This is a genomic window from Streptomyces sp. YIM S03343 (assembly GCF_054729195.1).
Genome location: NZ_JBPUKX010000001.1, coordinates 7541181 through 7654435, shown reverse-complemented (window position 1 = coordinate 7654435; position 113255 = coordinate 7541181). Strand labels below are relative to the sequence as shown.

General features: G+C 70.8%; 102 protein-coding genes and 7 tRNA genes (2 of these 109 cut by a window edge). 23 read left to right on the top strand and 86 right to left on the bottom strand.

From position 1 onward, the window contains the following. The 13 genes from metK to pyrR form a co-directional block, all read right to left on the bottom strand. Nucleotides 1–700, bottom strand: the 5' portion of a protein-coding gene (metK, locus tag ACSYGN_RS33840; protein ID WP_460402446.1) for a methionine adenosyltransferase. The gene continues 509 nt to the left of window position 1, outside the view; 700 of the gene's 1209 nt are visible here — the first part of the coding sequence; it begins with the start codon at nucleotides 698–700; its stop codon lies off the left edge, out of view. A 237-nt stretch (nucleotides 701–937) separates the two neighbouring features. Next, a complete protein-coding gene (gene coaBC, locus ACSYGN_RS33835) occupies nucleotides 938–2140 on the bottom strand; it encodes a bifunctional phosphopantothenoylcysteine decarboxylase/phosphopantothenate--cysteine ligase CoaBC (RefSeq protein WP_460402444.1) in 1203 nt (400 codons plus the stop codon). A 221-nt stretch (nucleotides 2141–2361) separates the two neighbouring features. After that, complete coding sequence (gene rpoZ / locus ACSYGN_RS33830) at nucleotides 2362–2631, bottom strand: DNA-directed RNA polymerase subunit omega (protein WP_023842852.1); 270 nt, start codon at nucleotides 2629–2631, stop codon at nucleotides 2362–2364. 159 nt (nucleotides 2632–2790) lie between these two features. Beyond that, a complete protein-coding gene (gmk, locus tag ACSYGN_RS33825) occupies nucleotides 2791–3384 on the bottom strand; it encodes a guanylate kinase (protein ID WP_460402442.1) in 594 nt (197 codons plus the stop codon). Between the two features lie 58 nt (nucleotides 3385–3442). After that, on the bottom strand, nucleotides 3443–3766 hold the full coding sequence (locus ACSYGN_RS33820; RefSeq protein WP_003977346.1) for an integration host factor: 324 nt from the start codon (nucleotides 3764–3766) through the stop codon (nucleotides 3443–3445). 305 nt (nucleotides 3767–4071) lie between these two features. Next, complete coding sequence (gene pyrF / locus ACSYGN_RS33815; RefSeq protein ID WP_460402439.1) at nucleotides 4072–4917, bottom strand: orotidine-5'-phosphate decarboxylase; 846 nt, start codon at nucleotides 4915–4917, stop codon at nucleotides 4072–4074. Next, nucleotides 4914–6020: a quinone-dependent dihydroorotate dehydrogenase gene (locus ACSYGN_RS33810; RefSeq protein WP_460402437.1), complete on the bottom strand. Its 1107-nt coding sequence runs from the start codon at nucleotides 6018–6020 to the stop codon at nucleotides 4914–4916. Before ACSYGN_RS33810 ends, pyrF begins: the two co-directional genes overlap by 4 nt. Before the next feature lie 90 nt (nucleotides 6021–6110). Continuing rightward, entirely contained in the window at nucleotides 6111–9428 is a 3318-nt protein-coding gene (gene carB, locus ACSYGN_RS33805; protein ID WP_460402435.1) for a carbamoyl-phosphate synthase large subunit, read from the bottom strand. Continuing rightward, complete coding sequence (gene carA / locus ACSYGN_RS33800) at nucleotides 9421–10563, bottom strand: glutamine-hydrolyzing carbamoyl-phosphate synthase small subunit (protein ID WP_460402433.1); 1143 nt, start codon at nucleotides 10561–10563, stop codon at nucleotides 9421–9423. The genes carB and carA overlap by 8 nt, the downstream gene beginning before the upstream one ends. Further along, nucleotides 10560–11135 carry a PH-like domain-containing protein gene (locus ACSYGN_RS33795; protein ID WP_460402431.1) on the bottom strand — a complete coding sequence of 192 codons (576 nt, stop codon included), beginning with the start codon at nucleotides 11133–11135 and terminating at the stop codon, nucleotides 10560–10562. The genes carA and ACSYGN_RS33795 overlap by 4 nt, the downstream gene beginning before the upstream one ends. Continuing rightward, nucleotides 11132–12427 (bottom strand): dihydroorotase, encoded by a 1296-nt coding sequence (locus tag ACSYGN_RS33790; RefSeq protein ID WP_460402429.1) that lies wholly within the window; start codon nucleotides 12425–12427, stop codon nucleotides 11132–11134. The genes ACSYGN_RS33795 and ACSYGN_RS33790 overlap by 4 nt, the downstream gene beginning before the upstream one ends. 5 nt (nucleotides 12428–12432) lie before the next feature. Further along, nucleotides 12433–13413 (bottom strand): aspartate carbamoyltransferase catalytic subunit, encoded by a 981-nt coding sequence (locus ACSYGN_RS33785; RefSeq protein ID WP_460402427.1) that lies wholly within the window; start codon nucleotides 13411–13413, stop codon nucleotides 12433–12435. A gap of 206 nt (nucleotides 13414–13619) precedes the next feature. Continuing rightward, nucleotides 13620–14237: a bifunctional pyr operon transcriptional regulator/uracil phosphoribosyltransferase PyrR gene (pyrR, locus tag ACSYGN_RS33780; protein ID WP_460402425.1), complete on the bottom strand. Its 618-nt coding sequence runs from the start codon at nucleotides 14235–14237 to the stop codon at nucleotides 13620–13622. A gap of 250 nt (nucleotides 14238–14487) precedes the next feature. Between pyrR and bldD the strand changes: the two genes are divergently transcribed. After that, the gene (gene bldD, locus ACSYGN_RS33775) at nucleotides 14488–14991 is read left to right on the top strand and encodes a transcriptional regulator BldD (RefSeq protein ID WP_460402423.1); all 504 of its coding nucleotides are present in this window, start codon (nucleotides 14488–14490) and stop codon (nucleotides 14989–14991) included. A gap of 170 nt (nucleotides 14992–15161) precedes the next feature. Here bldD and nusB read toward each other — a convergent pair whose 3' ends face one another. The 18 genes from nusB to ACSYGN_RS33685 all read right to left on the bottom strand — a co-directional run bounded on the left by nusB (nucleotide 15162) and on the right by ACSYGN_RS33685 (nucleotide 34785). Beyond that, nucleotides 15162–15590: a transcription antitermination factor NusB gene (gene nusB, locus ACSYGN_RS33770; RefSeq protein ID WP_460402421.1), complete on the bottom strand. Its 429-nt coding sequence runs from the start codon at nucleotides 15588–15590 to the stop codon at nucleotides 15162–15164. Between the two features lie 2 nt (nucleotides 15591–15592). After that, nucleotides 15593–16159: an elongation factor P gene (efp, locus tag ACSYGN_RS33765; RefSeq protein ID WP_360964832.1), complete on the bottom strand. Its 567-nt coding sequence runs from the start codon at nucleotides 16157–16159 to the stop codon at nucleotides 15593–15595. 227 nt (nucleotides 16160–16386) lie between these two features. Further along, on the bottom strand, nucleotides 16387–17493 hold the full coding sequence (locus ACSYGN_RS33760; RefSeq protein ID WP_460402418.1) for an aminopeptidase P family protein: 1107 nt from the start codon (nucleotides 17491–17493) through the stop codon (nucleotides 16387–16389). Between the two features lie 121 nt (nucleotides 17494–17614). Next, on the bottom strand, nucleotides 17615–18532 hold the full coding sequence (locus ACSYGN_RS33755) for a Pro-rich N-terminal domain-containing protein (protein ID WP_460402416.1): 918 nt from the start codon (nucleotides 18530–18532) through the stop codon (nucleotides 17615–17617). 903 nt (nucleotides 18533–19435) lie between these two features. Continuing rightward, the gene (gene aroB, locus ACSYGN_RS33750; RefSeq protein ID WP_460402414.1) at nucleotides 19436–20527 is read right to left on the bottom strand and encodes a 3-dehydroquinate synthase; all 1092 of its coding nucleotides are present in this window, start codon (nucleotides 20525–20527) and stop codon (nucleotides 19436–19438) included. Next, nucleotides 20524–21039: a shikimate kinase gene (locus ACSYGN_RS33745; protein ID WP_460402412.1), complete on the bottom strand. Its 516-nt coding sequence runs from the start codon at nucleotides 21037–21039 to the stop codon at nucleotides 20524–20526. Before ACSYGN_RS33745 ends, aroB begins: the two co-directional genes overlap by 4 nt. Next, a complete protein-coding gene (gene aroC / locus ACSYGN_RS33740; RefSeq protein ID WP_460402410.1) occupies nucleotides 21036–22220 on the bottom strand; it encodes a chorismate synthase in 1185 nt (394 codons plus the stop codon). The genes ACSYGN_RS33745 and aroC overlap by 4 nt, the downstream gene beginning before the upstream one ends. Nucleotides 22221–22394: 174 nt before the next feature. Next, nucleotides 22395–23234 (bottom strand): shikimate dehydrogenase, encoded by an 840-nt coding sequence (locus ACSYGN_RS33735; RefSeq protein ID WP_460402408.1) that lies wholly within the window; start codon nucleotides 23232–23234, stop codon nucleotides 22395–22397. Continuing rightward, nucleotides 23215–24951 (bottom strand): endolytic transglycosylase MltG, encoded by a 1737-nt coding sequence (gene mltG, locus ACSYGN_RS33730; RefSeq protein ID WP_460402406.1) that lies wholly within the window; start codon nucleotides 24949–24951, stop codon nucleotides 23215–23217. Before mltG ends, ACSYGN_RS33735 begins: the two co-directional genes overlap by 20 nt. A gap of 121 nt (nucleotides 24952–25072) precedes the next feature. Next, on the bottom strand, nucleotides 25073–25537 hold the full coding sequence (gene ruvX / locus ACSYGN_RS33725) for a Holliday junction resolvase RuvX (protein WP_460402404.1): 465 nt from the start codon (nucleotides 25535–25537) through the stop codon (nucleotides 25073–25075). A gap of 35 nt (nucleotides 25538–25572) precedes the next feature. Then, entirely contained in the window at nucleotides 25573–28245 is a 2673-nt protein-coding gene (gene alaS / locus ACSYGN_RS33720; protein ID WP_460402402.1) for an alanine--tRNA ligase, read from the bottom strand. Further along, on the bottom strand, nucleotides 28245–28598 hold the full coding sequence (locus ACSYGN_RS33715) for a hypothetical protein (protein ID WP_460402400.1): 354 nt from the start codon (nucleotides 28596–28598) through the stop codon (nucleotides 28245–28247). The genes alaS and ACSYGN_RS33715 overlap by 1 nt, the downstream gene beginning before the upstream one ends. Nucleotides 28599–28606: 8 nt before the next feature. After that, complete coding sequence (locus ACSYGN_RS33710; protein WP_460403903.1) at nucleotides 28607–29053, bottom strand: DUF948 domain-containing protein; 447 nt, start codon at nucleotides 29051–29053, stop codon at nucleotides 28607–28609. 260 nt (nucleotides 29054–29313) lie between these two features. Beyond that, nucleotides 29314–29928 (bottom strand): 30S ribosomal protein S4, encoded by a 615-nt coding sequence (gene rpsD, locus ACSYGN_RS33705; RefSeq protein ID WP_460402398.1) that lies wholly within the window; start codon nucleotides 29926–29928, stop codon nucleotides 29314–29316. 340 nt (nucleotides 29929–30268) lie between these two features. Continuing rightward, nucleotides 30269–31624 carry a replication-associated recombination protein A gene (locus tag ACSYGN_RS33700; RefSeq protein WP_460402396.1) on the bottom strand — a complete coding sequence of 452 codons (1356 nt, stop codon included), beginning with the start codon at nucleotides 31622–31624 and terminating at the stop codon, nucleotides 30269–30271. A gap of 65 nt (nucleotides 31625–31689) precedes the next feature. Further along, entirely contained in the window at nucleotides 31690–32346 is a 657-nt protein-coding gene (locus ACSYGN_RS33695; RefSeq protein WP_460402394.1) for a vitamin K epoxide reductase family protein, read from the bottom strand. A 457-nt stretch (nucleotides 32347–32803) separates the two neighbouring features. Next, nucleotides 32804–34066, bottom strand: a complete 1263-nt coding sequence (gene hisS / locus ACSYGN_RS33690) for a histidine--tRNA ligase (RefSeq protein ID WP_460402392.1) — start codon at nucleotides 34064–34066, stop codon at nucleotides 32804–32806. Nucleotides 34067–34077: 11 nt separating this feature from the next. Further along, nucleotides 34078–34785, bottom strand: a complete 708-nt coding sequence (locus ACSYGN_RS33685) for an MBL fold metallo-hydrolase (RefSeq protein ID WP_460402390.1) — start codon at nucleotides 34783–34785, stop codon at nucleotides 34078–34080. 176 nt (nucleotides 34786–34961) lie between these two features. Between ACSYGN_RS33685 and ACSYGN_RS33680 the strand changes: the two genes are divergently transcribed. After that, entirely contained in the window at nucleotides 34962–35798 is an 837-nt protein-coding gene (locus tag ACSYGN_RS33680; RefSeq protein WP_460402388.1) for a peptidylprolyl isomerase, read from the top strand. Nucleotides 35799–35942: 144 nt separating this feature from the next. Further along, nucleotides 35943–37172, top strand: coding sequence for a DUF349 domain-containing protein (locus ACSYGN_RS33675; RefSeq protein WP_460402386.1), 1230 nt, complete (start codon nucleotides 35943–35945; stop codon nucleotides 37170–37172). A gap of 618 nt (nucleotides 37173–37790) precedes the next feature. Here ACSYGN_RS33675 and ACSYGN_RS33670 read toward each other — a convergent pair. The 15 genes from ACSYGN_RS33670 to pgsA form a co-directional block, all read right to left on the bottom strand. Beyond that, nucleotides 37791–40322, bottom strand: coding sequence for a RelA/SpoT family protein (locus ACSYGN_RS33670; RefSeq protein WP_460402384.1), 2532 nt, complete (start codon nucleotides 40320–40322; stop codon nucleotides 37791–37793). A gap of 615 nt (nucleotides 40323–40937) precedes the next feature. Beyond that, on the bottom strand, nucleotides 40938–41477 hold the full coding sequence (locus ACSYGN_RS33665) for an adenine phosphoribosyltransferase (RefSeq protein ID WP_460402382.1): 540 nt from the start codon (nucleotides 41475–41477) through the stop codon (nucleotides 40938–40940). Further along, on the bottom strand, nucleotides 41474–42601 hold the full coding sequence (secF, locus tag ACSYGN_RS33660) for a protein translocase subunit SecF (RefSeq protein WP_460402380.1): 1128 nt from the start codon (nucleotides 42599–42601) through the stop codon (nucleotides 41474–41476). Before secF ends, ACSYGN_RS33665 begins: the two co-directional genes overlap by 4 nt. A 1-nt stretch (nucleotide 42602) precedes the next feature. Beyond that, nucleotides 42603–44396 (bottom strand): protein translocase subunit SecD, encoded by a 1794-nt coding sequence (gene secD, locus ACSYGN_RS33655; RefSeq protein ID WP_460402378.1) that lies wholly within the window; start codon nucleotides 44394–44396, stop codon nucleotides 42603–42605. Between the two features lie 133 nt (nucleotides 44397–44529). Further along, entirely contained in the window at nucleotides 44530–45042 is a 513-nt protein-coding gene (gene yajC / locus ACSYGN_RS33650) for a preprotein translocase subunit YajC (protein ID WP_460402376.1), read from the bottom strand. Nucleotides 45043–45206: 164 nt separating this feature from the next. Next, nucleotides 45207–46280 (bottom strand): Holliday junction branch migration DNA helicase RuvB, encoded by a 1074-nt coding sequence (gene ruvB, locus ACSYGN_RS33645; RefSeq protein WP_460402374.1) that lies wholly within the window; start codon nucleotides 46278–46280, stop codon nucleotides 45207–45209. Between the two features lie 57 nt (nucleotides 46281–46337). Beyond that, complete coding sequence (ruvA, locus tag ACSYGN_RS33640; protein ID WP_460402372.1) at nucleotides 46338–46946, bottom strand: Holliday junction branch migration protein RuvA; 609 nt, start codon at nucleotides 46944–46946, stop codon at nucleotides 46338–46340. After that, complete coding sequence (gene ruvC, locus ACSYGN_RS33635; protein WP_460403901.1) at nucleotides 46943–47515, bottom strand: crossover junction endodeoxyribonuclease RuvC; 573 nt, start codon at nucleotides 47513–47515, stop codon at nucleotides 46943–46945. The genes ruvA and ruvC overlap by 4 nt, the downstream gene beginning before the upstream one ends. Before the next feature lie 187 nt (nucleotides 47516–47702). Continuing rightward, nucleotides 47703–48455: a YebC/PmpR family DNA-binding transcriptional regulator gene (locus ACSYGN_RS33630; protein ID WP_460402370.1), complete on the bottom strand. Its 753-nt coding sequence runs from the start codon at nucleotides 48453–48455 to the stop codon at nucleotides 47703–47705. 48 nt (nucleotides 48456–48503) lie between these two features. Then, nucleotides 48504–49115, bottom strand: coding sequence for a pyridoxal 5'-phosphate synthase glutaminase subunit PdxT (pdxT, locus tag ACSYGN_RS33625; protein WP_460402368.1), 612 nt, complete (start codon nucleotides 49113–49115; stop codon nucleotides 48504–48506). A 6-nt stretch (nucleotides 49116–49121) separates the two neighbouring features. Beyond that, nucleotides 49122–49970, bottom strand: coding sequence for a pyridoxal 5'-phosphate synthase lyase subunit PdxS (pdxS, locus tag ACSYGN_RS33620; RefSeq protein WP_460403899.1), 849 nt, complete (start codon nucleotides 49968–49970; stop codon nucleotides 49122–49124). 249 nt (nucleotides 49971–50219) lie between these two features. Next, nucleotides 50220–50762: a LemA family protein gene (locus ACSYGN_RS33615; protein ID WP_460402366.1), complete on the bottom strand. Its 543-nt coding sequence runs from the start codon at nucleotides 50760–50762 to the stop codon at nucleotides 50220–50222. Nucleotides 50763–50912: 150 nt separating this feature from the next. Continuing rightward, entirely contained in the window at nucleotides 50913–52076 is a 1164-nt protein-coding gene (locus ACSYGN_RS33610) for a glycosyltransferase family 4 protein (RefSeq protein ID WP_460402364.1), read from the bottom strand. Continuing rightward, nucleotides 52073–53071, bottom strand: coding sequence for a phosphatidylinositol mannoside acyltransferase (locus ACSYGN_RS33605; RefSeq protein WP_460402362.1), 999 nt, complete (start codon nucleotides 53069–53071; stop codon nucleotides 52073–52075). The genes ACSYGN_RS33610 and ACSYGN_RS33605 overlap by 4 nt, the downstream gene beginning before the upstream one ends. Continuing rightward, the gene (pgsA, locus tag ACSYGN_RS33600) at nucleotides 53068–53742 is read right to left on the bottom strand and encodes a phosphatidylinositol phosphate synthase (protein WP_460402360.1); all 675 of its coding nucleotides are present in this window, start codon (nucleotides 53740–53742) and stop codon (nucleotides 53068–53070) included. Before pgsA ends, ACSYGN_RS33605 begins: the two co-directional genes overlap by 4 nt. Nucleotides 53743–54094: 352 nt before the next feature. Here pgsA and ACSYGN_RS33595 point away from each other — a divergent pair, with 352 nt between their 5' ends. Then, nucleotides 54095–56293, top strand: a complete 2199-nt coding sequence (locus ACSYGN_RS33595) for an elongation factor G-like protein EF-G2 (RefSeq protein WP_460403897.1) — start codon at nucleotides 54095–54097, stop codon at nucleotides 56291–56293. A gap of 305 nt (nucleotides 56294–56598) precedes the next feature. Continuing rightward, a complete protein-coding gene (locus ACSYGN_RS33590; protein ID WP_460402358.1) occupies nucleotides 56599–58260 on the top strand; it encodes a hypothetical protein in 1662 nt (553 codons plus the stop codon). Between the two features lie 136 nt (nucleotides 58261–58396). On the opposite strand, the gene ACSYGN_RS33585 is transcribed toward ACSYGN_RS33590, so the two are convergent. Further along, nucleotides 58397–58957, bottom strand: coding sequence for an HIT family protein (locus ACSYGN_RS33585; RefSeq protein ID WP_460402356.1), 561 nt, complete (start codon nucleotides 58955–58957; stop codon nucleotides 58397–58399). Between the two features lie 67 nt (nucleotides 58958–59024). On the opposite strand from ACSYGN_RS33585, the gene ACSYGN_RS33580 reads away from it, so the two are divergent. Further along, on the top strand, nucleotides 59025–59708 hold the full coding sequence (locus tag ACSYGN_RS33580) for a potassium channel family protein (protein WP_460402354.1): 684 nt from the start codon (nucleotides 59025–59027) through the stop codon (nucleotides 59706–59708). Nucleotides 59709–59745: 37 nt separating this feature from the next. Here ACSYGN_RS33580 and ACSYGN_RS33575 read toward each other — a convergent pair whose 3' ends face one another. The 4 genes from ACSYGN_RS33575 to ACSYGN_RS33560 all read right to left on the bottom strand — a co-directional run bounded on the left by ACSYGN_RS33575 (nucleotide 59746) and on the right by ACSYGN_RS33560 (nucleotide 65453). After that, nucleotides 59746–61398, bottom strand: coding sequence for an IS1182 family transposase (locus ACSYGN_RS33575; protein WP_460391610.1), 1653 nt, complete (start codon nucleotides 61396–61398; stop codon nucleotides 59746–59748). A gap of 207 nt (nucleotides 61399–61605) precedes the next feature. Beyond that, complete coding sequence (gene thrS, locus ACSYGN_RS33570; protein WP_460402352.1) at nucleotides 61606–63582, bottom strand: threonine--tRNA ligase; 1977 nt, start codon at nucleotides 63580–63582, stop codon at nucleotides 61606–61608. Nucleotides 63583–63672: 90 nt separating this feature from the next. Beyond that, nucleotides 63673–64890 carry a hypothetical protein gene (locus ACSYGN_RS33565; RefSeq protein ID WP_460402350.1) on the bottom strand — a complete coding sequence of 406 codons (1218 nt, stop codon included), beginning with the start codon at nucleotides 64888–64890 and terminating at the stop codon, nucleotides 63673–63675. After that, nucleotides 64887–65453: a DUF4365 domain-containing protein gene (locus tag ACSYGN_RS33560; RefSeq protein ID WP_460402347.1), complete on the bottom strand. Its 567-nt coding sequence runs from the start codon at nucleotides 65451–65453 to the stop codon at nucleotides 64887–64889. The genes ACSYGN_RS33565 and ACSYGN_RS33560 overlap by 4 nt, the downstream gene beginning before the upstream one ends. A gap of 173 nt (nucleotides 65454–65626) precedes the next feature. Here ACSYGN_RS33560 and ACSYGN_RS33555 point away from each other — a divergent pair, with 173 nt between their 5' ends. Continuing rightward, entirely contained in the window at nucleotides 65627–66352 is a 726-nt protein-coding gene (locus tag ACSYGN_RS33555) for an exonuclease domain-containing protein (RefSeq protein ID WP_460402345.1), read from the top strand. Between the two features lie 213 nt (nucleotides 66353–66565). Here the strand turns inward: ACSYGN_RS33555 and ACSYGN_RS33550 are convergent. The 8 genes from ACSYGN_RS33550 to ACSYGN_RS33515 form a co-directional block, all read right to left on the bottom strand. Next, nucleotides 66566–66637: transfer RNA gene (locus ACSYGN_RS33550), tRNA-Val, on the bottom strand. A gap of 51 nt (nucleotides 66638–66688) precedes the next feature. Beyond that, nucleotides 66689–69427, bottom strand: a complete 2739-nt coding sequence (locus ACSYGN_RS33545) for an exo-rhamnogalacturonan lyase family protein (protein ID WP_460402343.1) — start codon at nucleotides 69425–69427, stop codon at nucleotides 66689–66691. Nucleotides 69428–69603: 176 nt separating this feature from the next. Continuing rightward, a complete protein-coding gene (locus ACSYGN_RS33540) occupies nucleotides 69604–70194 on the bottom strand; it encodes a hypothetical protein (RefSeq protein WP_460402341.1) in 591 nt (196 codons plus the stop codon). A 4-nt stretch (nucleotides 70195–70198) separates the two neighbouring features. Beyond that, on the bottom strand, nucleotides 70199–71101 hold the full coding sequence (locus ACSYGN_RS33535; RefSeq protein ID WP_460402339.1) for a carbohydrate ABC transporter permease: 903 nt from the start codon (nucleotides 71099–71101) through the stop codon (nucleotides 70199–70201). Next, nucleotides 71098–72063 carry a carbohydrate ABC transporter permease gene (locus tag ACSYGN_RS33530; protein ID WP_460402337.1) on the bottom strand — a complete coding sequence of 322 codons (966 nt, stop codon included), beginning with the start codon at nucleotides 72061–72063 and terminating at the stop codon, nucleotides 71098–71100. Before ACSYGN_RS33530 ends, ACSYGN_RS33535 begins: the two co-directional genes overlap by 4 nt. A 59-nt stretch (nucleotides 72064–72122) precedes the next feature. Further along, complete coding sequence (locus ACSYGN_RS33525; protein WP_460402335.1) at nucleotides 72123–73409, bottom strand: ABC transporter substrate-binding protein; 1287 nt, start codon at nucleotides 73407–73409, stop codon at nucleotides 72123–72125. Between the two features lie 339 nt (nucleotides 73410–73748). After that, nucleotides 73749–73820 (bottom strand) — tRNA-Val (locus ACSYGN_RS33520). A 186-nt stretch (nucleotides 73821–74006) separates the two neighbouring features. Then, nucleotides 74007–74468 carry a TIGR02611 family protein gene (locus ACSYGN_RS33515; RefSeq protein ID WP_460402333.1) on the bottom strand — a complete coding sequence of 154 codons (462 nt, stop codon included), beginning with the start codon at nucleotides 74466–74468 and terminating at the stop codon, nucleotides 74007–74009. A gap of 192 nt (nucleotides 74469–74660) precedes the next feature. Here ACSYGN_RS33515 and ACSYGN_RS33510 point away from each other — a divergent pair, with 192 nt between their 5' ends. After that, nucleotides 74661–75074 carry an SsgA family sporulation/cell division regulator gene (locus ACSYGN_RS33510; protein WP_004002642.1) on the top strand — a complete coding sequence of 138 codons (414 nt, stop codon included), beginning with the start codon at nucleotides 74661–74663 and terminating at the stop codon, nucleotides 75072–75074. 249 nt (nucleotides 75075–75323) lie between these two features. Beyond that, the gene (locus ACSYGN_RS33505) at nucleotides 75324–75884 is read left to right on the top strand and encodes a CGNR zinc finger domain-containing protein (RefSeq protein WP_460402330.1); all 561 of its coding nucleotides are present in this window, start codon (nucleotides 75324–75326) and stop codon (nucleotides 75882–75884) included. Between the two features lie 77 nt (nucleotides 75885–75961). Here ACSYGN_RS33505 and ACSYGN_RS33500 read toward each other — a convergent pair whose 3' ends face one another. Together ACSYGN_RS33500 and ACSYGN_RS33495 are read right to left on the bottom strand one after the other, a co-directional pair. After that, a complete protein-coding gene (locus ACSYGN_RS33500; protein WP_460403969.1) occupies nucleotides 75962–76105 on the bottom strand; it encodes a hypothetical protein in 144 nt (47 codons plus the stop codon). Between the two features lie 278 nt (nucleotides 76106–76383). Beyond that, the gene (locus ACSYGN_RS33495; protein WP_460402328.1) at nucleotides 76384–76845 is read right to left on the bottom strand and encodes a hypothetical protein; all 462 of its coding nucleotides are present in this window, start codon (nucleotides 76843–76845) and stop codon (nucleotides 76384–76386) included. A 389-nt stretch (nucleotides 76846–77234) separates the two neighbouring features. Here ACSYGN_RS33495 and ACSYGN_RS33490 point away from each other — a divergent pair, with 389 nt between their 5' ends. Beyond that, nucleotides 77235–77756: a DsbA family protein gene (locus tag ACSYGN_RS33490; protein WP_460402326.1), complete on the top strand. Its 522-nt coding sequence runs from the start codon at nucleotides 77235–77237 to the stop codon at nucleotides 77754–77756. A 42-nt stretch (nucleotides 77757–77798) separates the two neighbouring features. Here ACSYGN_RS33490 and ACSYGN_RS33485 read toward each other — a convergent pair whose 3' ends face one another. The 3 genes from ACSYGN_RS33485 to ACSYGN_RS33475 all read right to left on the bottom strand — a co-directional run bounded on the left by ACSYGN_RS33485 (nucleotide 77799) and on the right by ACSYGN_RS33475 (nucleotide 80641). Continuing rightward, nucleotides 77799–78620 carry a GNAT family N-acetyltransferase gene (locus ACSYGN_RS33485; RefSeq protein ID WP_460402324.1) on the bottom strand — a complete coding sequence of 274 codons (822 nt, stop codon included), beginning with the start codon at nucleotides 78618–78620 and terminating at the stop codon, nucleotides 77799–77801. Nucleotides 78621–78779: 159 nt separating this feature from the next. Beyond that, the gene (locus tag ACSYGN_RS33480) at nucleotides 78780–79601 is read right to left on the bottom strand and encodes an aminotransferase class IV (RefSeq protein WP_460402322.1); all 822 of its coding nucleotides are present in this window, start codon (nucleotides 79599–79601) and stop codon (nucleotides 78780–78782) included. After that, nucleotides 79598–80641 (bottom strand): chorismate-binding protein, encoded by a 1044-nt coding sequence (locus tag ACSYGN_RS33475; RefSeq protein ID WP_460402320.1) that lies wholly within the window; start codon nucleotides 80639–80641, stop codon nucleotides 79598–79600. The genes ACSYGN_RS33480 and ACSYGN_RS33475 overlap by 4 nt, the downstream gene beginning before the upstream one ends. A gap of 233 nt (nucleotides 80642–80874) precedes the next feature. Here ACSYGN_RS33475 and ACSYGN_RS33470 point away from each other — a divergent pair. The 5 genes from ACSYGN_RS33470 (at nucleotide 80875) to ACSYGN_RS33450 (ending at nucleotide 81360) form a co-directional block, all read left to right on the top strand. Then, nucleotides 80875–80947 (top strand) — tRNA-Gly (locus tag ACSYGN_RS33470). A gap of 37 nt (nucleotides 80948–80984) precedes the next feature. Further along, a tRNA-Cys gene (locus tag ACSYGN_RS33465) sits at nucleotides 80985–81058 on the top strand. Between the two features lies 1 nt (nucleotide 81059). Then, nucleotides 81060–81131: transfer RNA gene (locus ACSYGN_RS33460), tRNA-Val, on the top strand. A 50-nt stretch (nucleotides 81132–81181) separates the two neighbouring features. Beyond that, nucleotides 81182–81253 (top strand) — tRNA-Val (locus ACSYGN_RS33455). A 35-nt stretch (nucleotides 81254–81288) separates the two neighbouring features. Continuing rightward, nucleotides 81289–81360: transfer RNA gene (locus ACSYGN_RS33450), tRNA-Val, on the top strand. Between the two features lie 99 nt (nucleotides 81361–81459). Here ACSYGN_RS33450 and ACSYGN_RS33445 read toward each other — a convergent pair. From ACSYGN_RS33445 to ACSYGN_RS33430, 4 genes are all read right to left on the bottom strand, one after another. Then, complete coding sequence (locus ACSYGN_RS33445; RefSeq protein ID WP_460402318.1) at nucleotides 81460–81744, bottom strand: TFIIB-type zinc ribbon-containing protein; 285 nt, start codon at nucleotides 81742–81744, stop codon at nucleotides 81460–81462. A 95-nt stretch (nucleotides 81745–81839) separates the two neighbouring features. Beyond that, nucleotides 81840–82796 carry a phosphotransferase family protein gene (locus tag ACSYGN_RS33440; protein ID WP_460402316.1) on the bottom strand — a complete coding sequence of 319 codons (957 nt, stop codon included), beginning with the start codon at nucleotides 82794–82796 and terminating at the stop codon, nucleotides 81840–81842. A gap of 644 nt (nucleotides 82797–83440) precedes the next feature. Then, nucleotides 83441–83638, bottom strand: a complete 198-nt coding sequence (locus ACSYGN_RS33435) for a hypothetical protein (protein WP_460402314.1) — start codon at nucleotides 83636–83638, stop codon at nucleotides 83441–83443. A gap of 207 nt (nucleotides 83639–83845) precedes the next feature. After that, nucleotides 83846–84121 (bottom strand): hypothetical protein, encoded by a 276-nt coding sequence (locus ACSYGN_RS33430; RefSeq protein ID WP_460402312.1) that lies wholly within the window; start codon nucleotides 84119–84121, stop codon nucleotides 83846–83848. A gap of 196 nt (nucleotides 84122–84317) precedes the next feature. Here ACSYGN_RS33430 and ACSYGN_RS33425 point away from each other — a divergent pair, with 196 nt between their 5' ends. Further along, on the top strand, nucleotides 84318–85700 hold the full coding sequence (locus ACSYGN_RS33425) for a serine/threonine-protein kinase (protein WP_460403895.1): 1383 nt from the start codon (nucleotides 84318–84320) through the stop codon (nucleotides 85698–85700). 80 nt (nucleotides 85701–85780) lie between these two features. Here the strand turns inward: ACSYGN_RS33425 and ACSYGN_RS33420 are convergent, their stop codons facing one another. The 5 genes from ACSYGN_RS33420 to ACSYGN_RS33400 all read right to left on the bottom strand — a co-directional run bounded on the left by ACSYGN_RS33420 (nucleotide 85781) and on the right by ACSYGN_RS33400 (nucleotide 89816). Continuing rightward, nucleotides 85781–86644 (bottom strand): hypothetical protein, encoded by an 864-nt coding sequence (locus ACSYGN_RS33420; protein WP_460402311.1) that lies wholly within the window; start codon nucleotides 86642–86644, stop codon nucleotides 85781–85783. Between the two features lie 194 nt (nucleotides 86645–86838). Then, a complete protein-coding gene (locus ACSYGN_RS33415) occupies nucleotides 86839–87243 on the bottom strand; it encodes a hypothetical protein (RefSeq protein WP_460402309.1) in 405 nt (134 codons plus the stop codon). A 94-nt stretch (nucleotides 87244–87337) separates the two neighbouring features. Then, nucleotides 87338–87640, bottom strand: coding sequence for a response regulator transcription factor (locus tag ACSYGN_RS33410; protein WP_460402307.1), 303 nt, complete (start codon nucleotides 87638–87640; stop codon nucleotides 87338–87340). A 167-nt stretch (nucleotides 87641–87807) separates the two neighbouring features. Beyond that, on the bottom strand, nucleotides 87808–89163 hold the full coding sequence (locus tag ACSYGN_RS33405; protein WP_460402305.1) for a sensor histidine kinase: 1356 nt from the start codon (nucleotides 89161–89163) through the stop codon (nucleotides 87808–87810). Then, the gene (locus ACSYGN_RS33400; RefSeq protein ID WP_460402303.1) at nucleotides 89160–89816 is read right to left on the bottom strand and encodes a response regulator transcription factor; all 657 of its coding nucleotides are present in this window, start codon (nucleotides 89814–89816) and stop codon (nucleotides 89160–89162) included. The genes ACSYGN_RS33405 and ACSYGN_RS33400 overlap by 4 nt, the downstream gene beginning before the upstream one ends. A gap of 151 nt (nucleotides 89817–89967) precedes the next feature. Here ACSYGN_RS33400 and ACSYGN_RS33395 point away from each other — a divergent pair, with 151 nt between their 5' ends. Genes ACSYGN_RS33395 through ACSYGN_RS33380 form a run of 4 tightly spaced genes read left to right on the top strand, consistent with a single transcriptional unit; the run spans nucleotide 89968 to nucleotide 93684 of the window. After that, nucleotides 89968–90519, top strand: a complete 552-nt coding sequence (locus ACSYGN_RS33395; RefSeq protein WP_460402301.1) for a hypothetical protein — start codon at nucleotides 89968–89970, stop codon at nucleotides 90517–90519. Further along, the gene (locus tag ACSYGN_RS33390; RefSeq protein ID WP_460402299.1) at nucleotides 90516–91724 is read left to right on the top strand and encodes a peptidoglycan-binding protein; all 1209 of its coding nucleotides are present in this window, start codon (nucleotides 90516–90518) and stop codon (nucleotides 91722–91724) included. The genes ACSYGN_RS33395 and ACSYGN_RS33390 overlap by 4 nt, the downstream gene beginning before the upstream one ends. Further along, on the top strand, nucleotides 91721–92458 hold the full coding sequence (locus ACSYGN_RS33385; protein ID WP_460402297.1) for an ABC transporter ATP-binding protein: 738 nt from the start codon (nucleotides 91721–91723) through the stop codon (nucleotides 92456–92458). The genes ACSYGN_RS33390 and ACSYGN_RS33385 overlap by 4 nt, the downstream gene beginning before the upstream one ends. Then, nucleotides 92455–93684 (top strand): ABC transporter permease, encoded by a 1230-nt coding sequence (locus ACSYGN_RS33380; protein ID WP_460402295.1) that lies wholly within the window; start codon nucleotides 92455–92457, stop codon nucleotides 93682–93684. Before ACSYGN_RS33385 ends, ACSYGN_RS33380 begins: the two co-directional genes overlap by 4 nt. An 82-nt stretch (nucleotides 93685–93766) precedes the next feature. Here the strand turns inward: ACSYGN_RS33380 and ACSYGN_RS33375 are convergent, their stop codons facing one another. From ACSYGN_RS33375 to ACSYGN_RS33340, 8 genes are all read right to left on the bottom strand, one after another. Then, nucleotides 93767–94597 (bottom strand): TrmH family RNA methyltransferase, encoded by an 831-nt coding sequence (locus ACSYGN_RS33375; RefSeq protein ID WP_460402293.1) that lies wholly within the window; start codon nucleotides 94595–94597, stop codon nucleotides 93767–93769. 64 nt (nucleotides 94598–94661) lie between these two features. Beyond that, nucleotides 94662–95894: a uroporphyrinogen-III C-methyltransferase gene (gene cobA / locus ACSYGN_RS33370; protein WP_460402291.1), complete on the bottom strand. Its 1233-nt coding sequence runs from the start codon at nucleotides 95892–95894 to the stop codon at nucleotides 94662–94664. A 535-nt stretch (nucleotides 95895–96429) separates the two neighbouring features. Beyond that, nucleotides 96430–100560: a nicotinate-nucleotide--dimethylbenzimidazole phosphoribosyltransferase gene (cobT, locus tag ACSYGN_RS33365; RefSeq protein WP_460402289.1), complete on the bottom strand. Its 4131-nt coding sequence runs from the start codon at nucleotides 100558–100560 to the stop codon at nucleotides 96430–96432. Nucleotides 100561–100976: 416 nt separating this feature from the next. Continuing rightward, entirely contained in the window at nucleotides 100977–102203 is a 1227-nt protein-coding gene (cbiE, locus tag ACSYGN_RS33360; RefSeq protein ID WP_460402287.1) for a precorrin-6y C5,15-methyltransferase (decarboxylating) subunit CbiE, read from the bottom strand. Between the two features lie 145 nt (nucleotides 102204–102348). Further along, on the bottom strand, nucleotides 102349–102984 hold the full coding sequence (locus ACSYGN_RS33355; protein WP_460402285.1) for a GNAT family N-acetyltransferase: 636 nt from the start codon (nucleotides 102982–102984) through the stop codon (nucleotides 102349–102351). Nucleotides 102985–103190: 206 nt separating this feature from the next. Further along, complete coding sequence (locus ACSYGN_RS33350) at nucleotides 103191–104024, bottom strand: MetQ/NlpA family ABC transporter substrate-binding protein (RefSeq protein ID WP_460402283.1); 834 nt, start codon at nucleotides 104022–104024, stop codon at nucleotides 103191–103193. Nucleotides 104025–104093: 69 nt separating this feature from the next. Continuing rightward, the gene (locus ACSYGN_RS33345; protein WP_460402281.1) at nucleotides 104094–104837 is read right to left on the bottom strand and encodes a methionine ABC transporter permease; all 744 of its coding nucleotides are present in this window, start codon (nucleotides 104835–104837) and stop codon (nucleotides 104094–104096) included. Further along, on the bottom strand, nucleotides 104837–105880 hold the full coding sequence (locus ACSYGN_RS33340; RefSeq protein WP_460402279.1) for a methionine ABC transporter ATP-binding protein: 1044 nt from the start codon (nucleotides 105878–105880) through the stop codon (nucleotides 104837–104839). Before ACSYGN_RS33340 ends, ACSYGN_RS33345 begins: the two co-directional genes overlap by 1 nt. 617 nt (nucleotides 105881–106497) lie before the next feature. Here ACSYGN_RS33340 and ACSYGN_RS33335 point away from each other — a divergent pair. After that, complete coding sequence (locus ACSYGN_RS33335; RefSeq protein WP_460402277.1) at nucleotides 106498–106857, top strand: hypothetical protein; 360 nt, start codon at nucleotides 106498–106500, stop codon at nucleotides 106855–106857. 64 nt (nucleotides 106858–106921) lie between these two features. Further along, the gene (locus tag ACSYGN_RS33330) at nucleotides 106922–107281 is read left to right on the top strand and encodes a hypothetical protein (RefSeq protein ID WP_460403893.1); all 360 of its coding nucleotides are present in this window, start codon (nucleotides 106922–106924) and stop codon (nucleotides 107279–107281) included. Between the two features lie 218 nt (nucleotides 107282–107499). Here ACSYGN_RS33330 and ACSYGN_RS33325 read toward each other — a convergent pair whose 3' ends face one another. Together ACSYGN_RS33325 and ACSYGN_RS33320 are read right to left on the bottom strand one after the other, a co-directional pair. Further along, on the bottom strand, nucleotides 107500–107997 hold the full coding sequence (locus ACSYGN_RS33325; RefSeq protein WP_460402275.1) for a GNAT family N-acetyltransferase: 498 nt from the start codon (nucleotides 107995–107997) through the stop codon (nucleotides 107500–107502). Between the two features lie 205 nt (nucleotides 107998–108202). After that, the gene (locus ACSYGN_RS33320; RefSeq protein ID WP_460402273.1) at nucleotides 108203–109420 is read right to left on the bottom strand and encodes a glycerophosphodiester phosphodiesterase; all 1218 of its coding nucleotides are present in this window, start codon (nucleotides 109418–109420) and stop codon (nucleotides 108203–108205) included. Nucleotides 109421–109793: 373 nt separating this feature from the next. Here ACSYGN_RS33320 and ACSYGN_RS33315 point away from each other — a divergent pair, with 373 nt between their 5' ends. Further along, on the top strand, nucleotides 109794–110471 hold the full coding sequence (locus ACSYGN_RS33315) for a lysophospholipid acyltransferase family protein (protein WP_460403891.1): 678 nt from the start codon (nucleotides 109794–109796) through the stop codon (nucleotides 110469–110471). Between the two features lie 138 nt (nucleotides 110472–110609). Here the strand turns inward: ACSYGN_RS33315 and ACSYGN_RS33310 are convergent, their stop codons facing one another. The 3 genes from ACSYGN_RS33310 to ACSYGN_RS33300 form a co-directional block, all read right to left on the bottom strand. Beyond that, entirely contained in the window at nucleotides 110610–112160 is a 1551-nt protein-coding gene (locus ACSYGN_RS33310) for an MFS transporter (RefSeq protein WP_460402271.1), read from the bottom strand. A 37-nt stretch (nucleotides 112161–112197) separates the two neighbouring features. Beyond that, the gene (locus tag ACSYGN_RS33305) at nucleotides 112198–112752 is read right to left on the bottom strand and encodes a TetR/AcrR family transcriptional regulator (RefSeq protein WP_460402269.1); all 555 of its coding nucleotides are present in this window, start codon (nucleotides 112750–112752) and stop codon (nucleotides 112198–112200) included. A gap of 107 nt (nucleotides 112753–112859) precedes the next feature. Further along, a protein-coding gene (locus ACSYGN_RS33300; RefSeq protein ID WP_460402267.1) for an aldo/keto reductase crosses the window boundary here: on the bottom strand, nucleotides 112860–113255 show its end. The gene runs 576 nt beyond the window's last position; 396 of the gene's 972 nt are visible here — the last part of the coding sequence; the start codon falls outside the window, past its right edge; its stop codon occupies nucleotides 112860–112862.

Genomic DNA, 113255 nt, shown 5'->3' with positions numbered 1-113255 from the left:
CCAGCTTGATGCCCTCGTCCAGCAGGGCCTTCAGCTCCGGCTCGACGACGAACTCGCGGATGTCGGGAGCGAGCAGGGACTCCAGGTCGATGTCGGAGGCGTGCTGCGAGGAGACGACCACGGTGTCGAGGCGGACGGCCTTGTCGCCGTCGTACTCGATGGTGACCTGCGTCTTGCCGTCGGGCCGCAGGTAGGGGATGGTGCCGTTCTTGCGGACCTCGGTGAGGCGGGCGGCAAGCCGGTGCGCGAGGAAGATCGGCAGCGGCATCAGCGTCGGCGTCTCGTCCGTCGCGTAGCCGAACATCAGGCCCTGGTCGCCCGCGCCCTGCTTGTCGAGTTCGTCGTCGTCGCCCTCGACCCGCTTTTCGTACGCGCTGTCGACGCCCTGGGCGATGTCCGGCGACTGAGCGCCGATGGACACCGAGACACCGCAGGAGGCGCCGTCGAAGCCCTTCTTGGAGGAGTCGTAGCCGATCTCGAGGATCTTGTTGCGGACCAGCGTGGCGATGTCGGCGTAGGCCTTCGTGGTGACCTCGCCGGCCACATGCACCAGACCGGTCGTGATCAGCGTCTCCACGGCGACCCGGGAGGTCGGGTCCTCCCGCAGGAGCGCGTCGAGAATGGTGTCGCTGATCTGGTCAGCGATCTTGTCGGGGTGACCTTCGGTCACGGACTCCGAGGTGAACAGGCGACGGGACACAACGCTCCCTGTGGTTGCAGCGGCTGCTGTCTGATCATGGGTGGACGGACGGGGCTGCACCCGGCGTCGTCCGAGAACAGTTTATCGGTCGCACTCTGCCACCGGCCTCGGCGTCTCACCTCTCGGGAACGCCGTGACCTGCGGCACGGGCATTCTGCCCGCTCCCCGGGCCGGTTCGCCAGGGTAGCCACGCCCGAATCTACGGTGTACGGGAGGGTAACGCAGCGCAACAGCCGTTCACCGCAGACGCTGTGCCACCAGGTCCCACACGGTTTCGGCCAGGGCCTCCTTCGGTCCGTGGGGCACCTGGGTCTCGGTGCCGTCGGCGCCAAGCACGACGGCCTCGTTCTCCTCGGAGCCGAACGTCTTGCGCTCACCCACCTCGTTGACCACGAGGAGGTCACAGCCCTTCCGGGCGAGTTTGACGCGGCCGTTGGCGAGCACGTCGTCCGTCTCGGCGGCGAAGCCGACGACCACCTGTCCGGGGCGGGCGCGGTCGGCGGAGATCTCCGCGAGAATGTCCGGATTCCGTACGAGCACGATCGGCTCCGGGTCCTGCCCGTCCTTCTTCTTGATCTTCCCGGCCGCGTAGACCGCCGGGCGGAAGTCGGCGACGGCGGCCGCCATCACGACCGCGTCGGCGTCCGCGGCGGCCTTCAGCACCGCCTCGCGCAGTTGCACCGCCGTCTCCACCGGGACGACATCCACCCCCGCCGGGTCCGGCAGCCCGGTGTTGGCCGCGACCAGCGTCACCCGGGCGCCACGGGCGGCCGCGGTGCGGGCGAGGGCGTAGCCCTGCTTGCCGGAGGAGCGGTTGCCGAGGAAACGCACCGGGTCGAGGGGTTCACGGGTGCCTCCGGCGCTGACCACGACATGCCGCCCGGCGAGGTCCGGCTCGGTGACACCGCGGACGAGCACCCGGCGGCAGACCTCGAACATCTCGGCCGGGTCGGGCAGCCGTCCCTTGCCGGTGTCGACGCCGGTGAGGCGGCCGACGGCCGGTTCGATCACGAGGGCGCCGCGCCGTCGCAGCGTGGCCACGTTCTCTCTGGTCGCCGGGTGCTCCCACATCTCGGTGTGCATGGCGGGAGCGAAGACGACCGGGCAACGGGCGGTGAGCAGGGTGTTGGTCAGGAGGTCGTCGGCGAGGCCGTGGGCGGCCTTGGCCAGTATGTCGGCGGTGGCCGGGGCGACGACGACCAGATCGGCGTGCTGGCCGATGCGGACGTGGGGGACCTCTTGGACGTCGTCCCAGACCTCGGTGGCGACGGGGTTGCCGGACAGGGCGGACCAGGTGGCGGCGCCGACGAAGTGCAGGGCGGCGGCGGTGGGCACGACCCGCACGTCATGGCCCGACTCGGTGAACCTTCTGAGCAGCTCACAGGCCTTGTACGCGGCGATGCCGCCACTGACGCCCAGTACGACCTTCGGCTTGTCCACCGTCTCTCCCGGTCTCGGCTCCCGTGCGCCGGATGACGGGCGCACGTCCCCATCACACACCACAGGCCCGACATGGTGCTGTCGGGCCTGTGGAAAACTCATGCGCGGTACGAAAGTATGACCGACGCTGTGCCGCATTCACGACACGGCACCAACCCCGCCGGACTCGAACCGCCGACCTCGCCGACGGACTCACGCCGCCGGACGTCGTGCCGGAACTGCTACGCCGGGCCCTCGATGGCCTCGGACGTCAGCAGACCCGCGTTGATCTCGCGCAGGGCGATCGAGAGCGGCTTCTCGTGGACATGGGTGTCTACGAGCGGACCGACGTACTCGAGGAGGCCCTCGCCGAGCTGCGAGTAGTACGCGTTGATCTGGCGGGCCCGCTTGGCCGCGTAGATCACGAGGCTGTACTTCGAGTCGGTGGCCTCGAGGAGCTCGTCGATCGGGGGGTTGATGATGCCCTCGGGCGCGGTGATGGAAGAGGACACGCTCTACCTTCCGATGGATGGGAAAGAATCAGTCGGTGTGACCCGGTGGTCCGCCGCCGCCCCCGTAGAGGCAAGGCCCCCTGGAGACTGGGCCCCATGGAAACAGGGCCCGGTGGAGCCGAGGCCCGGTTCCTCGGAGGACCGGCGCAGGAGTCACCATCACACAACGTCCACCAAGGCTAGCAGCTCGCGCGCCACGTCCTCGACGGAGGTGTTGACCAGCGTCATGTCGAACTCCGGCTCGGCCGCCAGCTCGACCCTCGCGGCGTCGAGACGCCGCTCGATGACCTCGGGCGCCTCGGTGCCGCGGCCGGTGAGCCGGCGTACCAGCTCCTCCCAGGAGGGAGGTGCCAGGAACACCAGACGGCCCTCCGGCATGGTCTCGCGGACCTGCCGGGCGCCCTGGAGGTCGATCTCCAGGAGGACCGGCACGCCGGCCTCCAGGTGCTCCAGCACGGCCGCTCGCGGCGTGCCGTAGCGGTTGCCCGCGAACTCGGCCCACTCCAGCAGTTCCCCGTTGGCGATGAGCTTGTCCATCTCGTCGTCGGTGACGAAGAAGTAGTGAACTCCGTGCCGCTCGCCGGGGCGGGGCTTTCGGGTCGTCGCCGACACCGAGAGCCACACCTCGGGGTGAGCCTTGCGCATATGGGCGACGACCGTGCTCTTGCCGACCCCGGAGGGGCCGGAGAGCACGGTCAGCCGCGGACGTGCGTCCGGAGGTACGGGGGTCGTCCCCCGGGGTGTTGCAGCCATGCCGCGATTATTCCAGCAATCGCGGCATGCCCGGGACTGACGTCCCGGGCACCCGGACTCAGGAGCCCGTGCTGCCGAACTCACGCTCCAGGGAAGCGATCTGGTTGGAGCCGAGGCCGCGTACCCGGCGGCTCTCGGAGATGCCGAGTCGCTCCATGATCTGCTTGGCGCGGACCTTGCCCACGCCCGGCAGCGACTCGAGCAGGGCGGAGACCTTCATCTTGCCGATGACGTCGTTTTCCTGGCCCTGCTTGATGACCTCGTGCAGGGAGGCGCCGGAGTGCTTGAGTCGATTCTTGACCTCGGCCCGCTCCCGGCGAGCCGCGGCGGCCTTTTCGAGCGCGGCTGCGCGCTGTTCAGGGGTAAGGGGCGGAAGAGCCACGCCTACGTCACCTCGGATGTCGAACTGTCGGATACGGACCGGTGAGGAACCTAGTCGCCCCACACCTGGGGAGCCACGAGCAACACGCTTGCCCTCCCCCGCTGCCTGGAGGGCACGGGAGGTGTCTCCACTGCTCGGAGACTAGCGGTCAAGTGCGCCGGAGTCAGCGAGAACAGCGGAAAAGTCCTGGTCAGCCTGCGCCAGGCCCGACATTTTGGACAAATTGCCCATGATTTGAGGATGTATTCTGACTCCGGGGCCAAGGAATCCGTCCTCCGATCGGCCCGAACAGGCGCCCACCAGGCTCAGGCCGCCGCCCGGGCGAGCCGGATCTCCTCCGCGAAACGATCCGCGGCGTCACGCAGCGCGACGACACCGGGCCCGTGCCGCAGCACACCCCTGCTGACGTTCGGCACCACCTGGGGCAGCGCGGCGCCGAACACCCTCGGAAGATCGGCCGGAGTGGCTCCCTGGGCGCCGACACCGGGCGCGAGGAGCGGACCGTTGATCTCCAGGTCGTACGACGACAGATCACCCAGCGTGGCGCCGACGACGGCCCCGAAGGAGCCCATCGGGGTCTCCCCCGTGTTCTCGGCAGCCAGGTGGGCCAGCATCGTCGCCCCCACCGTGCGCCCGTCGGCGCGCACCGCGTGCTGCACCTCGCCGCCCTCCGGGTTGGAGGTCAGCGCCAGCACGAACAGGCCGGTGCCGCTCTCCCGGGCCAGCGCGACCGCCGGGCTGAGCGAGCCGTAGCCGAGGTACGGGGAGACGGTGAGTGCGTCCGAGAACAGCGGGGCGCCGGGGCGCAGGAACGCCTCGGCGTACCCGGCCATGGTGGAGCCGATGTCGCCGCGCTTGGCGTCCATGACGACCAGGGCACCGGCCGCCCGGGCGTCCTGGACGGTCCGTTCCAGCACGGCCCAGCCGCGTGAGCCGAACCGCTCGAAGAAGGCGCTCTGCGGCTTGAGGACGGCGACCCTCTCGGCCGTCGCCTCGACCACGGTGCGGCTGAAGCGCTCCAGCCCGGCGACGTCGTCCGCGAGGTCCCACTGGGCGAGCAGCGAGGCGTGCGGGTCGATGCCGACGCACAGCGGGCCACGCTCGTCCAGGGCCCGGCGCAACCGCGCGCCGAAGGGTTCGAGGGCGGTCATGCGGGCTTCCTGACGTCGGCGCCGACCGCGTCGGCGAGGGTGGCGTACGGGCTGGTGCGCAGGCGTGCGGCGAGGCCCTTGTGGATGGCGCGGGCCCAGAAGGGGCCCTCGTAGATGAAGGCGGTGTAGCCCTGGACGAGCGTGGCGCCCGCGAGGATGCGCTGCCAGGCGTCCTCGGCGGTCTCCACGCCGCCGACGCCCACCAGGGTGATCCGGTCGCCCACGCGCGCGTAGAGGCGCCTCAGCACCTCCAGGGAACGCTCCTTGAGGGGTGCGCCGGACAGCCCGCCGGTCTCCCTCACCACCGACGGCGAGGACGTCAGGCCGAGTCCCTCGCGCGCGATGGTGGTGTTGGTGGCGATGATGCCGTCCAGGCCGAGTTCGACGGCGAGGTCGGCGACGGCGTCGACGTCCTCGTCGGCGAGGTCCGGGGCGATCTTCACCAGCAGCGGCACCCTGCGGTGGGCGGCGGTGCGGTCGGCGGCCTCGCGGACGGCGGTCAGCAGCGGGCGCAGCGCCTCGGTGGCCTGGAGGTTGCGCAGGCCTGGGGTGTTCGGGGACGAGACGTTCACGACGAGGTAGTCGGCGTACGGCGCCAGGCGCTCGGCCGACTTCACGTAGTCGGCGACCGCGTCCGCCTCGGGGACGGTCTTGGTCTTGCCGATGTTGACGCCCACCACGGCCTTGAACACCGGCTCACGGGAGGCCAGCCGGGCGGCGACTCGCAGGGAGCCGTCGTTGTTGAAGCCCATGCGGTTGATCAGCGCCCGGTCGGGCACCAGGCGGAACAGCCGCTTCTTCGGGTTGCCCGGCTGGGCCTCGCCGGTCACGGTGCCGATCTCGACATGGTCGAAGCCCAGCATCGCCATCCCGTCGATCGCGACGGCGTCCTTGTCGAAACCGGCGGCGAGCCCGAAGGGGCCGTGCATGCGCAGCCCGAGCGCCTCGGTGCGCAGTTCCCGGTGGCGGGGCGCGAGGGCGGCGGCGAGGAAGGTTCGCAGCACCGGTACACGCGCCGCGAGGCGGATCCAGCGGAAGGCGCGGTGGTGCGCCACTTCCGGGTCCATGTGCTTGAAGACCAGGTGGAAGAAGAGTCTGTACATGGTGGTGTCCTAGAAGGCTCTTGGGACGCGAAGGCTCAGGGGGCTCATGGGAAGGGGGACACCGTTTCCCGGTGTCCCCCTTCCCAGCCGTCAGTCGCGGGCCGCGGTCAGATGTTCGGCGTGTTCCTGGAGGGAGCGGACGCCCACGTCGCCGTGGTTGAGGGCGTCGATGCCCTGGACGGCCGCCGCGAGGGCCTGCACCGTGGTCAGGCAGGGCACCGAACGCGCCACGGCCGCCGTCCGGATCTCGTAGCCGTCGAGACGGCCGCCGGTGCCGAACGGCGTGTTGACGATCAGGTCGATCTCGCCCTCGTGGATCAGCTGGACGATCGTCTTCTCACCGGCCGGTCCCGGGCCGTCGGACAGCTTGCGCACGACGGTCGCGTGGATGCCGTTGCGCTTGAGGACCTCAGCCGTGCCGGAGGTCGCGAGCAGTTCGAAGCCGTGGGCGACGAGCTCACGGGCCGGGAAGATCATCGAGCGCTTGTCGCGGTTGGCGACCGAGATGAACGCACGGCCCTTGGTGGGCAGCGGGCCGTAGGCGCCGGCCTGCGATTTGGCGTACGCGGTGCCGAAGACGGAGTCGATGCCCATGACCTCGCCGGTGGAGCGCATCTCCGGGCCGAGGACGGTGTCGACGCCGCGGCCGTGGATGTCGCGGAAGCGCGTCCACGGCATGACGGCCTCCTTGACGGAGATCGGCGCGTCGAGCGGCAGTTCGCCGCCGTCACCCCGGGCCGGGAGCAGTCCCTCGGCGCGCAGCTCTGCGATGGTCGCGCCGAGCGAGATGCGTGCGGCGGCCTTGGCGAGCGGCACGGCGGTCGCCTTGGAGGTGAAGGGCACCGTGCGGGACGCGCGCGGGTTGGCCTCCAGGACGTAGAGGATGTCACCCGCCAGGGCGAACTGGATGTTGATCAGACCGTGCACGCCGACACCGCGGGCGATGGCCTCCGTGGAGGCCCTCAGCCGCTTGATGTCGTAGCCGCCGAGGGTGATCGGGGGCAGGGCGCAGGCGGAGTCGCCGGAGTGGATGCCGGCCTCCTCGATGTGCTCCATGACGCCGCCGAGGTAGAGCTCCCGGCCGTCGTAGAGGGCGTCGACGTCGATCTCGATGGCGTCGTCGAGGAACCGGTCGACGAGGACCGGCCGGGAGGGGCTGATCTCGGTCGACTCGGCGATGTAGACGGCGAGGCGGGTCTCGTCGTAGACGATCTCCATGCCGCGCCCGCCGAGCACGTACGACGGCCGGACCAGGACCGGGTAGCCGATCTCGTCGGCGATGGCCTTGGCCTCGGCGAAGGTGGTGGCGGTGCCGTGCTTGGGCGCGGGCAGGCCCGCCTCGGCGAGGACGCGCCCGAAGGCGCCGCGGTCCTCGGCGGCGTGGATGGCCTCCGGGGATGTGCCCACGATCGGCACCCCGTTGTCCTTGAGGGCCTGGGCGAGGCCCAACGGCGTCTGGCCGCCGAGCTGGACGAGGACGCCCGCGACCGGCCCTGCCTGGGTCTCGGCGTGGACGATCTCCAGCACGTCCTCCAGTGTCAGCGGCTCGAAGTACAGCCGGTCGGAGGTGTCGTAGTCGGTGGAGACGGTCTCCGGGTTGCAGTTGACCATCACCGTCTCGTAGCCCGCGTCGCTCAGCGCGAAGGAGGCGTGGACGCACGAGTAGTCGAACTCGATGCCCTGGCCGATGCGGTTGGGCCCGGAGCCCAGGATGATCACGGCGGGCTTCTCGCGCGGCGCGACCTCGCTCTCCTCGTCGTAGGAGGAGTAGAAGTACGGCGTGCTCGCGGCGAACTCGGCGGCGCAGGTGTCGACCGTCTTGTAGACCGGGCGGATGCCCAGCGCGTGGCGCACCTCGCGCACCACGTCCTCGCGCAGCCCGCGGATCCGGGCGATCTGCTGGTCGGAGAAGCCGTGCCGCTTGGCCTCGGACAGCAGCTCGGGGGTCAGCTCGGGCGACGCGGCGAGTTCGTCGGCGATCTCCTTGATCAGGAAGAGCTGGTCGACGAACCAGGGGTCGATCCTGGTGGCCTCGTGGATCTCCTCCTGGGTGGCGCCCGCGCGGATGGCCTGCATGACGGTGTTGACCCGGCCGTCGGTGGGGCGGGCGGCCTCGCGCAGCAGCTCGTCCTTGTTCCCGGCGGAGCCGGGCTCACCGCCGAAGAGGAACTGGCTGCCCTTCTTCTCCAGGGAGCGCAGCGCCTTCTGGAAGGCTTCGGTGAAGTTGCGGCCGATGGCCATGGCCTCGCCGACGGACTTCATGGTGGTGGTCAGCGTCGAGTCGGCCTGCGGGAACTTCTCGAACGCGAAGCGGGGCGCCTTGACGACCACATAGTCGAGCGTCGGTTCGAAGGAGGCGGGGGTCTCGCGGGTGATGTCGTTGGGGATCTCGTCGAGCGTGTAGCCGACGGCGAGCTTGGCTGCGATCTTGGCGATCGGGAAGCCGGTCGCCTTGGAGGCCAGGGCCGAGGACCGCGACACGCGCGGGTTCATCTCGATGACGATGACCCGGCCGTCCTCGGGGTCCACCGCGAACTGGATGTTGCAGCCGCCGGTGTCGACGCCGACCTCGCGGATGACGGCGATGCCGATGTCGCGCAGGATCTGGTACTCGCGGTCGGTCAGCGTCATCGCCGGGGCGACGGTGATCGAGTCGCCGGTGTGCACGCCCATCGGGTCGAAGTTCTCGATGGAGCAGACGACCACGACGTTGTCGTGCTTGTCGCGCATCAGCTCCAGCTCGTACTCCTTCCAGCCGAGGATGGACTCCTCCAGGAGCACCTCGGTGGTCGGCGACAGGGCGAGGCCCTGGCCCGCGATACGGCGCAGTTCGTCCTCGTCGTGGGCGAAGCCGGAGCCTGCGCCGCCCATGGTGAAGGAGGGTCGTACGACGACCGGGTAGCCGCCCAGATGCGCCACGCCCGCAAGGACGTCGTCCATGGTGTGGCAGATGACCGAGCGTGCGGACTCGCCGTGGCCGGTCTTCTCGCGGACCGCCTCGACGACGAGCTTGAACTGGTCGCGGTCCTCGCCCTTGTGGATCGCCTCCACATTGGCGCCGATCAGCTCGACGCCGTACTCGGCGAGGACACCGTTCTCGTGGAGCCGGATCGCCGTGTTGAGCGCCGTCTGGCCGCCCAGGGTGGGCAGCAGGGCGTCGGGCCGCTCCTTGGCGATGATCTTCTCGACGATCTCGGGGGTGATCGGCTCGACATAGGTGGCGTCGGCGATCTCCGGATCGGTCATGATCGTCGCCGGGTTGGAGTTCACCAGGACGACGCGCAGGCCCTCGGACTTCAGAACACGGCACGCCTGGGTGCCGGAGTAGTCGAACTCGGCGGCCTGGCCGATGACGATCGGGCCGGAGCCGATGACCAGGACGGACTGGATATCGGTGCGCTTAGGCACGCTGGCCCTCCATCAGAGATGTGAAGCGGTCGAACAGGTAGGCGGCGTCGTGCGGGCCCGCGGCCGCTTCGGGGTGGTACTGGACGCTGAACGCCGGGCGGTCCAGGAGCCTGAGGCCCTCCACCACGTCGTCATTGAGGCAGACGTGGGAGACCTCGGCGCGGCCGTACGGCGTGTCGGAGACCTTGTCGAGGGGGGCGTCGACGGCGAAGCCGTGGTTGTGCGCGGTGACCTCGACCTTGCCCGTCGTACGGTCCTGCACGGGCTGGTTGATGCCGCGGTGGCCGTACTTCAGCTTGTAGGTGCCGAAGCCGAGGGCGCGGCCGAGGATCTGGTTGCCGAAGCAGATGCCGAACAGGGGCGTGCCGCGCTCCAGGACGGCCTGCATGACGGAGACCGGGTGGTCGGCGGTGGCGGGGTCGCCGGGGCCGTTGGAGAAGAACACACCGTCCGGGTGCACCGCGTAGACGTCCTCGACGGTCGCGGTGGCGGGCAGGACGTGCACCTCTATGCCGCGTTCGGCCATACGGTGCGGGGTCATGCCCTTGATGCCGAGGTCGACGGCGGCGACGGTGAACCGCTTCTCCCCGACGGCCGGGACGACGTACGCCTCCTTCGTGGCGACCTCGGCGGACAGGTCGGCGCCGGTCATCTCGGGGGCCTGGCGGACCTCGGCGAGCATGGTGCCCTCGTCGGGCAGCGCGTTGCCGGAGAAGATGCCCACGCGCATGGCGCCGCGCTCGCGCAGATGGCGGGTCAGCGCGCGCGTGTCGATGCCGGAGATCCCGACGACGCCCTGGTGGCGCAGTTCCTCGTCCAGCGAGCGCCGGGCCCGCCAACTGGAGGGCACGCGCGCGGGGTCGCGCACGACATAGCCGGCAACCCAGATGCGCTGCGACTCGGGGTCCTCGTCGTTGACGCCGGTGTTGCCGATGTGCGGGGCGGTCATCACGACGACCTGGCGGTGGTACGACGGGTCGGTGAGGGTCTCCTGGTAGCCGGTCATCCCGGTCGAGAACACAGCCTCGCCGAAGGTCACCCCCACGGCCCCGTAGGCGCGGCCGCGGAAGGTACGGCCGTCCTCCAGGACGAGCACGGCGGGAACCCTGGAGGCTCCCCGGGTGGAGGTTGTCATCGTGCGCCTTCCGTCTTGTTGATCATCTCGTTCAGCGTGCCGACCCACTCGGTGTGCTCGGCCGACCGGTCGGAGCGGAACCCGGAGTCGATCAGCCGGTCGCCGTGCGCCCAGGTCACCACGAGGAGTCCGCCCTCGGTGAGGACCTTGCCCGCGATGCCCTTGTCGAGCCGGGCACCGCGCAGCGCGGCGGCTGGGACGAAGAAGTCGGCCGCCCCGGGGCGTACGACGTCGAGGCCCGCGTCGGTGAGGGTGAGCTCGGCCCTGCTGCGGGTGCCCAGGCCGCGCGCCACGATGCGGTCCAGCCACTGCCCGGCGGTGGTGGAGCCGTGGTAGCGGCCGCTCATGCTCAGTCTCGCCGGGCCGGGGTCCTCCGGCACCGTGGGCAACTCGGGCAGGTCGCCCTGGAGGGTCGCGCGCCATTTCCAGCCCTCGCGCATCAGCCACCAGACGAGGGCGACGAAGAGGACGAGGCCGACGAGCCACCCGATGCGGGCGGCCCAGTCGGTGACCTCCGCCGACTTCTTCGCGGCGGCGAGGAGGTCGGCGGCGAGCGGGGTTCCAGCTGTCACGTGAGTTTCCCGTCGAAGAGCGTGGCCTTGCCCCGGAGCCACGTGTGGGTCACACGGCCCGGCAGCTCACGCCCCTCGTACGGAGTGTTGCGGCTGCGCGAGGCGAAGCCCGCGGGATCGACCCCGCCACGGTATGCCGTGTCGACGAGCGTGAGGTTGGCGGGCTCACCTGCCGAGACGGGGCGGCCGTGGCCCTTGGCCCGGCCGATCCTGGCGGGCGCGAAGGACATGCGGTCGGCCACCTCGGCCCAGCTGAGGAGCCCGCTGTCCACCATGGTCTCCTGGACCACCGACAGCGCGGTCTCCAGCCCCACCATGCCCATCGCGGCGGCGGCCCACTCGCAGTCCTTGTCCTCGTGCGGGTGGGGGGCGTGGTCGGTGGCGACGATGTCGATCGTGCCGTCGGCGAGCGCCTCGCGCAGGGCGTGCACATCGCGCTCGGTGCGCAGCGGCGGGTTGACCTTGTAGACCGGGTTGTAGCTGCGCACCAGTTCGTCGGTGAGGAGCAGGTGGTGCGGGGTGACCTCGGCAGTGACGTCGATGCCGCGGGACTTGGCCCAGCGGACGATCTCGACGGACCCGGCGGTGGAGAGGTGGCAGATGTGCACCCGGGAGCCGACATGCTCGGCGAGCAGCACGTCGCGCGCGACGATCGACTCCTCGGCGACGGCCGGCCAGCCGCCCAGGCCCAGCTCCGCGGAGACGACGCCCTCGTTCATCTGGGCGCCCTCGGTGAGCCGGGGCTCCTGCGCGTGCTGGGCGACGACACCGCCGAACGCCTTCACGTACTCCAGGGCGCGCCGCATGATGACGGCGTCGTGGACGCACTTGCCGTCGTCGGAGAAGACGGTGACCCCGGCCGCCGACTCGTGCATGGCGCCCAGCTCGGCGAGCTTCCTGCCCTCCAGGCCGACGGTGACGGCGCCGATGGGCTGGACGTCGCAGTAGCCGCCCTCCTGACCGAGCCGGTAGACCTGCTCGACCACACCCGCGGTGTCGGCCACGGGGAAGGTGTTGGCCATGGCGAAGACGGCCGTGAAGCCGCCGCTCGCAGCCGCGCGCGTGCCGGTGAGGACGGTCTCGGAGTCCTCGCGGCCGGGCTCGCGCAGATGGGTGTGCAGATCGACGAGGCCCGGCAGCAGCACCTTGCCACCGGCCTCGACGACCTCGGCGCCCTCGGTGTCCTTCGCGGACAGCGCGCCGCCCACGGCCGCGATCACGGCGCCGTCGATGAGGACGTCCTGCGGCTCGCCGCCGAGCACCTGCGCACCACGGATCAGGATCTTGCTCATGGGGGTTACTTCTCCTCGGTGACGCGGGTGTGGGTGACGGCAGGTTCCATGCCACCGAGCAGCAGGTACAGCACGGCCATCCGGATGGAGACGCCGTTGGCGACCTGCTCGACGACGGTGCAGCGCTCGGAGTCGGCGACCTCGGCGGTGATCTCCATGCCGCGCACCATCGGGCCGGGGTGCATCACGATGGCGTGCTCGGGCATCTTCGCCATGCGGTCGGCGTCGAGGCCGTAGCGCCGGGAGTACTCGCGCTCGGTGGGGAAGAAGGCGGCGTTCATGCGCTCGCGCTGGACGCGCAGCATCATCACCGCGTCGGACTTGGGAAGCGTGCTGTCGAGGTCGTACGACACCTCGCAGGGCCAGGTCTCGACGCCGACCGGGACGAGGGTGGGCGGGGCGACCAGGGTGACCTCGGCGCCCAGGGTGTGCAGCAGGTCGACGTTGGAGCGGGCGACGCGGCTGTGCAGGATGTCGCCGACGATCGTGATGCGCCTGCCGGACAGGTCGTGGCCGAGTCCGGCCTCCCGGCCGACCAGCCGGCGGCGCATGGTGAAGGCGTCCAGGAGGGACTGGGTGGGGTGCTGGTGGGTGCCGTCGCCGGCATTGATGACGGCGGCGTCGATCCAGCCGGAGTTGGCGAGGCGGTAGGGGGCTCCGGAGGCGCCGTGCCGGATGACGACGGCGTCGACGCCCATCGCCTCCAGGGTCTGGGCGGTGTCCTTGAGGGACTCGCCCTTGGACACGCTCGATCCCTTGGCGGAGAAGTTGATCACATCGGCGGACAGGCGCTTCTCGGCGGCCTCGAAGGAGATCCGGGTGCGCGTGGAGTCCTCGAAGAAGAGGTTGACGACGGTACGGCCGCGCAGGGTCGGCAGTTTCTTGATGGGCCGGTCCGCGACCCGGGCCATCTCCTCGGCGGTGTCGAGGATCAGGACGGCGTCGTCGCGGGTGAGATCGGCGGCCGAGATGAGATGACGCTGCATCTTTCAGGCTCCGTGGCTGGGCGTTTCAGGGGGAACGGGGGGGGCCGGGCGTGCCCCGCGGGAGGGCAGGGCGCGGCGAGGCCCCGGCAGAGGCGGCCGGGCAGGCGTCAGGGGGCGCTGTGCCGCGTCCCGGGGCGCCGTGCGGGCATGCGGGCGCGCGGGAGCGCGCGGGCACGTCTCTGGGGGCGTGAGCCGGGGTGCTGCGGCTACGGGCGGCGGGCGCCCTGGGCGGTCCGCTTGGCGCCGAGCAGCACGGTGTCGCGGCCGTCCTCCTCGTCGAGCAGGACCTTGACCGTCTCCCGCAGCGACGTGGGGAGGTTCTTGCCGACGTAGTCGGCCCGGATGGGCAGTTCGCGGTGGCCCCGGTCGACGAGGACCGCGAGCTGGACCGCGCGGGGGCGCCCGATGTCGTTCAGGGCGTCGAGGGCGGCGCGGATGGTGCGGCCCGAGAAGAGCACGTCGTCGACGAGGACGACCAGGCGGCCGTCGATGCCGTCGGCGGGGATGTCCGTGCGGGCCAGCGCGCGCGGCGGCTGCATCCGCAGATCGTCGCGGTACATGGTGATGTCGAGGGAGCCCACCGGGATCTTCTGTCCGGTGACCTGTTCGAGCTTGGCGGCGAGCCGCTGGGCGAGGAAGACGCCGCGGGTCGGGATGCCGAGGAGCACCACGTCGTCGGCGCCCTTGGCGCGTTCGACGATCTCGTGGGCGATGCGGGTGAGCACCCGCGCGATGTCGGGGGCTTCGAGGACCGGCCGGGCGTCGGGCGCGGCGGCCTGATCGTCCTGCTGGGTCTGTTCGGACTGCTCGTACTGTTCGTCCATGGGGACGGACCTCCTTCTCCGCCTCACTGGACGGACGTTAAAGGACGCCGGATGTGCGCCGCCCACGGTAGCAGCCCCAGGTGGGAGCGCGGTTCACCCCCTTGGCGCAACCGGTCATCACTGCCACGGAAGCGTCGGTGTGGCCCGTTCGGCTTGACGCAGCGGAGTCACGCTGCGTAACCTCACACTGAGTTACCAGCCGCGCGGACTGGAAACACGGCCAGCCGCGTCGACAGTGTCCGGGAGCCTTATGTCCAGCGAATACGCCAAACAGCTCGGGGCCAAGCTCCGGGCCATCCGCACCCAGCAGGGCCTTTCCCTCCACGGTGTCGAGGAGAAGTCCCAGGGTCGTTGGAAGGCCGTCGTGGTCGGTTCGTACGAGCGCGGGGACCGCGCCGTCACCGTGCAGCGTCTTGCCGAACTGGCGGATTTCTACGGCGTTCCGGTGCAGGAGCTGCTGCCTGGCACCACCCCCGGAGGGGCCGCCGAGCCGCCGCCGAAGCTGGTTCTGGACCTGGAGCGGCTGGCCCATGTGCCGGTCGAGAAGGCGGGCCCGCTCCAGCGCTACGCGGCGACGATCCAGTCCCAGCGCGGTGACTACAACGGCAAGGTGCTGTCGATCCGCCAGGACGACCTGCGCACCCTGGCCGTCATCTACGACCAGTCGCCCTCGGTCCTCACCGAGCAGCTGATCAGTTGGGGAGTGCTGGACGCGGACGCACGCCGCGCGGTCGCGAGCCACGAGGAGGGCTGACCGCCCCGGCCGCCCGGCCGGGGACGCAGAAACGTACCGCCGGGGTGGCCGGAAACCGATTCGGTTTCCGGCCACCCCGGCGGTTTGCGTATGCCCTCCGTGATGCGACGCGGCTCACTCCCGCCGGCGGGCCACGTGAGGAACGTCACACAGCGGAGTCGGTCGCCGGGTCAGTCCCGGCGCAGCGAGGGCTTGAGGTCCTTCAGACGGGCGAGCAGGCCGTTGACGAACGACGGCGACTCCTCCGTGGAGAACTCCTTCGCCAGCTGCACCATCTCGTCGAGGACGACGGCGTCCGGCGTCCCGTCGACCCAGATCAGCTCATAGGCCCCGAGCCGCAGGATGTTGCGGTCGACGACCGGCATCCGGTCGAGCGTCCAGCCGACCGAGTACTGCGCGATCAGCTCGTCGATGCGGTTCGCGTGTACCGCGTAGCCCTCGACGAGTTGCATCGTGTACTCGCTCACCGGTGGCTGCCGGTCGTCCGTCCGGGAGAGCCGGATCCAGTCCGCGAGGACCGTCAGGACGTCGGCTCCGCGCTGGTCGCCCTCGAAGAGGATCTGGAAGGCACGCTTGCGGGCCGTGTTGCGGGCAGCCACGGTTAGCTGTTCACCCGGCCGAGGTAGTCGCTGGTACGGGTGTCGACCTTGATCTTCTCACCGGTGGTGATGAAGAGCGGGACCTGGATCTGGTAGCCGGTCTCCAGCGTGGCGGGCTTGGTACCACCGGTGGAGCGGTCGCCCTGGAGGCCCGGCTCGGTCTCCGCGATGGTCAGCTCGACCGCGGCGGGCAGCTCGACGAACAGCACCTCGTTCTCGTGCTGGGCGACGACGGCCGTGAAGCCCTCGATCAGGAAGTTGGCGGCGTCACCGACGGCCTTCGGGTCGATGTGCAGCTGGTCGTACGTCTCCATGTCCATGAAGACGAAGTACTCGCCGTCCTTGTACGAGAACTGCATGTCCCGCTTGTCGACGGTGGCCGTCTCGACCTTGACACCGGCGTTGAAGGTCTTGTCGACGACCTTGCCGGAGAGCACGTTCTTGAGCTTGGTGCGCACGAAGGCCGGGCCCTTGCCGGGCTTGACGTGCTGGAACTCGACGACGGACCAGAGCTGGCCGCCTTCGAGCTTGAGCACCAGGCCGTTCTTGAGGTCGTTCGTGGAAGCCACGGTTGCGGAATCTCCTGGACTGACGTGGACGACCCCGGGGCACGCACCTTGCCAGGTCCTGTCGTCAAATTCCCGTCGTCCGCCCGGAGGGCGGGCCACGCGGCGTCTGGTGCGTGCGATCGCAAGGCGCCGGAGCGCCCTCGTGGCGGAGCCACGTGGGCGATTCGGCAACGCAGCGAGCGTGCGTGCCAGGCGTCGCGCGGCAGACGGGAATTTGACGACAGGGCCTAGAGTGCGAGCAGCTCCTTGGTCGTGATGGTGAGTAGCTCGGGTCCGCCGTCCGCCTCGGGGCGCACGACGAGCGTGTCATCGATCCGGACACCACCCCGGCCCGGGAGGTGGACCCCCGGTTCGACGGTGACCGGCACGCAAGCGTCCAGTTTACCCATGGCTGCGGGGGCAAGCTGCGGGTCCTCGTCGATTTCGAGTCCGACCCCGTGCCCGGTGTGTGGCGCCAGGCCCTCGATGTGCCCGGCGGAGCGCAGCACCTGCCGTGCGGCCTGGTCGACATCGCGGCAGGCGACGCCGGGGACCAGGCTCTCGCGTCCGGCGCGCTGGGCGGCGAAGACCAGGTCGTACAGCTCGATCTGCCAGTCGGCGGGCGTGGTGCCGATGACGAAGGTGCGGCCGATCTCGCTGCGGTAGCCGCGGTAGGCCGCGCCGAGGCAGACGGACAGGAAGTCGCCCTCCTCGACCCGCCGGTCGGTGGGCCGGTGGCCGGGGCGGCCGGCGTTGGGCCCGGTGGCCACGGAGGTGGCGAAGGCGGGGCCGTCGGCGCCGTGGTCGACGAGCCGGCGTTCCAGTTCCAGGGCGAGATGGCGCTCGGTGCGGCCGACGAGGATCGACTCCAGCAGTTCGCCGAGCGCCTGGTCGGCGATCTCGGCGCCGATGCGCAGACAGGAGATCTCCTCCTCGTCCTTCACCACCCTGAGGTGTTCGACCATTCCGCCCAGGTCGGCCAGGCGCAGCCGGGGGGCGACCGAGCGGATCGCGCGGTACCGGTCGACGGTGAGGTGGTGCTCCTCGACGGCGAGACCGTCGGTGCCGAGGGCCGCCGCGAGATCGGCGCCCGCCACCGCGGGGTCGCCGCCGGGCGACGGCAGGACCTGGACGCGGACCGCCTCGTCGGGGCGGCCGTCCCCGGCGCGTTCGTCCGGGGTGCGGGGGCACAGCAGGGTGTCGTCGTGGGGGCCGAGCAGCAGGACGCCGCCGCACGGGGCCGCGCCCGCGAGATAGCGCACATTGGCGGGACGGGAGATCAGCACGGACGCGCTGCCGGCCGCGTGGCAGCGTTCCCTCAGGCGAGCCCGGCGGCCCGCGTACACCTCGGACATGAGACGAGCCTAGGAGCGGTGGGCGTTTTGTGCCGGTTGGGGTGGTTGTGCGGGTGACGGCCGGGGAACGGGGCGGCACAGACGGCGGGTGGTGCGGCAACCAGGCGGGCGGGCGGTGCCGCTACCAGGCGGGCGGGCTCGCGATCGAGCGGGCCAGCACCTCGTCCAGCACCCGGGCGGTGGCGGGCACGTCGAGCTGGGAGTTGTCGATGATCGGCAGGCCCGAGCCGTACCAGCCGGCCATCCGGCCGTGGATCCGGGCGACCTCCTCGTCGGTGAGGCGGCGGTTGCCGGAGCGCTCGGCGTTGCGCTCCAGGACGACCTCCAGGCCGGGGAGCAGCACGACGGGCAGCAGCCCGGGGCCGACATGGCGCTTCCAGCCGCCGAGGCCGACGACCGGGCGGTCCGGGAAGACCGCGTCGTCGAGGATGCACGAGATGCCGTTGGCGAGGAAGTTGCGCGCGGCGAAGCCGCAGGTGCGGCGGGCCAGGCGGTACTGCGCCTCCGAGTTGTCGTTCCAGCCGGACTGGGGGTCGGCGAAACCGGAGCGGACCCATTCGCGGACGTCGTCGAGGCTGATGTGCGCGGTGGGCACGCGGCGGTGCTCCGCCCAGAACTTGGCGACGCTCGTCTTGCCCGCACCGGCGGGGCCGATGAGCAGGACGGCGAGGGTCGTGGTGGTCGGATCGGGGGTGGCGGTGGCCGGGGGCGCGCTGGGCATGGCGACCGGGCCGCCGGGCGGCAGCGGTACATGGCCGGTGGCGTCGCGGTGCGGCGGGGCCGGTACACGGTGCGGCGCGGGGGGATGCGGGATCTGGGGGTGCGGGATCTGGGGGTGGGGGGCGGACGGCACGGGGCCCGAGGGGACGCCGGTGAAGCGGGGTGCCGGGGCCTGGGGCGGGGGCGGCGGAGGCACGGGACCCGGGTGACCGCCCGGGTGCTGCTGGCCGGGGTGGTGTGCGCCGTGCGGCCAGCCGGCGGCCGCTCCGTGCCCCGGCTGATGGGGCGGCGGCAGCGGAGAACCCACGGCGTCCTGCATCCGGTGCCACTCCGTCTCGTTCTTCTGGGGCTCGGTCCACCGGCGGTGGGCCCGGCTGCGGAACCCGAACCAGGACCCCGCTCGCTACCGAACGGTACCGTCCCACACCGCCGTTTGGTGAAACGGCCATGGGCCCCTCGAAGTGCCCGATACGGCCCGACGAACCTGCCGAACGGGATCTTCGGGGGCGTACTGCCTCGGGTGTACGAGCCTCAGCGCGCCGCCTGCGTGGGCTGCACCGCCCAGCCGTACCCGCCCGACACACCCTCCGCGGGGAACCCCGGCCCCCCGGGAGCTCACCGCCCCAACCGCATGAAGGCCAACGCCCAGCCCCCAAACCGCCCGAACGGCTCCGGCGGCCCGGAACCCACCCCCGGCCGCACGGTGCTCAGGCCGCAGCAGCCCGATGGCCGGACGCCGGCCGCCTGGGCCCGACGGCCCCAACTGTCCTGAGCCCGCACCCCCGTAGCCGCGCCGGGCCGACAGCCCCGCCCCTCGGAACCCCGGCCACAAATGCCTCACGGCTCTGACCCACCGGAGCCCGCCCAGGACACACACTGTGCCGACGTCCGCAGCGGCCCGACACAAACTCCTTGCCGCTTGAGCCCGGCGGCCCCAACTGTCCGAAGCCCGCACCCCCGTAGCCGTACCGGGCCAGCGGCCCCGGCCCCTCAAAACCTCAGCCACACGGGCCTCACGGCTCTGACCCACCGGAGCCCGCCCAGGACCGTAGTGTGCTGCGATCCGCAGGGACCCGAATCCGCACCCACCGCCGCCGCAGCCTGACGGTTCCGACCACCCGGGGCCGGGATTACGGCATCCGTCTGGCCGACACGGGTGGCCCTGCCCTCTTCGGACCCGGGCCCTCCGGCCGTCCGGAGCCGCCCCCGCCCCGCAGGCGCCCTACTCCCCCACCTCGCCGTACGCGGCCAGCAGTACCGCCGGGTCCGGGCCCTCCAGGACCGTCGGTTTGGCCAGGCCGTCCAGGACGATGAAGCGCAGGAGGTCGCCGCGGGACTTCTTGTCGACCTTCATCGTCTGGACCAGCTTGGGCCACTGGTCGTGGCGGTAGTGCAGCGGGAGGCCCACCGCTTCGAGGACGGTGCGGTGGCGGTCGGCGGTCGCGTCGTCCAACCGCCCGGCGAGGCGGCCGAGTTCGGCGGCGAAGTGCATGCCGACGGCGACCGCGGCTCCGTGCCGCCACGTGTAGCGCTCGTTCTTCTCGATGGCGTGGGCCAGGGTGTGGCCGTAGTTGAGGATCTCGCGCAGGCCCGACTCCCTGAGGTCGGCGGAGACCACCTCGGCCTTGACCCGGATCGACCGCTCGATCAGCTCCGCGGTGTGCGGTCCGGCCGGGGTGCGGGCGGCCTGCGGGTCGGACTCGATGAGGTCCAGGATCACAGGGTCGGAGATGAAACCGGCCTTGATGATCTCGGCGAGCCCGGAGACATAGTCGTTGACCGGCAGCGACTCCAGCGCGGCCAGGTCGCACAGCACACCGGCCGGGGGGTGGAAGGCGCCGACGAGGTTCTTGCCCTCGGCGGTGTTGATGCCGGTCTTGCCGCCGACCGCGGCGTCCACCATGGCGAGGACGGTGGTGGGAACCGCGATCCAGCGCACCCCGCGCAGCCAGGTCGCGGCCACGAAACCGGCCAGGTCGGTGGTGGCTCCGCCGCCTACACCGACGACGGCGTCGGAGCGGGTGAACCCGGACTGGCCGAGCACCTTCCAGCAGTAGGCGGCGACCTCGGCGGTCTTGGCCTCCTCGGCGTTGGGCACCTGGATGGCGACCGCCTCGTAGCCCTGTCCGGCGAGGTCGGCGCGCAGCGCCTCCCCGGTCTCGGCGAGCGCCTCGGGGTGGATCACGGCGACCCGCTTGGCCCTGGGTCCGATCAGTCCGGGGAGTTCGCCCAGAAGCTGACGGCCGACCAGGACCTCGTACGGCTCGCTGCCCGCCGACCCACCGACCTGGATCCGCGTCACCGTCTCGCTCATGCTTCCTTCAACTCCAGTGCGTCCAGCGCTGCTCGGGTGACCTCTTCGGGGGTGCGGCCGTCGGTCGCGACGACCGCGGTGGCGACATCCTCATAGAGGTGCCGCCGTGCCTCCATCAGTTCGCGCCACTGCTTGCGCGGGTTGAGGGTGAGCAGCGGGCGCGCCACGTTGAGGCCGGTGCGCTTCACGGCCTCCTCGATGTCCATCGAGAGGTACACCACGCGGTGCGCGGCGAGCAGTGCGCGGGTGTCGGCATCGAGGATCGCGCCGCCGCCCAGCGCGAGCACGCCGGGGTGCTCGGTGAGCGCGCGGGTCACAGCCTGCTTCTCGAAGGCCCGGAAGGCGGGCTCGCCCTCGTCCAGGAAGATCTCGGCGATGGTGCGGCCCTGCTCGGCCACGATGTCGTCGTCGGTGTCCCGGAAGCCGGTCCCCAGCCGCTCGGCGAGCAGCCGGCCGACGGTGGACTTGCCGACGCCCATGGGGCCGACCAGCACCACCTGCGGGCCGCTCACCGGATCGCCAGGTTCTCGAGGTACGAGCCGACGTTACGGCGGGTCTCGGTCACGGAGTCGCCGCCGAACTTCTCCGCCACGGCGTCCGCGAGGACCAGCGCGACCATCGCCTCGGCGACGATCCCGGCGGCCGGCACGGCGCACACGTCGGAGCGCTGGTGGTGCGCCTGGGCGGGCTCGCCGGTGACCACGTCCACGGTCCGCAGGGCCTTCGGCACGGTCGCGATCGGCTTCATCGCGGCCCGCACCCGCAGCAGCTCGCCGGTGCTCAGACCGCCCTCGGTGCCGCCGGAGCGGCCCGACGCGCGCTTGATGCCGTCCTCGCCGGGGACGATCTCGTCGTGCGCCTTGGAGCCGGGCACCCGGGCCAGGCCGAAACCGTCGCCGACCTCGACGCCCTTGATGGCCTGGATGCCCATGAGCGCGGCGGCGAGCCGGGCGTCCAGCCGCCGGTCCCAGTGCACATGCGAGCCGAGCCCGACCGGGACGCCGTAGGCCAGGACCTCGACGACACCGCCGAGGGTGTCGCCGTCCTTGTGGGCCTGGTCGATCTCCGCGACCATCGCCTTCGACGCGTCAGCGTCCAGGCAGCGCACCGGGTCTGCGTCGAGCCGCTCGACGTCGGCCGGGGTGGGGTAGACGCCGTAGGGCGCCTTGGCGGAGGCCAGCTCGACGACGTGCGAGACGATCTCGATGCCCGCGGTCTCCTTCAGATACGACCGCGCGATCGCGCCGAGCGCCACCCGGGCCGCGGTCTCCCGGGCGGAGGCCCGCTCCAGGATGGGCCGGGCCTCGTCGAAGCCGTACTTCTGCATACCGGCCAGGTCGGCGTGGCCGGGCCGGGGCCGGGTCAGCGGGGCGTTGCGGGCGAGGCTGGCCAGCACCTCGGGGTCGACCGGGTCGGCCGCCATGACCTGCTCCCACTTCGGCCACTCGGTGTTGCCCACCATGACCGCCACCGGGGAGCCCATCGTCAGGCCGTGCCGGACGCCGCCCAGCAACGTGACCTCGTCACGCTCGAACTTCATACGGGCACCGCGGCCGTAGCCGAGCCGGCGCCTGGCCAGATGGTCCGCCACCAGCTCCGTGGTGACCGGCACACCGGCGGGCAGTCCCTCCAGTGTCGCCACCAGTGCGGGTCCGTGGGACTCTCCCGCCGTCAGCCAACGCAACCTGCTCAACGGTGCTCCTCATGCTCGCGCCTCGACCTGCGGCTGGCGCGACCGGCTGCGCGGCACCGGCCCGCCGTCTCCGATCCTCCCACGTCCACTCCCCCGTCCGGGGGTCGGTCCAGAAAGCGGACGGGCTGGAGGACGGACCGGAGGAAAGGCGCGGACGGCCGGGGAACCGGGGCGTCAGCGCCCCGCGAGGGCCTTCTCGCCCGCCCTGCGCATCACGTCGAGGGGCGCGGGGGCACGGCCGGTCATCTGCTCGACCTGGAGGACGGCCTGGTGCACCAGCAGGTCGAGCCCGCCGACGACGGCGCCGCCGAACATGGACCAGCGGGCGGCGAGTCCGGTGGGCCAGGGCTCGTAGAGGACGTCGAAGAGCGTCGCGGGCCGTTCCGGTACGGCGCCGGTGAGCGCGTCGGTGGTGCCCGCCGGGGTGGTCGCGATCACCAGCGGGAAGCTCAGCGCCTCCGCCGCCTCGGACCAGTCGGCCGTACGGACCTCCACATCGAGCCGCTCGCCCCAGCGCCGCATCTCGGCGGCGCGGTCCGCGCTGCGCACGTAGGCGACGACCTCGCCGGTGCAGATCCGGGCGAGCGCGGCGAGCGCGGAGGAGGCGGTGGCCCCGGCGCCGAGCACCGCCGCCGAGCCGACCTGCTCGATGCCGTGCTCGCGCAGCGCGGCGATCATGCCGGGGATGTCGGTGTTGTCGCCGACCCGGCGGCCGTCCTCGGTGAACACGACGGTGTTGACCGCGTCGACGGAGGCGGCCGTCTCGCTGATCTCGTCGAGCAGCGGGATGACGGCCCGTTTCAGCGGCATGGTCAGCGACAGCCCTGCCCATTCGGGCCCGAGCGTCTCGAAGAAGGCGGGCAGGGACGCCTCGTCCACCTCGAAGCGGTCGTACGACCACTCGGTGAGCCCCAGCGCGTCATAGGCGGCGCGGTGCAGCACCGGGGAGAGGGAGTGCGCGATCGGCGACCCGAGCACGGCGGCACGGCGGGCGTCAGTTACCGGAGCTGGCATTGAACTTGGCCTTGAGCTTCTTGAATTCCTCGTAGGTCGTGGCGAACTCGGTCTTGTTCTGGCCGTCGGTCGCCACGAAGTACATCCAGCCGTCGTGGGTCGGGGCCAGCGCCGCCGCGAGCGCCTGGTCGCCGGGGTTGCTGATCGGTCCGGGCGGCAGGCCCTTACGGGTGTAGGTGTTGTACGGGTCCTTGTTGCTGTTGATCTCGGTCTCGCCGATGTTGACGTTGCTCTGGCCCTTCAGATAGTTGAAGGTCGAGTCGAACTGGAGCTCTTGGTTGGTCTCGTGGTTGGTGGGCTTGAGACGGTTGTAGACGACCTCGGCCATCTTGCGGAAGTCGTCGTGCGTCTTGCCCTCGGCCTGCACCAGGCTGGCCACGGTAAGCAGTTGCCAGGGGCTGTCGAGGCCGAGTGCGTCGGCCTTCTTCTCCAGGCCCATCGCCCGGTACCTGTCGTTGGCCCGGGACACCATGCCCTTGAGGACGGCCTCGGGCTTCTGGCCCTTGGTGACGGCGTAGCTGGAGGGGTAGAGGAAGCCTTCCAGCGGGTCCTTGAGGTCCGCATGGTTCAGTGCCCAGTCGGGCAGCCCGAGGCTCTTGTAGTCCTTCTTCGCGACGCTCTCCGTGGTGCCGTCGGGCACCTTGAGGCGCTGGTCGATCAGGGCGTAGATCGCCGCGTTGCGCCGGCCCTCGGCGATGACCAGGTTGTCCTTGCTCTTCGGACTGAGCATCAGCTCGACCGCACTGGCCGCCGACATCTCCTTCTGGAGCGTGTAGACGCCGTCCTGGATGAACTTTCCCCTGGGATTGCCGTTCTGCGCGGTCACGAAAGCGTCGACGCTCTTGACGACCCCTGCGTCCTCCAGCTTCTGCCCGATCGTCGAGCCGAAGGCGCCTTTGGGAATGACCACGGTGACCATCTGTCCGTTGCCGCTGCCCGCGTAGTCCGGCGAGGCGCCGAAACGATTTTGGTAATAGTGGTAGCCGTACGTGCCGACTCCGACCAGACCGCCGCCGAAGACCACGACCACGACCAGGCAGGCGCAGCCGTTGCGGCGCTTCTTCTTGCCCTCGCGTTTGTTCCTGCCCGCGCTCTTGCCACGGCCCCTGCGGCCCTTGGGGTCGTCGGCGTCCGGGTCGTCGTACTCGTCGTCGTCATCGTCCCCGTAGCCGCCGCCCGCGAAGAAGGCGTGCTCGCCCTGGTCGGGGCCCGGGTCCCAGTCGGTCTCGGGTTCCGGCTCCGGTGCGGGCTCGGGAACCACGGCCGGCTGGCGGTGCTGCGGGGGCGGGTAGGCGTCGGGGGTGCCGTACTGGTCGGGCTGCTCGGCGCCGTACGCGGCGGGCTGCTGGCCGTAGGGGTCGCCCGGGTCGGCGGCGTAGGGGACGTGCGCGTGGGTTCCGTGGCCGTCCCAGCCGCCCTGCTGGTACTGCTGGGGCGGAACATGGGGAACATTGCCCGCGTACTGCTGCTGGTCCTGCGGGACGCCGTAGTGGTTCTGGTCGTACTGGTTCGGGAACTGCTGCTGGTAGCCGACCGGACGGCCCCACTCGTCGTACTGGACCTGCTGCTGGGGCTCCTGGGGATAGCTCTGCGGCAGGCCGCCGTACGGGGGCTGCTGGGCCGTACCGGCCTGCTGCCCGCCCCATCCGCCGTCCCCGTACAACGGGTCCTCCGGATGCCACGGTTCGGGGCCTGGGCCCCGGCCATACTCACTCATCGATCTCCTGGAGCCGCGAGGCGGCGCGCACGCGGCCCCTGGGCCGGATGCCGTTCCGCCTCTTGCTGTGCGGTGGCTGTTCGAACGCCATCGCATCGCGCGGAACGTTACCGTATCGCGATCAGATGACCACTTCGACGCCCTCGCCGGGTGCGTTACCTGACACTCGTTCGGAATCGAGGGCCTGCTGAAGGATGATCACAGCGGCGGCCTGGTCGATGACAGACCGTCCCTTCTTCGCCTTCACCCCGGAGGCGCGCAGCCCCTGACCCGCCGTGACCGTGGTCATCCGCTCGTCCACGAGCCGCACGGGCACCGGTGCAATGCCCCTGGCCAGCTCCTGTGCGAAAGCCCTGACCTTGATCGCGGCCGGGCCCTCACCGCCCCCGAGGGAGCGCGGGAGCCCGACGACGACCTCGATCGGCTCGTACTCCTCGACCAGTTGCCGCAGCCGCCGGTGGGCCGCCGGGACATCACGCCCCGGGACGGTCTCCACCGGTGTGGCCAAGATCCCATCGGGATCGCACGAGGCGACCCCGATCCGGGCGTCACCGACGTCGAACGCGATTCGACGTCCCCTGCGCATCACTTGGCCGCTTCCGTTCTCCTGGCCGCTTCCGCTCACTTGGCCGTTTCCGCCACGAGCCGCTCGACGGCGTCCACGGCGTCACCGATCGCGGCCGGGTTCTGGCCGCCGCCCTGGGCGACGTCCGGCTTGCCGCCACCGCCGCCGCCGAGCGACTTGGCGGCAGCGCGGACCAGGTCACCGGCCTTGAGGCCGCGGTCGCGGGCGGCGTCGTTGGTGGCGATGACCGTGAACGGCTTGCCGTTGTTGACGGTGAACAGCGCCACCACGGCGGCCCGCCCGCCCTGGATACGGCCGCGCACATCGAGGACCAGCCTGCGCAGGTCGTCCGGCGTGGTGCCGTCCGGGACCTGGCCGGTGACCAGCGCGACGCCCTGCACGTCCTTGGCGGACTCGGCAAGACCGGCGGCGGCCTGGAGGACCTTCTCCGCGCGGAACTTCTCGATCTCCTTCTCGGCGTCCTTCAGCTTGCCGAGCATGGCGGAGATCTTCTCCGGCAGCTCCTCCGAACGGCCCTTGACCAGTTCCTGGAGCTGCGCCACGACCGTGTGCTCCCGGGCGAGGAAGCGGTAGGCGTCCACACCGACCAGGGCCTCGATACGGCGCACGCCCGAGCCGATGGACGACTCGCCGAGCAGCTTCACCAGACCGAGCTGGGCGGTGTTGTGGACGTGGGTACCGCCGCACAGCTCCTTGGAGAAGTCGCCGATGGTGACGACACGCACGCGCTCGCCGTACTTCTCGCCGAACTCGGCGATGGCGCCCTGCTTCTTGGCCTCGTCGATGCCCATCACATCGGCGCGCACGTCCAGATCGCGGGCGAGCACCTCGTTGATCTTCTGCTCGACATCGGTCATCACGGCCGTCGGTACGGCGGACGGGGAGCCGAAGTCGAAGCGGAAGCGGCCGGGCTGGTTCTCGGAACCGGCCTGGGCGGCCGTGGGACCGAGGGCGTCGCGCAGCGCCTGGTGGGTGAGGTGGGTGGCCGAGTGGGCGCGGGCGATCGCCTTGCGGCGGTGGTTGTCGATCGAGGCGTGGGCCTTGGCGCCGACGGTGATCTCGCCCACCTGGACGACACCCTTGTGGACATAGACGCCCGGCACCGGCTTCTGGGTGTCGCGGATCTCGATGACCGCGCCGGAGTCCGCCTTGATACGGCCGGTGTCGCCGGTCTGGCCGCCGCCCTCGGCGTAGAACGGGGTGCGGTCCAGGACGATCTCCACCTCGTCGCCCTCGGTGGCGGCGGGCGACGGCAGTCCGTCGACCAGGATGCCCACGACCGTGGACTCGCCCTCGGTGTCGGCGTAGCCGATGAAGTCCGTCACGCCGGCGGCGTCGGCGATCTCGCGGTAGGCGCCGAGGTTCGCGTGGCCGGTCTTCTTGGCCTGGGCGTCGGCCTTGGCGCGCTCCCGCTGTTCCTTCATCAGCCGGCGGAAGCCGTCCTCGTCCACGGACAGCCCCTGCTCGGCGGCCATCTCCAGGGTGAGGTCGATCGGGAAGCCCCAGGTGTCGTGCAGCAGGAACGCCTTGTCGCCGGGCAGCACGCCCGAACCGGCGGCCTTGACCTCGGCGACGGCGCCGTCCAGCACGTTCGTACCGGCGTTGAGGGTCTTGAGGAAGCGGGCCTCCTCGGCGAGGGCGACCTTCTCGATGCGCTCGCGGTCGGTGACCAGCTCGGGGTACTGCTGACCCATCATCCGGACGACGACGTCGATCAGGTCCTTGACGACCGGCCCGGTGGCGCCGAGCAGCCGCATGTTGCGGATGGCGCGGCGCATGATGCGGCGCAGCACATAGCCGCGGCCCTCGTTGCCCGGCGTGACGCCGTCACCGATGAGCATCACAGCGGTGCGGATGTGGTCGGTGACCACACGCAGGGAGACGTCCGACTCGTGGGCATCGCCGTAGGCCACACCGGTCAGCTCCGTGGCCTTCTTGATGACGGCGATGGAGGTGTCGATCTCGTACATGTTCTGCACGCCCTGCAGAATCATGGCGAGCCGCTCAAGGCCGAGGCCGGTGTCGATGTTCTTGCTCGGCAGATCGCCGAGAATCTCGAAGTCCTCCTTCGAGGTGCCCTGGCCACGCTCGTACTGCATGAAGACGAGGTTCCAGATCTCCACGTACCGCTCGTCGTTGACGGCGGGGCCGCCCTCGGCGCCGAACTCGGGACCACGGTCGTAGTTGATCTCGGAGCAGGGGCCGCAGGGGCCGGGGACGCCCATGGACCAGAAGTTGTCCTTCATGCCCAGGCGCTGGATGCGCTCCTTGGGCACACCGACGACCTCGTGCCAGATCTGCTCGGCCTCGTCGTCGTCCTTGTAGACGGTGATCCACAGACGGTCGGGCTCCAGGCCGTAGCCACCCTTGTCCTGAGGCGCGGTGAGCAGCTCCCAGGCGAGCTTGATGGCGCCTTCCTTGAAGTAGTCGCCGAAGGAGAAGTTGCCGCACATCTGGAAGAACGTGCCGTGCCGTGTGGTCTTGCCGACCTCTTCGATGTCAGGGGTGCGCACGCACTTCTGCACGCTCGTGGCGCGCGGGAAGCTCGGCTTGACCTCACCGAGGAAATACGGCTTGAAGGGCACCATGCCCGCGTTGACCAGGAGCAGAGTCGGGTCGTCCGCGATGAGCGACGCCGAAGGGACGACGGTGTGCCCGCGCTCCTCGAAGAAGCTCAGCCAGCGGCGGCGGATCTCGGCCGACTCCATCAGTGGTCCTCATTCCGGTTGGTCGGGTACGGCAGATACATCTGGTCGGTGACGTACTCGGGGCGGTTCTGGTTCTCGATGGCGGTGTAGCGCCGCGGTGCGGGGAGTTCCGGGTTCTCGTGGATGCCCAGGGCGTCCTCGAGTTCGGCCTCGCGCTGCGCCATGTTGTCGCGGACGTCGAGCGCGAAGCCGACGGCGCGGTCCTTGAGCCGGTGGCCCGCCTCGACGGCCTTGTTGGCCGCGGTCGCGGCGAGGCTCTCGGGGGTGAGCTGCTTCAGCTTGCGGTTGACCTTGGTGGTGGCCCAGACACCGGCGGCTACGCCCGTGGTGAACCAGAACGTACGGCGGAACATCGCTTCGCTCAGTCCTTCTTTCCGCGGGCGGCGCGCCTCTCCCGCCGGCTCGCCGGGAGGGTGCGGCCCACCACGACGGTGCGCCGGGGCGCCGGGGCGGGCGCGTCGTCCTTGCGACCGCCGATGGCCCGGCGTACGCCGTAGCCGAAGGCCGCGACTTTGACGAGGGGGCCGCCGAAGGTGGACGCGACGGTCGTGGACAGCGCGGAGGCGTTCGACGTGACCTCCTGGACGTCGGACGCGATCGCGTCGACCCGGTCGATCTGGGTCTGGGCGGAGCGCACGGCCGTGGAGGCGTCGGCGAGCAACGGGACGGCCTGGTCGGTCACGTCCGCGACGAGCTTGGTGGTCGCCTTGAGCGTCTGGGCCAGCCTCGCCAGGGCCACGGCGAGGAAGGAGACCAGGATCGCCCAGAAGACGGCCACCAGGATGCCGGCCACCTCTCCACCGGACAAAATGTGCACCCGCTCCCTCAAACGTGCCTCACATCGAAAAGTCGTGAGGCGAGCCTATCGCGCCGGGGGTCGCGTCCCGTACCGCATTACGGCGGGCCGGACGACGGTGGCGCAGTGGTCCCACGGCTGCCCGGAGCACCCGCGCCGACCGGGGCTGTCCCCGGTGAACTCCCCGGTGAACGCGGAGGCCCGCCGACCCCCACCGCGAGGGTGGGGAGCCGGCGGGCCGGGGTACCGCTGGTCGTACGTCGTCCGCCTGATCAGCGGGCGTAGTACTCGACGACGAGCTGCTCGTCGCAGATCACCGGGATCTCCTTGCGGTTCGGGTCGCGGTCCAGGCGGAAGGCCAGGGCCTTCAGGTTCACCTGGAGGTAGCGCGGGGTCTCGCCGTCCGCGGCGAAACCACCCTCGCGGGAGATCTGGAACAGCGTCTTGTCGCGGCTGCGCTCGCGCACCTGGACGACGTCGTCCGGACGGACCTGGTACGACGGCCTGTCGACCTTCTTGCCGTTGACCTCGATGTGGCCGTGGACGACCATCTGACGGGCCTGGTAGATCGTGCGGGCGATGCCCGCACGCAGGACCAGCGCGTCGAGACGGCGCTCGAGGTCGATGATCAGGGCCTCACCGGTCTTGCCCTGAACCTTGGAGGCACGCTCGTAGGCGCGGACCAGCTGGCGCTCGGAGATGTCGTACTGCGCGCGCAGACGCTGCTTCTCCAGCAGACGGACCTTGTAGTCCGAGTTCTGCTTGCGGCCACGGCCGTGCTCACCCGGCGGGTAGGGGCGGGCCTCGAAGTACTTGACGGCCTTCGGGGTCAGCGCGATACCGAGGGCACGCGACTTCTTGACCTTGGGGCGGGACTGGTTCGCCATGAACCAAACACCTCATATTTCTGTACGGATTCGGCTTCACCAGGGTTAGGGGAGGTCGCATCCGCAGCCGGGGAAACCCGCCGGGCCCTGTCCTGCTGAGCCTGGTGGGCAGCCGCTCCCCTGGTCTGGGCACATACGTGCAGCACGCGAACGGCCCACCGGCCGGTCCCGGGACTCCGGGTGGTGGTGGGCTGCCCGCGACACCGTTCGACGGTGCGCGACGCTCCTGGAGGCCCGGCGGACCGGGGTCTCCGGCTGGATGTCCCGTTCTGGTGGCGCCGGGTCCCCCTCGCGGGGTCCGGACACGGGACGCAGCACTTCGCGGAATTCTACAGGGTGCTCATGACCGCCTGCGACCGAGGTGCTTGCGGGTCCACTCCACCGCGTCGGCGTAGCGCGCCTCGGCTCCGTGCCGGGTCGGGGTGTAGTACTCGCGGTCCTTGAGGGCGTCCGGCGCGTACTGCTGCGGGGCGATGCCCTCGGGTCGGTCGTGGGGATAGACGTAGCCCTGGGCGTGGCCGAGCTCGGCGGCGCCCTTGTAGTGGCCGTCGCGCAGATGCGGGGGCACCGGACCGGCCAGCCCCTTGCGTACGTCCTCCCGCGCGGCGCCTATCGCGGTGGTCGCGGCATTGGACTTGGGCGCCAGGGCGAGGGCGATGGTGGCGTGGCTGAGGGTGAGGGCGGCCTCGGGGAAGCCGATCATGGCGACGGCCTGGGCGGCGGCGACGGCGATGGGCAGGGCGTTCGGATCGGCGAGGCCGATGTCCTCGCTGGCGGAGATCATCAGCCGGCGGGCGATGAAACGGGGGTCCTCGCCGGCCTCGATCATGCGGGCCAGGTAGTGCAGCGCGGCATCGACGTCGGAGCCCCGGATGGACTTGATGAGGGCGCTGGCGACGTCGTAGTGCTGGTCACCGTCACGGTCGTACTTCACCGCCGCGCGGTCGACGGTCTCCTCCAGCGTGGTGAGGGAGATCGCCGCCTCACCCTTGTCGAGAGCGGCCCCGGCAGCGGCCTCCAGGGCGGTGAGCGCGCGCCGGGCATCGCCGCCCGCGATGCGCAGCAGATGCGCCTCGGTGTCCTCGGGGAGGGTGACGGCGCTCCTGAGACCGCGTTCGTCGGCGGCGGCGCGGCGGAGCAGTCCGCGCACGTCGTCGTCGGTGAGGGGTTCGAGGGTGAGCAGCAGGGAGCGGGACAGCAGCGGGGAGATCACCGAGAAGTACGGGTTCTCGGTGGTCGCCGCGATCAGGGTGACCCACCGGTTCTCCACGGCGGGCAGCAGGGAGTCCTGCTGGGCCTTGCTGAACCGGTGGATCTCGTCGAGGAAGAGGACGGTCTCCTTGCCGAAGCCGCCGGCGGCGCGGCGGGCGCCGTCGATGACCGCGCGGACCTCCTTGACGCCCGCGGTGATCGCCGACAGTTCGACGAAGCGCTTGTCGGTGGCCTTGGAGACGACATACGCGAGCGTGGTCTTCCCGGTGCCGGGCGGGCCCCAGAGGATCACCGAGGAGGGCCCGGCCGGGCCGCCGGAGGCCTCGCCGACCAGACGGCGCAGCGGGGAGCCCGACTTGAGGAGATGCTGCTGGCCCACGACCTCGTCGAGCGTGCGCGGGCGCATCCGCACCGCCAGGGGGCTCGCTGCCGGTTCCTTCTCCTGGCGTTCTTCCGCCGCTGCGGTGAAGAGGTCGGGTTCCACGCTGAAACCCTAAATCACCGCACTGACAATCCCGCCCGGCCCCGTGACCGGCCTGACCGGCCGGTTCAGCTGGTCCAGAAGTCCCACCAGCGCGTGAGGATCAGCATCCCGATCACGCCGACGTGCAGGACGGGCAGCACCCAGGTGAACTCGCCGAAGAAGCCCTTCAGCCAGCTCGGGGCGGGCAGCAGGCCGCCCCGGACGTTGAACGACGTCACGTACCAGAACATGACGATCGTCGCGACCCAGGCCAGCGAGCACCACAGGCACAGCGCGTTGATCCGGTACAGGGACTGGAACTGGAGCCAGCTGCAGAAGGCGACGCCGAAGAAAGTGCCCGCGTTGAAGGTGAGCCAGTACCAGCGCGGGAAGCGGGCGCGGGTGAGCAGGCTGACGCCGACGCAGATCACGATGCCGTAGGCGACCAGGCCGAGCATCGGGTTGGGGAAGCCGAAGACGGAGGCCTGCTTGCTCTGCATGACGCTGCCGCAGGACACCACGGGGTTGATGCTGCATCCGGGGGTGAAGGTCTTCCCCTCGGCCTTGGCCTCAAGGATCTTGAACTTGTCGATCGTGATGACCCAGGAGGCGAGCAGCCCTGCCGCCCCGGTGATCAGAAGAAGCAGGGCGAAGGCGCGGCTGCCGCCCACCGTGCGCGCCGTCTGCCCGTGGCGCTCCGGCGCGGGGTCGGTGGAGGCGTCTTTCACTGTCGTCTCACTCATCACGCCGTCCGTCACTTGAGAGTTGGACTATCTCAGGGCACGGTCATTGTGCCGCACGCCTGTGTAAGCGCACCGTTCGCTGCGGGTGAGAACTCGGGCCCTGTCGGGCCGGGACGGCCGGTTCCGTACAGCGCCCGGAGCGGTGGCCGTGGGGCCGCGCGGGTACGGAGTGGAGCCGTCGGGGCTTCGGGGCGAGAGGCTGAGAACCAGCAGGTCAGCGCGGGGGCCGCGGGGCTGCGGGGGTGTGATCGACGAGCGCCGTCGGGGGGTGAGTCCGACTGCCCGGGCGGGCCGTTCCCGGGGCCGGGCACGCGCGCGTGGCTCTTGCACCGCGCGTTCTCCGGATCCTTCGTGAGGACGAACCGCCGTCCGCGAAGTTGACGTGCGAGGCCGTCCAGGGACGGCGAAGGCGCCGGGCACCCCCGAAGGGTGCCCGGCGCCTTCACGCGCGCGTGCTTCAGCCGAGCCTGGATCTCAGCTCCGCCACGATCTCGCCGACACCGACCGCCACCTGCTCGCCCGAGTCCATGTCCTTGAGCTGGACGACGCCCTCGGCGAGGTCGCGCTCGCCCAGCACAAGGGCGAAGCGGGCGCCTGAGCGGTTGGCGGCCTTCATCGCGGCCTTCAGGCCCTTGGCGCCGTAGGAGAAGTCGGCGGCGATGCCTGCCTTGCGCAGCTCGGTCACCTTGGCGAACAGCACCCGGCGGGCCTCCTCACCGAGCGGCACCGCAAAGACGCTGGTGGTCGCCGGGAGGGCGAGCTCGACGCCCTCCGCCTCCAGGGCGAGGACCGTGCGGTCGACGCCGAGCGCCCAGCCTACGGACGGCAGCGCGGGGCCGCCGATCATCTCCGACAGGCCGTCGTAGCGGCCGCCGCCGCCCACCGCGGACTGGGAGCCGAGACCGTCGTGGACGAACTCGAAGGTGGTCCGGGTGTAGTAGTCCAGGCCGCGCACCAGCTTCGGGTCGTCCTCGAAGGCCACGCCCGCCGCGGTGATCAGCTCGCGGACCTCCTCGTGGTACGCCTTGCAGGCGTCGCACAGGTAGTCGCGCAGCAGGGGCACGCCCGTGAGCTGCTTCTGCACCGACTCCCGCTTGTCGTCGAGGACGCGCAGCGGGTTGATGTCGACACGCGCGCGGGTGTCCTCGTCGAGGTCGAGACCGCGCAGGAAGTCCTGGAGGGCGGCGCGGTAGACCGGCCGGCACTCCCGGTCGCCCAGGCTGTTGAGCACGATGCGGAACTGCCGCAGGCCCAGCGAGCGGTACGCCTGGTCGGCCAGGATGATCAGCTCGGCGTCCAGGGCGGGGTCCTCGGCGCCGATCGCCTCGGCGCCGACCTGGGAGAAGTGGCGGTAACGGCCCTTCTGGGGGCGCTCGTAGCGGTAGTACGAGCCGGAGTACCAGAGCTTGACCGGCAGGTTGCCCGACTTGTGCAGATTGGCCTCCAGGGCCGCGCGCAGCACGGAGGCGGTGCCCTCGGGGCGCAGGGCGAGACGGTCGCCGCCCTTGGTCTCGAAGGTGTACATCTCCTTGGTCACGATGTCGGTCGACTCGCCGACACCGCGCGCGAAGAGGTCGACGCTCTCGAAGCCCGGCGTCTCGATGTAGCCGTAGCCGGAGTTGCGCAGCGGGGCGGCGATGGCTTCACGGACGGCGAGGTACTTCGCGGAGTCCGGCGGGATCAGGTCGTACGTGCCCTTGGGGGCCTTGAAGGTGCTCACGGAGAGTCTCGTCACATTCCTCGTCGGGGAGCGGGTCCCGCTCCCTGGCCGGAGGCCACCTGCCGCAGAAACGGGTTGGTGGCGCGCTCACGGCCGATGGTCGTCTGGGAGCCGTGGCCGGACAGCACCACGGTCGAGTCGTCGAGCGGCAGGCACACGCGGGCCAGCGACTCGAGCAGCTCGGCCATGTCGCCGCCGGGCAGGTCGGTGCGTCCGATGGAGCCGGCGAACAGCAGGTCGCCCGAGAACAGCACCGGCGGGATGTCCGCCGCCTCGGGCAGGCCGAAGGTCACCGACCCCTTGGTATGGCCGGGCGCATGCGCGACGGTGAACTCCAGGCCGGCCAGCGCCAGCTTCGCGCCGTCGGTCAGCTCCTTGACGTCGTCGGGCTCCCCCACGGTCAGCTCGCCCATCAGCGGCATCCCGAAGGCGCGGCCGAGCGCCTTCTCCGGGTCGCTCATCATGTAGCGGTCGGCGGGGTGGATCCACGCCGGTACGTCGTGCGCGCCGCACACCGGGACGACCGAGGCGACGTGGTCGATGTGGCCGTGGGTGAGGACGACGGCGACGGGCTTGAGCCGGTGTTTTCTCAGCGCGTCCTCGACTCCCTGCGCGGCCTGGTGGCCCGGGTCGATGATGACGCACTCCTCGCCCGCGGCGGGTGCGACGAGATAACAGTTCGTCCCCCAGGCGCCTGCGGGGAACCCGGCAATCAGCACGATCGTCCTTCGTTGTGTCGATACGGGCGGCCCTTGCGACCACGACGGCCGTGCTCAGAGCCTACCGGCGCTGCCGATTCCTCAGCGAACCCATATACCGTACGGGGCTACGACAGGGTCGACCCACGAGACGCATCCGTACCGGTCGGCACACGAGACGTTGAGGAGACAGCCCGGTGGTCAGCCAGGAGCAGCGGCGGCGTCAGCTCGCCCGGGAGAAGTTCTTGCGGCAGCAGCAGCGGCGCACCGACGCGCGGCGCAAGGCGAAGATGCGCAACTCGGTGATCGCCTCGGTGCTGGCGGTGGTGGTCATCGGCAGTGTCGCGCTGTACACGACCGGGGTCATGAAGAACGACGACAAGGCGAACGCCGGCGCGGACGTCACCCCGAGCGCCTCCGCCACCAGCAAGGCACCGGATCCCTGCGAGAAGGCCGCCAAGGGGTCGGTCAAGAACCTGAGCTGGAAGAAGGAGCCGACGGTCACCATCGACAAGTCGGCGGACTACACGATGAAGCTGGCGACGACCTGCGGCGACATCGACATCGCCCTGAAGGCTTCCGCGGCCCCGCACACCGTGAACTCGTTCGACTTCCTCGCGGGCAAGGGCTTCTTCGACCACACCAAGTGCCACCGGCTCACCACTGCGGGCATCTATGTCCTGCAGTGCGGCGACCCGAAGGGCACCGGGGCGGGCGGCCCCGGCTACACCATTCCCGACGAGAATCTCAAGGACAAGAGCCTCAAGAACGAGACCTACCCGGCGGGTACCGTCGCGATGGCGAACCAGTACAACGCATCGACGAACAAGGGGCGTCACACCGGTGGCAGCCAGTTCTTCCTCGTCTTCAAGGACAGCCAACTGCCCGCGAACTACACCCCTTTCGGCACCGTCTCCGCCTCCGGCATGAAGGTGCTGAAGAAGATCGCCGCGGCGGGCGAGAACACCGGCCAGGGCGACGGTGCTCCGAACGCCACGGTCGTGATCAACAAGGCCACGGTCACAAAATCGTGACGTGCAGGGCGGCAGCCAGGGCAATTTCGGTCGCGCGGGATGCGGACAGGGAAGCCGCTGGTCGCCTATGTTGGCCGTGACGAAACTGTGGACGATGCCCGGGGGCGAACGAACCTCCCGCAGGCATCATGTGGAGGAGGCGCTGTGAGCAGCGACCCGTGGGGCCGCGTCGACGAGACGGGGACCGTGTACGTGCGTACGGCCGACGGTGAGCAGGTCGTCGGTTCTTGGCAGGCCGGCTCCCCCGATGAGGCGCTGGCCTATTTCGAGCGCAAGTACGAGGGCCTGGTCGTGGAGATCGGCCTCCTCGAGAAGCGAGTGCAGACCACCGATCTGTCGGCGAAGGACGCCCAGACCGCCATCGGCCATCTGCGCGAGCAGATCGACGCGCACCACGCGGTGGGCGATCTGGACGCGTTGCGGGCCCGGCTGGACAAGCTCATCGCGAGCGTCGAGGAACGCCGCGAGGAGCGCAAGCAGCAGCGCGCCAAGCAGTCCGACGAGGCGCGGCACTCCAAGGAGGCGCTGGTCGTCGAGGCGGAGGAGCTGGCGCAGTCCGACCAGTGGCGGGCCGCCGGTGAGCGGCTGCGGTCGCTGGTGGACACCTGGAAGGGGCTGCCCCGGCTGGACCGCAAGTCGGACGACGAGCTGTGGCACCGCTTCTCGCACGCCCGGTCGGCGTTCTCCAAGCGCCGCAAGGCGCACTTCGCGCAGCTGGACGCGCTGCGTGAGGACGCCCGCCAGGCCAAGGAGCGGCTGGTCGCGGAGGCCGAGGCGCTGTCGGACTCGACGGACTGGGGGCCCACCGCGGCCCGCTACCGCGAGCTGATGACGGAGTGGAAGGCCGCGGGCCGCGCCCAGCGCGAGCACGAGGACGACCTGTGGAACCGCTTCCGCGGCGCCCAGGACGTGTTCTTCGCCGCCCGCAGCTCGGTCTTCGCCGAGCGTGACGCGGAGCAGTCGGAGAACCTGAAGCTGAAGGAGGAGCTCGCCCAGGAGGCCGAGCGTCTGCTGCCGGTCTCGGACCTGAAGTCCGCCCGTGCGGCGTTCCGCTCCATCAACGAGCGCTGGGAGGCCATCGGCCATGTGCCGCGGGACTCCCGGCCGCGCGTGGAGGGCCGGATGCACACGGTGGAGCGGGCCCTCCAGGACGCCGAGGAGACCGAGTGGCGCCGGACGAACCCGGAGGCGCGTGCGCGTGCCGAGGGCCTGACCGGTCAGCTCCAGGCGGCCGTGGACAAGCTGCGGGGCCAGATCGAGCAGGCGCGCGCGCAGGGCAACACGGCGCGGGCGGACAAGCTGGAGCGTGAGCTCGAGGGCCGTCAGGCGCTGCTGGACCAGGCGCTGAAGGGTCTCCAGGAGTTCGGCGGCTGATCATCACCCCGGCCGGTCCGACTCAGCGGACAGGAACGGCGGCGCCCCTCCCCCGGTGACGGTGGGAGGGGCGCCGCCGTTTCGTCGTCTTCGTCGTCTTCGTTGTAGGACGCTCGCGGAGTCCACCGGCTTCCCGCCAGCCCTGCGGCTACGACGTCGCGCGGGACCGTCCCCCGCCCGCGGTGCACACCTGCGGTCCGGTCACCGAGGCCACCGGGGCCGCGCCCGGCCATCGCCCGCGTGGCTGGCGGCGACCCGCCGTCGCGGTCCAAGCGGGCAGTGGGCACGCCGTCGCGGTCCCAGCGTGCGGTGGGCCCGCCATCGCGGTCCAAGCGGGCAGTGGGCACGCCGTCGCGGTCCCAGCGTACGGTGGGCCCGCCATCGCGGTCCCAGCAGGTGGCGCGTACCCCCGCCGGACCGCTGCGGCTGGTGGAGGCCGCCACCGCGGGCGGTACGCGCCGCCGGTCGCGCCGGACCCGACGGGCCGCCGTACGCCGTCCGGTGTGCCAGGTGCGCCCTGGTTCGCGCCGCGTCTGCGCTTCCGGGCGGCACGCCGACGTGCACCGGCCCCCTGCCTGGGGCGGTCAGCGCGAGGACAGGCAGCCGGGCGGCTGCCGTTCAGCGCTGGCGGGCCGAGGTGACCCGGTAGACGTCGTAGACGCCCTCCACGCCCCGTACGGCCTTCAGGACGTGCCCCAGGTGTTTGGGGTCGCCCATCTCGAAGGTGAAGCGGGAGGTGGCGACGCGGTCGCGGGAGGTCTGGACGGCCGCGGAGAGGATGTTGACGTGCTGGTCGGACAGGACGCGTGTGACGTCCGACAGCAGCCGGGAGCGGTCCAGCGCCTCGACCTGGATGGCGACCAGGAAGACCGACGACTGGGTGGGCGCCCACTCGACCTCCAGGATCCGCTCCGGCTCACGGGACAGCGACTCCACGTTCACGCAGTCGCTGCGGTGAACCGATACTCCGCTGCCCCGGGTGACGAATCCGATGATCGGGTCGCCGGGCACGGGTGTGCAGCAGCGTGCCAGCTTGACCCAGACGTCGTCGACGCCCTTGACCACCACGCCGGGGTCCTGGCTGCTGCGCCGCTTGCGGCTGCGGGAGCGGGACGGCGGGACCGTCTCGTCGATCTCCTCGCTGGCCGCCTCCTCGCCGCCGAGGGCCTGCACCAGCTTCTGTACGACGTTCTGCGCGGCCACATGGCCCTCGCCGATCGCCGCGTACAGGGAGGAGATGTCGGGGTAGCGCATCTCGTGCGCCAGGGTGACCAGCGAGTCACCGGTCAGGATGCGCTGGATCGGCAGGTTCTGTTTGCGCATCGCACGCGCGATGGCGTCCTTGCCCTGCTCGATCGCCTCGTCGCGGCGCTCCTTGGAGAACCAGGCGCGGATCTTGTTGCGGGCGCGCGGCGACTTGACGAAGCCGAGCCAGTCCCGGGAGGGTCCCGCACCGGGCGCCTTGGAGGTGAAGACCTCCACCAGATCGCCGTTGTCGAGGGTCGACTCCAGCGGCACGAGCCTGCCGTTGACCCGTGCTCCTATCGTGCGGTGGCCGACCTCCGTATGGACGGCGTACGCGAAGTCGACCGGGGTGGCCCCGGCCGGGAGCGCTATGACATCACCCTTGGGGGTGAAGACGAAGACCTCGTTGCGGGACAGGTCGAAGCGCAGGGACTCCAGGAACTCGCCGGGGTCCTCGGTTTCCTTCTGCCAGTCGAGCAGCTGCCGCAGCCACGCCATGTCGTTGATGGCGGCCGCGTCCTTGCCGGCCTTCCCGGCCGGCCGCGGCGCGTCCGTACGCACCTTGGAGGCACCGGCGACGGCGTCCTGCTTGTACTTCCAGTGCGCGGCGATGCCGTACTCGGCGCGGCGGTGCATGTCGAACGTGCGGATCTGGAGTTCGACCGGCTTGCCGCTGGGGCCGATGACCGTCGTGTGCAGCGACTGGTACATGTTGAACTTGGGCATCGCGATGTAGTCCTTGAACCGCCCCGGAACCGGGTTCCAGCGGGCGTGCACGGTGCCCAGGGCCGCATAGCAGTCGCGGACGGTGTCCACCAGGACGCGGATGCCCACCAGGTCGTAGATCTCCGCGAAGTCCCGGCCGCGGACGATCATCTTCTGGTAGACGCTGTAGTAGTGCTTGGGGCGGCCGGTGACGGTCGCCTTGATGCGGGCGGCGCGCAGGTCGGCCTGGACCTCGTCGGTCACTATGGCCAGATACTCGTCACGCTTCGGTGCCCGCTCGGCCACCAGCCGTACGATCTCGTCGTACATCTTGGGGTAGAGGATCGCGAAGGCGAGGTCCTCCAGTTCCCACTTGATGGTGTTCATGCCGAGGCGGTGGGCGAGCGGCGCGTAGATCTCCAGGGTCTCGCGCGCCTTCTTCTCCTGCTTCTCGCGCTTGAGGTAGCGCATGGTGCGCATGTTGTGCAGCCGGTCGGCGAGCTTGATGACCAGGACGCGCGGGTCCTTGGCCATCGCCACGACCATCTTGCGCACGGTCTCGGCCTGCGCGGCCTCACCGAACTTGACCTTGTCCAGCTTGGTCACGCCGTCGACCAGCAGGGCGACCACGTCGCCGAAGTCGCGGCGCAGGTCGTCGAGGCCGTACTCGGTGTCCTCGACGGTGTCGTGCAGCAGGCCGGCCATCAGGGTGGCCGGGTCCATGCCCAGCTCGGCGAGGATGGTGGTGACGGCGAGCGGGTGCGTGATGTACGGATCGCCGCTCTTGCGCTTCTGGCCGCGGTGCCAGCGTTCGGCGACCTGGTAGGCGCTCTCGATCTGGCGCAGGACCGCGGTCTCGATCTTGGGGTCGTTGCTGCGCACTATCCGCAGCAGCGGCTCCAGGACCGGGTTGTAGGGGTTGGCGCGCTGGACACCGAGGCGGGCGAGGCGGGCCCGCACGCGGTTGGAGGAGCCGGCGCGGGAGGGCTGCCCGGCCGCGGGGCGGGGCGCGGGCGCGGAGCGGTCCTCGGGCGGGGCGGGCTTGGGACGCGGCTGCTCGGCGGGCCTGTCGACGGGCGCGGACTGGGCGTGCTCGGCCGTCCCACGGGTGTCGTGACGCGTGGGCTGCGCGGGCTGCGCCGCCTGCACCGAGGGCGACTCGGGCTTGGCGGCGGTCAGATGCTGGGCCTCGTCTGGCAAGAGGACTCCTCGTGCGCGATCCGGGTCCCCCGGTCAGGCTCCGGAGACCCCATGGTAGCGATCCCGCGCCCGGGCATCGCCTTCAGACCGATGTGGGGCCTGTACACCGGAGGAACATCTGGGACCACCCCAGGATTCCTCGCCTTCCCCGGCACAGCTCCCTAAACGCCTCCTACGGCTCTTTCCGTGGCCGGTGTTCTGCCCCGGGAACCCGTCCCGCACCAGGCACGACCCAGGGTGCCCTGAACGTGCGGCGACGCCACCGCGACCGCGTGCCTCGGCCGCCCCGGGCCTTCGCCGGGAATCCGACTCGGCGCGGACGAGCCCTGCGGCACCTGATACGAACCACCACCATGCCCGAGGCACGCCATGGACCCGGCGCTCCGTCGGCCGCGGTCCGTTCGCCCCGGGCCTCGACGGGAGCCGTCACGCCCAGGCCGGGGCCGCACGTCCAGCGCGTCCTCATGCACGGGCGACACGGTCTCCGAGGTGCAGCTTGCGGGGTCGGCGGGATGGCGTGGGCGTGATGCACGGCGGCGCCGGGGTGTTCGTGCGGTGGGTACGGCTGCGCCCGGCGCGTGAGTACGGGCCGGGCGCAGGGCGTTGCTCATCCGGTCAGATCTGGAGGAGTGCCTCCAGGGGGGCGCCGTTCAGGGACGGTTCCAGGCGGGCGCGGCCGCCCAGGAAGCCCAGTTCCATGAGGACCGCCACACCGGCGACCTGTGCGCCCGCGCGCCGGATGAGCTGGACGGACGCCTCGGCGGTGCCGCCGGTGGCGAGGACGTCGTCGACGACCAGGACACGGTCGCCCGTGCTCAGGTCCTCGGCGTGCACCTCGATCTCGGCAGAGCCGTACTCCAGGTCGTAGGCCTGGCCGAGGGTGGCGCCGGGGAGCTTGCCCGCCTTGCGGACCGGAATGAAGCCGAGACCGGCGCGGACGGCGACCGGGGCGCCGAGGATGAAGCCGCGGGCCTCCAGGCCGACGATCTTGGTGGCCTCCTCGCGGGTGGCCACCTCGGCAAGCGCGTCCGTGAGCGCGCTGAACGCTGCCGGGTCCGCCAGCAACGGAGTGATGTCCTTGAACATCACACCCGGCTCGGGATAGTCCGCGACATCGCGGATCCGGCTCAGGAGCAGCTCTTCGATACCGGTCATCGGCGCTTCCCGGAGGATCGGCCGCGGCCGCCACGGCCGCGGGAGGCGGGCTGGTGGCGCGGGCCCACGACGGCGGGGGCGGCGTCCTCGGAGTCGGGGTCGGCACCGAGCGGGTCGGCAGCGTCCCGAGCCTCGGCCATCTCGTCCTCGGCCGCGGCCTGGGCGCGCTTGGCGAGCACCCGCCGCTTGAGCGCCTTCATCTCCGGCTCACGCTCCTTGAGGTCGGCGACGAGCGGCGTGGCGATGAAGATCGAGGAGTATGCACCGGCGGCGAGGCCGACGAACAGCGACAGGGAGATGTCGTTGAGCATGCCCGCGCCGAGGAAGCCGCCGCCGATGAACAGCAGGGCGCCGACGGGCAGCAGGGCGACCGCCGTGGTGTTGATGGACCGCATCAGGGTGCTGTTGATTGAGCGGTTGGCCACGTCGCTGTAGGTCCAGCGGGTCTGCTTGGTGATGTCCCGGGTCTGCTCCTTGAGGCTGTCGAAGACGACGACCGTGTCGTAGAGCGAGTAACCGAGGATGGTCAGCAGACCGATCACGGTGCCCGGCGTGACCTCGAAGCCGACGAGGGCGTAGATACCGGTGGTGATCGTGAGGTCGTGGATCAGGGCGACGAGCGCGGCCAGGGCCATCCGCCACTCGAAGGCGATCGCCAGATAGATCACGACCAGGACCATGAAGATCGCCAGGCCCTCCCAGGCCTTGTTGGCGATCTGCTCGCCCCAGCTGGGGCCGACCAGGTCGGCGTTGATCTTCTCGGTGTCGACCTTCAGGTCCGAGGCCAGCTTGTCCTTGATGGCGTCGGACTTGTCGGTGTCGATGCCGGCGATCTGGATGCGCAGGCTGCCGTCGCCGAGCTTCTGGACGGTCGCGTCGTGGCCGGACGCGTCCTTCGCGTAGTTCTCGGCCTTCGTCACCGAGGCACTCATGCCCTTCGGTGTGGTGAAGACCGCCCCGCCCTGGAACTCGATGCCCATGTTCAGGCCCCGCACCGCCAGGCCGAGGATGGCCGTGATGGTGATCAGGATGGAGACGCCGTACCAGATCTTGCGGTGGCCGATGAAGTCGTAGGCGACCTCACCATGGTGGAGTCGGGCGCCGAGGCTGCCGAGCTTCGACATCTCACGCCTCCTTCGTGTCGACGGGGCCGGCAGGACGGTTGGGGCGGCGGGTGGAGCGCAGCGGGGGCTTCGCACCCAGAGCCTTCGGGTCGAGACCGGACCACTTGCTGCCGTTCGCGAAGAACTTGCGGCGCGCGAGGAGCGTCATCAGCGGCTTGGTGAAGAGGAAGACCACCACCACGTCGAGCACGGTGGTCAGGCCGAGCGTGAACGCGAAGCCCTGGACCTTGCCGACGGTGACGATGAACAGCACCGCCGCGGCGAGGAAGGACACGAAGTCGGAGACCAGGATGGTGCGCCGGGCGCGCGGCCAGGCCCGCTCGACGGCGGGGCGCAGCGAGCGGCCCTCGCGGATCTCGTCACGAATGCGTTCGAAGAACACGATGAACGAGTCCGCGGTGATACCGATGGCGACGATGGCACCGCAGACGGCGGGCAGGTTGAGCGCGAAGCCGATGGCCGGGCCGAGCAGCGCCATGATCACGTAGGTAAGGATCGCGGATACCAGCAGCGACGGGATGGCGATGATCGACAGGCCGCGGTAGAAGACCAGGAGGTAGACGACGACCAGCGCGAGGCCGATGGCGCCCGCGATGAGTCCGGCCCGCAACTGCTCACCGCCGAGCGCGGCGGTGACCGTGGTGACGCTGTCCTCGTGGAAGGTCAGCGGCAGCGCGCCGTAGGACAGCATGTTGGCGAGGCTCTGCGCCTCCGTCTGGTCGAAGCTGCCGGAGATCTCCGCAGTGCCGCCGGTCAGCGCGGTCCTGACGTAGGGGTTGGAGACGACCTCGCCGTCCAGGACGATGGCGAACTCGTTCTGCGGCGACTGGTTCTGCGCGAGCTGGCTGGTGATGTCGGCGAACTTCTTGCTGCCCTTGCCGGTGAACTCCATGGTGACGGTCCAGCCGGCGGCGCTCTGCGTGTTGTAGACGGCCTGCGCCTTCTTGACGTCGGTGCCGTCCACCTTGACGGGGCCGAGGATGTACTTCTGCCACACGCCCGACGAGTTCTTGCCGCAGGCGACGGTCGTGTCGGTCGGCTTGGCGCCCTTGCCCGCCTTGGCGCGGTCGGCGGACTTGCTGCAGTCCAGCGCCGAGTACTGGGCCTGGAGCGCGGCCGCGGCGGCGCTCGCGGCGGAGCTGCTGCTCGCCGACGGGGAGGCGCTCGAGGACGCCTTCGCACTGGCCGAGGAGGAGGCGGTCGCCGAGCCGGAGGGCGTGGCATCGGCCTTCAGGCCGTCGGTGACGGAGCGGCCCTGGGTCGTGGCGCTCGCCGAGGGGGACGAGGAGGACTTGTCGGTCGCCTTGTCCGTCGCCTTACTGGTGGACTTTCCGGAGGACCCCGAGGACGAGGAGCTGGGCGACGGGGTGGCCGTCGCGGCGCCGGCGGACACCTCGGTGGCCAGGACGGGGCGGAAGTACAGCTTCGCGGTGGTGCCGACCTGGTCCCGGGCCTGCTTGGAGTTCGTGCCCTTGGGGATGTTGACGATGATGTTCTTGTCGCCCTGGGTCTGGACCTCCGCCTCCGACACACCAAGACCGTTGACGCGGCGCTCCATGATGTCGACCGCGGTGTTCATATTGGTCTTGTTGATCGCGGACCCCTGGCCCGCCTCGGCGACCGCCCGCAGCGTGATGCTCGTACCGCCGGCCAGGTCGATGCCGAGACGCGGAGTCTTGTGTCCGGAGGCGAACATGCCTCCGGTGAGCGCCACCATGGCGATCAGAATGAGGGCCAGCGAGCGCCCCGGCTTGCTCTGGGCACTCGTGCTCCGGCCCTTCTTAGGTGCTGCCACCTTCTCGTACTCCCTCTCGGGCCGCCTCGCGCCGGTGGGCGTGCCGGCGGCCATGACTGGTGTCGGGATGCCGTGCGAGATCAGCACCTCCCGGGATGCTCGGGCGCGGCGGCCCGGCACACCCGGGAAGCGGCTACTTCGCCTCGGACTCCCCGTCGGTCTTCTTCAGCTCGTCGTCCGTCTTCACGTCCGCGGGCTCAGCGGTCTCGGCGTCGTCGGACGGCTCCTCGGCCGTGTCCTTCTTACCGAGGTCGACGGCCTTGTCGGCAGGGGCGGCGGCAGCGTCGTCGGAGGACTCGTCGGTCTCGGTGAGGGAGGAGGCGTCATCGGGGACGACATCGGCGTCGGACCTGAGGTCGTGCTCGATGCCGTGCACGATGCGGTTGTACTCGTCGTCGCTCAGCACACTGCCGATCGCGTTCTTCGCGAAGAGCAGTTCCACCCCCGGGCCGGCGTCGAGGAGGACGGTCTCCTCGTTGACCTCCTTGACCGTCGCGTACATGCCTCCGATGGTGCGGACACCACTGCCGGGCTGCATCTGGTTGCGCATGTCCACGGCCTGCTGCTGCTTCCGCTTGGACGAGCGGGTCATCAGGACCATGGCACCGATGAGCACGATGAACGGAAGGAGGGTCAAGATATTCACGGGACGGGATTTCCTTCGCACGACCGCGGCGGTCACGGCCTGGGTGATGGGGGTGGTGGGTGCTGCCCGCGAAGGCGGCATCGGCGGAGTCTAAGCGAGTCCGCGCGCAGGGAACAACGCTCAGCATCCCACCTGGGTTCCTGGTGAGGCCACTGTCACCGCCGTCACGCCCCGAACAGGTCCTGTTGTCCGTTTCCCGTATTCGACGCGCCGGGCGGCGTGAGGCCCAGGTGCGCCCATGCCGCGGGGGTGGCGATCCGGCCGCGCGGGGTGCGGGCGAGAAGTCCCTCACGTACGAGGAAGGGCTCGGCCACCTCCTCGACGGTCTCCCGCTCCTCCCCCACCGCGACGGCGAGGGTGGACAGGCCGACGGGTCCGCCGCCGAACAGCTTGAGCAGGGCATGGAGCACCGCGCGGTCGAGCCGGTCGAGGCCGCGGGCGTCGACCTCGTAGACCTTGAGGGCGGCCCCGGCGATCTCGCGGGTGATCAGTCCGTCCGCCTTGACCTGGGCGTAGTCACGCACCCGGCGCAGCAGTCGGTTGGCGATACGGGGCGTGCCGCGGGAGCGTCCGGCGATCTCGGCGGCGCCGTCGGGGTCGATCTCCACATCGAGCAGTCCGGCCGAGCGGTGCACCACACGTTCGAGTTCGGTCGGCTCGTAGAACTCCATGTGGGCGGTGAAGCCGAAACGGTCGCGCAGCGGGGGCGGCAGCAGGCCCGCCCGGGTGGTGGCGCCGACCAGGGTGAACGGCGGCAGTTCGAGGGGGATGGCGGTGGCGCCGGGGCCCTTGCCGACGATGACGTCGACCCGGAAGTCCTCCATCGCCATGTAGAGCATCTCCTCGGCGGGCCGGGACATGCGGTGGATCTCGTCGAGGAAGAGGACCTCGCCCTCCTGGAGGGAGGAGAGGATCGCTGCGAGGTCTCCCGCGTGCTGGATGGCGGGGCCGCTGGTGATGCGGATGGGGGCGCCCATCTCGGCCGCGATGATCATGGAGAGGGTGGTCTTGCCGAGGCCCGGGGCGCCGGACAGCAGGACATGGTCGGCGGTGGCGCCGCGGGCGCGTGCGGCGCGCAGTACGAGGTCGAGCTGTTCGCGGACCTTCTCCTGGCCGATGAACTCGTCGAGGTCCTTGGGACGCAGGGCGGCCTCGACGGCCTGGTCCTCGCGGTCGGCGGACGCACCGACGAGCCGCTCCGGGTCTGCGGCGGTGTCGGTCGTGTCGTCCCAGTTCACTGCGGTTCTCCTCGCGGTGGCGCGTCCGTCGGGCGGGCCCGGCCGGGCGTCCTCGGGTCAGCGTGCGCGGTTGAGGGTCTGGAGGGCGGCTCTGAGCAGGGCGCCCACCTGCGGAGTGCCTGCGGCGGACTCGGCCTGCGGGGCCACGGCGGCGACGGCCTCCTCGGCCTCGCGCGGGGCGTATCCCAGGCCGACCAGGGCGGAGTGCAACTGGTCACGCCAGCCGGTGCTGGTCCGCGAAGCACCGGCGGCGGGAGCGCCGACGGGCTCGCCGAGGCGGTCCTTCAGTTCGAGGAGCAGCTTCTGGGCGCCCTTCTTGCCGATGCCGGGGACCGCGGTCAGCGCCTTCTCGTCACCGGTGGCGACCGCCCGGCGCAGGGCGTCCGGGCTGTGCACGGCGAGCATGGCCTGGGCGAGGCGGGGGCCGACGCCGCTGGCGGTCTGGAGGAGCACGAAGACCTGGCGCTCGTCGTCGTCCGCGAAGCCGTACAGGGTCAGCGAGTCCTCGCGCACGACCAGGGAGGTGGCGAGCCTGGCGTGCTCCCCGACGCGCAGCGTGGAGAGCGTGTTCGGGGCGCATTGCACGGCCATGCCGACCCCGCCGACCTCGACGACCGCTGCGTCGGGAGCGAGTGCGGCGACCGTGCCGCTCACGAAGGCGATCATGCGGTACGGCCTTTCGATGTGCTGTTTGTGGGAGCCGGGCCCGCGGCGGTGCGCGAGGCGGTGTGCAGGGCGACGGCTTGCTGGAGGCGGTTCTGTGCGGGGGCGCGCCAGATGTGGCAGATGGCGAGTGCCAGGGCGTCGGCCGCGTCGGCGGGTTTCGGGGGCGCGTCGAGCCGCAGCAGCCGGGTGACCATGGCGCCGACCTGCGCCTTGTCGGCCCGTCCGGTACCGGTGACGGCGGCCTTGACCTCGCTGGGGGTGTGCAGGGCGACGGGGATGCCACGCCGGGCGGCGCACAGCATGGCAACGGCGCTGGCCTGGGCGGTGCCCATCACGGTGCGCACATTGTGCTGGCTGAACACCCGCTCCACGGCGACGACTTCGGGCCGGTGCTCGTCGAGCCAGCGCTCGATGCCCTGCTCAATGGCGACGAGGCGGCGGCCCAGTTCCGCGTCGACCGGTGTGCGGACGACGCCGACCGCGCGCATGGTCAGTGGCCGCCCGGCGACGCCCTCGACGACACCGACACCGCAGCGGGTCAGTCCGGGGTCCACCCCGAGTACAAGCACCCCCGAGCCCTCCCTTTCGGTCACCTGTTTGTGCAGGCTATCCGGTGCCACCGACAACGCAGGGCACGCGAGGCCGGACGGCCCCGCCGCGGGGGTCGGTGCCGGGCACGACGACGGGCCGACGGGTTCGTCCCGTCGGCCCGTGCGATCCTTGCGTTCCGTACGGCGTCATGCAGCCGCGGCGGCATTACGCGTCGACCTTCTCCATGACCTCGTCGCTGACGTCGAAGTTGGCGAAGACGTTCTGCACGTCGTCGCTGTCCTCGAGCGCGTCGATCAGCTTGAAGATCTTCTTGGCGCCGTCCTCGTCCAGCTCGACCTGGACGGAGGGGACGAAGCTCGACTCGGCGGAGTCGTAGTCGATGCCGTTGTCCTGGAGGGCGCTGCGGACCGCGACCAGGTCGGTGGCCTCGCTGATCACCTCGAAGGACTCGCCGAGGTCGTTGACCTCCTCGGCGCCCGCGTCGAGGACGGCAGTCAGGACGTCGTCCTCGGCGAGTTCGCCCTTGGGGACGATGACGACACCCTTGCGGGTGAACATGTACGACACCGAGCCCGGGTCGGCCATGGAGCCGCCGTTGCGGGTCATGGCGACGCGCACGTCGGAGGCGGCGCGGTTGCGGTTGTCGGTCAGGCACTCGATGAGCACCGCGACACCGTTCGGGCCGTAGCCCTCGTACATGATCGTCTCGTAGTCGGCGCCGCCGGCCTCGAGACCGCCGCCGCGCTTGATCGCGGAGTCGATGTTCTTGTTGGGAACCGACTGCTTCTTGGCCTTCTGGACGGCGTCGTAGAGCGTCGGGTTGCCCTCGACGTCCACGCCGCCCATCCGCGCCGCGACCTCGATGTTCTTGATCAGCTTCGCGAAGAGCTTGCCGCGCTTGGCATCGATCACGGCCTTCTTGTGCTTCGTCGTGGCCCATTTAGAGTGGCCGGACATCTGCCTGTCTCCTTCGCGTTACCCATCTCTGCCTGAACGCCAGCGATCCTACAAGGACTCCGCCGTCCGGTACGCGCGCACCATGTCGACGAACAGGGCGTGCACGCGGTGGTCGCCGGTCAGTTCCGGATGGAACGACGTGGCGAGCGCGTTGCCCTGGCGGACCGCGACGATGTGGCCGTGGTACTCGGCGAGGACCTCTGCGCCGGCGCCGACGGACTCGACCCAGGGGGCGCGGATGAAGACGCCCTCTACAGGATCGCCGCCGATGCCGCTGACGTCGACCGCCGCCTCGAAGGACTCGTTCTGGCGGCCGAAGGCGTTGCGGCGCACGATCATGTCGATGCCGCCGACGGTCTCCTGGCCCGAGCGCGGGTCGAGGATCTTGTCAGCGAGCATGATCATGCCCGCACAGGTGCCGTAGACGGGCATGCCGTCCCGCACGCGCGCGCGGAGGGGCTCCATCACGCCGAACAGGACGGCCAGTTTGGAGATGGTGGTGGACTCGCCGCCGGGGACGACCAGACCGTCCACCTCGGCGAGTTCCTCGGGGCGCCGCACCGGCCTGGCCACGGCGTCGGCCGCGGCCAGGGCGACGAGGTGCTCCCGGACGTCGCCCTGGAGGGCCAGGACGCCGACGACAGGGGCTTCGTTGGGCATGAACGACTACCAGCCGCGGTTGGCGTAGCGCTCGGACTCGGGGAGGGTGTCGCAGTTGATGCCGACCATGGCCTCGCCGAGGTTGCGGGACGCGTCCGCGATGATCTTCGGGTCGTCGTAGAACGTGGTCGCCTTGACGATGGCGGCGGCGCGCTTGGCCGGGTCGCCGGACTTGAAGATGCCGGAGCCGACGAAGACGCCCTCGGCGCCGAGCTGGCGCATCAGCGCGGCGTCGGCCGGGGTGGCCACACCGCCCGCGGAGAACAGCACCACCGGGAGCTTGCCGAGCTCGGCGACCTCCTTGACCAGCTCGTACGGGGCACGCAGCTCCTTGGCTGCGGCGAACAGCTCATGGCTGTCGTAGCCACGCAGACGGGCGATCTCGTTCTTGATCTGGCGCAGATGGCGGACCGCCTCGACGACGTTGCCGGTGCCGGCCTCCCCCTTGGAGCGGATCATCGCGGCGCCCTCGGCGATCCGGCGCAGGGCCTCGCCCAGGTTGGTGGCACCGCACACGAACGGGGTCGTGAAGGCCCACTTGTCGGAGTGGTTCACCTCGTCGGCCGGGGTGAGCACCTCGGACTCGTCGATGTAGTCGACGCCGAGGGACTGGAGCACCTGGGCCTCGACGAAGTGGCCGATGCGGGACTTGGCCATGACCGGGATCGAGACGGCTTCGATGATGCCCTCGATCATGTCGGGGTCGGACATCCGGGCCACACCGCCGTCCTTGCGGATGTCGGCCGGGACCCGCTCCAGAGCCATGACGGCGACGGCGCCCGCGTCCTCGGCGATCTTCGCCTGCTCGGGCGTGACGACGTCCATGATCACGCCCCCCTTGAGCTGCTCGGCCATACCGCGCTTCACGCGCGCGGTGCCGGTCTCGGGAGTCTGACCTTCGGAGAGCGTGCTGGACACGGATGACCTCACTCGGGAAGAGGGCTTATGCAGTCACCGAGGAAACGTGAGTGGACCAGTCCACTGCAAGGGCCAATGGGGAGGCGGTGGCTTCTTTTTCGGGTCCGGAGCGGGAAAGGGCTGGTCAGGGGGTGCGTTTCGGGGGCCGGGCCCGGCCCCGGGTGCCGGGGCCGACGGGAGTATGGCCTACGCCGCTCGGGCCACCAGTGCCGTCGGGGGCTCGTCGTCCATCTCGAACGCCATCGGGAACGGCGCGTGGCCCGCCAGGCGGAACCAGCGGACCTTGCGGTGCTGGCGCAGTCGGCGGGCGGCGCCGACCGCGTCGTTGTGGAAGCGCCGGGCCATCGGAACCCGCCGTACGGCTTCCGCCAGTTCGCGGGCCGCCTCCTCCCCGCCGGGGGCCTCGCGTACGGCCTCCATCTGCTGCGGCTCCGCGAAGACGACCCGCAGCGCCTGGCTCAGCTCGCTCTCCGCGACCTCCCGCTGCTCCTCCTCGGCCTGCCGGGCGGCGTGCGCGGACTCGTACAGCACGATCGAGGCGGCCGGGTCCAGCACCCCGGACGTCGCCAGCTCCTGGGCGACGGACGCGCGGCGCAGCAACTGTGCGTCGAGGGCCGCGCGGGCCGCGTCGATGCGGGAGTGGAGGCGGTCGAGGCGGCCGGCTGTCCAGCTGAGGTACAGGGCGATCGCGAAGAGTACTGCGAGGATCCAGATGAGGGTTGCGGTCACGGGCCGCAACGTTACGCTCCGCGGGGGTTGGCCGGTGTTCTCGGTCCGCCCCGGCGGACGGTGGCCTTGTATCGCGGCCCCGGACAGGCTGAGTGGAAGCAGCGCGGGCCGGCTGAGAAGCCGCCCTCACTCATCAAGCGCCGCAGGAGCTCAGTCCCGCGCCAACCCCAGCCGCGCCCTCAGCCCCGTCGCCCGCTCGTCCGCCGCCACCGCTGCCGTCCCTGTCGTGACCGTCTCGTAGACCGACAGGATGTCCGCCCCCACCGTCGACCAGTCGAAGCGGCGGACATGAGCGCTGCCGTGTTCGCGGAGGCGGGTTCTGCGGGCGGGGTCCTCCAGGAGGCGGACCGCGGCCTCGGCCAGGGCGTCGGCGTTCTCGGTGGCGAAGAGTTCGCCGGCCGCGCCCTGGTCGAGGACCTGGGCGAAGGCGTCGAGGTCGGAGGCGAGGACGGGGGCGCCCGCGGACATCGCCTCGACGAGGATGATGCCGAAGCTCTCGCCGCCGGTGTTGGGGGCGACGTAGAGATCGATGCTGCGCAGGAAGCGTGCCTTGTCCTCGTCGCTGATCATGCCGAGGAACTCCACTCGGGAGCGCAGTTCCCCGGGCAGGCCCGCCACCGCCTCCTCGCCGTCGCCGCGCCCGGCAACGAGCAGCCGGGTCTGCGGGCGGGCGGCGAGGATCTTCGGGAGGGCCTTCATCAGCACCGGGAGGCCCTTGCGGGGCTCGTCGATACGGCCGATGAAGCCGATCGTGTCCCCCTGCCACTCGGGCCTGGGCTCCGCCTTGGCGAAGAAGTCGACGTCGACGCCGTTGGGGATGACCACGGCGTCGCCGCCGAGGTGCTCGACGAGGGTGCGGCGGGCGTACTCGCTGACGGCGATGCGCGCGCTGATCTTCTCCAGGGCGGCCTGGAGGATCGAGTACGCGGCGATCATCGCCTTGGAGCGCGGGTTCGAGGTGTGGAACGTGGCGACCATCGGCCCCTGGGCCGCCCAGCAGGTGAGCAGGCCGAGCGAGGGCGAGGTGGGCTCGTGGATGTGGACGACGTCGAAACGGCCCTCGTGCAGCCAGCGGCGCACCCGCGCGGCGCTCAGCAGGCCGAAGTTGAGGCGGGCCACCGAGCCGTTGTACGGCACCGGGACGGCGCGGCCGGCCGAGACGACGTAGGGCGGCAGCGGTGTGTCGTCGTCGGCCGGGGCGAGGACGGACACCTCGTGGCCGAGGCGGATGAAGTATTCGGCGAGATCGCGGATGTGGAATTGGACGCCGCCCGGCACGTCCCAGGAGTACGGGCAGACGATGCCGATCCTCACGGCGCGCCCTTCTCGGAGGCCGGTGCGCTCTCCCCGGCGGTCCGGGTGCCGGGAGCCTGCGCGCCCGTCACGCCGGGGGCGCCGCCGCCGGGCGGGGCCTTCGCGGGATCGAGGTCCTTCAGCCACAGCCGTTGCAGCATGTGCCAGTCCTCCGGATGGTCGGCGATGCCCGAGGCGAAGGCATCGGCCAGCGCCTGTGTCATGACAGACGTCTTCTCCGCGCGGGTACCTGACGCGGGTACCTCGATCGGGGGATGCACACGGCCCTGCATGACAGGCGACTCGTCGTACCAGAGTGTCACCGGCAGCAGCAGGGCGCCGGTCTGCTGGGCCAGCAGCGCCGGACCCGCCGGCATCCGGGTCGGCTCGCCGAAGAAGGAGACCTCGACGCCGGAGGCGGACAGATCGCGGTCGGCGACCAGGCAGACCAGACCGCCGTCCCGCAGCCGCCGCGCGAGGGTGCCGAAGGCGGAGCCGCCGCTGTGCGGCAGGACATGCATGCCGAGGCTCTCGCGGTAGGCGACGAAGCGGTCGTAGAGCGACTCGGGCTTCAGGCGCTCCTGGACGGTCGTGAACGGCGTGTCCAGCTCGGTGGTGACCCACGCGCCCGCGAGGTCCCAGTTGGCCATGTGGGGCAGCGCCAGGATGACGCCGTTGCCCGTGGCGAGGCCGTCGGTGAGGTACTGGACGTCCTCGGGCGCGAAGCCGGTCCTTATGCGCTCGGTGCTCCAGGCGGGCAGCCGGAAGGACTCCATCCAGTAGCGCAGGTACGAGCGCATGCCCGCGCGCGAGAGCTCGGCGAGCCGCTCGGGCCCCGCGTCCGGCAGCACGCGCGCGTAGTTGGCCTCGAGCCGCAGGACGCCCTTGCCGCGCTGCTTCCAGGTGATGTCGGCGACGGTACGGCCCAGCCGTGCCGCGGCGGCCTCGGGGAGCTTCTTGACGGTGGTCCAGCCGAGCCCGTACAGAGCGTCGGTCAGGCGCTCACGAGCGCTCACCGGTCGGCCTCGCTCCCCTGGGACGCCTTCTCCCGCGCGGCCTCCTCGGCCTCCGCGGACTCGCGGCGCACCGTGACGACACGCTGGACGAGCGTGATCAGACTGCCGACGGCCACGATCCACAGGGCGACGGGCAGCAGATACTGGATACCGGGCACACCGAACTTGTGCAGCCCGGCGAAACCGGCCGCGACCAGCGACACCACCAGGCGCTCGGCACGCTCCACGAGCCCGTTGACGGCCACCGGCAGCCCGATCGACTCGCCGCGCGCCTTGGTGTACGACACCACCTGGCCGCTCGCCAGGCAGAAGATCGACACGGCGCACAGCACGTTGTCGTTGCCGCCGCCCGCGTACCACAGGGCGAAGCCCCCGAAGATCGCGCCGTCGGCCACCCGGTCGAGCGTGGAGTCCAGGAAGGCGCCCCAGCGGCTGGAGCGGCCGAGCTGGCGCGCCATGTTGCCGTCGACGAGGTCGGAGAACACGAACAGCGTGATCACGACGGTGCCCCAGAAGAACTCGCCCCGGGGGTAGAAGACCAGCGCGCCCGCGACCACGCCGGCGGTGCCGAGGAGCGTGACCGTGTCGGGGCTGACGCCCCTGCGGATCAGAAACGCGGCGAACGGAGTGAGGACACGCGTAAAGAATGCACGCGCGTACTTGTTCAGCATGGCCTTCCCGACGGTCGTATGGCCGAGCGGCCCCACTGGCCACCGGCTGGCCCATCGTAGCCACGCGCGCGGGCGTGCGACGGGCGGGCACCCGGGCCATGTGTCCCGGACGGAAGGCGGCGAGGTCACAGGCCTGTCGCGGGCCGTCCGGCCCAGTCTTGCGGCCCCTTCCACGGGCCGGGTGGCACGATCGCGTCCGTCGTATGGACGGCCAGTGACGGGAGTGGAAAGCTCGAAGAACCGCGGGCGTCGCCGGAGCCGCCGTCGCTGGGGCACCTCCCGGACCTGGTCCGGGGCAGGAACCGTCGTGCCCGCGCCCACTGTGACCTCACCGAACAGGGAGGCAAAGGCCATGGGCGACAAGGCTCAATCACACCCCGGGGCCGCCGGCAGGGCTACGGCGGCCGACCATCCCGCGTCCGTACGGAATGTGGTGCTGGTCGGCCACTCCGGTTCGGGCAAGACGACTCTGGTGGAGGCTCTCGCGCTCACCGCGGGCGCCGTCAACCGGGCGGGCCGTGTGGAGGACGGCGGCACCGTCTCCGACTACGACGAGATCGAGCACCGGCAGCAGCGTTCGGTGCAGCTCTCCCTGGTGCCCGTCGAATGGGACGGGTTCAAGATCAACCTTCTCGACACCCCCGGCTACGCGGACTTCGTCGGGGAGTTGAGGGCCGGTCTGCGCGCGGCGGACGCGGCCCTTTTCGTCGTCTCGGCCTCCGACGGCGTGGACGGCTCGACCCGGATGGTGTGGGAGGAGTGCGCGGCCGTCGGGATGCCGCGGGCCATCGTCATCACCCATCTGGAGGCGGCCCGCGCGGACTTCGAGGAGATGACCCGGGTCTGCGCCGAGGCGTTCGGCGGGGACGACCCCGACGCCGTACTGCCCCTGTATCTGCCGCTGTACGGCCCGCAGGGCGCCGACGGACACGCACCGGTGACCGGGCTGACCGGCCTGCTGTCGCAGAAGCTGTACGACTACGTCTCCGGGGAGCGCGCCGAGTCCGAGCCGGAGGGCGAGCAGCTGGAGCGGATCGCCGGGGCGCGCGACCGACTCATCGAGGGGATCATCTCGGAGAGCGAGGACGAGACCCTCATGGACCGCTATCTCGGCGGTGAACCGGTCGACGTCAAGACGCTGGTCGAGGACCTGGAGCGGGCCGTGGCGCGCGGGGTGTTCTTCCCGGTGCTGGCCGCCGCCCCCGCCGCCGAAGGGGCGAAGCAGGGGCTCGGCACGGTCGAGCTGCTCGAACTGATCACAGGCGGGTTCCCGACGCCGCTGGAACGCGAGGCGCCGCAGGTCACCACACCTGGCGGGGAGTCGCGCGAGCTGAAGCTCTGCGACCCGGACGGGCCGCTGGTCGCCGAGGTCGTGAAGACCTCGTCCGACCCCTATGTCGGCCGGGTCTCCCTGGTCCGGGTGTTCTCCGGCACCCTGCACCCCGACGAGACCGTCCACGTCTCCGGTCACGGGCTCGCCGACCGCGGGCACGAGGACCACGACGTCGACGAGCGCATCGGGGCCCTTTCCACGCCGTTCGGCAAACAGCAGCGGCCGGTCACCCATGTGATCGCGGGCGATCTGGCGTCGGTGGCGAAGCTGGGCCGCGCCGAGACCGGGGACACACTGTCGGCCAAGGACGACCCGCTGCTGATGGAACCGTGGGACATGCCCGACCCCCTGCTGCCGCTGGCCATCCAGGCACACAGCAAGCCGGACGAGGACAAGCTCTCCCAGGGCCTCGGCCGGCTGGTCGCCGAGGACCCGACGATGCGTCTCGAACAGAACCAGGACACCCACCAGGTGGTGCTGTGGTGTCTGGGTGAGGCCCACGCGGACGTAGCGCTGGAGCGGCTGCGCAGCCGCTACGGCGTCCAGGTCGACGTCGTGCCGTACAAGGTGTCCCTGCGGGAGACCTTCGCCGCCAAGTCGGCCGGGCGCGGGCGGCATGTCAAGCAGTCCGGCGGGCACGGGCAGTTCGCCATCTGCGAGATCGAGGTGGAGCCGCTGCCCGGCGGTTCGGGCATCGAGTTCGTGGACAAGGTCGTCGGCGGCGCGGTGCCGCGGCAGTTCATCCCGTCCGTGGAGAAGGGCGTACGGGCCCAGGCCCTCAAGGGCGTGGCCGCCGGCTATCCGCTGGTCGATGTGCGGATCACCCTGCTCGACGGCAAGGCGCACTCGGTGGACTCCTCCGACGCCGCGTTCCAGACGGCGGGCGCACTCGCCCTGCGGGAGGCCGCGGGCGACGCGAAGATCCATCTGCTGGAGCCGGTGGCCGAGGTGACGGTGCTGGTCGGCGACGACTATGTGGGCGCCGTGATGAGCGACCTCTCCGGCCGCCGCGGCCGGGTGCTCGGCACCGAGCAGACCAACGGCGGGCGCACCCTGATCCGGGCCGAGGTGCCGGAGATCGAGATCGGCCGGTACTCGGTCGACCTGCGCTCGCTGTCGCACGGCACGGCCCGCTTCAACCGCTCCTACGCGCGGCACGAGCCGATGCCGCAGCAGGTCGCGGAGAAGATCCGTGCGGAGGCCGAGGAATCCTCGTAACCGCCCCTTTGGTGCCGGGAGTTCGCGGACCGCTGTCGCTGTATATGGTCCCGGCTCCCGGCACCGGTGTGTGTGCGCACTCCTGCGGCCGGTAGCAGTCGGGCGTGTGCGCATCCCCGCGCCCTGGTAGCACTCGGGTGTGCGGCGGCGCAGGGGAAGTGAAAAGGGCGCGGAGACAGGGGCGTTCGGCCGTTGGCCGACGAACGGTCACCACGGACGGATACGCTCATCACCTGATCAACAGGTGTGCGGAGCAAGGAAGTCGGGAAGGCCGCAGAAGCGGGGCTGTGGCGATGGGGGGCGGAATGAGCACTGACGGCGGGTACGCGGACTTCTTCGGTCCGCAGGTGCCGCGTACCGGCGACGAGGGACAGACGCCCACCTATGCGCTGGCCTCGGCCGCCTACCGGGACAACCCCATGGAGGAGATAAAGAAGGCCGACAACGAGTGGCACCAGTCCACCGTCAAAGACGGCCGGCCCTGGGCCTCGATCTTCCGCCCCAATCTCGGGGAGGCGTACTCGCGCGCGGTGGTCGACCGGATGCTGGGCAGCGGCCGCAAGGCGCTCATCCAGGCCTTCGGGGTGGAGCCGCAGGTCGTCGTCGAGCACTGTCTGGCCGCCAACCGCATCCGCCGCGAACGCGACAACAAGCTGACGGCCGTGATGGCACTGTGCGGACTGGCCTTCCTGCCCGGCCTCGCGGTCTGGCTGGGGGTCTTCCAGGCCCGGGCCATGGTCGAGAAGAGCACCAACAAGCGCTCCTCCGCGCTCGCCACCGCCCTGCTCGTCGGGGTCGGCGTCCTCGCCGTGCTCTTCCTGATCAAGATGCCGTTCACCGGGTTCTGGGCGTGGTACGCGCGGCTGTGCGTGGCGATGCCGGTGATCGGCTGGTTCACGGCCAAGCGGATCTGCGAGGGCACCGCGAAGGATCTGCGGGCCCGCTGGGACGGCCTGCTCTCCGGCAGCGGCATCGGCGCCAAGGTGCCCGAGGCGGTGCCCAGCAGCCCCGGCGAGAACGCGGCCGAGCAACTACGCCAGTCGCTGGCCAAGCTCAGCGCGGAGCAGCAGTCCAACTCCGCCTTCTACGCCGGTCCCAAGGGCATACTCGGCATGGGCACCCGCTGGGGCAGCTGGCAGCTCGCCGAGGACCTGGTGCCCGCCGACCCCACCAAGGAGATCCACCCGTTCCGCAGCTGGGACGTGATACGCGCGATCCACGACCAGCTCGGCAGGCTCACCCGCGGCCCCCTGCACACCGGCGGCTTCCCCAGGCCGTCCATAAAGCACTGGATCGTCACCCCGGTCGGCGAGAACGCGGGCGCGGTGTCCCGTCCCGACGGCACCGACGTGGAGGCGTACCAGGTCAAGCCGCACGCCGTGCAGGAGATCTGCAACAACCAGCAGTTCGGCGCGGGCGACCGGCACTACCTCGGGGTGCAGTGGGTGCTCTGGGACGGACAGCTGATCCTCACCATGATGATCACCGTGACGGTGCTGCACGAGACGCTGCGCATCGAGGTCACGGGGCATGCGCTGGGGCCGGTGAACGGGGTGTTCATGGGGAAGCCCTCGGCACCCACGAAGAGCGTCCAGAAGACCTTCAAGCCGTGGGAGTCACGGTCGATCAAGCTGCCCCTGGTCAACAGCGACGAGGTGGTACGGCTCGCCGTGCGGGCGCCGCTCACCTGGTATCCGCCGGCACTGAACTGGCTCGGCGGCTCGCTGGCCCTGCCCGAGCCGTTCGGGCTGCGGCACGCGTGGGCGGACCAGCCGTGGCGGCACCGCTTCATGGCCGACGACGCGCTGCGGGCGGCGACTCCGGTGCTGCGGGTGGTGCACTCGGCGGCGATCCGGGTGCTCAACGACAACGGCGTGGACACGACGAAGTTCGGGTCGCGGTCCTCGGCGCTGAGCGGGGCGGTGCAGGATGTTACGCCCAAGAAGGCCGACTTGTATGACGCGTGATGCCTCCGGCGGTTCGGCGGGTCATCGGTGCGGGTGGATGGCCTGGGGGCTGTGCCCCCAGGCCCCCCTTCGGCCCTGACCGGGCCTCGTCCTCAAACGCCGGACGGGCTGATCATCTCGGCGTCGGCCTCATAGGTCAGGCTTCCGGCCAGGCCGCCGCCAGCATGGTGCGGGTGTCTGCAAGGAGCTGGGGCAGCACCCTGGTGTGGCCCACCACCGGCATGAAGTTCGTGTCGCCGCCCCAGCGCGGGACGATGTGCTGGTGGAGGTGGGCCGCGATGCCCGCGCCGGCCACCCCGCCCTGGTTCATGCCGATGTTGAAGCCCTGGGCGCCCGAGGCGGTGCGCAGGGCGGTCATCGCCTGCTTGGTCAGTTCCGCGAGTTCGGCGGTCTCCGCACTCGTCAGGTCGGGGTAGTCGGCGACGTGGCGGTACGGCACCGTCATGAGGTGGCCGCCGTTGTACGGGTACAGGTTCAGCACCGCGTAGACCTGCTCACCGCGCCGGACGATCAGACCGTCCTCGTCGGACTTGGCCGGTATCGAGCAGAAGGGGCAGCCGTCGCCGGAGCCTGGTCCGGTCGGCTTGTTCTCACCCTGGATGTAGGCCATCCGATGGGGCGTCCACAGGCGCTGGAACGCGTCCTGGGTACCCACTCCGATCTGCTGTTCCGGCTCACTCGTCATGCAAGGCAGCATATGGCTTCGCCCGTTCGCGGCGTGTCGCCGGGGTTCCCGGACCGGGATCGAGGGTCAAGCTGGGCGCGTGGACGACGACAGCCGCACGACCGGCGCCGTGGCCGCGGACCGCACGGAACGCTGGGAGAGGCGCACCGAGGGCCCTCTCGCCCTGGCGTCGGCGCTCTTCCTCGCCTCGTACACGGTGCTGGTGCTGGCCGTCGGTCTCGGGGACGCCTGGCGGCACACGTGGCTGGCGGTGCTGCTGGCCTGCTGGGCGGTGTTCTGGGTGGACTACGCGGTGCGCTGGCGGCTGAGCGGCATGGGGCGGCGGTTCGTGCGGAGACATCCGGTGGACACCGTCGTCGTGATCCTGCCGCTGCTGCGTCCGCTGCGGTTCGTGAAGCTGTACGAGCGTGTGCAGCACAGGCAGGGGAAGCCACGGCTCCCGCTGTACGCGCGGGTGATCGCCTACGCCGGGCTGTCGACGACGCTGCTGGGCTTCACCGGGGCGCTGGCCGTCTACCAGCAGGAGCGGGGGGCGCCCGGCGCGACCATCGTGACCTTCGGCGACTCCCTGTGGTGGGCCTGCGCCACGCTCACGACGGTCGGCTACGGCGATGCCACGCCCGTCACAAAGTGGGGCCGGGTGATCGCGGTCGGCGTGATGGGCGGCGGGCTGGCGCTGCTCGGCGCGGTCACGGGGTCGTTCTCGTCGTGGCTGCTCCAGGTGTTCGCGCGGGAGGACGACATGCAGCCCCCGGGGAGGTGAACTGACGCTGACTCTGTCGGGGATCTTGGCGGTCTGCTCAGTCTCTGGCGGACCGCCAAGACCTCGGCCGGGGGATCCCGTGCTGGTCCAGGTAGTTCTGGAAGGCGGTCGGCCGTCGGGACGGAGGCGCTTCTCCGGTCGGCGGCCGTCGGCTGAGGCGCTCGATGTTTGCAGCGATGGCTGTGAACACGTGCTGTAAGTGGGCTTTGTGCTGTCCCCGGTAGCGGCAGTGGCGCATGCCGTGTCCGTGGGCGAGCTCGTTGATGGTGCCTTCCACTCCGGAGCGGACCGCGTAGCGAGCCTGCCATTCGGGTGTCTGCTGCTCGGCACGGACTCGGAGTTGCAGGTCACGGAGTTCTCGCGGGGGGAAGCCCACGCTCCGGGCGCTGTCGGCGGTGGTCGTGCAGCGGGTGCGGACCGGGCAGGGCCGGCACTGGCTCTTGGTGAACCGGGCCACGATCAGAGGTGCCGCCGTGGGCGAGGAAGTCGGGTAGGGGCCGTGCCAGCCCGCGCTGGTCTCGCCCTGCGGGCAGGTGACCTGCCGACGGTCGAAGTCGATGTGGAAGTCGTCGCGGCCGAACCCGTTGTTCCTGCGGTTCTGGCGGGTGGTGTTGACCGGCAGTGGTCCGGTGACCGTGACCTGGTGTTCGCGGGCTGCCTGTTCCAGATGGACCAGGGAGGTGTAGCCGCCGTCGACCAGATGCTCGGCGGGCAGCAGCCCGCGGCGCTTGAGCCGGGTGTGGATGCCGGGCAGAGCCTTCGCGTCGTAGCCGGTGGCATCGGTGGTGGCCACATCCGTGATCACGTTGACGCCGTCGGGATCGCAGGTCTCGGTGAGATGCGCGACGAACCCCTTCCAACGGGTGACGTGTCCGCGGCGCGCGTAGCGGGCCGTCGGATCGTAGGGCGAGACGACCGCGACGGACGAGGGCGGCAGCCCGCCGTCCTCCACGGTGCGCCAGCGCAGGCGCCCGGCCCCGTCACGGTAGTAGTTCTGCACCATGATCTGCCGCAGGGCCTGGACGCGGGGCCCTGACAGGCGTTCCGGCCCGTGCTGCCCGAGGTGCTCGATCAGCCGGACGGCGTCGCCTCCGGTGGCGAGGATTCTGGTCTTGGGGCGGGTGGGGTTCTTGCCCAGACGGACCGGACGGCCGTAGCGGCGCCCCCACTCCTCGTCCACCAGGCCGGCCAGCAGGTGATCAGCGGTGCCGGCCAGCTCTTCCAGCGCGGCGCGGACGGCCTCGGTGACCAGTTCCAGCCGGGTCAGGTCGCGCACCGCGGCCAGGACGTGGGTGGAGTCCGTGCGCTGGGTGGTGCGTTCGCGAACGAGACCGGCCTCCTTCAGGCGTTCGAGCGCGAGGTCGAGGAGACGGTCGGCTCGGCCGTCCTCGGTGAGACGGTCGCGGAAGTCGGCCAGCACGCTGTGGTGGAAGCCGGGATCGTCCAGTTCCATGGCCAGCGCGTATTTGAAATCGATGCGGCAGCGAACCGCTTCGGCCGCCTGCCGGTCCGACAGACCGAGCAGGAACTGGAGCACACAGACGGTGGCCAGCTGGGCGGGCGAGAGCCCTGGGCGGCCGTCGCGGGGGTACCAGTCGGCGAAGTCCTCGTCACGCCACAGCCCGCCCAGGCGGTCTCTCACCCACATCGCCGTTGTACCGCTCGGGTTGCTCGCCCGCGCCATCTGCATGGTCAGAGAAGGGACTTGCTCACCAGAACGGGCGTGAAGCGACAACGGGCACCTCGACAACTGCATCGGTCCTTGAACAGAGCCGAGCATGCCCGTTGATCATGCTGCCCCGCCGGGGATCCTCAAGATCCCCGACAGAGTCAGCGTCAGGTGAACTCCCCGGGGGCTGCAGCCGGTGGCTACGGCCGGCCGGTGGCTACGGCGCGATCAGACCTGCGTCCGCTCCTCGACGACCTTCACGATCTTCGCGATGGCCTCGTCGAACGGGATGCCGTTCTCCTGCGACCCGTCGCGGTAGCGGAAGGACACCGTTCCCGCGTTCATGTCCTCGTCACCGACGATGATCATGAACGGGATCTTCTGCTTCTGCGCGGTCCTGATCTTTTTCTGCATACGGTCGGACGACGCGTCCACCTCGACGCGCAGGCCCCGCTTCTTCGCCGCGGCGGCGAACCTCTGCAAATACTCGACATGTCCGTCGCCGATCGGGATGCCGATCGCCTGGACCGGAGCCAGCCACGCCGGGAAGGCGCCCGCGTAGTGCTCCAGCAGGACCGCGAAAAATCGCTCGATCGAGCCGAACAGCGCGCGGTGGATCATGACCGGACGCCGCTTGCTGCCGTCGGCCGCCGTGTACTCCAGGTCGAAGCGCTCCGGCAGGTTGAAGTCGAGCTGGACCGTGGACATCTGCCAGGTGCGGCCGATGGCGTCGCGCGTCTGGACGGAGATCTTCGGGCCGTAGAAGGCGGCGCCGCCCGGGTCGGGGACCAGCGGCAGGCCCTGCTTCTCGGCGACCTCGCGGAGGGTCCGGGTGGCCTCCTCCCAAGCCTCGTCGGAGCCGACGAACTTGGTCTCGTCCTTGGTGGACAGTTCCAGGTAGAAGTCGGTCAGACCGTAGTCGCGCAGCAGGTCGAGCACGAAGGTGAGCGTCTTGTCGAGCTCGTCCGCCATCTGCTCGCGGGTGCAGTAGATGTGCGCATCGTCCTGGGTGAAGCCGCGGGCGCGGGTCAGGCCGTGCACCACGCCGGACTTCTCGTACCGGTACACGGTCCCGAACTCGAAGAGACGCAGCGGCAGTTCACGGTACGAGCGACCGCGCGCGTCGAAGATCAGGTTGTGCATCGGGCAGTTCATGGGCTTCAGGTAGTAGTCCACGCCCTCGTCGAGCTGCATGGGCGGGTACATGCCGTCGGCGTACCAGTCGAGGTGTCCGGACGTCTCGAAGAGCTTCCCCTTCGTGGCGTGCGGGGTGTAGACGAACTCGTAGCCCTCCTCCTCGTGGCGGCGACGCGAGTAGTCCTCCATGACCCGGCGGACGATGCCGCCGCGAGGGTGGAAGACGGCGAGGCCGGAGCCGATCTGCTCGGGGATGGAGAACAGGTCCAGTTCGGCACCGAGCTTGCGGTGGTCGCGCTTCTCGGCCTCGACGAGGAAGTCGAGGTACGCCTTCAGCTCGTCCTTGGTCGGCCAGGCGGTGCCGTAGATGCGCTGGAGCATGGGATTTTTCTCGCTGCCGCGCCAGTAGGCGGCCGCATTGCGCATCAGTTTGAACGCCGGGATGAGGCGGGTCGAGGGCAGGTGGGGACCGCGGCAGAGGTCCTTCCAGCACAGCTCGCCGGTCTTGGCGTCCAGGTTGTCGTAGATGGTCAGCTCGCCCGCGCCGACCTCGACGTTCGCGCCGTCCTCGGTGGACGCGGAGCCCTTGAGACCGATCAACTCCAGCTTGTACGGCTCGTCGGCGAGCTCCTCGCGGGCCGCCTCGTCGGTGACAGCGCGGCGGGAGAACCGCTGCCCCCGCTTCTGGATCTCCTGCATCTTCTTCTCGACGGCCTTGAGATCCTCGGGCGTGAACGGCCGGGCGACGTCGAAGTCGTAGTAGAAGCCGTCCTTGATCGGCGGGCCGATGCCCAGCTTGGCCTCGGGGAAGATCTCCTGCACGGCCTGCGCCATGACGTGCGCGGTGGAGTGGCGCAGGATGTTCAGGCCGTCCTCGGAGGTGATCTCGACACCCTCGACGGTCTCGCCGTCCTTGACCTCGTAGGCGAGGTCCTTGAGCTCTCCGGCCACCCGCGCGGCGATCACCGAGCGCTCGCCGGCGAAGAGGTCGGCGGCCGTAGTGCCCGTCGTCACCACGCGCTCTTCCCGCTCGGAATCGCGTTGGATGATCACACGGACTTCTGACACCGGTCTCTCCTGACTGCTGGGTGGTGCGGCGCCATACCAAGAGCGCGCGCAGGACGGAATCGTACCGACCCCGTACCCCCGACCGCGAAATCATTCTCCCTCGCAGCCGTCCTCGAAGAAGTCCGGGCTCTCCTGGAGGAACTTCATCAGCCGGTCCCGCTCGGCCTCGTCCACCTGCACCGGTGCGACGTCCCGGGCTCCCGTCAGTCTGCGGAAACCGCCCCTGCTCTCCAGCCGCCCGTGCACCCGCACCGGCAGTCCGGCGAGGTGGGCGTGGCCCGCGGTGCGGTAGTCGTCCTCGTCCAGGGTCAGCCGGACGTGCGGCACCTCGGCTCCGCCGATCACCCGCAGCCGGACGCTGCCCGGGCCGCGCGGCCCGGACCTGCGCAGCCGGACGACGGTACCGGTGATCCGGACGGACACCGAGGGTTCCTCGCGCAGATAGCGGGCTCCGGCCTCACGCAGCGCGGGCAGGTCGCCGGGCGAGAACTCGACGGGCTCGGCGGTGGCGGCGCAGCCCTCGGGGACCCCGGCGGCCGGGGCCCATTCGAGGGCGATCCGGGCGCCCTCCGTGCCACGCACCAGAGCGACGAGAGCCTCGGTGAGCTCTCGGCTGACGCCCGCCTCGACGGCGCCGTCGAAGGCGTCCATGCCGCCGGTGGCCCGCTGGTAGTCGATGGCCTCCCGGGTGGCGTACAGGGCCTGGTGGAGCCGTGCGGCGAGGGGCCGCCCGGTGTCGACGGGCACGAAGGCGGTGAGGCGGCGGCCGCCGGAGGCGGTGCCGACGAGGACGTGCTCCAGGAGCGCGGCGGCCGGGCGGCGGTGCCGGGCGCCGTGGTAGCCGGCACACGCGCGCGTGGCGAGCGCGCCCGCGAGCAGCAACTGGCGGGCAGCCGTGCGCAACTGTTCCTCGGCGGTCCACGGGGAGGCCCCGGCGGGGCCTCCGGGTGCGTCCCGCCACCAGCGGATCTCGTCACTGGGGACGGTGAGGCCGATCAGCACCTCGCGCGCGGAGGGTGTGTCGCTGCGGGCGAGGGCGACGAGCGCCTCACCGAGCAGGTCGTCGCTGTCGGGGAAGGAGCGGCTCTCCGGTACGAGCAGGCTGGTCCCGCCGCCCCCGGGGCCGGGCGGGGTCCAGCGGCCGTAGCGCCCGGGGGCGCCGCCACGGCGCTGCCAGCCGTGCCGGTGCAGCAGGGCGCCGAGCACGGCGGGATCGACGTCGGCGGGCTCGGGCCGACGGTGCCAGGAGGGGTCGGCCGGGTGCGGACGGACCTCCCTCAGGGGCTCGTCGAGGGGGCGGTGCGTCATGGTCGGCCTCCCGTCCCGACCCGCGTCATGATCTCGCACAGCGCGCGGTCGTCGAAGATCCGGGTGGTCGGTACCCGCACGGTGGTGCGGGTCCGGCCGGTGACCGGGTGCCCGGCCAGGTTGACCCAGTAGCAGCAGTGCCGCAGGTCGAGGCGGTCGTGGCTGGCGCGCAGCCAGTCGTCCTGGGAGCGCGGCACGAGCATCACGACGAGGATCTTGTGCACGGAGACCGGGGTCCGGGCGAGTTTGCGCAGATGGTCGTTGTCGAGGGTGAAGGAGAAGGAGTGTCCCGGGGGGTTGGGGGCGATCTGGTACGTGGCCTTCAGCTGCACCTTGATGGTCACCTCGTCGTCGACGGTGTGGCCGGGCGCGCTGTGACTCACGTGCCAGTCGATGCCGTTGTCCGGGAAGGGCTGCGACAACGAGCAGCCCGCCGCCGCGGCGACCGCGTGCAGATAACCCACCTGCAGTGTCTCCATGCAGGCGGTGGTGGCGAGCGTGCCGCGCCGGGGGCCCGTGCGTTCGGGCAGCAGCCCGCCCCGCTCGGGCTGCGCTATCGCCATGACCGAGCAGCCTTCCGTGATGCCGTGTGAATTACCCGCAGCGGGCCGCTGAACTGCAAAGACCCGCATTCGTGTTGTGTCCTTCCGGCGTACCGCGCAAACGGCCCGGGTATCACCAAACGGGCAGAAGACGGAATGTCAGCTGCCATGGGTGAACGAGGAGTTGTGGTGGCATGACGTGCTGGTACGAGGGGCCCCTGGCGGCCTTCGACACGGAGACCACGGGCGTCGACGTCGAGACCGACCGGATCGTGTCGGCCGCCGTCGTCGTCCAGGACACCCCGGGCGCCCGGCCCCGGGCGGTCCGCTGGCTGGTGAACCCGGGCGTGCCGGTGCCCGAAGCGGCAACGGCAGTCCACGGGCTGACGGAGGATCACCTCCAGCGCAACGGCCGCTGGCCGGCGCCGGTGGTCCACGAGATAGCGCAGGTGCTCGCCGAACAGGCCACGGCGGGGCTCCCGGTGGTCGTGATGAACGCGCCGTTCGATCTGACCCTCCTCGACCGCGAGCTGCGCCGCCATCGCGCCTCGTCGCTCGACGCGTGGTTCGGGTCGGCGCCGCTGACGGTGCTCGACCCCCGGGTCCTGGACAAGCACCTCGACCGCTACCGCAAGGGGCGGCGCACGCTCACCGACTTGTGCGAGCACTACGGCGTGACGCTGGAGGGGGCGCATGACGCCTCCGCGGATGCCTTGGCCGCGCTGGAGGTGGTGCGGGCGGTGGGGCGGCGGTTCGCTGCGCGGCTGGAGCGGCTGTCTCCTGCGGAGTTGCATGCGCTGCAGTGCGAGTGGCATGCCGCGCAGGCGCGGGGGCTTCAGGCGTGGTTCGCTCGTAGCGGGGCGCCTGAGGTTGTCGACACGTCTTGGCCTGTGCGGCCGGGGCTGGCTGCAGCGGCCTGAGCGGTGGCCTGAGCGGCCCGCTTTCGGCGGTCTGGGGTGCTGCTGGCTGCGCCTGCGTGTCGGGGGCGGGTGCGTTGTGGCTTGTCGCGCAGTTCCCCGCGCCCCTGAGGGAGATGGTTGTGCCCTGGCTGGATTGGCTCGGGGCGTTTGTGTCACGCCGGGGTTTGGTGTGCGCAAAGGCCGGTCCGCCTTTGCGGACCGGCCTTTTCCCGGTGGGCGATACTGGGTTCGAACCAGTGGCCTCTTCGGTGTGAACGAAGCGCTCTCCCACTGAGCTAATCGCCCGGGAACGGACTGAACAATACAGGGCTCCGCGGGCTTCCTACAAACCGCTTCCTACGACGGCATCCGGTCGCCGAGAAGGGCCAGGATCTCGATCGCGGCGAGGCCGTAGAGGGCGGTGTCGTTGGTGGAGACCCAGCTCGCCTCGCTGCCGGGGACCAGGGTGAGCGGGCCGGTCAGGTTCTCGGTCTTCCAGGATGCCGACTCGGTGTAGCCGTCGGAGGAGTAGAACTTCGTCCACGCGCGTGTGGCGAGCGCCGTGTCGCCGGTCTGTACGGCGGCGTAGGCATCGAGGCGTGCGTGGCCCTGGAAGAGCAGGAGGGTGCCGAAGTTGGTGCCGTAGCGGGCCGCCTGCTCGGCCTTGGTGGCGTTGAAGTACCGGCAGTAGTCGAGGTAGGCCGACGTGAAGGCCGGCATGTCGACCAGGTGGATCAGTTCGGCGCACAGTTCGTTCAGGCCGAAGACGGCGGACAGGTGGGACACGGACACCACCGGGGTGGCCGCGACGGCGAACTTCCCGGTGTCGAGGTCGTACAGGCCGCTGCCCTGGACGAAGCCGTTTGGCTGGGCGGCGATGGTCTCCATGGTGGACAGGACACGTGCCCTGGCCTTCTCCCACTTGGGTCCTCTGCGCTCCCACTCGGTGAGCCAGGCGGACACCAGGCCGCTCCAGTCGGTGCCGAAGCCGATCGACAGGGCGTGCCGGTCCGGGGTGTACGGGTCGGTGCGGATCTTGCGCAGGGGGTCGAGGGCGAGGAAGGTCTCGTCGGAGTCGACGTTGGCGTGCATGAGGTCGCCGACGCGTTCGTCGCCGGTGAGGAAGTAGTAGAAGCGCCGGTAGGTGGTGTTGGCGATGCGCTGCTGCTTGGCGCTGTCGGCGTAGTGCTGCACGCCGTGCCGGGTGCCGAGGCCCGCCCACTGGCCGAGGTGGTAGACGTCGACCTCGCCGGTGTGCCGGGTCATCGCCTCGGCGAAGCGGAAGATGTCGGCGCGGCCGGAGCGCAGATAGGCGTACCAGAGCCACAGGTCGGGCGAGAGCTCGGAGTTGTCCCAGGCGTAGCCGCCGATGTCGTAGCGCCAGACGTGTCTGACGGTGTCGTAGGTGTGCATGATGTCGCCGTAGTCCCAGAAGCCGTACCAGCGGCGCATCTCCACCTGGTCCTTGTAGTAGGTGAAGAGGAAGTCGAGGTGGTCCTCGATCTTCGCCTTGGCCGGGGTGGAGCGGTCGGGCTCGGAGTACAGGCCGGGGCCGAAGACCTTGGCCTTGATCAGCTGGGCGGGCGGGGCGGCGAGCTGGGGCAGGACGCGTACGGCGGCGACCTGTTCGGCGAGGGTCTCGGCGCTCGGGGTCGACTCGTTGGCCCAGAAGAGGAGTTCGGAGGTGCGGGCGATGCCGTAGGGGGTGCCGAAGCCGGGTTCGTAGTCCTCGTAGGTGATGTTGAGGCCTTCCAGCTGTTCGGCGTAGGTGTCCTGGCCCATGCCGTCGTGGTAGAAGCGCAGGTCCATGGGCTGGGCCTCGGGCGACCAGAGCCAGAGGGTGACCTCGGCGGCGTCGGTGTGGGCGTCGCGGATGTCGAGCTGGGCCGGGTGCTTCTCCCAGAAGTCCCGCAGGCCGAAGGAGAATCCACCGCTCGCTCCGCCGACGTAGCCGAACCCGGAGGCCCGCCCGCCGCCTCCGGCGCCGATCCAGCCGTAGCCCTTCCTGGTGCGCTTGCGCAGCGTGAAGCCGTCGGCGGAGAGCTGGGCGAGGGTGTAGTCGCCCCAGTGGGGGATGTACTGGAGGCGGGTGGTGACGCGCTGGTCCCAGGTGGCCGGATCGGGCAGCTTCCGGCCCGCGTACTGCGCCGCCTGCACGGCCGCGCCCGGGTCGCGGCGCAGTCCGGTGATGCCCTGGACGGCCTCGCGCAGCAGTCCGGTGCCCTCGCCGCCGATGCGGATGTGCCGGTCGTAGGCGGCGTCGCGCAGCGGGACGGTGAAGCGGACGCCGAGGCCGCGGATGAAGTCGCCGCTCGCCTTGCCGGGTTCCTGGGTGCCGTCGTAAGTGATGGTGTGCACCATGCGGAAGGAGTCGGCACCCGCGTAGAAGTAGAGGCGGACGGAGAACGGCAGCCAGCTGCGGCTTCCTCTGCGGTGCTTGCCGTCGACGCGGACGACGGCGCGGACCGGGCCGTCCTGTTCGACGGTGACGTCGGATATCGCGCCCTCGAACCGCTCGGTCTTCACCGTGCCCTGGTCCTCGTCCTCGATCCCGGGCTGGCGGATGAGGACGAGCCGGCCGTTCTTCGCGATCTCCGTCGACCCGCGGCTGACCGACTTGACGATCGTGGCGCCGTCCTTGCCGATCCTGGCTGTGATGACGCCGGTCGACACGTCGATGGTGCCACCGCTCCTGTCGACGGTGACCTTCTTGCCGGGAGCCTCGGGCGTGCCCGCCGTGAGGGTGAGCTTTCCGCCGCCCGAGGAGACGGCGTGCGCGGTCCACTTGAGGGAGCCGTCGGGCCACTGGGCGAGCGGCCAGGACTGCACGGGTACGGCCGTGCCGTCCTCGTCGGTGAGCGCGAATTCCTGGTCCGCCGGGAACGCGCCCATCGGCCAGGGCACGCCGACGGTGGAGCCGGGCGCCGCGCCGAGACCGCCGTCCTCCAGCCAGTCGAGGGTCACCGGGTCCGCGTCGGCGGCCCCGGCTCTCGGCGCGGCCTGGGCGTCCTGCGGTGCCAGTGCCCAGCTGAACTGGGCGGCGGCTCCGGCGACGGCCGCCGCTTTGAGGAGGGACCTGCGGGGGATGGGGGACATGTCCTTTCCTTTCCGTGCGAGTGCGGGGTGGTCAGGGCAGAGGGACCAGGGCAGAGCGGTCAGGTCGGAGCGGGGCAAGCAGGTCAGGGCAGGGCGGTCAGGGGCATGACATGGTCGGGTACTGCGCTGAGGCGCCGACCCTGGTCGTCGAAGGCACCGCCGGTCAGAGGTGCCGGTCAGCGGTGCCGGTAGCGTTCCTCCACGGCGACGGCCGCCGCCGCGACGGCCCCCAGTACGGGTACCGCGAGCGGCGCGATGACCAGAGCGGAGCACGCGACGAGGACCGCTCCGCCGACGAGCAGGAAGGATCCGGCGGGGTCGAGCACCGTACGGCGTCCCGCGTCCGCGAGCAGGGCGCGCCAGGTGTCCCCCGGTGTCCAGACCGCGGCCGCACGCAGTCCGGCGACGGCGAGGCCGATCAGTGCGAACAGCCCCAGGGCACCGACGAACGGACCACCGGGCAGCCCGGCGCGCACGGCCTGGACGTCCACCCGGAGCACGGCCACCGCGGCCCACCCGACGGCCCCGGCGATCCATCCGCCGCGCAGCGCGGCCCGGAAGTCCCGGGCGAACTCCCGCAGGCCGCCGCCCTCGTGGGCCGTACGGCGCCTCAGGTGCCGGGCACCGGCGGCGAGGGCGGCCGGGTAGGTGACGACTCCCAGGGAGGCCACCGCGATCCACACCCCGGTGAGCAGGCACTCGGCGAAGACGCCGAACCCCTCCGCGAAGGCGGACTCCCGGCGTGCCCTGACCCGTACGTCGGCCATGGCCTCAGCCCTTCAGTCCGGAGGTCGCCATGCCGTCGATCAGGTACCGCTGGAAGGCGAGGAAGAACAGCAGCACCGGCAGCAGCGCGACCAGCGACATGGCGATCATGCCGCCGTAGTTGGCGGCCACGCCGTCGGAGTCGCGGAACATCATCAGGCCGAGCGAGACGGTGTACTTGCCAGGCTCGTTGAGGTAGATCAGCGGGCCCATGAAGTCGTTCCAGGCGTTGATGAAGGTGAAGATCGCGCTGGTGATGAGCGCGGGGCGGCACAGCGGCAGCACGATCGACCAGTAGATGCGCAGATGCCCGCAGCCGTCGAGCCGGGCGGCCTCGTCGAGTTCGCGGGGCAGTCCGCGCATGAACTGGACCATCAGGAAGACGAAGAAGGCCTCCGTCGCGAGGTACTTGCCGATCAGCAGCGGCGCGTAGGTGTTGATCCAGTGCAGTTTCTGGAACATCACGTACTGCGGGATGAGCAGCACGTGGTAGGGCAGCAGTAGCGTGCCGATCATCAGACTGAACAGCAGGTTCCGCCCGGCAAACCGGATCCGGGCGAAGGCGTACGCCGTCAGGGAGCAGGAGATCAGGACGCCGGCGACGGCACCGAGGGCGTAGAAGAGGGAGTTCTGGAAGAAGGTCCAGATCTCGATGTCCGCTATGCCGTCGGCGAGGCCCTTGAAGTTGTCGAGGATGGGGTGACCCGGGAACAGCTGGAGGCTGTTGATGATGTCCTTGCTGGGTTTGAAGGACGCGCCGATCACCCAGGCGACGGGGTAGAGGATCACCGCGAGGATCAGCAGGGCGCCGAGGTGCCAGGCGAGCGAGCCCGCCCGTCTGCGGCCCAGGACGGTGGCCAGGGGTCTCCGGTCGGCGGCCAGGGGTTTGGGGGTGGTCGCAGCGCTCACCGGGCGTCCTCCTCGTAGTGGACCCACTTCTTCTGGGACCAGAAGAGGACGGCCGTCACCAGGGCCACCGCGAGCAGCAGCATCCAGGCCATCGCGGCGGCGAATCCCATCTGGGAGTTCTTGAAGCCCTGCTGGTAGAGGTAGCAGGTGTAGACGAGCGTGGCGTCGGCCGGGCCGCAGTACGTGTTGGAGATGACGTACGCCGAGCCGAAGATCTGGAACGAGTGGATGGTCTCCAGCAGCACGTTGAAGAACAGCACCGGGGAGATCATCGGCAGGGTGATGTTCCAGAACTTGCGCAGGGGCCCGGCGCCGTCCATCTCGGCGGCCTCGTAGAGCTCCTGCGGCACTTGTTTGAGCCCGGCGAGGAAGATCACCATCGGCGCCCCGAACTGCCAGACGGTCAGCGCGACCAGGCTGTACAGGATCCAGTCGGCGTTGCCGACCCAGCCGCCGACGTGGAAGCCGAGGAAGGACTGGGTGCGGTCCACGACGGCGCCGTCGGAGAAGATCGACCGCCAGACGAAGCCGACGGAGACGCTGGCGCCGATGAGCGAGGGGGCGTAGAAGGCGGCCCGGTAGAAGGCCTGGCCGCGGCGGCTCTGGGCGAGCAGCAGGGCGACGCCGAGCGCGAGGAGCAGTTTCAGCGGTGTGCCGATGACCACGTACTTGGCGGTGACCTGCACCGACTTCTGCCAGCGCGGGTCGTCGAACATCTTGGTGAAGTTGTCGAGGCCGACCCACTTGGGGCTGTTGAAGAGGTTGTAGTCGGTGAAGGCGAAGTAGAGCGAGGCGACCATGGGGCCCGCGGTCAGGAGCAGGAAGCCCGCGATCCACGGGGACATGAAGAGATAGCCGGCGAGGTTCTCCCGGCGGCCCCGCCGCCCGCGGGTGGCGGGGGCGGCGGGGCTTGCCTGCCGGGCTGGTGCGGAGTCCTTGACGAGCGTCACGGAGGTTCCCATCGGGCTGGTCAGGCTGGCGGGCTGTCAGTCTGGAGGGGCTGGGCGGACCGGGCGGGCGGTCATGCCTGGAACGCGGCGTCGGACTCGGTGAAGAACTGCTTCACGGCGTCCGCGACCTTGGTCCTGCCCTGGCCGAGGTCGCCTCCCAGGCGCAGGAACGCGGCCTCGATGGTGTCGGCGCCGGACGGGTGCGGGGTGATCGTGCCGAGGATCCCGGCCTTCTGGGTGTCGGCCTCGTACTGCGCGATCTCCTTGTTGACGGCGTCGGTCGGCTTGAACGCGTCGTACTGCTCGGTGCCCGCGAGGATGCCGCGGTCGTAGCCCATGATCGTGCCGACCTCGGGGTCGTGGACCATGAAGTCGATGAACTTCGCGACCTGAGCGGGGTGGGAGGTGTGGGCCGAGGCGCTCAGCATCAGCGAGGCGAGGTACTGGCCGGTGTGGGTGCCGTCGGTGGTGGGGATCGGCGCGAGGCCGTAGGTGCTGTCGCCCTCCGAGGAGTAGCGGACGGTGAAGTTGTCCCAGGTGAACTCGGAGGCGCCGTGGCGCGCGGAGAGCGAGGACTTCGGCAGGTCCTGGGAGACCGTCTTGGGGTCGGTGACCAGGCCCGCCTTGACGCGGCTGAAGCCGTCCTGCCACCACTCCGTCAGATCGGCCTTGTCGAAGCCGAGCCCGTCCTTGGTGAAGAACGCCTTGCCGTTCTGGCGGAGGTAGAGGTCGTAGAGGTACATGATGGTGAAGTAGCCGGTGTCCCCGGGGACCCCGGTCTTGTCGCGGATCGTCTTCAGCGCCTTGAAGTACTCGTCCCACGTCCAGCCCTGCTGCGGCGCCACGCCCGCCTTCGCGAACACCTTCTTGTCGATGACCAGCGCCATCGTGTTCGAACCGACCGGGACACCGAGTTGCTTCCCGTCGACCTCGCCGACCTTCGTGACACCGGCGCGGAAGTGATCCAGGCTCAGATTGCCAGCCTTCACCTGGGAGTTGAGGTCGAGCAGAATGCCTCTCTTGTCGTACTTCCGAAGAAATCCGACGGCATTCTGGAAAACGTCCGGTGGATTTCCGCCGGCGGCCTGCGTCTGGAACTTCTCCCAGAACGATTGATACGTCTGGAAGTCGGTTTTGACCTTGATGGCGGGATACTTCTTCTCGAAGAGCCCGATGGTCTGGTTGATCTTCTTGGCCCGTTCCTCGGCACCCCACCACGAGTAACGGATCGTCACCGTGCCGTTCCCGGAACCGCCGTCTCCGCCGCAGCCCGTGGTCGCGCCGAGGCCGAGCGCGGCCGCCGTGGCCCCGGCCGCCTTGAGGACCGTCCGCCTTTCGACACTCCTGCTGGTTCCCACCGTCGAACCTCCCCGCAGCGTCGCTGCCGCTTGCATGAATCGTTTCAAGTAAGCGCTTGCTGCCACAAGTTACGAAGGGGCAGGGGGTGCGTCAATGATTCGGACAGGATTTTCTTGTGGTCGGATGAGGCGCCAACAGCGGCCGCACGAGGGTGAGTTGGGGGACGCCGCAGGTGGGGGCGGGTACGGCCGACGGGCCGAACAGCGGGAGGCGGCGACCGAAAGACACCCGGACACCACCGGCCCGGGGCCAGGACGGCCGAGTGCGGCGGCTGTGGCGGGCGGGGCGGACACGACCGCGGCCCGCCTGCTCGAGAGCAGACGGGCCGCGGTTCCGGGTGGGCGATACTGGGTTCGAACCAGTGACCTCTTCGGTGTGAACGAAGCGCTCTCCCACTGAGCTAATCGCCCCGGCGCAGGACGTACATTATCCCATGTCACCGGGTGCCCCCGAACCCGCTGCGGGAACGGCGGCGGAGCGGGCGCGGAAGCGGGCGCGAGACGACCCGCGGACCGGTCATCGGCCCCCACCCGTCCCCACCGCCCCCACGGGATCCTCACTGACCCCTGGGGATCCTCATCCGCCCTCGAGGATCCTCACTGATCGTTGATGTTCCAGGGCATCGCGAAACCGAACTTCCACAGATAGATCCCGGCCAGTGTGCCCGCGATCACCAGGCCGACCGACGTCAGGACGAGATTGCGCCGCCGCACCCGGGGGTCGAGCGCCTTCTGCGCCGCCTCGGTGACCTTGCGTTTCGTCCAGCGGAGCACCAGCTGCGCCCAGACGAACTCGGTCGCCCAGACGGCCATGCCGGCGAAGATCACGACCCAGCCGGGGCCCGGCAGCGGCAGCAGCACGACCCCGAGGCCCACGACCGCCAGGCCGACCACGAAGACGCCCACCTGCCAGCTCAGATGCAGCGTCCGGCGGGCCCTGACGAAGTGCGGCGCCCGGGAGCCGAGCGGTCGCTCGGAGCGGGCGTCGCGGGGCTCGTCCTGCCCCGTCTCGCCGGCCGCCACGGCCGCCTCGCCCTGCCCGTCACTCCCCGTATTCATACGGCCAAACTTTACCGTAATGAAACCAGTCACCGGAATGGTCGTACCTCCCCACACAGGTCGTCGGCCGGAAGAGTTACGTAAAGACACGCAAAACACTCAGAGGGGTTTACAACGGCACCGTAGGTGGCATGTCGATTTCGCCGACGTGCGAATCCCCGAGCGCACACTGAGCGAAAGGCCCTGGCGCTTATGAACACCACGGTCAGCTGCGAGCTGCACCTGCGCCTCGTTGTGTCGAGCGAGTCCTCCCTGCCTGTCCCCGCAGGCCTGCGGTACGACACGGCCGACCCCTACGCCGTGCACGCCACCTTCCACACCGGAGCCGAGGAGACCGTCGAGTGGGTGTTCGCCCGCGACCTTCTCGCCGAGGGGCTTCATCGTCCGACGGGCACGGGTGACGTTCGCGTCTGGCCGTCCCGCAGCCACGGTCAGGGCGTCGTGTGCATCGCCCTGAGCTCCCCGGAGGGCGAGGCCCTGCTCGAGGCCCCGGCGCGGGCCCTGGAGTCCTTTCTGAAGCGGACTGACGCCGCCGTGCCGCCCGGCACGGAACACCGGCACTTCGATCTTGACCAGGAGCTGTCCCACATCCTGGCGGAGAGCTAGGTCGAGACACCTCGAAGCCGCCCGGCGCCGTCGACTCGGGGAGACGGCTCGGGCCAGGACAATCGCATACGGTACGCAATCCGGCGCTGCCCTGTGGGGCGGCGCCGGTTCGCATCCCAGGAAAGCCTCGAGGGGGGCCACGGAGCGTGCCGGAACCGTTGCTGCCGGGGTAGCGTCGGGTGGGAACGCACTACCATCGGCCAGCATCGGCGGGCGGCCTGCCCGACCCCCCAGGCCAGGGAGCGAAACGTGCTGATCACCCATGACACCCGGTGCGCCCTCGACACTGTGGTGGATCTGGTGAACACCGCGCCGGAGGACACCTCGGCGCCGGACGGGCTCGCGGATGTCGCGGCCCTCGAGGCGTTTGTGCGCAAACACGACATCAGCGATGTGGGAAGGCTGTCGGAGTTCGACCTGTCCGGGGTGCGGAAGGTGCGCGGACGGTTCGCCGCGGTCTTCGCGGCCCCGGACCCACGCGCGGCGGCCGGGCTGATCAACGAGCTGGTCGCCGCCGCGGGCACCACCCCACGGCTGACGGACCACGACGGCTACGACTGGCATGTGCACTACTTCGCACCCGGCGCCTCCGTCGCCGACCATCTCGCCGCGGACTGCGGGATGGCGCTGGCCTTCTTCGTCGTGACCGGGGAGCAGGAGCGTCTGCGCCGCTGCGAGGCACCCGACTGCCGGCGCGCCTTCGTCGATCTCTCCCGCAACCGCTCGCGGCGGTACTGCGACAGCCGCACCTGCGGAAACCGGCTGCATGTGGCCGCGTACCGGGCCCGGCGCAAGGAAGCCGCGGGCTGAGCCCTCCTTCCCGGGTTCCGCCGGGATGCGATGCCGACGCCAGCCCGGCGGGTGACACCGGGGCTGGCGTGTACGGCTCATAGCCACAGCAGGTCGTGCAGCGCAGCCATGAGGAGCAGGCTCCCGATCACCGCCAGGAAAATCATCAGCGGTGGCTGGGAGAGGGCGAAGAGGCACCCGCGGGGCTCGTCCTTCGGCGGCGCGGCCTCACTCTGTTCCATGTCCAGCATCTCGCCGCGATGATGGACCAGCGGAGACCGCGTTCGCGATCAACACGCCCGCTATGCGCGGTAGTTCACGTAATTCCGCATTGTCCGGATCGGATGCCGTCGCGTAGTGAACGTTTGGTGCACGCTGTCGACGTTCTGTGTCGTTTCAATGGATCACCCCGGGATCACCACAGGATCACCGCAGTGGATCACCGCATTGGATCGCATCGGTCGGCGGGCGCCGCAGTGCAAGCGTCACAGCACCGGGTACATCGCGGGCCTCGGGACGGTCATATGCCGTGCTTCTTGAGGATGGCCTCGATGTCACTGAAGTCGTCGGCGCCGGTGGCGGGCGGTGCGGCGGCCGAGCGACCGGTCTTGCGGGTGGTCTGGGTGGTGCGGGTGGCCGGGCCGATCGCGGGCGAGGAGGAGGCCGGGGCGACCGCCCCCGACTGCTGGGCGGCGCGGGCCGCTCTGCGCTCCTGGCGGGTGCCACCGCGGCGGCGCTCCACCGCGCGAGTGGTCGCGAACAGGAGCCAGGAACCGCCGAGCAGGACGAATCCCGCCCAGGCCGTCGGGCTGAAGGCTGTGTCGGCCACCCAGCCGACCACACCGGTCATCACCAGACCGATCGGGATCAGGGAGTAGGCAGCGATCCGGGCAGCCGCCAGATAGCGCTTGCGGTAGGCGGTGACCACCGCGATGCCTAGGCCGGCCGCGGACACGGCGGAACAGACGGTCTCGGCAATCATCCGGTCCTCCCGGCAGTTCTGGGCAGGGGCAGTTCGTCCCTTCCATCCTGCACCGTCCTGTCGCCCCGATGCCACGGTCCAGCCCGACATCAGGGAGATCTCGGGGTCGTCTCGGGGTCGTCTCCACCCCGAAGCCCGGGGCGGCCCTGGGCGACCCTGGGCCAGCACGGACCGAGGCCTCAGCGACCGCCTCGGCGATGACTTCGGCGATGGCTTCGGCAATGGCCTCGGACGAAGACCGCGGACGAGGTCCCGGCAGAGATCCTTTCGGAGATCCCGGGAGAGGCCCGGGGGCGATCCCTGCAGAGGCCCTGCCGGAGATCGCGGAGGAGGCCCCGGGGAAGATCCTGATTGGGCCGTACCGGTTCCGGCCTGGAAGACTGGCGGTCATGAGCGACTCCTCCCCCGCCCCCTCCGCCGTGGCCGTCCTGGACGTGTGGTGCGAACTCCAGTGCCCGGACTGCCGCAGTGCCCTGACCGATCTGCGCGCGCTGCGCGAGCGGTACGGCGATCGTCTGGAGCTGCGGCTGCGGCACTTCCCGCTGGAGAAGCACCAGCACGCCTTCGCCGCCGCGCAGGCCGCCGAGGAGGCGCTGGAGCAGGGGCAGGGCTGGCCGTACGTGGAGGCGGTGCTCGGCAGGGTCGAGGAGCTGAGCAGCCTCGGCGAGCCCTTCCTGGTCGACGTGGCGGGTGAACTCGGCTTGGATGCCGAGGAGTTCGACACGGCCCTGATCGACGGACGGCACATCCTGGCCGTCGACGCCGACGAGGCCGAGGGCAAGGCGATCGGGGTGACCGGCACGCCCACGTATGTCATCGGCGGGGAGCGTCTGGACGGCGGCAAGAGCCAGGAGGGGCTGCGCGAGCGGATCACGGAGATCGCGGACCAGCTGCTGGCAGAAGGGGCCTGAGACCCGGGTCTCCCCTGCGGCGACCCACGGCCTTCGGCAGAGCTACAGGTACTTGTACAGGTGGTACGCCTCCGCCTCGTACCCCAGTGACGCGTAGAGCCGTTCGGCCGGGGCGTTGCCGGCGAACACGTGGAGGCCGAGGGTGTCGCGGCCAGCGTCCGCCGCCTGGGTCTCGGCCAGCAGCATCAGGGTGCGGCCGTGGCCCCGGCCCCGGTGCTCCGGGCGGGTCTCGACGTCGAGGACGAACGCCGTCCGCGGCCACAGTCCGAGCCAGAGCGTGCCGACCGGGCTCCCCTCGTGCTCCAGCACTGTGAGGCGGGTGTTCTCGGTGGCGATTCCGTCCGGCAGGAACACGTCCTGGCCCGCGTCCCACTTGGCGTGCGCCTGCGCCTCGGACACACCGCCGGCCGTCATGCTGCGCGCGTACCGCTCCCGCACCCCCGCCCGCCACGGGCCGAACTCGGCCTCCGTCATGGGCCGTACGACGCTGCCGGGCGGCAGCGGTGCCGGGGTGCCGGCCAGCCGTTTCGTGAGGCTGCGGCTGCGCACCACGTACCCCAGTGCCGTGGCGAGCCGGAGCGCGGCCGCCGCGTCGCCGGGCACGGACACCTCGGCACGGCCGCAGCCCCAACTGCGGGCGATCTCCTCGGCCGCGAGCGCGGCCACTGTGCCCCGGCCCCGCCCGCGGTCCGCCTCGTCGATGCCCAGCTCCGCAAAACGGGCCACGGCCGGGCCGGAACCGGGGTGCGTGGACACCACGATCCCGCCGACCGGGCGACCGTTCACGCACACCCGGTAGCGGCGCGAGCGCGTCCCGTCCGCATGGTCCTGGAGCGGCTCGACGGGCCGCAGGGTCGTGGTCATCACGGGTGTTCTACCCGTGTCCCGGCCACCCGTCATCCTGATTCTCCGGATTCTGCAGATCCTGTGGATCCTGTGGATTCTCCGGATTCAGGGGGCCGGGAGCGGAGACGGGCGAGCCGTGACCCCTGCGGTGCCACGGCGATGCCGTGGCGCGGCCGTCTACGGGTCGAGGTCCTCCCCCGACCGCTCGTCGAAAATTCGCATCGCCTTGGCGGTCACCGGGCCCGGGGCATCGGTCAGTTCGCGGTCGTCGACGCGGTGCACGGCCTGGATGTCGCGCAGGGTGGAGGTCAGGAAGACCTCGTCGGCGCGCTCCAGGACGTCCAGCGGCAGATCGGTCTCCTTGGCGCCCGTCCACTCCAGGGTCAGCGCGCGGGTGATCCCGGCGAGGCAGCCGGAGGCGAGCGGCGGGGTGTGGATCTCACCGTCGAGGACGACGAAGACGTTGGACCCGGTGCCCTCGCAGAGCTCGCCGACCGTGTTGCCGAACAGCGCCTCGGAGGCCCCGTGCTGGTGCGCGCGGGCGAGGGCGACGACGTTCTCGGCGTACGACGTGGTCTTGAGTCCGGTGACGGCGCCGCGCTCGTTGCGCACCCACGGGACGGTGACGACGGCCGTGCTGTCGGGACGGCGGCCGGTCTCGCCGAGGGCGACCACCAGGGTCGGGCCGTGGTCGCCGCGGTCCGAGCCGAGGGGGCCGTGGCCACCGGTGTAGGTGATGCGCAGCCGCCCGAGCGCGGCCGGGTTGGCGTCGAGGACGGCGGCGCAGGCGCGGCGCACCTCGTCGAGGTCCGGGTCCGGCAGCCCCAGGCCGCGCGCCGACTTGGTGAGCCGGTCCAGATGGCGGGTGAGCGCGAACGGATCGCCGTGCACCGCCTTGACCGTCTCGAAGATGCCGTCGCCCACGGTCAGTCCGTGGTCGAAGACGGAGACACGGGCGGACTCGATGTCCTCCAGCCCACCGTCGAGCCATATCTTCACGTGAGGGTCCCTCCTTCGACCTCGTACGTCCCCGACGCTATCGCGAGCAGCCGGGACGCCTTCAGTTCGGTCTCCCGCCACTCCGCTTCCGGGTCGGAGCCCCAGGTGATGCCGGCACCGGTGCCGAACCTCAGCAGCCCCGCGGCGCGGTCGATCCAGAAGGTGCGGATCCCGACGGCCAGCTCGGCGGTGTCACGGTCGGCGTCGACCCAGCCGACGGCGCCGCAGTAGGGGCCACGTGGCGCGGTCTCCAGGGCGGCGATGATCCGCAGGGCGCTGGACTTGGGGGCGCCGGTGACCGAGCCGGGCGGGAAGGCGGCGGCCAGCAGCTCCGGCCAGCCAGCGTCGCGGCGCAGTTCGCCGCGGACCGTGGAGACCAGGTGGACCAGGCCGGGGTGCTTCTCCACGGCGCACAGGTCGGGGACGGTGACGGTGCCGGTGGCGCAGACGCGCCCGATGTCGTTGCGGACGAGGTCCACGATCATGACGTTCTCGGCGTGGTCCTTGGGCAGGAGGTCCGCCTCGGTGCGTCCGGTGCCCTTGATGGGCCCGGACTCGACGACCCGGCCGTCGCGGCGCAGGAAGAGTTCGGGGGACGCGGTGGCGATCTCCACGCCGTGCTCGGGAAGCCGGATCGTTCCTGCGTACGGCGCCGGGTTGCCGCGGGCCAGCAGCGCGGTGAGGGCGTCCACGTCGGCGCCAGGGCCGACGGGGGTGGAGAGAACACGGCAGAGGTTGGCCTGGTAAACGTCGCCGGCCGCGATGTGCTCGCGCACCCGCCGGACGCCCGCGGTGTAGGCATCGCGGTCCAGGGAGGACGTCCAGTTGCCGGCCGCGGGGCCGCGCCAGGCGCCGGGAACAGGGGTCGGCACCGGCTCCTCGCGCACGTCCCGGAAACGGGCGCAGGTCAGCCTGCCCTCGAAGTCGGCGCAGACGGCCCAGAACCCGGTGGAGTCCAGGGCCGCGGGGTCACCGGTGACGTCGAGGAGGCCGGTGGCGACGCGGCTGCCGAAGCGGGCGAGAGGTGGCGGGCGCAGCACGCTGCCGAGTCTAGGCGGGTGTCGTCCGGGTGACGTCGCCGCGTCCGGAGGGTGTGCTGGTCACGGGTTCTTCCGGTTCGCCAGCCATGCGCCGGCCCTGACGCGGCCGCGGCGTCCGGTGCACTTCCGTCGGATGGGGCGCAGCACGCTGCACAAACGCGTTTTTGTACTGGACCGGGAATCCGCTAGAGTTCAACACGTCGCCGGGACGCCTCAGCGGACCGTGCCGACAGGCGGACGTAGCTCAGTTGGTAGAGCGCAACCTTGCCAAGGTTGAGGTCGCGAGTTCGAGCCTCGTCGTCCGCTCGAAGGAAGTCGGGGGGTCCTGGTCCCCTGCACTCCTGGTGGAGTGGCCGAGAGGCGAGGCAACGGCCTGCAAAGCCGTCTACACGGGTTCAAATCCCGTCTCCACCTCCAAGGACGATTAGCTCAGCGGGAGAGCGCTTCCCTGACACGGAAGAGGTCACTGGTTCAATCCCAGTATCGTCCACTGGTCCACGAGGGCTCCGGCCCACGCGGATCCCGGCCCTTGGGGCACCCGCGCGATTAGCTCAGCGGGAGAGCGCTTCCCTGACACGGAAGAGGTCACTGGTTCAATCCCAGTATCGCGCACGCAGTACAGCAGTACCGCATCACCGCAGTACCGAGGACGATTAGCTCAGCGGGAGAGCGCTTCCCTGACACGGAAGAGGTCACTGGTTCAATCCCAGTATCGTCCACAGTGGATGTACGAGACGAAGCCCCGGCCGGATGGCCGGGGCTTCGTTCGTCGTATTGTCTCCCGCTGGCTCAGCCGGCTCAGCGGGAGAACTGCCAGCTCAGCTGGAGAACAGCATGTGCCCGAAGCTCTTGTGCCGGTGGTGACCGCCGTAGTGGCCACCGTGGCCGCCGTGCGGGGCGCCCCAGGCGGGGGCGGGCGGGGCCGGGTACGCCTGCGGGGCGGGCGGCGGCGGGGCGGGCTGGGACCACTGGGACTCGACACGCGTCAGCGCCTCGAGCTCGCCGTAGTCCAGGAAGATGCCGCGGCAGCCGCTGCACTGCTCGATCTGGATGCCATTGCGGTTGTACGTGTGCATCGGTGCATGGCACTTCGGACACTGCATGGTCGGCCTCAACTCCTCGCCGTTCGGTGCTGCTTCGTTCGCCGCAGCTTCGTTCACCCAGGACAGACTCCGTCCGGCCCGCGGTCGGTTGCACCCTACTCGCGGAAAGCGCTGTTGCGCTGGGGCGGATGAGCCCCCATCCGGTCACATGCGTCGATCACGCACTGCTCCACCTCGTCCGGTACGCGTCCCGCCGCGACCGCCTTGGCGACGGCCAGGGCGGCGGTCTGCACGGTGAGGGCGCGGGCTGCCACGTCCAGGGCGGGCCATGGATCACCGTCCGCGGGTACGGCGGGACCGCCGGCGGCGCGGTAGGCGGTCAGGAAGCGGGTCCACTCGTCGGGCGGGAGCAGCCCGCAGGCGTACCAGGCGGCCGGGCGGGCCAGGTCCCAGGCAGCCACGCCGGTGCCGAGGTCGTCGACGTCGATCAGCCGCCACGGGCCGTCCGGGACGGGGTGGCGCACGAGCTGGCCGAGGTGCAGATCGCCGTGGCAGAGGGTGGCGGTGTCCGGCATGGGCGCCTCGGCGCGGGCCCAGGCGGGCAGGGCGGCCCAGGCGCGCAGCACAGGGGCGGTCGCGGGATGCGGTCCCGCCGCCCTGAGCCGCGCGATCGCCCGCGCCGCCTTCGCCGGGCCGCGCATCGGGGGCAGGGGCGTGGTCACGGGGGTGCGGTGCAGGTGGGCGAGGAGGGTGGCCGCGGCCTCCCAGGGTGCGGCGTCCGGGTCGTCCGGGGGCACGGGGGTGCCGTACGGCCAGAAGGTCAGCAGTCTGTCGTCGATCGCGGCCGGGGTGGTGCCGAGCGGGGCGAGCAGCACGTGCGGGAGTCGTGCGGCGACGGTGAGGCGCAGGGTCAGGTCGGCGGGGTCGGTGTGGGGGGCGTGGGCCTTCGCGACGGTGGTGGTGTGCCGGACGACTGTGGCGTCGGGGCGGTCGGCGAGTGTGAGGGTTGCGCCGCAGGTGCCGGCGGTACCGGCGGTGCCGCAGCCGCCGGGTTGTGCGTGGGCCGCGGCCCTGGCCTGCTCTGCGAGCGCGGGGAGCAGGTCTGCGGTCATTAGTCTCCCCCTGGTTTCTGGGTTCTGGGTTCGTACGGGTACGGCTCTGGCGAGGAGCTTACGGCGGGGTGGGGACGGGGGCGTTCTGGCGGGGTCTGCGGTCCCGGCAGGTGTTTACTACCGGCGTCGTCGCGGTGCCGGGGCTGGGGCGCGGGCCGGGGTTGCGCAGCCCGGCGCTTGGCGGGGTGCCGGGGTCGGGGCTCAGGCCGGGGTTGCGCAGCCCGGCGCTGGCGGGGTGCCGCCCGCGCCCACCCGTGCCGCCCGTGCGGCACGACTGCCCGCGGGTACGCGGGCACGGCGGGCGCGGTTACGCAGGCGCGGTTACGCAGGCGTGGTGACGCGGTGACGCGGGCGCGGCGGTTCGCGGTGGCAGGGGCGCGGTGACGCAGGCGCGGCGGCGCAAGCGCGGCGGTTCGCGGTGGCGGGGGCGCGGTGGCCTGCGGTACTGGGGGCGGGACTGCGGTTGCGAGGTGGGCGGGGTTGGCGGTGGCCTGTGGGCAGCGCATCCGCGTCCGGGTACGGCAATGCCGGCGCAGCTCCCCAGCTGCGCCGGCATTTTTGCCGTCCGCCGCACCCCCGTCCCCACGGGGTTTCATGGGTGGATGTCCCCGCCCGGACCGCTCTTCCGGGCCTGGGGTCGCCTCTCAGCGCCCCAGCATCACACCCACGGACGACGCCTGTGTGGCCACTGTCTCCCAGCCGTCGAAGACGACGAGGAGCAGGGCCGCCAGGGGGAGGGCCATGAGCGTCGCCACCAGGGGGTGGCGGCGGCCCTGACGGCTGGGGCGGAACGCGGTGCGTCCCTGCGGGTGGAGCATGGTCCGCGGTGCCGTGAAGGCCATGGTCCCTCTCCTGACCGATCTCGGTGTGTCCTTCGTTTTTTGGCAGCGGCGGGTGTCTGACCTCGGGGGACGAGTGCTGCACCCGCCGCTTGACCTCAAATCTAGGCGCGGGATCCCCGCAGGTCGTCATGCCTTCGTACCCATTGACGGTTCTCCCGGAGGATGAGCCGTCACCCGCTGTGTACTCCCCTGGGTGGAGACGGGGTCCTAGGTCTCGGGGTCTTCCCTGAGCCGCTGCCCCGTGTGTCCCTGCTTTTCCGAGCTGTCCGCACGGGGCACGGGCTGCTCCACCAGGGCCAGGACCCGGTTCGCCATGAAACGCGCGGTGCGCACGACTGTGCCGCTGCGGGTGACTTCGCTCACTTCGACCACGCCCCGGCGTACCGCCGTCTCCACCCGGCGGCCCGCTCGGCTCGCCACCACCTCGTATGTACGCGTCGTGTCACCCGCGTCCACGACTATCTCCACGCGGTCACCCTTCACGGGTCCAATCCCCCTTCCGCGTCGACTGGTTGAGATCACGGGCAGGTCAAGGCCCGCCCGTTCGCACGCTTGCTGACCACTCTTCAAGTCTCCCATCCGGCACTGACAATCGATCGGGACGAGAGGGCGCGGCCTATGCCCGCGGGCGGCCGTGGAAACGTAAGCTGTGGCACGTCATACGGACCGGGCAGCGGGGATGAACATGGCGATGATGCGCCTGAGGCGCGAGGACCCGCGCGTCGTCGGCTCGTTCAGGCTGCACAGACGGCTCGGCGCGGGCGGAATGGGCGTCGTCTACCTGGGCTCCGACAAGAAGGGCCAGCGGGTCGCGCTGAAGGTCATCCGGCCGGATCTCGCGGAGGACCAGGAGTTCCGGTCGCGGTTCGCCCGCGAGGTCTCGGCGGCCCGGCGCATCCGCGGCGGCTGCACCGCGCGGCTCGTCGCCGCGGACCTGGAGACGGACCGTCCGTGGTTCGCCACACAGTACGTACCCGGCCCCTCGCTGCACGACAAGGTCAACGACGAGGGCTCGCTGCCCGCCGCGGAGGTCGCCTCGATCGGGGCCGCCCTGTCGGAGGGGCTGGTCGCGGTCCATGAGGCCGGGGTCGTGCACCGGGACCTGAAGCCCTCCAACATCCTGCTGTCCCCCAAGGGGCCGCGGATCATCGACTTCGGCATCGCCTGGGCCACCGGTGCCTCCACGCTGACGCATGTCGGCACGGCGGTCGGCTCGCCCGGCTTCCTCGCGCCCGAGCAGGTGCGGGGCGCTGCCGTCACCCCGGCGACGGATGTCTTCGCCCTCGGCGCCACCCTCGCCTACGCCTGTACCGGCGACTCGCCCTTCGGGCACGGCAGTTCCGAGGTGATGCTGTACCGCGTGGTGCACGAGGAGCCTCAGCTGCACGGGGTGCCCGACGCGCTGGCCCCGCTGGTCGCCGCGTGTCTCGCGAAGAACCCCGAGGAGCGTCCGAGCACGCTCCAGCTCTCCCTGCGGCTCAAGGAGATCGCCGCCCGCGAGGCGCAGGACTTCGCCGAGGTACGGCCGCCCGCGCCGCGCTCGGCGGAGGCGGACCGCCCGACCGGCCGGCTGATCGACGACACCTATCCGGAGACCCAGCGGGTGCAGCGGCGTCCGCAGGGCACCGGGCCGTCGTCGCGGGGCGGTACCGGATCTTCGTCCTCTCGGGGAGGTACGGGGTCCTCGTCCTCGCGGGGTGGTACGGGCTCGTCCTCGCGGAGCAATCCGGTGCCGCGCGGCAGTGTGCCGTCCCGGCCGGGCGGCTCCCGGCCGACCCCGGCTCCGCGCGGCAGCGGCGGCGGGAACGGGAGCGGTACGCGCGGGGGTACCGGCAGCCGTACGGGGCCGCGCAGCGGTGCCGGGCGCCCGCGCGGCACCGGGACCGGGCTGCGGCCCGCCAATCCCCGGTTGCTCAGACAGCGGCTGGTCGTCTTCGTGGTGGTGACGTTGCTGGTCGCCCTCGGTATCGCGGTCGCCCAGGGCTGCTCCGGCCCGGCGCACGGCCTCGGCGACGACCACGCGCCGCAGCGCCAGGAGCAGCAACTGGAGTCCGGGGCGTAGGCGGAGGGCACGCTTCCGGTGTCGGTGTCGGTGTCGGTGTCGGGACTGCCGTGGGCGGACGGCGCATCCCAAGTCTCCTGTCAGTCGCCGGCGGTCAGCGCGGCGGCGGCCCGGAGGCGGGCGCCGTTCGCCTGCTTGAGGGTCGTCAACTGCCCGGAGTTCTGGGCGATCAGCTGCTTCTGGTAGGCGGACTCGACCGAGAACCAGACGCCCACCAGGTTGGTGTTCTTCTTGCACCGGATGTCGGTCGTGGCGGTGTCGATCGTCCGGGCGCTCGTACTGCCGGTGAGACCCGGATCGGCCAGCGGGGCGAGGGGCTCGGTGTAGTCGTATCCGCTGTCAGCCATGCAGCCGGACCATGCCCGGATCGATTTTCTCACCCGGGAATCGGACTTCGACCGGTCGAAGGACTGGAACGACAGTTGCTGGGCCAGGCCCGGGTCCGTTCCCGCGGGCGCGGCGGTGCCCAGGGACTGGTCGGCCTGGGCCACGCAGCCGCCGTCGGGAACCTTGCGCCCCTTGATCCTGGATCTTCCCTTGCCGAACAGAACGGTCTGCGCGTCGACGCCGAGTCTCGGTTGTGCGGGGGGTTTCTGCAGGGCGGGGTCGCGCTTGCCCAGCCCGTAGCCGTATGCGACGGCGTCCGACGCGTCGGTGATCCCGTATCGCCGTTCGGTGGCGCTGCGCGGCCCGTAGTCAGCGGCGGGCTGCTTGACCGAATAGCCGAATCCGTACTTTCGCATGCACCGGTCGATCAGGACGACCCGGGCCCGGTCCAGCTCACGCAGTTGGCGGGCGGTGAGCAGATAGTCCTGGAGCGGGAGCCGGAGATCCGCGGCGGCGACGATCCGGGGAATGTCCCGAACCGCCGGTTCGGAATTGTTCTCGTTCTTCGAGTCGGGAGAGCAGGAACTGATCGCGGTGAGTACGAGAAGGGCGGACACTGCCGGCCCGGCCCGCCCTAACACCGATCTTACGAGTGGTCTGCGAAGGTGGAAAGGCATCGTGAACTCCGCGATGGTCTGTTCGGAACAAACAGTCGGGTGTCCTGCCCAGCTGCAATGGGCAGGACACCCGACCTCGTGCGGTGTTTCCTGCTGTGCGGCGGTGCCGCCTCAGTTCGGCGGCGGGATCAGCGTCAGCTGAAGTACGCCGAGGACACCGTGTTCTTGTAGGTCGCGTTCAGGTTGCCGTACCCGCCCGGCGAAATGAATCCGCAGGACCCGCTGTAGTTGTAGCCGGTGCACACCCACCAGGTGTAGGTGTCGCGGTTCCAGTCCGACTCGGTGTTGTTGTCGGCGTGGATCGTGGTGCCGGGGAAGTTGTCGTTGCTGAGGTCGGAGTCGGAGAAGTACAGGTCGATGACCGGCGTCCCGTAGTTGGCGAGGTAGTAGAGCCCCAGCTCGCCGACCTCGACGACGCCGTTCTTGCCGGTGGCGGCGGACGCCGGTCCGGCACTCGCCATTCCGATTCCGCCGAGTGCGGCGATCACCGCACCGGTCGCGGCGGCGCGGCGGAGCTGCCGCATGAATGTCGTTCGCACGATTGTTCCTCCAGGATTCGAGCCTTGCTGGCGTTACTCCGTCCCGTCCAGGAGTGCCAGGTATAGCAATGGCACCAGATCGTGCAGTGGGCAGCTATTGGCCGTTGGGACAGTTCTGCACGTGGTAGACGTAGGACACCAGTCCGGCCTGAAATCGCCCGGCGACCCCAAGCTTTGCCACGATGCTGGCAATATGGGCCTTGACTGTACGCTCGGTGATGCAAAGAGCGCGGGACACGTCACGGTTGGACGATCCCGTGGACAACAACCGGAACACATCCCACTCGCGTGCGCTCAGCAACTCGACTCTTTTGAGCACGGACACTTCGTCGGCCTGCCACTTGGTGCAATGCAACCGAACGAGTGCACAGCTCTGACACCCCTGAGAAACGTTCATTCTTCCCCCGGTTCTTCGGTTCCTTGGGGTCCACAACCGGGTCGGGGCTGCACCCAAAGCCACCGGGCCCCCGCGACACCTCAGAAGGGACCCCAATTCAGGCTACAGACAGGGATAAAGGCCGCGCCAGAAAAAGTAATAGATCCACAAAATCCACTGTTTCAGTTCTATTTTTTTCGGTCATCATCGAGAGACTGTTCGGGCAGCGCGACCCGGACCGTAAGCCCTCCTCCGGTACGCGGCACGGCGCTCGCCTCGCCGCCGTGCGCGCGGGCCACCGAACGCACGATGGACAGGCCCAGGCCCGTGCCCTGCGCTGATCCGACCCGGTCGTCGAGCCTTCGGAACGGTTCGAAGAGCGCGGGGACCTCGTACGGCGCCACCTCGGGCCCGCTGTTGTCCACCGTGAGGCGGACGGTGTCGTCGCCGTGGCCGCCGCAGACCACGCGTACCCACCCGCCGTCGATGTTGTACCGGAGGGCGTTCTGCACCAGGTTCTGCGCCAGGCGCTCCAGCAGCACCGGATCCCCCTCCACCGGTGCCGGGGCTGCCTCCAGAGTCAGCGTCACCCCGGCTCGCCGGGCATCCGGCTGGGCCAGGTCCGCCACCCGGCGCACCACCGCGGTCAGATCGACCGGCACGGGATCGGCCACCGCGTGCTGGGACCGCGCCAGGGTGAGCAGCCCGTCGATCAGCCGCTCGTGGCGGGCATTCACCGCCAGCAGGTTCTCGCCGAGCTGGGCGATCTGAGGCGGGGCGCCGGGTCGGCCCATCGCCACCTCCAGCAGCGTTCGGTTGATCGCCAGCGGGGTCTTCAGTTCGTGGGAGGCGTTCGCCACGAAGCGCTGCTGCCCTTCGAAGGCGGCGTCCAGCCGGCCCAGCATGTCGTCGAAGGTGTCGGCGAGTTCGCGCAGTTCGTCGTGTGGACCGGTCAGCCCGATCCGCTCGTGCAGGCTGCGGTCCGCGACCCGTCGGGCGGTTGCCGTGATCCGGCTGATGGGGCGCAGGGTGCGGCCGGAGACCAGCCAGCCGATCAGCAGTCCGCCGGCTGCGAACAGGCCGAGGGCCACCGAGCCGCCGACGAGGAGCGGTTTGAGCGTCCGCTTCCGGAAGTCGGCGCGGAGCTGCTGTGCGGCCGCGCGCACCTGCTCCTTGTACGCGGTCAGGTCCTCGTTCCCTGAGCTCCCCGACGAACCGCCGCTCGACGCAGGACCACTCGGCACGGAACCAGGTGCGTTGCCCACGCCGGTACGTGAAGACGGGGCGGCGTCCGGCACCTTCGCGGGAGCGGTGGCGGATACCCCGGGAGGCGGGTACACGGACGAGATGTCGATCGGCTGGGTGGCGATGATCCGATCCAGCATGACGTACGTGACCAGCAACAGCGTGACGCCGGAGAGCATCACCAGCCCGCCGTACAGCAGGGTCAGCCGGACGCGGATGGTCCGCTTCGGCGGATCCACCACGCCCCGGGCCACACCTGGGTTCCTGCGGCGGCCGGAACCGCTCAGGGAACCGTTCACGGGATCTGGTATCCGATGCCCGGAACGGTCTGCACGACCTGCGGCGGGCCGAGCTTGCGGCGCAGAGTCATCACCGTGACACGTACGACATTCGTGAACGGGTCGATGTTCTCGTCCCAGGCCTTCTCCAGCAGCTGCTCGGTGCTGACCACGCTGCCTTCCCCGCGCAGCAGCTCTTCCAGTACGGCGAACTCCTTGCGCGACAGCCCCACGTACCGCCCGTCCCGGTAGACCTCCCTGGGCCCCGGGTGCAGCGAGATTCCGGCGCGCGTGAGCACCGGTGGGGAGGCGGGGCGGGCCCGCCGCCCCAGTGCCCGGACACGGGCGACCAACTCGCCGAAGGCGAACGGCTTCGGCAAGTAGTCGTCGGCGCCGAGGGAGAGCCCGGCGATCCGGTCGGCGACCTCGCCGGCCACGGTCAGCATCAGGATCCGGGTGTCGTAGCCCTTCTCGACCACCGCGCGACACACCTCGTCGCCGTGCACCCGAGGCAGGTCCCGGTCCAGCACGAGAACGTCGTAGTCGTTGACGCCCAGCCGGTCCAGAGCCGCGGCGCCGTCGTAGGCGACGTCCACCGCCAGCGATTCCCGCCGCAGTCCTTCCGCGATCGCCTCGGCGAGCAATTCCTCGTCCTCGACAACGAGTACGCGCACGGCAGCCCACCTCCCCCTCAGTCCCGGGCAATATTGGCCGAGCATGTATAAGACGCCCATAAGCACCAGTCCTGACAGTGGATTTACAGGCCGTCAGATGTCCTCTCTACCGCAAGTACCGCAAGTACCGAAAACACGGGGGACATCTGATATGACCGGACACAGCATGAACCGCGTGCGCCACGCGGGATCACTCACCGCCGCACCGCTGCTCGCCCTCTTCCTCGGGGTCGTCGGCTGCAGCGGGTCCGACGACGGGCCCCGGGTGGCCACCGCCAAGAAGTCGGACGGTGCCGGCCGCTCGCAGAGCGACGACGACCAGGCCCAGAAGTACGCCGCGTGCCTACGCGGCCAGGGCGTGGTGATGAGGGAGACGTCCCAGGGCACGGCCGAGGTCGACAAGGAGAAGACCTCGATCGAGAAGATCAAGTCGGCGACCGAGAAGTGCCGCACGCTGCAGCCCGCCGCCTCCGCGCCGCCCATGCTGTCGCCCGAGGACATCGACAAACGCGGCCGGTACGCGGCCTGTGTCCGCGAACACGGCCTGTCGGCCTACCCGGACCCGAACCCGCAGACCGGCGAGTCCGAGCTGAGCACCGCCCTCGCCAAGCGGATCAAGACCGACCCGAAGGCGCGCAAGGCACTCGAAGCCTGCCGCAACCTCCTGCCGCGGACCGGCGGTGGGTCGGTGAACGGCGGATGACGGCAGTCGGACGGCGCAACCCTCGTACGCGAATCCTGGTCGGCGGGACGGTGGTGGTGGCCGTCGCGACGGTCACGACGGCGGCCCTCGGTTTCGGCGGCGGGAAGCCCGGTGCCGCTCCACCCCGCGACATGCCCGCCGCCACCGCCCACGTCGTACGTCGCACCCTCACCGACGAGACGAGCCTGTCCGGTCGGCTGGACTACGGCGCCGCCGCCCCCATCGTCTCTAGGGCGACGGGCACGGTGACCTGGCTGCCGCCGGTCGGAAGCCTCGTCGGGCGCGGCGGTACGCTGCTGCGCGCCGACGACAGACCGGTGCTGCTGCTCTACGGAGCGCTGCCGATGTACCGCGCGCTCGCAAAGGGCGCCAAGGGCGCGGACGTGCTCCAGTTCGAGAGCAATCTGCGGGCGCTCGGCTACACCGGCTTCACCGTGGACGAGGAGTTCACCAAGTTCACCGCCGCCGCGGTGAAGCGCTGGCAGCGCGACCTGGGGCTGCCCAGAACCGGTTCGGTCGGCGTGGACCAGGTGATCTACGGTCCTGGCCAGGTGCGTGTCGCGCAGCATTCTGTCCGCCTCGGCGCGTCGGCGGGCGCCCAGGTGCTCACCTGCACCAGCACCACCAAGGTCGTTACGGCCGACGTCCAGACCACCGACGCCGGCTGGGCAGTCAGAGGGACGAAGGTGCAGGTCAAACTGCCGAGCGGTGCGTCGCTGGAGGGGACGGTGGCGGCAGTGGGTGATGGGCAGACGGAGGGATCGGGGGATTCGGGGGGATCGGGGGGATCTTCGGGCGGGACGTCGGGCGGGCAGGGCTCGGACGGCGGGTCAGGGTCCGGGAGCGGGTCCGGGTCCGGGTCCGGAAGTGGAAGCGGAAGCGGGAGCGGGTCCGGATCCCGGGACGACACCGTCACGGTCACCATCACCATCGCCAAGCAGAACGCGCTGAGTGGGACGGACCCGGGAACGGTCGACATCCGGTATACGGCCGAACGGCGCGAGAACGTCCTGGCCGTCCCGGTGGTGGCGCTGCTCGCGCTCGCGGAGGGCGGCTACGGCCTTGAGGTCGTCGAGAACTCCGGTGCCGGCACCGGACCTCGTACGCGCATCGTGCCCGTTCGGACCGGGCTCTTCGCCGAGGGCCTGGTCGAGGTACGCGGCCCGGGGATCAGCGCCGGTGCGACCGTGGGGATGCCGGAATGAGTTCCGTGACGAGCCCCACGGCGGACACCGTGGCGAATGTGGCCGAACTGCGCGGCGTGTCCAAGACCTACCCCGGCGGCGTCACCGCACTGCGCGGCGTCGACCTCGACATCGGTTACGGCGAACTGCTCGGCATCGTCGGCCCGTCCGGCTCCGGCAAGTCCACGATGCTGCACATCATCGGCACTCTCGATCAGCCCTCGTCCGGCACGGTGCGTATCGACGGGCACGATGTATCGTGCCTGACGGACCGTCAGTTATCGGCGCTGCGGGCCGAGCGGATCGGCTTCGTCTTCCAGCAGTTCCACCTCGCGGTGGGGGTTCCGGTCCTGGACAATGTCGCGGACGGGCTCCTCTACGCCGGTGTGACGCTGCGCGAGCGCCGCGCAGCCGCCGAGGCCGCACTGACCCGGGTGGGCCTCGGCCACCGGCTCGGCCATCTGCCGCACCAGTTGTCCGGCGGCGAGCGGCAGCGGGTGGCGATCGCCCGCGCGGTCGTCGGCGAACCCGCCCTGCTGCTGGCCGACGAGCCCACCGGCAACCTGGACACCGCAACCGGCGCCGGGTTGATGGACGTGCTGCGGGACCTGCGAGCGGGCGGTACGACGGTCGTCATCATCACCCACGACCGGGAGATCGCCGCGGCTCTGCCCCGTCAGGTGCAGGTACGCGACGGCCTGCTGACGGACGGCGCGGCGGCACCCGCGCCCGGCGCGAAAGGCGGCGCGTCATGATGAGCACACCTCGCAGACCGCAAGGGCGACAAGCACTCACCCCACCGTCCCACGCCCGGCTGCGCCCCGCCGACGTCGCCCGGATCGGCGCTTCCGGTCTGCGCGCCCGGCCGCTGCGGGTCTTCCTCTCCGCCGTCGGCATCGCGATCGGGATCGCGGCCATGCTCGCGGTCGTCGGCATCTCAGCCTCCAGCCGTGCCGACCTCGACCGCGCCCTGAACCGGCTGGGCACCAACCTGCTCACCGTCAGCCCCGGCACCACCATGTACGGCGCCGACGCCCGGCTGCCCAAGGCGTCGGTCCGGATGATCGACCGGATCGCCCCGGTCCGTTCCGTCTCCGAGGTCGGCATGATCGACGCGCATGTGTACCGCAACGACCATGTCCCCAGCGGCCAGACCGGCAGCATCGAGGTCCTGGCGACGCGCTCCGGCCTGCTGCGCACCCTCGGCGGCCAGGTCACCGCCGGCACCTGGCTGAACGACGCGACCGCCCGCTATCCGGCGGTCGTCCTCGGAGCGAAGGCCGCACGGCGGCTGGACGTGCGCACGCCGGGGGTGCGGATCTGGCTGGGCGGCGAGTGGTTCGGCGTCGCCGGGATCCTCGATCCCGTACCGCTGGCCAAGGAGTTGGACACGGCGGCGCTGGTCGGCTGGCCGGCCGCTCAGCGCTATCTGGGGTTCGACGGGCACCCGACCTTCGTCTACGTCCGGTCCGCCGAGTCGTCCGTGGAGGCCGTACGCTCCGTGCTCGCCGCCACCACCAACCCCGAGGCACCCAACGAGGTGCGCGTCTCCCGGCCCTCGGACGCGCTCGCCGCGCAGCGCGCCACCGACCGGACGCTGGGCGCCCTGCTCCTCGGGCTCGGCGCCGTCGCCCTGCTCGTCGGCGGCATCGGGGTGGCGAACACCATGGTCATCTCCGTGCTGGAACGCCGCCCGGAGATCGGCCTGCGCCGCTCGCTCGGCGCGAGCCGCGGCCAGATCCGGCTGCAGTTCCTCGCCGAGTCTCTGCTGCTGTCCACGCTGGGCGGGGTGGGCGGCGTAGTGCTCGGCATCGGGGTGACCGCGGGATACGCCGCCGCCCGGTCCTGGCCGACCACGGTCCCGGCCTGGGCGATGGCCGGCGGTCTCGTCTCGACCCTCCTGATCGGCGCGGTCGCCGGGCTCTATCCGGCCGTCCAGGCATCGCGGCTCTCGCCGACGGAGGCGCTGACCGCGCCGTGAGCGGATGCCGTCGTGCAGGACGGCCAGTGGTGGAAGCGACCCGTCGACGGGACCACTGTCGACGGGGCTGCTGTCGACGGGGCTACTGCGGCCTCGTCGCGTAGAAGGCCACGGCTGAGGCCGCGGCGACGTTGAGGGAGTCCACCCCTGCGGACATCGGGATCCGGACCCATTCATCAGCCGCGCGCAGGGCGTCGACCGACAGTCCGTCACCTTCGGTGCCGAGCATCAGGACCAGCTTCTCGTAGCGGCGGGCGGCCAGTTCGTCGATCGTGATCGACTTCTCGTTGAGGCACAGTGCAGCGGTCACGAAGCCGTGCTCGCGGAAGATCTCGACATCCTTCGGCCAAGAGGTCAGCCGGGTCCAGGGGACGTGGAAGACAGCGCCCATCGACACCTTCACGGCCCGCCGGTACAGGGGGTCGGCGCAGCGCGGCGTGAGGAAGACGGCGTCCACGCCCAGTGCGGCCGCGTTGCGGAAGGCAGCCCCCAGATTCGCGTGATCGACTATGTCCTCGAAGATGGCAACGCGCTGGCCTGCACCCTTCTGCGGACGCGCAGGCGGCGCAAGCAGCTCGGCCGCCGTCGGGAGGGGCTTGCGCTGCATCGAGGCGAGGGCGCCACGGTGCACGTGGTAGCCGGTGACCTGCTCGGCAAGCTCGGGGCTCACCGCGTAGACCGGGGCGGGGAGTTCGTCGATGACGTCGCGCATGACGTCGATCCACTTGGCCGAGAGCAGCATCGAGCGCATCTCGTAACCGGCTTCCTTGGCCCGTCTGATGACCTTCTCGCCCTCGGCGATGAACAGGCCCTCGGCGGGCTCGCGCTTGCGTCGCAGCTCTACGTCGGTCAGGCCCGTGTAGTCGGTGAGACGCGGGTCGTTCGGGTTCTCGACGGTGATGAGATCGGCCACAGGGTGATACTGCCTTGAACTGAGTACGGTGCCAACGGCTGGGAACGGATTGTGTTACCGGCGGTTACGCCACCGGCGGCGGGCCCACGGCGACGACCTGGCCGACGACGATGACCGCCGGGGGCCGTACATCCTCGGTGACGACGGCCCGGGCGACCGTGGCGAGGGTCGCGTCGACCCGGCGCTGCGCGGCCGTGGTGCCCTCCTGGACCAGCGCGACAGCGGTGTCGGGGGACTTGCCGTGCGCGACGAGCGTTTCGGCGATCTTGCCGATCTTGTCGACGCCCATGAGGATCACGAGGGTGCCGGTCAGCTTGGCGAGGGATTCCCAGTCCACCAGGGAGCGCTCGTCGTCGGGGGCGACATGGCCGCTGACCACGGTGAACTCATGGGCGACACCCCGGTGGGTGACGGGTATCCCGGCCGCGCCGGGCACCGAGATCGAGCTGGAGATGCCGGGAACGACCGTGCACGGGATGCCGGCCTCGGCGAGCGCCAGCACCTCCTCCATACCGCGCCCGAAGACATATGGGTCGCCGCCCTTCAGGCGCACCACCGACTTGCCCTGCTTGGCGTGCTCGATCAGGGCGTTGTTGATGGCCTCCTGGGCCATGAAGCGACCGAACGGGATCTTCGCCGCGTCGATCACCTGGACATGCGGCGGCAGTTCGGCGAGCAGGTCGCGCGGGCCGAGGCGGTCGGCGATGACGACGTCGGCTTCGGCGAGCAGCCGGCGGCCCCGGACCGTGATCAGGTCAGGGTCACCGGGACCGCCGCCGACCAGGGCGACTCCGGTTGTGCGGGTGCGGTGGTGGGGCGCGACGAGGGTGCCGTCCCGCAGTCCCTCGACGACCGCGTCCCGTACGGCTGCGGTGTGCCGGGGGTCGCGACCGCTCGCGTCGGTGGTGAGCACGGCGACGGTGACGCCCGCGCTGTGTCCGGTGGCCGGGGTCCACGCGGTGGCCGCGTCGGCGTCGTCGGCCCGGACGCACCACACGCGGTGCCGCTCGGCCTCGGCGGAGGCGGCGGCGTTGACGGCGGGGTCGGAGGTGGCGATCAGCGCGTACCAGGCGTCTGCCAGGTCGCCGTCGGCGTAGGGACGTTTCTCCCAGGCGATCTCACCGGCGTCCCCCATCGCCTCCACGGACGGTGTCGCCTCCGGGGAGACAAGGCGCACGTCGGCGCCTGCCGCGACGAGTGCCGGCAGGCGTCGCTGGGCGACCTGTCCCCCTCCGACGACCACCACCCGGCGACCGGAGAGACGGAGGCCCACGGGGTAGGCGGGGTGTTCGGCCATGGAGGTGCGGCTCCTCTTTTCGGCGGGTGCGTTGCCCTTGCGGTTTGGCAGGGTTTTCGGCGAGCCAGCTCTGACGTGCGGATTTTACTTGGGGCGGTGGGGGTCTGGCGTGTGCGGTACGGCTGGCCGCCGTTTTGGGGGTGTACGGGTGCGGCGCCGTCGTGGTTTCTCGCGCAGTTCCCCGCGCCCCTCAGGGGGGTTGGGCGAGCCCCAGTGATCGGCGGGCCGGAGCACTGGCGGGCTGGGTGCGGCGCCGTCGTGGCTTGTCGCGCCCACGCGGCGGAGCCGCACATCGACACAGCCCCGCGCCCCTCAGGGGGTTGGTGCGAGCCCGTTGATCGGCGGGCCGGAGCACGTGCAGGCCGGGTGGGCGGTGTCTGTCCCAGCCTGGCCGGCGATTGAGGACCAGGCCCGTTCAGGGCCGGGCGGGGGGCTGGGGGCGGAGCCCCCAGGAGTGGAAACGGGAAAGGGCGGCGGGGGCGAACAAACCCGTCGGGCCGCCCCCGCCCCGCCCAGCCCCCACCACCGGCCGGGGCTACTTCTCCGTCACGCCCGCCGAGTCGAACGTGGCCACCTCGTGCATCGCTCGGGCTGTGCTCTGGACCAGGGGGAGGGCCAGGAGGGCGCCGGTGCCCTCGCCGAGGCGGAGGTCGAGGTCGACCAGGGGGCGCAGGCCCAGTTTGTTGAGGGCGGCCACGTGGCCCGGTTCGGCGCTGCGGTGGCCCGCGATGCAGGCCGCCAGGACCTCCGGGGCGATCGCGCGGGCGACGAGCGCCGCGGCACCCGCGCTGACGCCGTCCAGGATCACCGGCGTACGCAGGGAGGCGCCGCCGAGCAGCAGGCCGACCATCGCCGCGTGCTCGAAGCCGCCCACCGCCGCGAGGACGCCGATGGGGTCCGCCGGGTCCGGCTGGTGCAGTTCGACGGCACGCCGGACGACCTCTGTCTTGCGGGCCAGCGTCTCGTCGTTGATGCCGGTGCCCCGGCCGGTGACCTCGGCGGCGTCGGCACCCGTGTAGACCGCGATCAGCGCGGCGGACGCCGTGGTGTTGGCGATGCCCATCTCACCGGTGAGCAGCGTCTTGTTGCCCGCCGCCACCAGGTCCCGCGCGGTCTCGATGCCGACCTCGATGGCCAGCTTGGCCTCCTCGCGCGTCATCGCCGGGCCGGTCGTCATGTCCGACGTCCCCGCCCGCACCTTCCGGGGCAGCAGCCCTGGTGTCGCGGGCAGATCGGCGGCCACACCGACGTCGATGACGCACACCTCCGCGCCCACCTGGCTCGCGAAGGCGTTGCAGACTGCTCCCCCGCCGAGGAAGTTGGCCACCATCTGTGCGGTGACCTCCTGCGGCCAGGACGTGACGCCCTGGGCGTGCACCCCGTGGTCACCCGCGAAGATCGCGACAGCCGCGGGCTCCGGGATCGGCGGCGGGCACTGCCGGGACAGACCCGCGAGCTGGGCGGAGATGATCTCCAGCATCCCCAGCGCCCCGGCCGGCTTGGTCATGCGCTTCTGCCGCTCCCACGCCTCGCCGAGCGCCTTGGCGTCCAGCGGACGGATCCCGGCGACCGTCTCGGCGAGCAGATCGTGCGGCTCCTCACCGGGCAGCGCCCGGCGGCCGTACGTCTCCTCGTGCACCACCCAGGACAGCGGACGGCGCTTCGACCAGCCCGTCTGCATCAGCTCGGGCTCGTCCGGGAACTCGTCGACGTAGCCCACGCAGAGGTAGGCGATGGCCTCCAGATGCTCGGGCAGTCCGAGGGCGCGGACCATCTCCCGCTCGTCGAAGAAGCTGACCCAGCCGACCCCGAGGCCCTCGGCGCGGGCGGCGAGCCACAGGTTCTCCACCGCCAGTGCGGCGGAGTACGGCGCCATCTGCGGCTGGGTGTGGCGGCCCAGGGTGTGGCGGCCGCCGCGGGTCGGGTCGGCGGTGACGACGATGTTCACCGGGGTGTCGAGGATGGCCTCGATCTTCAGTTCCTTGAACTGCTTCGCTCTGCCCTTCGGCAGTGATTTCGCGTACGCGTCACGCTGGCGCATCGCCAGTTCGTGCATGGTGCGGCGGGTCTCGGCGGACCGGATGACCACGAAGTCCCACGGCTGCGAGTGGCCGACCGAGGGCGCCGTGTGGGCCGCCTCCAGCACGCGCAGCAGCACCTCGTGCGGGATCGGGTCGCTGCGGAAGCCGTTGCGGATGTCGCGGCGCTCCCGCATGACCTTCAGCACGGCCTCGCGCTCGGCCTCGTCGTAGGCGGGCGCGGCCGGTCCGACCGGGCGCAGCGCTTCTGCCTCCGGCACGGGTTCCGCCTCCACCTCGGGTTCGCCCTGGACCTCCTCCTGGGCCTCGTGGGCCTCATGAGGCTGGTGGGGCTCCGCCTGCGGTGCCTCCTGCGGCTGCTCCTGCGCGGGGGCCGGGATGTCGATGACGTCCTCGTGCCCGCCCGCCGGGTCGGTGTCGGGCTCCGCGGTGCGCGGGGCCGGTACGGTGGCGGCCGGTTCCGGCGTCCGCTCCTCGTCCGCGGGCAGAATGATCGGCTGCGGCGGGGTGGGGGCGAGGTGCGGGGTCGTCGGCACGGTGCCCTCGACCGGCACGAACTCGCCCAGCGGCTGGCCCGGCTGGGGCTGCAGGGGGACACCACCAGGGAGCGGGGCCTCGGCGGGGGGCGCAACCTGCTCCGGGCCCTGTCCGGTCGACGGGTCGGCTGGGTCGGGGGCGGCAGCGGCAGCGGCAGCGGCAGCGGGCAGGGTCTGGGGGTCGTCCACGACGGGGGCGGCGGGCTCCTGCTCGGGGGCTGGTGCGGGCTGCGGGTCGGGGGCGGTCGCCTGTACGGCCGGGTCCTCGGCCGGGGGCTGCGGGTCCGGTACGAGTTCGGGTACGGGCGTCTCCTCGGCGGCGGGCGCGAGCTGCTGCTCCGGCGCGACGGGGGCCGCCTCCGGGGCCACAGGGGCGTACGCCTCCGGCGCCTGGGCCGCCTCGACGGGCGGCGCGAACTGGGGGGCCGCCGGGGCTTCCGCCACCGGCTCCTGCACGGCCTCCGGGGCCACCGGCGCCGCCTCGGGGGCCTGGCCGGGGTCGACGGGCAGCGCGGTCTCGTAGAGGTACGTCACCTCGGCCGCCGGAACGGGCGACACGGCCTGCTGCTGCACGGCGGCGGCCTCCTGGACCTGCCCGCTCTCCGCGCCCTCGGCCACCGGCGCGACCGGAACGCCCCCTAGCGTGTCACCGGCACCGAACTCGGCGCCCACCACACCGTCCGGCCCCACCGGCACCGCCCCCGGAGGCACCGCAACGGCTCCCGTCCCCGTGTCACCGGACTGCACCGGCACCGGCGCGGGCCCGCTCACCGCGCCCGGCGCGGCCTCCGCACCACCGCCGTACGCGACGTCGGCCACAGGGGCGCCGGGAACGCCGTAGCCCCCCTCCGGCCGGGCCGGAACCGGAGCAGCGGCCGGAATGCCCTGCGCACCCTGCGCAGCCGTACCGGGGTCCTGGACCTGGGCGACCGGCGCACCCACGGCACCCGCCGCCTCGGTCACAAGGCGAGCCATCGTGGCCTCGGCGGCACCCGGTGCCGCGGGCTCGACGGGCGCACCGAGCTCGACGGGCGCACCGGGCTCGGCAGGCACACCATGCACGGTCTCGGCCACCGGCTCGGCACCCGGCGCGACCGCTTCCCCGGTCTGCCCCCCGGGCTCCGCCTGCACCACGGCCTCGACCACCGGGGCCACTGAATCAACCTGAGCCACGACCTCGACCTGACCCACGACTTCAACCGGAGCCACAGCCGCCTCGGCCACCCCCACAGCCTCAACCGGAGCCACAGCCTCAACCGGAGCCGCGGCCTCAACCGCACCCACAACCTCGACCGGGCCCACAGGACCCACAGGACCCACAGGACCCACAGCCGCCTCGACCGGCCCCGCAGCCTCGGCCTGCGCCACCCCGGAAACCGGGGCGCCCGCCACGGCAGGCCCCTCCGGAGCCGAAGCGATCGAAGCAACCGAAGCCGCCGACACCGCCGCAGCGGCCGCCGCGGCCGACGGAACCGACGGGACCACCGGCACCGCGGAGACGCTGGGCGTCGCCTGTGCCCCGGCAGGCGTCTGCCCGGGTGCCGCATGAGCCGCGTGGGTGCCCGCCGCCGGAGCGCCCCATGGCACCGCACCCTGCGGCCCGCCCTGGGACGCCCCCGGATGTGCGGCGTCCAGGTACTCCGGGCCCGCCTGCGCGGGCCCCGGTCCGGGCGCCCGGTGGCGCGCCGGTGCCCCCGCCGGGCCGCGGTCGGCGAGGGAGCGGACCGGGCTGGCGGAGGTGCTGGGCATCGGCGGGCCCAGATGCAGCGGGCGGCGCGGGGTGACGGGCGGGACGGGCATACCGTGCGCCGGGGTGGGCGTGCGGACGGCGCTGACGTCGACGAAGCCGGTGTCACGGCCGCCGGTCTCGTGCGCGCCCGGCTCCAGGACGGTCTCCACGACCGGTTCCGGGGCGGGCGGCGCCACCTCGTTGCCCCATGCGCCCTGGGCACCCGGCAGCAGCAGCTCTTCGTCCTCGGCGGTGGTCTCGGAGAGGTAGGTGTACGCAGCGTGCGCGGGGACGCCCGGCTGTTCCACCATGCCTGCGCTCTCCGGCTGCCCGTCGCCCGGGACCTGGCCGGTGTCCGTCATGCGTACCCCTCGCCCATCGGTTTAGTGCTCCAACGACCTGCTACCGGGAACGGCGCACCGACCGCCCCGTGGAGAAGAACGAGCGGGCGTGCCCAGCGGCACGAACAACCCGCCCCCAAAAGGCGACAAAGCCATTCGGAGGCATTGTCGTGGCGTGCCGGCCGTCGTGACACCTCGATCCGCGACAGCCCGTTGTGGACTGCGCCACAGCCCGCCGCGGACCCGCCACGTCGCGTGTCCTCCGGTTTCCGCCGTACCACTGCCGACCCCAAAAGGAGCGTGTTTTCCGGACATTGACGAACGAAGTTCCGGGCCACACGAGCGGTGCAACGATCGGCCAGCCTACCGCGCGCAGTACGACAACAGGATCACGGGGGCGCAATCCGGAAGAAGCATCCGGCAACCGGACGGCGCGCTCATCGCGGCGGTTCGCGCCGTCCCAGTTCGCCGCTCAGCAGGAAGGCGACGCTCCGTTCCTTCTCCGTCCAGGCGCGGGTGTCGAGTGCCACGGACTGGAGGAGCGAGCACTCGACCCGGTAGCCGCGCTCGGTCAGGTCACGGCCGAGGAGCTCGGCCTCGTCGCGGGTGGCGGCGTGGGCGACGACGCGCTGCGGGCGGCGGTCGGCCACGGCGGCCACCACGGCCGCTCCCCCGCCGCCGACCCGGACGACGTCCGGTTCGGGCAGGTTCTCCAGGACGTGCGGCGCGGTGCCGCGCACCACCTGGAGCTGGACGCCGAAGCGGCGGGCCGCCGCCTCGGTGCGGGCGCAGGCCTCCGCGTCCCGGTCGACGGCGATGACGGCGGCGCCGCCGCGCGCGGCCTCGGTGGCGAAGGCGCCGCTGCCGCAGCCGATGTCCCAGACGAGGTCCCCGACGCGCGGGCCGAGCCGGGCGAGTTGGGCGGCGCGCAGCGGTTCCGTCTCGCCCTCGCCGAGCGTGCCGCCGTAGGCCTCGGCGGGCTGGGTCCAGCCGCGCGGTCCGGCGCCCGGGTCGCGCCCGTTGATCCAGCCGCCCTCGCCCGCGGCGGCCGGGCCGCCCCCGGTGCCGCCGACGACGATGACGACGTTGGGGTCCCGCCAGCTGTGGTCGGGGGCCTTGTCGGAGGTGACGACGGTGACCTGCTCACGCTCCGTGCCGAGTTCCTCGCAGATGACGAAGGTGCGGTGCACCCCGTCGAGGAGCAGCCCGAGTTCGGCGGGTCCGGCGCCGGGCGAGGTGAGGACGGCGACCTTGGGGTGGGCGCGGCACACATTGACCGCGCGGCGCAGGGTGCGCCGGTGGGCGACGACCACCTGGGCGTCGTCCCAGGGCATCCCGGCGCGGGCGAAGGCGGCGGCGACGGAGGAGACGGCGGGGACGACCTCGACCTCCAGGCCGAACTCGGGTGCGCGCAGGGTCCGTACGACGCCGAAGAAGCCGGGGTCGCCGTCCGCGAGGACGACCGCGGTGCCGCGGTGGCCCGCGAGGGCGCGGGCGGCGAGGGCGAGGCTGCCCAGCCGGATGCGCTCGGCCGTGTGCGGCACCTCGGGGAGCGCCAGATGGTGGGGGGCGCCCGCAACCAGGGTGGCGGCGCCGAGGGCGGCGCGTGCCGCCCCGTTCAGCGGTGAGCCGTCCCAGCCGATCACCGTGACCCGGTCGGCCATCGTCGTCAGTCTCCAGGTTTCGCGCGGGTCTCGGGGGCGGCCCGCGACTCGGGGCTGTCCGGCGGATGGTGCCGGAGAGGCGGGCTTGGTGAGCGTACCTGGTCGGCGGGGGCGGATGCGGCGGCGCCGGTCGCGCGCCGGGCGTTCAGTTCCAGTCGGCGTACGAGACGAATCCGCCGGTGTCGGTGAGTTGCTCCACGCCTTCGAGGTCCTCGGGGAGCAGGCTCCAGACGATGAAGTCGGTGCGGACGTCGGACCAGGTGCCGTCGTCGGCTCGGACATGGGCTATGCAGGCGTTGCGGAGAACGCCCTCGCTGACGCAGCCGATCTTCTGGGCGACCTGCTGGGCGGCGGCGTTGTCGGCGGCGGTGCGCAGTTCGACGCGTTCGAAACGCTGGGCGCCGAACAGCCACTGGGCGGTGGCGAGGGCGGCCTCGGAGGCGTAGCCCTCGCCGCGCGCCCAGGGGGCGACGATGCACGTCAGTTCGGTCGCGAGGACCCGCCAGTTGGTTCTGGTGAGCCGGACGACCCCGACGAGGCGCTGGGTGAGGAACTCGGCGACGGCGAGGTCGAGTCCGTGTCCCGCGGTGCGTTCGGCGGGGGCCTGTTCGGTGATCCAGGCGCGGGCCTGGTCCTCGGAGAACGGCTGGGGCAGGTCGGTCCAGGCGCCGACCTGCTCGTCGTTCATCATCTCGGACAGCGCGCGCACGTCGTCCTCGTCGAGGGGACGCAGCACCAACCGCTCCGTGCTGATGGAGATGTCGGGGAAGGTGCTCGTCATGCGCCGCTCCGTAACCTTCGGAAATCCTGGGGGGCTTGCGAACTGCCCAGCATGCAGCATGAAACCACTGAACGGCACGACGGGGTCCACTCAAGGTGAATGAGCGGACCCCGTGCGTGGCCGGACGCAGGTGCCCGGACGGCGAGCGGGTGCCGGGCGGCACGCGGACGCCGGACTGCGCGAGGATGCCGGACGGTGCGCGGCCGTCAGAAGGACGCGATGACCGAGCCCTGGTACTTGTCCTCGATGAACTTCTTGACCTCGGGCGAGGTGAGGAGCTTAGCGAGCTTCTTCACCCGCGGGTCCTTCTCGTTGCCCTTCTTGACGGCGAGGAAGTTGCCGTAGGGGTTGTTCTTGGCGGACTCCAGGACAAGGGCGTCCTTGGCGGGCTTGAGGCCCGCGGAGATGGCGTAGTTGCCGTTGATGACGGCGGCGTCCACGTCGTCCAGGGAGCGCGCGGTCTGGGCCGCCTCGACCTCCTTGAACTTCAGGCCCTTGGGGTTCTTGGCGATGTCCTGGGGGGTCGCCTCGTTGCCGGCGCCGGACTTGAGGGTGATGAGCCCGTTGTCGGCGAGCAGCTTCAGGGCGCGGGCCTCGTTGACGGCGTCGTTGGGGACCGCGACGGTCGCACCGCTCTTCAGCGCGTCGGCGCTCTTGACCTTGTGGGAGTAGAGGCCGAGCGGCTCCAGATGCACCGTGACCACGGGCACGATGTGGGTGCCGCGCTTCTTGTTGAAGTCGTCGAGGTACGGCTTGTTCTGGAAGTAGTTGGCATCCACCGAGCCGTCCTCGGTCGCCGTGTTGGGCACGATGTAGTCCTGGAACTCCTTGACCTCCAGGTCGAGGCCGGCCTTCGCCGCGAGATTCTTCTTGATGTAGTTCAGGATCTCGGCGTGCGGGGTGGGGCTGGCGGCGACGACGAGCGGGCCGCTGTAGTCGGAGGAGCCGGAGGAGTCCTTGCCCGAGCCGCAGGCGGTGAGCCCGAAGGTGAGGGCTCCGGCGGCGAGGACGGCGGTGGTGATCTTGGCGGTGTTACGCACGAAAAGTGCCTTTCCTTAAGGGTGGTGCGACCCCGTGATGGGTGTACGGGGACATTTCGGGGGTGGAGGTCAGGCGACCTCGGTGACGTCGGCGGCCGCTGGCTCCTTCGCCTTCAGCAGGCGGAGCTTCGGCGCCGGGCCGGAGTGGCCGCCTCGGCGGTGCAGGGAACGGGCGGCGAAGTCGCCGGCGAACTGGATGACTGAGATGACGACGGCGAGGATCCCCACCGTGATCCACATCAGCTGGGTCTCGAAGCGCTGGTAGCCGTAGCGGATGGCGATGTCGCCGAGTCCGCCCGCGCCGACGGTGCCGGCCATGGCGGAGTAGCCGATCAGCGCGACGATGGTGGTCGTGGTGCTGGAGATGAGGGAGGGCAGGGCCTCGGGGACGAGGACCTTGCGCACCACCGTCCAGGTGTTGCCGCCCATCGCCTGCACGGCCTCGACGAGCCCGCCGTCCACTTCGCGGACAGCCGTCTCGACCAGGCGCGCGAAGAAGGGGATGGCCCCGATGGCGAGCGGCACGATGGCGGCCTCGCGGCCGATGGTCGTGCCGGTGACCCAGCGGGTGAAGGACATCAGCGCGACCATCAGGATGATGAACGGCATGGAGCGGGCGATGTTCACGATCTGCCCGATCACCTTGTTCGCCAGGACGTTCTGGAGCAGTCCGCCGCGGTCGGTGAGGACCAGCAGGATGCCGAGCGGGAGTCCGCAGACGACCGCGATGAGGGTGGACCAGCCCACCATGTAGAGGGTGTCCCAACACGCCTGCGACAGCAGGGGCTGCATCTCCGACCAGTCGGTCCCCATCACTTGGCCTCTTCCTTCACCGGCGCGGGCGCCTGGGCCGCACCGTCGACGACATCGATCTGGAGGCCCTGCTCGCGCAGGAACCCGATGGGCACCACGTTGTCCTCGTAGCGGCCGGGCAGTTCGATGCGCATCCGGCCGATCTGGAGGCCGCCGACGGTGTCGATGGCGGCGCCGAGGATCGAGATGTCGATGTTGTAGGTGCGCGACAGGCGGGAGATGACGGGCCGGGTGGCGGCCTCGCCGTGGAAGGTGACGTCGACGACGGTGTGCTCGTCCCCGGTGCCCGTGCCGCGCACCGGGAAGAGGGCTGCGGCCAGTTGGGAGCCGGGGGTGGCGAGGAGTTCGCTGACGGTGCCGGACTCGACGATGTGTCCGTCCTCCATGAGGGCGGCCGAGTCGCACACGGTCTTGACCACGTCCATCTCGTGGGTGATGAGCAGGACGGTCAGGCCGAGTTGCCGGTTGAGGTCGCGCAGCAGCTGGAGGATGGAGCGGGTGGTCTCCGGGTCGAGGGCGCTGGTCGCCTCGTCGGAGAGCAGCACCTTCGGGTCGCCGGCCAGGGCGCGGGCGATGCCGACGCGCTGCTTCTGGCCGCCGGACAACTGGGCGGGGTACGCCCTGGCCTTGTCGGCGAGTCCGACCAGGTCGAGCAGTTCGAGCGCCTTGCGAGAGCGCTCCTTGCCGGAGGTGCCGAGGATCTCCAGCGGCAGTTCGACGTTGTCCTGCACGGTGCGGGTGGACAGCAGGTTGAAGTGCTGGAAGACCATGCCGATCCGGCTGCGCGCCCGCCGCAGCTCCTTTCCGGCGCGCGGCCCGCGCCCGGCGAGGGCGGTGAGGTCGCGTCCGTCGACGGTCACCGTCCCGGCGGTGGGACGTTCCAGCAGGTTGACGCAGCGGATGAGCGAGGACTTCCCGGCGCCGGACTGGCCGATGACGCCGTACACCTCGCCTTCACGGACGTGCAGGTCGACGCCGTCGAGGGCGGTGACCTCCCGGCCGCGGGAGCGGTAGACCTTGGTGAGGCCCGTTGTGGTGATCACGTGGGTTTCCGTCACTGTCGAGTGCGCTGGCGCGGGTGTGCCCGGGCGCACGGCTGCAGGCTTCGGGGCGCGGCACGTCGCTCGCCGTGGGCGATGGCGTCGGGGAGAACGTGTGCGCCGGTGCGGCAGCGGTCACGGACGCGGCGGGGCCGTGTCAGGACGTACCGGGGCGGGCTCGCTTCGGGGCGCGAGACTCAGAGGCGGTGCGGGGGCCCTCTAGAAGGCGCACATTCGACACATACAACGAGCACCGGGCGTCATGGTCGCCTCGGTCGCAGTGCTGCGGCAGCTCGTCGTGGTCATGCGATCAGTAAAGCAGACATACGGTGCCGGGAATCCGCCACTGTCCACATTCCGGACAGCCATGGACGGCCGCCGGATGCGCGCGGGGCACCCGCCGTACCCGCCCTTGACCAGTGCTGACGGGCCCGAACGGCCCTCCCGCCCCGGCTCTGTGGCCCTCCGCCCTGTGCCCCCGCTGTGGTCAACACCACGCACGGGAACGGCACGCAGGCCCGCGGCGGCCCGCAGCACACCGCCCGTGACCGGCCTCAGACACGGCACACCGCCCGTGACCCGCCGCGAGGACGGCACACAGCCCGTAATAAAGTCGCCCCATGCTCAATGCCCTGACGCTGGTCACCGGTGTCGCCGCGCTGCTGCTCGCCGCGTGGTGCGGCTGGGCGGCCCATCGCGACCAGCCGACGAAGGACTGGCACTTCATCGGCATGGCCGTGGTCTCGGTGCTGGCGCTGGTCCAGTTGGTGACCGGGATCGTGCTGCTGGCGCAGGGCGAGAAACCGGAACAGGGCACGACGATCTTCGTGGCGTATCTGCTGGGGGCGTTCGCGTGCGTGCCGGCCGCGGGATTCATGTCGCTGGCGGAGCGCACCCGCTGGGGCTCGGTGACGGTCGCCGCCGGGGGCGTGGTCCTGGCCGTGCTGGAGGTACGGCTCTACGACATCTGGGGAGGGTGAGTTGACCGCCACTCAGGACAAGCAGGACAAGCCGACGAGGACCCGCTTGATCAGCGGGCCGGGCATGCTGCTGGTCTGGCTCTACGGCGTGATGGTGGTCGGCGCGGTGTCGCGCTCGGTGTTCCAGATCGCCACCGACTTCTCCAGGGCCCCGCTCGCCTACACGCTCTCCGCGGTCGCGGGCGTGGTCTACGGCTTCATCACGTACTCGCTGGTCCGCGGCGGCGAGACGGCCCGCAGGGCGGCGCAGTTGTGCTGCGCCGCCGAACTCGCGGGCGTGCTGGTCGTCGGAACGTGGACCCTGGTCGAGCCCTCGGCGTTCCCGGACTCGACCGTGTGGTCCTTCTACGGCGCGGGGTACGTCTTCATCCCGGTGCTGCTCCCGGTCTCGGCGCTGTACTGGCTGCGGAGGTCCCGCACCTAGGGCCTGTCGTTTGGATCAGGTCGCGGGATACCGACGGTGCCTGTCCAGCACCGGGCAGCGGGGTCTGGTGCGTGCGGCTGCAAGGCGGAGGAGGGAGTCGACGCGGAGCGTCGGCGACCGACGACAACGCCGCAGACGTGCGTGCCAGACCCCGCGTCTGCGGCCTGATCCAAACGACAGGCCCTGGGCGCCGTAGCGGCGGGGTCGAGCGACGGGGGTCAGGCGGTGGCGGCGTACGTCTCGGCCGGTTTCTCCAGGACGATCATCGGTACGCCGTCGTGGCCCTTGGCGGTGCCCACGCGCTCGTAGCCGACGCTGCGGTACAGCCGCAGATTGCCCTCGCTGCGGTGACCGGCCTCCAGCCGGAACCGCTTCGCGCCGTGATCCGCCGCCAGCGCCACCTCGGCCGCGTGCAGCAGGCGGGCGCCCATGCCGTGGCCCTGGAGTCGGGGGTGGACACAGAGTTTGTTGATGACGGCGGCGCCGTCCTCCGTCACCGAGCCGTGCACCGAGCCGACCACTTCGTCGCCGAGCCGCGCCACGATGACGCAGTCTTCCGCGAGCTCGTGACGGACGGAGTCGAGGCTCTGCACGAGGGGGTACATGTGGTAGTTGCCGTACAGTGCCGCCTCGCTCTGGAAGCACAGGTACTGGAGCCTGAAGATCTGCTCCGCGTCTCGCTCGGTCGCCCCCGAGATGGTCACGCTCATGCCCATGCGCGCACGCCTCCCGTTCACCTGATCAGCTTGTTCAAACACTCCTATCCCCGGGGTGGAGGCCCGGCAACCGCCGCCGACAGCGGACCTGTCGGGCCTCACGGACATCTCACACATTCCACCCGTGAACATGCGTGTGACATAGCCGACGGGTGTGCCATCTCGCGCGGGACGAGGAGTTGTGCTGTGTACGGGAGCGAACGGCTCAGCCGCCGAGGAAGTCCGCGCGGGCAAGCACTCCGGTGTCCGCGTTGTCGGTGAAGACGCCGTCGATCCCGGTCGCGAAGTACGCCCTGAACGCGCCGAACGGGTCGCCGTACGCGTCCGCGGCCGTGCCCCGGCGGAACTCCGCGGGCAGGAAGGGGTTCTCGTTGCGCATGGTGTACGGGTGCAGCACCAGGCCCACCTTGTGGGCGTCGGCGACCAGCGTGGTGGGCGCGGCCAGGGTGCCGTCGGCGTTCTTCGGGATGACCAGGTCCAGGGTCGGGCCGATGCCCTGCGCGTAACCGGCGATCTCCCTGAGGCCCTTGGGCGTGATCAGGTCGGCGACGGTGCGCGCGTCGCCCGCCTCCACGAAGTCCCAGGGGCGGCTGCTCGCGGCGGACAGCAGGACCACGAGGGGGTTGCCGACAAGGGTGTCGAGACGCTGGATGCTGCTCGGTTCGAAGGACTGGAGGATCACCGGCGAGTTCCACCTGTCCTTGCCGTACTTGTGCAGCAGCTTGGCGACCCGCTCCTCGAGCCCCAGGCCAAGCTTGCGGAAGTACGTGGGGTGCTTGGTCTCGGGGTAGATCCACACCTGCCTGCCGCGCCTGCGGGTCTGCTCGTCCTGCCAGCGCAGCACCTCCTCGAAGGTGGGGATCTCCCAGCGGCCGCTGTACAGGGTGTTGTGCGGCCGGTTGGCCGGGATGCGCTCGACGGCGCGCAGCGTCTTCAGTTCGGCGAGCGTGAAGTCCTCGGTGAACCAGCCGGTCGCGGGAACGCCGTCCAGGACCTTGGTGGTCTTCCGGGCGGCGAACTCGGGGTGGTCGGCGACGTCCGTGGTGCCGCCGATCTCCGGCTCGTGACGGCAGACCAGATGGCCGTCCTTGGTCGGGACGAGATCACCGGCCTCGACGACGTCGGCGCCCAGGTCGAGGGCCAGGTTGTACGAGCCGAAGGTGTGCTCGGGGCGGTAGCCGCTGGCGCCGCGGTGACCGATGATCGTCGGCACGGGGAGGCTCTTGAGACCGCGGCCGTGACCCGCCGGCTTGGCCTCGCCGGCTCTCGCGGTGCCGGCGAGCCCGAGGACCGCGCCGCCCGCGCCGAGCACCGCGGCGCCGAGCAGGGAACGGCGGCCGGTGCCGTTCACCGGTCCGTACGGCTCGTTCGCGTCACCCGGATCGTGCTCGGCGTGCGTGTTGTCCGGCTGCTGCGTGTCCATGCGTGCTCTCCTGCCGTCCGCCGGGCGTCTGGGGCCGGCGCCCCCGTCCTGCGGGGCGCCGTCGGTGCGGGGCGATCGTAGGGGGGTGGGCATGACGGGCGGGAGAGCACGGGCCCAACTCGGGGAGTACAGCGGAGGACAGCGGGTGCGTGGGGCGGATGCGGGGGTGCGGGGCGCGACATGTGTCACATCGTCACCGGTGGGTCACGGTGCGGTTTCGGTGCGTCATCGCAGCAAGACGAGTGTCAACAGTCCGTAAGACCTCGGTGAACCCCGTGCAGCCGATGTGCGCAAGGACTGAAGCCGCAGTATCGTCCTCACCTGCACAGACTCATACGATTCGCCTCGGCTTCATAGGACACCGGAGGGCATGTTGTCCCGCTTCAGGCTCATCAAGGCAGTGCTCGGACCGATCATGCGCCTGATGTTCCGCCCTCAGGTGGAGGGTGTGGAGCACATCCCCGCCGAAGGACCCGTCATCCTGGCCGGCAACCACCTCACCTTCATCGACTCGATGATCCTTCCGCTGGTCTGTGACCGTCAGGTGTTCTTCATCGGCAAGGACGAGTACGTCACCGGCAAGGGCGTCAAGGGCCGGCTGATGGCCTGGTTCTTCACCGGCGTCGGCATGATCCCCGTCGACCGCGACGGCGGCAAGGGCGGGGTCGCCGCGCTGATGACCGGGCGGCGGGTGCTGGAGGAGGGCAAGGTCTTCGGGATCTACCCCGAGGGCACTCGGTCGCCCGACGGGCGCCTGTACCGGGGGCGCACGGGTATCGCTCGGCTGACGATGATGACGGGGGCGCCTGTCGTGCCTTTCGCCATGATCGGCACGGACAAGATCCAGCCGGGGGGTTCCGGTATGCCTCGGTTCAGCCGGGTGCGGGTGCGGGTGCGGTTCGGGGAGGCGATGGAGTTCTCGCGGTACGAGGGGATGGATCGGGATCGGTATGTGCTGCGGGCCGTCACGGACTCGGTGATGACTGAGGTCATGCGGTTGTCTGGGCAGGAGTATGTGGATGTCTATGCCACCAAGGCGAAAGCGGCGTGAGCCTGTTTCGCGGGTTCTGCCGGGTGCGGTGATCTTTCGAGTGCGGGTGCGTCGTGGTTGCTCGCGCCACGCGGCGGAGCCGCATATCGATACAGCCCCGCGCCCCTGAGGTTGGGATGCTTGCCCGGAGCTTTCCCGTTACCGGAGGCCTTCAGGGGTCTCCGGTTCCTCCAGGTCCTCCAGGTGCTGGTTCTTGAGCAAGCGCCAGGCTGTTGCTGCTGTTACCAGGAGTACTGCTGCTCCTGCTGCTGAGGCCAGGGTCAGGCCCTCTGTGAAGGACTGGCGGGCCGCGGTGAGGAGTTGGGCTGCCGTGTCGGCGGGGAGGGACCGGGCTGCCTGCGTTGCCGCGCCCAGGGACTCGCGGGCCGCCGGCGGTGCGGTCGGTGGGGCCGGGAAGGTGCGGTAGACGCTGGTCACGATCGTGCCGAGCAGGGCGATGCCCAGGGCGGCGCCGAGTTCGTAGGCCGTCTCGGAGACCGCCGATGCCGCGCCCGCCTGTTCCTTGGGCACGCTGGACAGGATGACGTCCGAGGTCACCGTGAAGGAGAAGCCCGCGCCGATGCCGACGACCAGGAGCGCGGCGCCCAGCACCGGGTAGCCGGTGGAGCGGTCGATCGTCGCCAGGGCGGCCAGGGCGAGGCCGACCGCCGCGAGGCCGCCGGACACCACGGCCCGTACCGAGAAGCGCCGTGCCGCACGCCCCGCGACCAGGCCCGCCGCCACCGCACCCGCCGCCGCGGGCAGTTCGGCCAGCCCCGCCTCGAACGGGGGCCTGTCCTGGACGAGTTGCAGATACTGCGACAGGAAAAACACCAGCCCCGACATACCGAGCACGGTCAGCAGGTCGGCCAGCACGGCGGCGCTGAAACCGCGGTTCCTGAACAGCCGTATGTCCAGCAGCGGTGCGGGAAGCGTGAGTTGGCGGCGTACGAAGCCGTAGAGCGCCGCCGCGCCCAGGGTGCCGACGGCCGCGGTGGGCCAGGTGACGCCGTGTGCCGCGGCCTCCTTGACCGCGTAGACCACGCCGATCACCCCGACCAGCGACAGTACGACGCTGATCATGTCCCACGGGCCGGGGCGCGGGTCGCGGGACTCGGGCAGGGTGCGGATGCCGACCAGGACCAGGACCACCATCACGGGCAGGTTGATCAGGAAGACCGAGCCCCACCAGAAGTGTTCGAGCAGGAAGCCTCCCGCGATGGGGCCGATCGCGGTGCCCGCGGATGCCGTGGCGCCCCAGATGCCGATCGCGAGGCTGCGTTCGTGCGGGTCGTGGAAGAGATTGCGGATCAGGGCGAGGGTGGCGGGCATCAGGGTCGCGCCCGCGACACCGAGCAGCGCCCGCGCCAGGATCATCGTCTCCGGGCTCGTCGCATACGCGTCGAGCACGGATATCGCGCCGAACGCCGTGGCGCCGCCGAGCAGGATCCGCTTGCGGCCGATGCGGTCGCCGAGGCTGCCCATGGAGACGAGCAGACCGGCGATGACGAAGGAGTAGACGTCGCCGATCCACAGGAGTTGGGTGCCGGAGGGCTTCAAGTCCTCGCTGATGTACGGGGTCGCGAGACCGAGGACGGTCGCGTCGACCGCCACCAGCAGCACGGCGAGGACGAGGACGGACAGCGCGAGCCAGCGGCCCGGACGCGGTGCCGTCCCTGTCGTGTCCGCCGGCCGCAGGGTGCTGGTCATGATTCCTCTCAGTTCAGTGCGTCTCGGTGGGTGCGTCTCAGTGCGCCGGACGGGTGCGCAGTGCGCCGCCCAGGAGCAGCTCGGTGATCATGCGCGTGAAGTCGTTGCGGGCCACGCGCCCCTCGGCCACGGCCCAGGCGCCGGAGGCGAGCAGGCCGTACAGGGCCTCGGTGAGCCATGCGGGGGTCAGGTCGATCCGGAAGGCGCCGTCGGCCTGGCCGCGCCGGAACAGCGCGGCGATACGGTCGTCGATCCTGGTCCAGCCCGCGTTCTGCTCCTCGCCCTCGAACAATTGGTTCTCGGTGTAGAGGAAGGCGAGGAGTCCGGCCGCCGGTTCGATCCCGGCGACCAGCCGCCGTACGGCGTCGGGGGCCGGGCCCTCGTCGAGGCGGGCCGCGTCCAGCACTCGCTCGCACTCCTCGATGCCGAGCGACTCCAGCGCCCGTACCAGGGCGTCCCGCCCGGCGAAGTGACGGTGCAGCGTGGCACGGCTGATGCCGGCCGCCTTGGCGACCTCGTCCATGGTGGAGGTCGCTTTGCGGGTCAGGAGGGCTGCGGCGGTGCGCAGCACATGGTCACGGTCGACGGCCATGAGACGACCATAACCCATATGAGACATGATTGTCTCATCCTAGGCGTCTGTGTCTCACGGCTGGTGGTGTTCGTCCAGTGCCCTGGTGCTCTACTGCTCTCCGTGCTCTAGTGCCACGGCAGCTGTCCGCGCTGGTCCCAGTACTCCCCCGGGTCCTCCTCCAGCGTGGCCAGGCGGGCGAGCTGGCCCTGGTCGAGGTCGACGGCGGCGGCGTGGAGGTTGGAGCCGAGCTGGTTGGTGGTCGCGGCGCCAGAGAGGACGACACCGGCCCAGGGGCGGCGCATGATCACGGCGAGGGCCACGGCGTCGCAGCCCATGGAGGTCTCCGACGCCACGGTCTTCAGGATCTCCGGGGCGCTGGGCTCGGCGAGGCGGCCGTTGGCCATGCCCTCCTTGACGATCACGGTGAGCCCGGCCTCATGGGCCTCGGCGAGGGCAGGCCCGGCCGAGGTCTCCAGGAGGTTGTAGGTGCACTGGACGGTGCCGAAGAGAGGGCGGCCGTC

What these genes read in the sequence shown, in the direction of transcription:
- alaS (WP_460402402.1), bottom strand. Translation starts at nt 28,245, where the DNA reads ATGGAGTCGGCCGAGATCCGCCGCCGCTGGCTGAGCTTCTTCGAGGAG.
- cobT (WP_460402289.1), bottom strand. Translation starts at nt 100,560, where the DNA reads ATGACGGACACCGGCCAGGTCCCGGGCGACGGGCAGCCGGAGAGCGCA.
- ACSYGN_RS33410 (WP_460402307.1), bottom strand. Translation starts at nt 87,640, where the DNA reads ATGAACGTTTCTCAGGGGTGTCAGAGCTGTGCACTCGTTCGGTTGCAT.
- secF (WP_460402380.1), bottom strand. Translation starts at nt 42,601, where the DNA reads ATGTCGAAGCTCGGCAGCCTCGGCGCCCGACTCCACCATGGTGAGGTC.
- ACSYGN_RS33445 (WP_460402318.1), bottom strand. Translation starts at nt 81,744, where the DNA reads ATGCAGTGTCCGAAGTGCCATGCACCGATGCACACGTACAACCGCAAT.
- ACSYGN_RS33435 (WP_460402314.1), bottom strand. Translation starts at nt 83,638, where the DNA reads ATGGCCTTCACGGCACCGCGGACCATGCTCCACCCGCAGGGACGCACC.
- ACSYGN_RS33530 (WP_460402337.1), bottom strand. Translation starts at nt 72,063, where the DNA reads ATGGGAACCTCCGTGACGCTCGTCAAGGACTCCGCACCAGCCCGGCAG.
- ACSYGN_RS33515 (WP_460402333.1), bottom strand. Translation starts at nt 74,468, where the DNA reads ATGAATACGGGGAGTGACGGGCAGGGCGAGGCGGCCGTGGCGGCCGGC.
- ACSYGN_RS33335 (WP_460402277.1), top strand. Translation starts at nt 106,498, where the DNA reads ATGCTCAATGCCCTGACGCTGGTCACCGGTGTCGCCGCGCTGCTGCTC.
- carA (WP_460402433.1), bottom strand. Translation starts at nt 10,563, where the DNA reads ATGACAACCTCCACCCGGGGAGCCTCCAGGGTTCCCGCCGTGCTCGTC.
- pgsA (WP_460402360.1), bottom strand. Translation starts at nt 53,742, where the DNA reads ATGCTGAACAAGTACGCGCGTGCATTCTTTACGCGTGTCCTCACTCCG.
- ACSYGN_RS33785 (WP_460402427.1), bottom strand. Translation starts at nt 13,413, where the DNA reads ATGCAGCGTCATCTCATCTCGGCCGCCGATCTCACCCGCGACGACGCC.
- ACSYGN_RS33490 (WP_460402326.1), top strand. Translation starts at nt 77,235, where the DNA reads ATGAGCGACTCCTCCCCCGCCCCCTCCGCCGTGGCCGTCCTGGACGTG.
- aroB (WP_460402414.1), bottom strand. Translation starts at nt 20,527, where the DNA reads ATGAGCGAGACGGTGACGCGGATCCAGGTCGGTGGGTCGGCGGGCAGC.
- ACSYGN_RS33590 (WP_460402358.1), top strand. Translation starts at nt 56,599, where the DNA reads ATGAGCACTGACGGCGGGTACGCGGACTTCTTCGGTCCGCAGGTGCCG.
- ACSYGN_RS33495 (WP_460402328.1), bottom strand. Translation starts at nt 76,845, where the DNA reads ATGATTGCCGAGACCGTCTGTTCCGCCGTGTCCGCGGCCGGCCTAGGC.
- ACSYGN_RS33630 (WP_460402370.1), bottom strand. Translation starts at nt 48,455, where the DNA reads ATGTCCGGCCACTCTAAATGGGCCACGACGAAGCACAAGAAGGCCGTG.
- ruvX (WP_460402404.1), bottom strand. Translation starts at nt 25,537, where the DNA reads ATGCGCAGGGGACGTCGAATCGCGTTCGACGTCGGTGACGCCCGGATC.
- ACSYGN_RS33715 (WP_460402400.1), bottom strand. Translation starts at nt 28,598, where the DNA reads ATGTTCCGCCGTACGTTCTGGTTCACCACGGGCGTAGCCGCCGGTGTC.
- ACSYGN_RS33555 (WP_460402345.1), top strand. Translation starts at nt 65,627, where the DNA reads ATGACGTGCTGGTACGAGGGGCCCCTGGCGGCCTTCGACACGGAGACC.
- pyrR (WP_460402425.1), bottom strand. Translation starts at nt 14,237, where the DNA reads ATGGACGAACAGTACGAGCAGTCCGAACAGACCCAGCAGGACGATCAG.
- ACSYGN_RS33380 (WP_460402295.1), top strand. Translation starts at nt 92,455, where the DNA reads ATGATGAGCACACCTCGCAGACCGCAAGGGCGACAAGCACTCACCCCA.
- ACSYGN_RS33485 (WP_460402324.1), bottom strand. Translation starts at nt 78,620, where the DNA reads ATGACCACGACCCTGCGGCCCGTCGAGCCGCTCCAGGACCATGCGGAC.
- ACSYGN_RS33735 (WP_460402408.1), bottom strand. Translation starts at nt 23,234, where the DNA reads ATGCCAGCTCCGGTAACTGACGCCCGCCGTGCCGCCGTGCTCGGGTCG.
- rpsD (WP_460402398.1), bottom strand. Translation starts at nt 29,928, where the DNA reads ATGGCGAACCAGTCCCGCCCCAAGGTCAAGAAGTCGCGTGCCCTCGGT.
- ACSYGN_RS33560 (WP_460402347.1), bottom strand. Translation starts at nt 65,453, where the DNA reads ATGGCGATAGCGCAGCCCGAGCGGGGCGGGCTGCTGCCCGAACGCACG.
- ACSYGN_RS33305 (WP_460402269.1), bottom strand. Translation starts at nt 112,752, where the DNA reads ATGGCCGTCGACCGTGACCATGTGCTGCGCACCGCCGCAGCCCTCCTG.
- ACSYGN_RS33595 (WP_460403897.1), top strand. Translation starts at nt 54,095, where the DNA reads ATGGGCGACAAGGCTCAATCACACCCCGGGGCCGCCGGCAGGGCTACG.
- ACSYGN_RS33330 (WP_460403893.1), top strand. Translation starts at nt 106,922, where the DNA reads ATGCTGCTGGTCTGGCTCTACGGCGTGATGGTGGTCGGCGCGGTGTCG.
- ACSYGN_RS33325 (WP_460402275.1), bottom strand. Translation starts at nt 107,997, where the DNA reads ATGGGCATGAGCGTGACCATCTCGGGGGCGACCGAGCGAGACGCGGAG.
- ACSYGN_RS33510 (WP_004002642.1), top strand. Translation starts at nt 74,661, where the DNA reads ATGAACACCACGGTCAGCTGCGAGCTGCACCTGCGCCTCGTTGTGTCG.
- cbiE (WP_460402287.1), bottom strand. Translation starts at nt 102,203, where the DNA reads ATGGCCGACCGGGTCACGGTGATCGGCTGGGACGGCTCACCGCTGAAC.
- ACSYGN_RS33545 (WP_460402343.1), bottom strand. Translation starts at nt 69,427, where the DNA reads ATGTCCCCCATCCCCCGCAGGTCCCTCCTCAAAGCGGCGGCCGTCGCC.
- ACSYGN_RS33385 (WP_460402297.1), top strand. Translation starts at nt 91,721, where the DNA reads ATGAGTTCCGTGACGAGCCCCACGGCGGACACCGTGGCGAATGTGGCC.
- ACSYGN_RS33790 (WP_460402429.1), bottom strand. Translation starts at nt 12,427, where the DNA reads ATGAGCAAGATCCTGATCCGTGGTGCGCAGGTGCTCGGCGGCGAGCCG.
- ACSYGN_RS33665 (WP_460402382.1), bottom strand. Translation starts at nt 41,477, where the DNA reads ATGACCGGTATCGAAGAGCTGCTCCTGAGCCGGATCCGCGATGTCGCG.
- ACSYGN_RS33565 (WP_460402350.1), bottom strand. Translation starts at nt 64,890, where the DNA reads ATGACGCACCGCCCCCTCGACGAGCCCCTGAGGGAGGTCCGTCCGCAC.
- pdxS (WP_460403899.1), bottom strand. Translation starts at nt 49,970, where the DNA reads ATGGCCGAGCAGCTCAAGGGGGGCGTGATCATGGACGTCGTCACGCCC.
- ACSYGN_RS33395 (WP_460402301.1), top strand. Translation starts at nt 89,968, where the DNA reads ATGACCGGACACAGCATGAACCGCGTGCGCCACGCGGGATCACTCACC.
- ACSYGN_RS33345 (WP_460402281.1), bottom strand. Translation starts at nt 104,837, where the DNA reads ATGGGGACCGACTGGTCGGAGATGCAGCCCCTGCTGTCGCAGGCGTGT.
- ACSYGN_RS33585 (WP_460402356.1), bottom strand. Translation starts at nt 58,957, where the DNA reads ATGCTGCCTTGCATGACGAGTGAGCCGGAACAGCAGATCGGAGTGGGT.
- ACSYGN_RS33320 (WP_460402273.1), bottom strand. Translation starts at nt 109,420, where the DNA reads ATGGACACGCAGCAGCCGGACAACACGCACGCCGAGCACGATCCGGGT.
- ACSYGN_RS33390 (WP_460402299.1), top strand. Translation starts at nt 90,516, where the DNA reads ATGACGGCAGTCGGACGGCGCAACCCTCGTACGCGAATCCTGGTCGGC.
- ACSYGN_RS33760 (WP_460402418.1), bottom strand. Translation starts at nt 17,493, where the DNA reads ATGTCCGAGGTGTACGCGGGCCGCCGGGCTCGCCTGAGGGAACGCTGC.
- ruvA (WP_460402372.1), bottom strand. Translation starts at nt 46,946, where the DNA reads ATGATCGCCTTCGTGAGCGGCACGGTCGCCGCACTCGCTCCCGACGCA.
- pdxT (WP_460402368.1), bottom strand. Translation starts at nt 49,115, where the DNA reads ATGCCCAACGAAGCCCCTGTCGTCGGCGTCCTGGCCCTCCAGGGCGAC.
- ACSYGN_RS33810 (WP_460402437.1), bottom strand. Translation starts at nt 6,020, where the DNA reads ATGTACAGACTCTTCTTCCACCTGGTCTTCAAGCACATGGACCCGGAA.
- ACSYGN_RS33500 (WP_460403969.1), bottom strand. Translation starts at nt 76,105, where the DNA reads ATGGAACAGAGTGAGGCCGCGCCGCCGAAGGACGAGCCCCGCGGGTGC.
- pyrF (WP_460402439.1), bottom strand. Translation starts at nt 4,917, where the DNA reads ATGACCGCCCTCGAACCCTTCGGCGCGCGGTTGCGCCGGGCCCTGGAC.
- ACSYGN_RS33695 (WP_460402394.1), bottom strand. Translation starts at nt 32,346, where the DNA reads ATGAGTGAGACGACAGTGAAAGACGCCTCCACCGACCCCGCGCCGGAG.
- ACSYGN_RS33755 (WP_460402416.1), bottom strand. Translation starts at nt 18,532, where the DNA reads ATGCAGGACGCCGTGGGTTCTCCGCTGCCGCCGCCCCATCAGCCGGGG.
- ACSYGN_RS33355 (WP_460402285.1), bottom strand. Translation starts at nt 102,984, where the DNA reads ATGACGAGCACCTTCCCCGACATCTCCATCAGCACGGAGCGGTTGGTG.
- gmk (WP_460402442.1), bottom strand. Translation starts at nt 3,384, where the DNA reads ATGGCTGCAACACCCCGGGGGACGACCCCCGTACCTCCGGACGCACGT.
- ACSYGN_RS33575 (WP_460391610.1), bottom strand. Translation starts at nt 61,398, where the DNA reads ATGCAGATGGCGCGGGCGAGCAACCCGAGCGGTACAACGGCGATGTGG.
- ACSYGN_RS33440 (WP_460402316.1), bottom strand. Translation starts at nt 82,796, where the DNA reads ATGACCGCAGACCTGCTCCCCGCGCTCGCAGAGCAGGCCAGGGCCGCG.
- ACSYGN_RS33310 (WP_460402271.1), bottom strand. Translation starts at nt 112,160, where the DNA reads ATGACCAGCACCCTGCGGCCGGCGGACACGACAGGGACGGCACCGCGT.
- mltG (WP_460402406.1), bottom strand. Translation starts at nt 24,951, where the DNA reads ATGAGTGAGTATGGCCGGGGCCCAGGCCCCGAACCGTGGCATCCGGAG.
- cobA (WP_460402291.1), bottom strand. Translation starts at nt 95,894, where the DNA reads ATGGCCGAACACCCCGCCTACCCCGTGGGCCTCCGTCTCTCCGGTCGC.
- bldD (WP_460402423.1), top strand. Translation starts at nt 14,488, where the DNA reads ATGTCCAGCGAATACGCCAAACAGCTCGGGGCCAAGCTCCGGGCCATC.
- ACSYGN_RS33540 (WP_460402341.1), bottom strand. Translation starts at nt 70,194, where the DNA reads ATGGCCGACGTACGGGTCAGGGCACGCCGGGAGTCCGCCTTCGCGGAG.
- ACSYGN_RS33425 (WP_460403895.1), top strand. Translation starts at nt 84,318, where the DNA reads ATGAACATGGCGATGATGCGCCTGAGGCGCGAGGACCCGCGCGTCGTC.